This window comes from Geodermatophilus sp. DSM 44513, assembly GCF_032460525.1.
Lineage (GTDB): Bacteria > Actinomycetota > Actinomycetes > Mycobacteriales > Geodermatophilaceae > Geodermatophilus.
Genome location: NZ_CP135963.1, coordinates 2,973,423 through 3,088,163, shown reverse-complemented (window position 1 = coordinate 3,088,163; position 114,741 = coordinate 2,973,423). Strand labels below are relative to the sequence as shown.

107 protein-coding genes and 1 pseudogene (2 of these 108 running past the window's edge) are annotated in these 114,741 nt (G+C 75.3%); 68 read left to right on the top strand and 40 right to left on the bottom strand.

Features of this window, described 5'->3' with window-relative positions:
• Both RTG05_RS14930 and RTG05_RS14925 read left to right on the top strand, forming a co-directional pair.
• A protein-coding gene (locus RTG05_RS14930; protein ID WP_166525782.1) for a serine hydrolase domain-containing protein crosses the window boundary here: on the top strand, positions 1-1,046 show its 3' portion. It extends 118 nt beyond the left edge of the window; 1,046 of the gene's 1,164 nt are visible here — the last part of the coding sequence; the start codon falls outside the window, past its left edge; it ends in the stop codon at positions 1,044-1,046.
• Positions 1,047-1,078: 32 nt separating this feature from the next.
• Positions 1,079-2,689, top strand: a complete 1,611-nt coding sequence (locus tag RTG05_RS14925) for an AMP-binding protein (RefSeq protein WP_208104588.1) — start codon at positions 1,079-1,081, stop codon at positions 2,687-2,689.
• 54 nt (positions 2,690-2,743) lie between these two features.
• On the opposite strand, the gene RTG05_RS14920 is transcribed toward RTG05_RS14925, so the two are convergent.
• Positions 2,744-3,685, bottom strand: a complete 942-nt coding sequence (locus RTG05_RS14920) for a DMT family transporter (protein ID WP_166525780.1) — start codon at positions 3,683-3,685, stop codon at positions 2,744-2,746.
• Here RTG05_RS14920 and RTG05_RS14915 point away from each other — a divergent pair.
• Positions 3,684-5,075 (top strand): aminotransferase-like domain-containing protein, encoded by a 1,392-nt coding sequence (locus RTG05_RS14915; RefSeq protein ID WP_166525779.1) that lies wholly within the window; start codon positions 3,684-3,686, stop codon positions 5,073-5,075. The two genes, RTG05_RS14920 and RTG05_RS14915, sit on opposite strands and share 2 nt — an antisense overlap.
• Positions 5,076-5,239: 164 nt before the next feature.
• Here the strand turns inward: RTG05_RS14915 and RTG05_RS14910 are convergent, their stop codons facing one another.
• The 9 genes and pseudogenes from RTG05_RS14910 to RTG05_RS14870 all read right to left on the bottom strand — a co-directional run bounded on the left by RTG05_RS14910 (position 5,240) and on the right by RTG05_RS14870 (position 11,889).
• A complete protein-coding gene (locus tag RTG05_RS14910; protein ID WP_166525778.1) occupies positions 5,240-6,079 on the bottom strand; it encodes a hypothetical protein in 840 nt (279 codons plus the stop codon).
• A gap of 78 nt (positions 6,080-6,157) precedes the next feature.
• Complete coding sequence (locus tag RTG05_RS14905) at positions 6,158-6,784, bottom strand: GyrI-like domain-containing protein (RefSeq protein WP_166525777.1); 627 nt, start codon at positions 6,782-6,784, stop codon at positions 6,158-6,160.
• A gap of 168 nt (positions 6,785-6,952) precedes the next feature.
• Entirely contained in the window at positions 6,953-7,213 is a 261-nt protein-coding gene (locus tag RTG05_RS14900; protein ID WP_166525776.1) for a hypothetical protein, read from the bottom strand.
• Between the two features lie 856 nt (positions 7,214-8,069).
• Positions 8,070-8,663, bottom strand: coding sequence for a dihydrofolate reductase family protein (locus RTG05_RS14895; RefSeq protein WP_166525775.1), 594 nt, complete (start codon positions 8,661-8,663; stop codon positions 8,070-8,072).
• Positions 8,664-8,847: 184 nt separating this feature from the next.
• Positions 8,848-9,462, bottom strand: a complete 615-nt coding sequence (locus tag RTG05_RS14890; protein WP_166525774.1) for a GNAT family N-acetyltransferase — start codon at positions 9,460-9,462, stop codon at positions 8,848-8,850.
• Positions 9,449-9,997 (bottom strand): DUF2306 domain-containing protein, encoded by a 549-nt coding sequence (locus RTG05_RS14885; RefSeq protein WP_166525773.1) that lies wholly within the window; start codon positions 9,995-9,997, stop codon positions 9,449-9,451. The genes RTG05_RS14890 and RTG05_RS14885 overlap by 14 nt, the downstream gene beginning before the upstream one ends.
• The gene (locus RTG05_RS14880; RefSeq protein WP_166525772.1) at positions 9,994-10,428 is read right to left on the bottom strand and encodes a MarR family winged helix-turn-helix transcriptional regulator; all 435 of its coding nucleotides are present in this window, start codon (positions 10,426-10,428) and stop codon (positions 9,994-9,996) included. Before RTG05_RS14880 ends, RTG05_RS14885 begins: the two co-directional genes overlap by 4 nt.
• A 313-nt stretch (positions 10,429-10,741) precedes the next feature.
• A pseudogene (locus tag RTG05_RS14875) lies at positions 10,742-11,631 on the bottom strand (serine hydrolase domain-containing protein).
• A gap of 15 nt (positions 11,632-11,646) precedes the next feature.
• Positions 11,647-11,889, bottom strand: coding sequence for a helix-turn-helix domain-containing protein (locus RTG05_RS14870; RefSeq protein ID WP_166529171.1), 243 nt, complete (start codon positions 11,887-11,889; stop codon positions 11,647-11,649).
• A 517-nt stretch (positions 11,890-12,406) separates the two neighbouring features.
• Here RTG05_RS14870 and RTG05_RS14865 point away from each other — a divergent pair.
• Positions 12,407-13,099: a ChbG/HpnK family deacetylase gene (locus RTG05_RS14865; RefSeq protein WP_208104586.1), complete on the top strand. Its 693-nt coding sequence runs from the start codon at positions 12,407-12,409 to the stop codon at positions 13,097-13,099.
• 190 nt (positions 13,100-13,289) lie between these two features.
• Here the strand turns inward: RTG05_RS14865 and RTG05_RS14860 are convergent, their stop codons facing one another.
• From RTG05_RS14860 to RTG05_RS14850, 3 genes are all read right to left on the bottom strand, one after another.
• Positions 13,290-13,985, bottom strand: coding sequence for an MBL fold metallo-hydrolase (locus tag RTG05_RS14860; RefSeq protein WP_166525770.1), 696 nt, complete (start codon positions 13,983-13,985; stop codon positions 13,290-13,292).
• 65 nt (positions 13,986-14,050) lie between these two features.
• Positions 14,051-14,335, bottom strand: a complete 285-nt coding sequence (locus RTG05_RS14855) for a helix-turn-helix domain-containing protein (protein ID WP_315911914.1) — start codon at positions 14,333-14,335, stop codon at positions 14,051-14,053.
• Between the two features lie 253 nt (positions 14,336-14,588).
• Positions 14,589-15,350, bottom strand: coding sequence for a helix-turn-helix domain-containing protein (locus RTG05_RS14850; RefSeq protein ID WP_208104585.1), 762 nt, complete (start codon positions 15,348-15,350; stop codon positions 14,589-14,591).
• A 132-nt stretch (positions 15,351-15,482) separates the two neighbouring features.
• Between RTG05_RS14850 and RTG05_RS14845 the strand changes: the two genes are divergently transcribed.
• Positions 15,483-15,875, top strand: coding sequence for a VOC family protein (locus tag RTG05_RS14845; RefSeq protein WP_315911913.1), 393 nt, complete (start codon positions 15,483-15,485; stop codon positions 15,873-15,875).
• 51 nt (positions 15,876-15,926) lie between these two features.
• On the opposite strand, the gene RTG05_RS14840 is transcribed toward RTG05_RS14845, so the two are convergent.
• Positions 15,927-16,187, bottom strand: coding sequence for a hypothetical protein (locus RTG05_RS14840; protein ID WP_166525767.1), 261 nt, complete (start codon positions 16,185-16,187; stop codon positions 15,927-15,929).
• A gap of 318 nt (positions 16,188-16,505) precedes the next feature.
• On the opposite strand from RTG05_RS14840, the gene RTG05_RS14835 reads away from it, so the two are divergent.
• The 3 genes from RTG05_RS14835 (at position 16,506) to RTG05_RS14825 (ending at position 18,917) form a co-directional block, all read left to right on the top strand.
• Positions 16,506-16,856: a hypothetical protein gene (locus RTG05_RS14835; RefSeq protein ID WP_166525766.1), complete on the top strand. Its 351-nt coding sequence runs from the start codon at positions 16,506-16,508 to the stop codon at positions 16,854-16,856.
• Between the two features lie 595 nt (positions 16,857-17,451).
• A complete protein-coding gene (locus RTG05_RS14830; protein ID WP_166525765.1) occupies positions 17,452-18,243 on the top strand; it encodes an SDR family NAD(P)-dependent oxidoreductase in 792 nt (263 codons plus the stop codon).
• The gene (locus tag RTG05_RS14825) at positions 18,240-18,917 is read left to right on the top strand and encodes an alpha/beta hydrolase (RefSeq protein WP_166525764.1); all 678 of its coding nucleotides are present in this window, start codon (positions 18,240-18,242) and stop codon (positions 18,915-18,917) included. Before RTG05_RS14830 ends, RTG05_RS14825 begins: the two co-directional genes overlap by 4 nt.
• A gap of 80 nt (positions 18,918-18,997) precedes the next feature.
• On the opposite strand, the gene RTG05_RS14820 is transcribed toward RTG05_RS14825, so the two are convergent.
• Complete coding sequence (locus RTG05_RS14820; RefSeq protein ID WP_166525763.1) at positions 18,998-20,419, bottom strand: NAD(P)/FAD-dependent oxidoreductase; 1,422 nt, start codon at positions 20,417-20,419, stop codon at positions 18,998-19,000.
• 127 nt (positions 20,420-20,546) lie between these two features.
• Between RTG05_RS14820 and RTG05_RS14815 the strand changes: the two genes are divergently transcribed.
• Together RTG05_RS14815 and RTG05_RS14810 are read left to right on the top strand one after the other, a co-directional pair.
• A complete protein-coding gene (locus RTG05_RS14815) occupies positions 20,547-21,197 on the top strand; it encodes an alpha/beta fold hydrolase (RefSeq protein WP_166525762.1) in 651 nt (216 codons plus the stop codon).
• Positions 21,198-21,296: 99 nt separating this feature from the next.
• Entirely contained in the window at positions 21,297-21,947 is a 651-nt protein-coding gene (locus tag RTG05_RS14810) for a CBS domain-containing protein (protein WP_166525761.1), read from the top strand.
• A gap of 160 nt (positions 21,948-22,107) precedes the next feature.
• Here RTG05_RS14810 and RTG05_RS14805 read toward each other — a convergent pair whose 3' ends face one another.
• The 3 genes from RTG05_RS14805 to RTG05_RS14795 form a co-directional block, all read right to left on the bottom strand.
• The gene (locus RTG05_RS14805; RefSeq protein WP_166525760.1) at positions 22,108-22,623 is read right to left on the bottom strand and encodes a plastocyanin/azurin family copper-binding protein; all 516 of its coding nucleotides are present in this window, start codon (positions 22,621-22,623) and stop codon (positions 22,108-22,110) included.
• Between the two features lie 129 nt (positions 22,624-22,752).
• On the bottom strand, positions 22,753-24,369 hold the full coding sequence (locus RTG05_RS14800) for a DEAD/DEAH box helicase (protein WP_315911912.1): 1,617 nt from the start codon (positions 24,367-24,369) through the stop codon (positions 22,753-22,755).
• A gap of 240 nt (positions 24,370-24,609) precedes the next feature.
• On the bottom strand, positions 24,610-25,653 hold the full coding sequence (locus RTG05_RS14795; RefSeq protein WP_166525759.1) for a GlxA family transcriptional regulator: 1,044 nt from the start codon (positions 25,651-25,653) through the stop codon (positions 24,610-24,612).
• 71 nt (positions 25,654-25,724) lie between these two features.
• Between RTG05_RS14795 and RTG05_RS14790 the strand changes: the two genes are divergently transcribed.
• Positions 25,725-27,059 carry an MFS transporter gene (locus RTG05_RS14790; protein WP_315911911.1) on the top strand — a complete coding sequence of 445 codons (1,335 nt, stop codon included), beginning with the start codon at positions 25,725-25,727 and terminating at the stop codon, positions 27,057-27,059.
• An 84-nt stretch (positions 27,060-27,143) separates the two neighbouring features.
• Here the strand turns inward: RTG05_RS14790 and RTG05_RS14785 are convergent, their stop codons facing one another.
• The 3 genes from RTG05_RS14785 to ppk2 form a co-directional block, all read right to left on the bottom strand.
• A complete protein-coding gene (locus RTG05_RS14785; protein WP_166525757.1) occupies positions 27,144-28,010 on the bottom strand; it encodes an endonuclease domain-containing protein in 867 nt (288 codons plus the stop codon).
• Between the two features lie 147 nt (positions 28,011-28,157).
• A complete protein-coding gene (locus RTG05_RS14780; protein ID WP_166525756.1) occupies positions 28,158-29,657 on the bottom strand; it encodes an aldehyde dehydrogenase family protein in 1,500 nt (499 codons plus the stop codon).
• Between the two features lie 37 nt (positions 29,658-29,694).
• Positions 29,695-30,627, bottom strand: a complete 933-nt coding sequence (ppk2, locus tag RTG05_RS14775) for a polyphosphate kinase 2 (RefSeq protein ID WP_166525755.1) — start codon at positions 30,625-30,627, stop codon at positions 29,695-29,697.
• A gap of 42 nt (positions 30,628-30,669) precedes the next feature.
• On the opposite strand from ppk2, the gene RTG05_RS14770 reads away from it, so the two are divergent.
• Positions 30,670-31,230, top strand: a complete 561-nt coding sequence (locus tag RTG05_RS14770) for a hypothetical protein (protein ID WP_166525754.1) — start codon at positions 30,670-30,672, stop codon at positions 31,228-31,230.
• 24 nt (positions 31,231-31,254) lie between these two features.
• Positions 31,255-34,245: a sacsin N-terminal ATP-binding-like domain-containing protein gene (locus RTG05_RS14765; protein ID WP_166525753.1), complete on the top strand. Its 2,991-nt coding sequence runs from the start codon at positions 31,255-31,257 to the stop codon at positions 34,243-34,245.
• 20 nt (positions 34,246-34,265) lie between these two features.
• Here RTG05_RS14765 and RTG05_RS14760 read toward each other — a convergent pair whose 3' ends face one another.
• Positions 34,266-34,550, bottom strand: a complete 285-nt coding sequence (locus tag RTG05_RS14760; protein ID WP_166525752.1) for a hypothetical protein — start codon at positions 34,548-34,550, stop codon at positions 34,266-34,268.
• A 195-nt stretch (positions 34,551-34,745) separates the two neighbouring features.
• Between RTG05_RS14760 and RTG05_RS14755 the strand changes: the two genes are divergently transcribed.
• From RTG05_RS14755 to RTG05_RS14730, 6 genes are all read left to right on the top strand, one after another.
• Positions 34,746-35,093 (top strand): STAS domain-containing protein, encoded by a 348-nt coding sequence (locus RTG05_RS14755; protein ID WP_166525751.1) that lies wholly within the window; start codon positions 34,746-34,748, stop codon positions 35,091-35,093.
• A gap of 340 nt (positions 35,094-35,433) precedes the next feature.
• Complete coding sequence (locus tag RTG05_RS14750) at positions 35,434-36,222, top strand: ABC transporter ATP-binding protein (protein ID WP_166525750.1); 789 nt, start codon at positions 35,434-35,436, stop codon at positions 36,220-36,222.
• Positions 36,210-37,076: an ABC transporter ATP-binding protein gene (locus RTG05_RS14745; protein ID WP_315911910.1), complete on the top strand. Its 867-nt coding sequence runs from the start codon at positions 36,210-36,212 to the stop codon at positions 37,074-37,076. Before RTG05_RS14750 ends, RTG05_RS14745 begins: the two co-directional genes overlap by 13 nt.
• A complete protein-coding gene (locus RTG05_RS14740) occupies positions 37,073-37,963 on the top strand; it encodes a branched-chain amino acid ABC transporter permease (RefSeq protein ID WP_166525749.1) in 891 nt (296 codons plus the stop codon). Before RTG05_RS14745 ends, RTG05_RS14740 begins: the two co-directional genes overlap by 4 nt.
• Positions 37,956-39,206 (top strand): branched-chain amino acid ABC transporter permease, encoded by a 1,251-nt coding sequence (locus RTG05_RS14735; protein WP_166525748.1) that lies wholly within the window; start codon positions 37,956-37,958, stop codon positions 39,204-39,206. Before RTG05_RS14740 ends, RTG05_RS14735 begins: the two co-directional genes overlap by 8 nt.
• Positions 39,203-40,453: an ABC transporter substrate-binding protein gene (locus RTG05_RS14730; protein ID WP_166525747.1), complete on the top strand. Its 1,251-nt coding sequence runs from the start codon at positions 39,203-39,205 to the stop codon at positions 40,451-40,453. Before RTG05_RS14735 ends, RTG05_RS14730 begins: the two co-directional genes overlap by 4 nt.
• Before the next feature lie 84 nt (positions 40,454-40,537).
• Here the strand turns inward: RTG05_RS14730 and RTG05_RS14725 are convergent, their stop codons facing one another.
• On the bottom strand, positions 40,538-41,692 hold the full coding sequence (locus tag RTG05_RS14725) for an MFS transporter (RefSeq protein ID WP_166525746.1): 1,155 nt from the start codon (positions 41,690-41,692) through the stop codon (positions 40,538-40,540).
• Between the two features lie 119 nt (positions 41,693-41,811).
• Here RTG05_RS14725 and RTG05_RS14720 point away from each other — a divergent pair, with 119 nt between their 5' ends.
• Complete coding sequence (locus RTG05_RS14720; RefSeq protein WP_166525745.1) at positions 41,812-43,023, top strand: acetyl-CoA C-acetyltransferase; 1,212 nt, start codon at positions 41,812-41,814, stop codon at positions 43,021-43,023.
• A 95-nt stretch (positions 43,024-43,118) separates the two neighbouring features.
• Positions 43,119-43,886 (top strand): 3-oxoacyl-ACP reductase FabG, encoded by a 768-nt coding sequence (gene fabG, locus RTG05_RS14715; RefSeq protein WP_166525744.1) that lies wholly within the window; start codon positions 43,119-43,121, stop codon positions 43,884-43,886.
• Between the two features lie 73 nt (positions 43,887-43,959).
• On the opposite strand, the gene RTG05_RS14710 is transcribed toward fabG, so the two are convergent.
• The 3 genes from RTG05_RS14710 to RTG05_RS14700 are packed head-to-tail and all read right to left on the bottom strand — an operon-like array spanning position 43,960 to position 47,042.
• Entirely contained in the window at positions 43,960-45,306 is a 1,347-nt protein-coding gene (locus tag RTG05_RS14710; RefSeq protein ID WP_166525743.1) for a DUF2254 domain-containing protein, read from the bottom strand.
• Complete coding sequence (locus tag RTG05_RS14705; protein ID WP_315911909.1) at positions 45,303-46,202, bottom strand: DUF1206 domain-containing protein; 900 nt, start codon at positions 46,200-46,202, stop codon at positions 45,303-45,305. The genes RTG05_RS14710 and RTG05_RS14705 overlap by 4 nt, the downstream gene beginning before the upstream one ends.
• Positions 46,203-47,042: a DUF1206 domain-containing protein gene (locus RTG05_RS14700; protein WP_166525742.1), complete on the bottom strand. Its 840-nt coding sequence runs from the start codon at positions 47,040-47,042 to the stop codon at positions 46,203-46,205.
• Positions 47,043-47,145: 103 nt separating this feature from the next.
• On the opposite strand from RTG05_RS14700, the gene RTG05_RS14695 reads away from it, so the two are divergent.
• The 4 genes from RTG05_RS14695 to RTG05_RS14680 all read left to right on the top strand — a co-directional run bounded on the left by RTG05_RS14695 (position 47,146) and on the right by RTG05_RS14680 (position 51,099).
• On the top strand, positions 47,146-47,766 hold the full coding sequence (locus RTG05_RS14695; RefSeq protein ID WP_315911908.1) for a hypothetical protein: 621 nt from the start codon (positions 47,146-47,148) through the stop codon (positions 47,764-47,766).
• Positions 47,767-47,839: 73 nt separating this feature from the next.
• Positions 47,840-49,459 carry an SIR2 family NAD-dependent protein deacylase gene (locus tag RTG05_RS14690; RefSeq protein ID WP_166525739.1) on the top strand — a complete coding sequence of 540 codons (1,620 nt, stop codon included), beginning with the start codon at positions 47,840-47,842 and terminating at the stop codon, positions 49,457-49,459.
• Positions 49,460-49,571: 112 nt separating this feature from the next.
• Positions 49,572-50,801 (top strand): cytochrome P450, encoded by a 1,230-nt coding sequence (locus RTG05_RS14685; RefSeq protein WP_166525738.1) that lies wholly within the window; start codon positions 49,572-49,574, stop codon positions 50,799-50,801.
• A 97-nt stretch (positions 50,802-50,898) separates the two neighbouring features.
• Positions 50,899-51,099 (top strand): hypothetical protein, encoded by a 201-nt coding sequence (locus RTG05_RS14680; protein ID WP_166525737.1) that lies wholly within the window; start codon positions 50,899-50,901, stop codon positions 51,097-51,099.
• A gap of 44 nt (positions 51,100-51,143) precedes the next feature.
• Here RTG05_RS14680 and RTG05_RS14675 read toward each other — a convergent pair whose 3' ends face one another.
• Together RTG05_RS14675 and RTG05_RS14670 are read right to left on the bottom strand one after the other, a co-directional pair.
• Entirely contained in the window at positions 51,144-53,129 is a 1,986-nt protein-coding gene (locus tag RTG05_RS14675) for an APC family permease (protein ID WP_166525736.1), read from the bottom strand.
• A 60-nt stretch (positions 53,130-53,189) separates the two neighbouring features.
• Positions 53,190-55,502 carry a HelD family protein gene (locus tag RTG05_RS14670; RefSeq protein ID WP_315911907.1) on the bottom strand — a complete coding sequence of 771 codons (2,313 nt, stop codon included), beginning with the start codon at positions 55,500-55,502 and terminating at the stop codon, positions 53,190-53,192.
• Positions 55,503-55,742: 240 nt separating this feature from the next.
• Between RTG05_RS14670 and RTG05_RS14665 the strand changes: the two genes are divergently transcribed.
• From RTG05_RS14665 to RTG05_RS14630, 8 genes are all read left to right on the top strand, one after another.
• Positions 55,743-55,910 (top strand): zinc ribbon domain-containing protein, encoded by a 168-nt coding sequence (locus RTG05_RS14665; protein ID WP_166525734.1) that lies wholly within the window; start codon positions 55,743-55,745, stop codon positions 55,908-55,910.
• A gap of 134 nt (positions 55,911-56,044) precedes the next feature.
• A complete protein-coding gene (locus RTG05_RS14660) occupies positions 56,045-56,401 on the top strand; it encodes a hypothetical protein (protein WP_166525733.1) in 357 nt (118 codons plus the stop codon).
• A 129-nt stretch (positions 56,402-56,530) separates the two neighbouring features.
• Positions 56,531-57,697 (top strand): acyl-CoA dehydrogenase family protein, encoded by a 1,167-nt coding sequence (locus RTG05_RS14655; protein WP_166525732.1) that lies wholly within the window; start codon positions 56,531-56,533, stop codon positions 57,695-57,697.
• Positions 57,697-58,770 (top strand): acyl-CoA dehydrogenase family protein, encoded by a 1,074-nt coding sequence (locus RTG05_RS14650; RefSeq protein ID WP_166525731.1) that lies wholly within the window; start codon positions 57,697-57,699, stop codon positions 58,768-58,770. The genes RTG05_RS14655 and RTG05_RS14650 overlap by 1 nt, the downstream gene beginning before the upstream one ends.
• Before the next feature lie 212 nt (positions 58,771-58,982).
• Positions 58,983-60,320, top strand: a complete 1,338-nt coding sequence (locus tag RTG05_RS14645; RefSeq protein WP_166525730.1) for a PA0049 C-terminal domain-containing protein — start codon at positions 58,983-58,985, stop codon at positions 60,318-60,320.
• A 118-nt stretch (positions 60,321-60,438) separates the two neighbouring features.
• The gene (locus tag RTG05_RS14640; protein WP_166525729.1) at positions 60,439-60,954 is read left to right on the top strand and encodes a hypothetical protein; all 516 of its coding nucleotides are present in this window, start codon (positions 60,439-60,441) and stop codon (positions 60,952-60,954) included.
• Positions 60,955-61,015: 61 nt separating this feature from the next.
• The gene (locus RTG05_RS14635; protein ID WP_208104582.1) at positions 61,016-61,756 is read left to right on the top strand and encodes an alanyl-tRNA editing protein; all 741 of its coding nucleotides are present in this window, start codon (positions 61,016-61,018) and stop codon (positions 61,754-61,756) included.
• Positions 61,757-61,864: 108 nt separating this feature from the next.
• Positions 61,865-63,655: a putative bifunctional diguanylate cyclase/phosphodiesterase gene (locus RTG05_RS14630; RefSeq protein WP_166525727.1), complete on the top strand. Its 1,791-nt coding sequence runs from the start codon at positions 61,865-61,867 to the stop codon at positions 63,653-63,655.
• Between the two features lie 34 nt (positions 63,656-63,689).
• Here the strand turns inward: RTG05_RS14630 and RTG05_RS14625 are convergent, their stop codons facing one another.
• Entirely contained in the window at positions 63,690-64,904 is a 1,215-nt protein-coding gene (locus RTG05_RS14625) for a M20 metallopeptidase family protein (RefSeq protein ID WP_208104581.1), read from the bottom strand.
• Positions 64,905-64,995: 91 nt separating this feature from the next.
• Here RTG05_RS14625 and RTG05_RS14620 point away from each other — a divergent pair, with 91 nt between their 5' ends.
• From RTG05_RS14620 to RTG05_RS14585, 8 genes are all read left to right on the top strand, one after another.
• Positions 64,996-66,015 carry an Lrp/AsnC family transcriptional regulator gene (locus RTG05_RS14620; protein ID WP_166525726.1) on the top strand — a complete coding sequence of 340 codons (1,020 nt, stop codon included), beginning with the start codon at positions 64,996-64,998 and terminating at the stop codon, positions 66,013-66,015.
• Between the two features lie 154 nt (positions 66,016-66,169).
• Positions 66,170-67,213 (top strand): ABC transporter ATP-binding protein, encoded by a 1,044-nt coding sequence (locus RTG05_RS14615; RefSeq protein ID WP_315911906.1) that lies wholly within the window; start codon positions 66,170-66,172, stop codon positions 67,211-67,213.
• A gap of 10 nt (positions 67,214-67,223) precedes the next feature.
• The gene (locus tag RTG05_RS14610) at positions 67,224-68,273 is read left to right on the top strand and encodes an ABC transporter ATP-binding protein (RefSeq protein WP_166525724.1); all 1,050 of its coding nucleotides are present in this window, start codon (positions 67,224-67,226) and stop codon (positions 68,271-68,273) included.
• Positions 68,274-68,361: 88 nt separating this feature from the next.
• Positions 68,362-69,960, top strand: coding sequence for an ABC transporter substrate-binding protein (locus RTG05_RS14605; protein ID WP_166525723.1), 1,599 nt, complete (start codon positions 68,362-68,364; stop codon positions 69,958-69,960).
• A 40-nt stretch (positions 69,961-70,000) separates the two neighbouring features.
• Complete coding sequence (locus tag RTG05_RS14600) at positions 70,001-70,927, top strand: ABC transporter permease (protein ID WP_208104580.1); 927 nt, start codon at positions 70,001-70,003, stop codon at positions 70,925-70,927.
• Between the two features lie 16 nt (positions 70,928-70,943).
• On the top strand, positions 70,944-71,789 hold the full coding sequence (locus RTG05_RS14595) for an ABC transporter permease (protein ID WP_208104579.1): 846 nt from the start codon (positions 70,944-70,946) through the stop codon (positions 71,787-71,789).
• Positions 71,786-72,793 carry a pyridoxal-phosphate dependent enzyme gene (locus RTG05_RS14590; protein ID WP_208104578.1) on the top strand — a complete coding sequence of 336 codons (1,008 nt, stop codon included), beginning with the start codon at positions 71,786-71,788 and terminating at the stop codon, positions 72,791-72,793. The genes RTG05_RS14595 and RTG05_RS14590 overlap by 4 nt, the downstream gene beginning before the upstream one ends.
• On the top strand, positions 72,790-74,022 hold the full coding sequence (locus RTG05_RS14585; RefSeq protein WP_166525722.1) for a metal-dependent hydrolase family protein: 1,233 nt from the start codon (positions 72,790-72,792) through the stop codon (positions 74,020-74,022). Before RTG05_RS14590 ends, RTG05_RS14585 begins: the two co-directional genes overlap by 4 nt.
• 12 nt (positions 74,023-74,034) lie before the next feature.
• On the opposite strand, the gene RTG05_RS14580 is transcribed toward RTG05_RS14585, so the two are convergent.
• Positions 74,035-75,264 (bottom strand): M20 family metallo-hydrolase, encoded by a 1,230-nt coding sequence (locus RTG05_RS14580; RefSeq protein WP_166525721.1) that lies wholly within the window; start codon positions 75,262-75,264, stop codon positions 74,035-74,037.
• Between the two features lie 66 nt (positions 75,265-75,330).
• On the bottom strand, positions 75,331-76,080 hold the full coding sequence (locus RTG05_RS14575) for a DUF6308 family protein (protein WP_166525720.1): 750 nt from the start codon (positions 76,078-76,080) through the stop codon (positions 75,331-75,333).
• 160 nt (positions 76,081-76,240) lie between these two features.
• Between RTG05_RS14575 and RTG05_RS14570 the strand changes: the two genes are divergently transcribed.
• On the top strand, positions 76,241-76,474 hold the full coding sequence (locus RTG05_RS14570; RefSeq protein ID WP_166525719.1) for a hypothetical protein: 234 nt from the start codon (positions 76,241-76,243) through the stop codon (positions 76,472-76,474).
• 16 nt (positions 76,475-76,490) lie between these two features.
• Here RTG05_RS14570 and RTG05_RS14565 read toward each other — a convergent pair whose 3' ends face one another.
• From RTG05_RS14565 to RTG05_RS14555, 3 genes are read right to left on the bottom strand one after another with little or no spacing between them, the layout of a single operon-like run.
• The gene (locus RTG05_RS14565) at positions 76,491-77,528 is read right to left on the bottom strand and encodes a glutathione S-transferase family protein (protein ID WP_166525718.1); all 1,038 of its coding nucleotides are present in this window, start codon (positions 77,526-77,528) and stop codon (positions 76,491-76,493) included.
• A gap of 37 nt (positions 77,529-77,565) precedes the next feature.
• Complete coding sequence (locus tag RTG05_RS14560) at positions 77,566-77,988, bottom strand: DUF1810 domain-containing protein (protein ID WP_166525717.1); 423 nt, start codon at positions 77,986-77,988, stop codon at positions 77,566-77,568.
• A 42-nt stretch (positions 77,989-78,030) separates the two neighbouring features.
• A complete protein-coding gene (locus RTG05_RS14555; protein ID WP_166525716.1) occupies positions 78,031-79,911 on the bottom strand; it encodes a S9 family peptidase in 1,881 nt (626 codons plus the stop codon).
• Positions 79,912-80,121: 210 nt separating this feature from the next.
• On the opposite strand from RTG05_RS14555, the gene RTG05_RS14550 reads away from it, so the two are divergent.
• Together RTG05_RS14550 and RTG05_RS14545 are read left to right on the top strand one after the other, a co-directional pair.
• Positions 80,122-82,464: a putative bifunctional diguanylate cyclase/phosphodiesterase gene (locus RTG05_RS14550; protein ID WP_166525715.1), complete on the top strand. Its 2,343-nt coding sequence runs from the start codon at positions 80,122-80,124 to the stop codon at positions 82,462-82,464.
• Positions 82,465-82,537: 73 nt separating this feature from the next.
• Positions 82,538-83,719: a CaiB/BaiF CoA transferase family protein gene (locus tag RTG05_RS14545; protein ID WP_166525714.1), complete on the top strand. Its 1,182-nt coding sequence runs from the start codon at positions 82,538-82,540 to the stop codon at positions 83,717-83,719.
• A gap of 13 nt (positions 83,720-83,732) precedes the next feature.
• Here RTG05_RS14545 and RTG05_RS14540 read toward each other — a convergent pair whose 3' ends face one another.
• Positions 83,733-84,491 carry an SDR family NAD(P)-dependent oxidoreductase gene (locus RTG05_RS14540; RefSeq protein ID WP_166525713.1) on the bottom strand — a complete coding sequence of 253 codons (759 nt, stop codon included), beginning with the start codon at positions 84,489-84,491 and terminating at the stop codon, positions 83,733-83,735.
• Entirely contained in the window at positions 84,492-85,268 is a 777-nt protein-coding gene (locus tag RTG05_RS14535; protein ID WP_315911905.1) for a GntR family transcriptional regulator, read from the bottom strand.
• 175 nt (positions 85,269-85,443) lie between these two features.
• Between RTG05_RS14535 and RTG05_RS14530 the strand changes: the two genes are divergently transcribed.
• The 11 genes from RTG05_RS14530 (at position 85,444) to RTG05_RS14480 (ending at position 97,929) form a co-directional block, all read left to right on the top strand.
• Positions 85,444-86,460: a TAXI family TRAP transporter solute-binding subunit gene (locus RTG05_RS14530; RefSeq protein WP_315911904.1), complete on the top strand. Its 1,017-nt coding sequence runs from the start codon at positions 85,444-85,446 to the stop codon at positions 86,458-86,460.
• Positions 86,461-86,489: 29 nt separating this feature from the next.
• Positions 86,490-87,092 carry a hypothetical protein gene (locus tag RTG05_RS14525; RefSeq protein WP_166525712.1) on the top strand — a complete coding sequence of 201 codons (603 nt, stop codon included), beginning with the start codon at positions 86,490-86,492 and terminating at the stop codon, positions 87,090-87,092.
• Entirely contained in the window at positions 87,089-89,311 is a 2,223-nt protein-coding gene (locus RTG05_RS14520) for a TRAP transporter permease (RefSeq protein ID WP_166525711.1), read from the top strand. The genes RTG05_RS14525 and RTG05_RS14520 overlap by 4 nt, the downstream gene beginning before the upstream one ends.
• Entirely contained in the window at positions 89,308-90,159 is an 852-nt protein-coding gene (locus RTG05_RS14515) for a DUF6282 family protein (RefSeq protein ID WP_166525710.1), read from the top strand. Before RTG05_RS14520 ends, RTG05_RS14515 begins: the two co-directional genes overlap by 4 nt.
• A complete protein-coding gene (locus tag RTG05_RS14510; protein ID WP_166525709.1) occupies positions 90,156-92,315 on the top strand; it encodes an Ldh family oxidoreductase in 2,160 nt (719 codons plus the stop codon). Before RTG05_RS14515 ends, RTG05_RS14510 begins: the two co-directional genes overlap by 4 nt.
• 66 nt (positions 92,316-92,381) lie before the next feature.
• The gene (locus RTG05_RS14505; RefSeq protein ID WP_166525708.1) at positions 92,382-93,608 is read left to right on the top strand and encodes an MFS transporter; all 1,227 of its coding nucleotides are present in this window, start codon (positions 92,382-92,384) and stop codon (positions 93,606-93,608) included.
• Positions 93,609-93,618: 10 nt separating this feature from the next.
• Positions 93,619-94,293 carry an RraA family protein gene (locus tag RTG05_RS14500; RefSeq protein ID WP_166525707.1) on the top strand — a complete coding sequence of 225 codons (675 nt, stop codon included), beginning with the start codon at positions 93,619-93,621 and terminating at the stop codon, positions 94,291-94,293.
• Positions 94,290-95,171 (top strand): DUF1932 domain-containing protein, encoded by an 882-nt coding sequence (locus tag RTG05_RS14495; protein WP_166525706.1) that lies wholly within the window; start codon positions 94,290-94,292, stop codon positions 95,169-95,171. Before RTG05_RS14500 ends, RTG05_RS14495 begins: the two co-directional genes overlap by 4 nt.
• Before the next feature lie 67 nt (positions 95,172-95,238).
• Positions 95,239-95,673 carry a hypothetical protein gene (locus tag RTG05_RS14490; protein WP_166525705.1) on the top strand — a complete coding sequence of 145 codons (435 nt, stop codon included), beginning with the start codon at positions 95,239-95,241 and terminating at the stop codon, positions 95,671-95,673.
• A 77-nt stretch (positions 95,674-95,750) separates the two neighbouring features.
• A complete protein-coding gene (locus tag RTG05_RS14485; RefSeq protein WP_315911902.1) occupies positions 95,751-97,247 on the top strand; it encodes an HNH endonuclease signature motif containing protein in 1,497 nt (498 codons plus the stop codon).
• A 313-nt stretch (positions 97,248-97,560) separates the two neighbouring features.
• Positions 97,561-97,929 (top strand): hypothetical protein, encoded by a 369-nt coding sequence (locus tag RTG05_RS14480; RefSeq protein ID WP_166525704.1) that lies wholly within the window; start codon positions 97,561-97,563, stop codon positions 97,927-97,929.
• Between the two features lie 490 nt (positions 97,930-98,419).
• On the opposite strand, the gene RTG05_RS14475 is transcribed toward RTG05_RS14480, so the two are convergent.
• Both RTG05_RS14475 and lhgO read right to left on the bottom strand, forming a co-directional pair.
• Positions 98,420-99,646 carry an MFS transporter gene (locus RTG05_RS14475; protein WP_315911901.1) on the bottom strand — a complete coding sequence of 409 codons (1,227 nt, stop codon included), beginning with the start codon at positions 99,644-99,646 and terminating at the stop codon, positions 98,420-98,422.
• Positions 99,647-99,662: 16 nt separating this feature from the next.
• Positions 99,663-100,874, bottom strand: a complete 1,212-nt coding sequence (gene lhgO, locus RTG05_RS14470) for an L-2-hydroxyglutarate dehydrogenase (protein WP_166525703.1) — start codon at positions 100,872-100,874, stop codon at positions 99,663-99,665.
• A 119-nt stretch (positions 100,875-100,993) separates the two neighbouring features.
• Between lhgO and RTG05_RS14465 the strand changes: the two genes are divergently transcribed.
• The 4 genes from RTG05_RS14465 (at position 100,994) to RTG05_RS14450 (ending at position 104,394) form a co-directional block, all read left to right on the top strand.
• Entirely contained in the window at positions 100,994-101,881 is an 888-nt protein-coding gene (locus RTG05_RS14465) for a dihydrodipicolinate synthase family protein (protein WP_166525702.1), read from the top strand.
• A gap of 64 nt (positions 101,882-101,945) precedes the next feature.
• On the top strand, positions 101,946-102,800 hold the full coding sequence (locus RTG05_RS14460) for a fumarylacetoacetate hydrolase family protein (protein WP_166525701.1): 855 nt from the start codon (positions 101,946-101,948) through the stop codon (positions 102,798-102,800).
• Positions 102,801-102,829: 29 nt separating this feature from the next.
• Entirely contained in the window at positions 102,830-103,618 is a 789-nt protein-coding gene (locus RTG05_RS14455; RefSeq protein WP_166525700.1) for an SDR family oxidoreductase, read from the top strand.
• On the top strand, positions 103,618-104,394 hold the full coding sequence (locus RTG05_RS14450; protein WP_166525699.1) for a fumarylacetoacetate hydrolase family protein: 777 nt from the start codon (positions 103,618-103,620) through the stop codon (positions 104,392-104,394). Before RTG05_RS14455 ends, RTG05_RS14450 begins: the two co-directional genes overlap by 1 nt.
• Before the next feature lie 51 nt (positions 104,395-104,445).
• Here the strand turns inward: RTG05_RS14450 and RTG05_RS14445 are convergent, their stop codons facing one another.
• Together RTG05_RS14445 and RTG05_RS14440 are read right to left on the bottom strand one after the other, a co-directional pair.
• Positions 104,446-105,762: a citrate synthase gene (locus RTG05_RS14445; protein ID WP_166525698.1), complete on the bottom strand. Its 1,317-nt coding sequence runs from the start codon at positions 105,760-105,762 to the stop codon at positions 104,446-104,448.
• 114 nt (positions 105,763-105,876) lie between these two features.
• On the bottom strand, positions 105,877-106,638 hold the full coding sequence (locus RTG05_RS14440) for an enoyl-CoA hydratase/isomerase family protein (RefSeq protein ID WP_166525697.1): 762 nt from the start codon (positions 106,636-106,638) through the stop codon (positions 105,877-105,879).
• 50 nt (positions 106,639-106,688) lie between these two features.
• Between RTG05_RS14440 and RTG05_RS14435 the strand changes: the two genes are divergently transcribed.
• The 9 genes from RTG05_RS14435 to RTG05_RS14395 all read left to right on the top strand — a co-directional run.
• Complete coding sequence (locus RTG05_RS14435) at positions 106,689-108,761, top strand: acetate--CoA ligase family protein (RefSeq protein WP_166525696.1); 2,073 nt, start codon at positions 106,689-106,691, stop codon at positions 108,759-108,761.
• Positions 108,758-110,158, top strand: coding sequence for an MmgE/PrpD family protein (locus tag RTG05_RS14430; protein WP_208104576.1), 1,401 nt, complete (start codon positions 108,758-108,760; stop codon positions 110,156-110,158). Before RTG05_RS14435 ends, RTG05_RS14430 begins: the two co-directional genes overlap by 4 nt.
• Positions 110,155-111,132 (top strand): NAD(P)-dependent oxidoreductase, encoded by a 978-nt coding sequence (locus RTG05_RS14425; protein WP_166525695.1) that lies wholly within the window; start codon positions 110,155-110,157, stop codon positions 111,130-111,132. The genes RTG05_RS14430 and RTG05_RS14425 overlap by 4 nt, the downstream gene beginning before the upstream one ends.
• Positions 111,133-111,156: 24 nt before the next feature.
• Positions 111,157-112,068: a DUF6282 family protein gene (locus RTG05_RS14420; RefSeq protein ID WP_166525694.1), complete on the top strand. Its 912-nt coding sequence runs from the start codon at positions 111,157-111,159 to the stop codon at positions 112,066-112,068.
• On the top strand, positions 112,065-112,844 hold the full coding sequence (locus tag RTG05_RS14415; RefSeq protein ID WP_166525693.1) for an enoyl-CoA hydratase/isomerase family protein: 780 nt from the start codon (positions 112,065-112,067) through the stop codon (positions 112,842-112,844). Before RTG05_RS14420 ends, RTG05_RS14415 begins: the two co-directional genes overlap by 4 nt.
• Positions 112,841-113,719, top strand: a complete 879-nt coding sequence (locus RTG05_RS14410; RefSeq protein WP_166525692.1) for a 3-hydroxyacyl-CoA dehydrogenase family protein — start codon at positions 112,841-112,843, stop codon at positions 113,717-113,719. The genes RTG05_RS14415 and RTG05_RS14410 overlap by 4 nt, the downstream gene beginning before the upstream one ends.
• Positions 113,716-113,949, top strand: a complete 234-nt coding sequence (locus RTG05_RS14405; RefSeq protein WP_166525691.1) for a hypothetical protein — start codon at positions 113,716-113,718, stop codon at positions 113,947-113,949. Before RTG05_RS14410 ends, RTG05_RS14405 begins: the two co-directional genes overlap by 4 nt.
• Before the next feature lie 52 nt (positions 113,950-114,001).
• Positions 114,002-114,415 (top strand): universal stress protein, encoded by a 414-nt coding sequence (locus RTG05_RS14400; protein ID WP_166525690.1) that lies wholly within the window; start codon positions 114,002-114,004, stop codon positions 114,413-114,415.
• 78 nt (positions 114,416-114,493) lie between these two features.
• On the top strand, positions 114,494-114,741 hold the 5' end (the start) of the coding sequence (locus tag RTG05_RS14395; protein ID WP_166525689.1) for an SDR family NAD(P)-dependent oxidoreductase. The gene runs 517 nt beyond the window's last position; only the first 248 of its 765 coding nucleotides appear in the window; the start codon lies at positions 114,494-114,496; its stop codon lies beyond the right edge, outside the window.

Below are 114,741 nucleotides of genomic sequence, written 5' to 3'. Positions count from 1 at the left end.
GGCGAGCCGGGGACCTCACTGCACTGGAGGTCGTCGGCTTCGCCGATCGGGCAGCAGGGACTCCGCTCACCGAGGACCAGCTGCTGGTGCCCTTCTCGATCAGCAAGCAGTTCTTCAACACCGTCGTCCTCAGCTATGTAGAACGCGGCCTGCTCAACCTGCTCCAACCCGTCCACGAGGTCCTGCCCGGCTTCGAGGCCAGGGGGAAGCACCGAGTCGCGCTCTGGCACCTGTTGACCCACACGTCGGGGATCCTGTCCGGCCTGGCACCCCTGCCGCCGGAGGACCTCATCTACTACGAGAAGTGGACGGAGTACGCCGCGGCCGCCGCGCCGGAGGCCGAGCCGGGGACCCGGGTCATCTACTCGCTGCTGGCCGCTCAGGCGGTCATGGGCTCGATGCTGGTCGCCGTCGATCCCGAGGGTCGAGGGCTCTCCCGCATCCTCGCCGAGGAACTCCTCGAGCCGGTCGGCATGACCTCCACCAGCTTCGGGCCGCCGCAGAACGGCCGCCCGGTGGCCCCCGTGGTGCCCCGGTATCGCCGGCCCGCCGGCCTGTTCCAGCCCCAGGAGGTGCAGGGGGTGGGTGCCCTGCTCGCGATGGAGGGCGCCGAGATCCCGGGTGCCGGCTGCATCACCACGATCGGGGACGTCTTCCGGTTCGCCGACATGCTGCGCGCCGGCGGCATCGCTGACGGGCACCGGGTGCTGTCCCCGGCGATGCTCGAGCTGGCGACCCGGAACTGGACCGGCGACCTGCCCAACTCACTGTTCACCTACGCGCTGTCGAGCAGGCACTGGGCCGCGTGGCCCGGCAGTGTGGGCCTGGGCTTCTTCGTCCGCGGCGAGGGGTTGACCCCGGGGCCGCTGCCGAACCTGGGCAGCCCGCGCACCTTCGGCGGGTGGGGATCGGGGACCAGCCTGTTCTGGGTCGACCCCCAGCGGGACGTCGCGTTCGCACTGCTCACCACCGGCGCGCTGGAGGACTCCGACCACGTCGTGCGCTCCCAGCGGATCTCGGACATGGTCCTGGCGGCCCTGCGGTGACCGCCGACCGGACGGGGAGGGGCGACCCGAGCGTGCAGCAGCGCGTCGAGGAGTTGGTGGACCAGTACTCGGCCGCCGACCTCGCCGTCGCCGAAGCCCTGTGCGACCGCCATCCCGCCGACCGCGTGGCCGTCACCGTCGTCCGTGCCGGCACGACCTCCCAGGACCTCAGCTACGGCGAGCTGCGCCGCCGGTCGGAGCAGCTCGCGGGCGGCCTGGCACGGCTCGGTGTCCGCGCCGGCACCCGGGTCGCCACACTGCTCCCCAAGGGCGTCGAGCTGCCGATCACGCTGCTGGCGATGTGGCGGCTCGGTGCGGTGCACGTGCCGCTGTTCACCGCGTTCGGCGCGCAGGCCATCGCGCTGCGCCTGGCGGCATCCGGCGCGGAGCTGGTGGTCTGCGACAGCCAGCAGCGTCCCAAGCTCGATGCGGGACCGGACATGCCCGCCGACCCGCCGTGGCGGATCGTCGTCCTCGGCGCGGATGCCCGCGAGGGCGACATCCCCTTCGACGGTGTCGCGAGCGGGCCGGCGCGGGCCGCTGCCCCGCACGCCCAGGGGCCGGAGGGGCCCGTCATCCAGTTCTACACGTCGGGGACGACCGGCAACCCCAAGGGCGTCGTGGTGCCCGCCCGGGCACTGGCCGGGATCCATGCCTACTACGAGTTCGGCCTCGACGTCCGTGCCGATGACGTCTACTGGAACGCGGCCGACCCCGGCTGGGCCTACGGCCTCTTCTACGCCGTCGTCGCGCCGCTGGCCGCCGGCCGACGCACCATCCTGCTCGACGGCCCCTTCGCCCCGGAGCTCTTCCTCCGGGTCCTCCGTGACCTGGGGGTCAGCAACCTCGCCGCGGCACCCACCGCCTTCCGGGCCGTGCGGAGCTCCGGACTTCCCATACCGGATCGTCTCGTCCTCCGAGCCGTCTCCAGCGCCGGAGAACCACTCACCCCCGACATCATCGAGTGGTCGACCAGCGTCCTGGGGGTGCCGGTGCACGACCACTTCGGGCAGACCGAGGTCGGCATGGTGGTGGCCAACAGCCACCACCCCGAACTGCGCGCCCCACTGCGTCCCGCTTCCATGGGACGCGCCCTGCCCGGGTTCACAGCGGTCGTCCTCGACCCGGACGCGGACGTCCCCGCTGCCGTGGGCACGGTCGGCAGGGTCGCCCTGGACGTACCGGCGAGCCCGCTGTTCTGCTTCACCGGCTACCACCAGGACGCCGAACTGACCGCGCAGCGCTACGCCGGCGACGGCCGTTACTACCTCACCGGCGACAGCGGTCACATGGACGCCGACGGCTTCCTCTTCTTCACGGGCCGCGACGACGACGTGATCCTCTCGGCCGGCTACCGCATCGGTCCCTTCGACGTCGAATCCGTCCTCTGCACGCACCAGGCCGTCGCCGAGTGTGCCGTCGTCGGCCTCCCGGACCAGCTGCGCGGCGAGGTCGTGACCGCGTTCGTCGTCCTCCGGCAGGACACGGAGCCCAGCGAGGCACTGGCCGATGAACTGCAGACGATGGTCCGCACCCGCTACGCCGCGCACGCCTACCCCCGCCGCATCGACTTCGTCCCCGCTCTGCCCAAGACGCCCAGCGGGAAGGTCCAACGGTTCCTCCTGCGGCAGCACGCTCGCTAGGGAGGAAGGCGACCGGAGGCCGATCCCTCAGCGGGACGGTTGCGGGTCGCGGGGTCAGCCTGGGAAGGGTGCCTCCGGGTAACGGGCGGCGCGCTGGCGTTGCACCCGGGTGCGTTGGGCCGCCGCGACACAGGCGAGGACGGCGAGGGCGGCGGGGAGGACCGTGGGGTCGAGTTCCTGGCCGAACAGGAGCACGGATTCGGCGACGGTGAGCAGCGGCTGGGCGAGCTGGACCTGGCTGACCTTGGCGACTCCGCCGAGGGCGAGCCCGCGGTACCAGGCGAAGAAGCCGAGGAACATGCTGACCGCGGCGGTGTAGGCGAAGCAGGCCCAGCCCGAAGCGCCGGCCGCGGGCGGCTGGATGGCGACGTCCATGAGCAGCACGGGCAGCAGGACGGGGGTGCTGAGCAGCAGCGCCCAGCAGATCACCTGGTCGGCGCCGAGCACCGGGGCGAGCCGGGCACCTTCGGCGTAGCCGACGGCGGCGCACACGACGGCTGCGACGGTGAGCGCGTCGTCGGTGGTCGGCAGGCCGCGTCCTTGCACCAGTGCGAAGACGGCGACCGCGACCGCACCGGCAGCGCAGGCGGCCCAGAACGCCGGCGACGGTCGCTCCCCGGTGCGCAACACCCCGGCCACAGCGGTGGCGGCCGGGAGCAGGCCGACGATGACTGCGCCGTGCGCGCTGTCGGTGTGCTGCAAGGCGAGCGCGGTGAACAGCGGGAAGCCCACGACCACGCCGGCGGCGACGAGCAGCAGGCTGGGCAGCAGCGACCGGTCGGGGAGCCGGGCGCGGCGCCAGGTGAGGTAGCCGGCAGCCAGGACGGCGGCGGCCACGGCCCGTCCGGCCGTGGCGAACGTCGGGCCGAGCTCGCGGACCGCGACCTGCGTGGTGGGCAGGCTCAGGCTGAAGGCCAGCACGCCCACGGAGCCCCAGGCTTGGCCGTGTAGTAGCAGCCGGCGCTCATCGACGGTAGCGCTACTCTCACCTGACATGGATGACGGTAGCAGCACGGCCCGTGTAGCCCGAGCCATGCGCGGCCGTGCCGCGGCGGCGCAGCCGGGCACCCGGCTGCCATCGACCCGTGCGCTCATGGCCGAACTCGACGTGGGCCCCGGCACCGTCGCACGGGCTGTCGCCCGTCTGGTGGCCGAGGGCGTCCTGGTCGCCGAGGCCGGCCGGGGCACCTTCGTCGCGCACCGGCACGGCCAGGGCGCGCGGCAGGGCCGGCCGGACACCGGCTGGCAGACCGTGGCCCTCGGTGAGGCGCGGGTCGACGGCCGGGACGTCGCCGCCCTGCTCGCACCCGCTGCTCCCGGCGTCCTGGTGCTGTCCACCGGTTACCCGTCGCCGGACCTGCAGCCGCTGGCCGCGCTCTCCGCTGCTGCGGTGCGGGCGGCCCGCCGGCCCGGTGGATGGGCGCTGGCTCCTGCCGCGGGCCTGCCCGAGCTGCGCTCCCTGCTCGCCGCCGTGGCGGGCGCCGACCCCGGTGACGTGCTGGTGGTCCCCGGCGGGCAGGCGGGGCTGTCCGCGGCGCTGCGCGCCCTTGCCCCACCCGGAGCGCCGGTACTGGTCGAGGTGCCCACCTACCTGGGTGCGCTGGCCGCTGCGCGTGCCGCTGGGCTGCGACCGGTGCCGGTGCCCACCGACGTCGGTGGGCTGCGCGCGGACCTGTTGCCCGCGGCGTTCGCCACGACCGGCGCACGGTTGCTGTACACCCAGCCCACCTACGCCAACCCCACCGGCACGGTGCTCGAGCCCGGGCGGCGCCCGCAGGTCCTGGCCGCCGCCCGCGACGCCGGCGCGTTCGTCCTCGAGGACGACTGGGCCCGTCACCTTGCCCTCGACGCGCCCGCCCCGCCGCCGCTGCTGCACGACGACGTCGACGGGCACGTGGTGCACCTGTCCTCGCTGTCCAAGGCCGTCACGCCCAGCCTGCGCGTCGGCGCGCTGGTCGCCCGCGGTCCGGCCGCAGCCCGGTTGGCCGCCGTGCGCCTCGTCGAGGACTTCGGCGTTCCCCGCCCCCTGCAGGAGACCGCGCTCGAGCTCCTCGGCGCTCCGGCCTGGCCACGGCACCTGCACCGGCTGGCCACTGCGCTGCGTCGGCGCCGTGACCACCTGGCCGCCGAATTGCGGCGACACCTGCCGCACGTCGCCCCGGCTGCGATTCCACGCGGCGGCCTGCACCTGTGGCTGTGCCTGCCGCCCGACGTCGACGACGTCGACCTCGCCGCCCGCGCCCGTGCGCAGGACCTGCTCGTCGGAGCCGGGCGGCCCTACTTCGTCACCGAGCCGCCCGCACCCCATCTTCGCCTGAGTTACGCCGGCGCCACCGAGGAGCAGCTCACCGCAGGGGTGCGACGCCTCGCCGACCTCATCCCGTAGGCCGAACGGCCAGCGAACCCGCTCCGGGGCGGGACTGCACCTGAGGCCGTCGTCCCGTGGGGGCTGCTCCGGCGGCGGCGCGGAGGGGCGTCGGCGGCAGGACGGGCCTGCGGTCGTTCCGGCGTGTCCATGACCGAGGCGTCGACGTGGGCTTCCCGCGTCGGCTAGGGCGTGGGCAGAGTCCGCCGGCGGGCCGCGACCTCGTCGTAGAGGTCCTCGACCGACATCCCGAAGGAGTCCGCGAAGCTCTCCCGCCACGGCTGGCCGCCGGCCACCGCGCGGCAGAAGTCGGCGAACGCGGCGGGCCCGGAGGTCTCGGCCAGTACCCGTGCGCCGAGCTGGAACAGGCCGTAGGCGTCGGCTGCGGCGGCCGAGCTGCGCTCGTAGTCACCGAGCTCGTCGCCCGCCTCGGGCAGCCCGCCGAACCTGCTGATGTGGTCGTCGGCGTCCTGCTGCGTGGCCAGGCCCGCCTGGATCAGGGCCGCGTAGGCGAGGTGCTCGGCCATGCCCTCGAACAGCCACTGCCACTCGTGGTCCTCGCCGTCCCGGAAGCAGCCCAGGTGCGCCTGCAGGTTGTGCACGTGCTCGTGCGCGGCGACGTAGGCCGGATACCGCCGGTCCTCGCTGACGGCCTGGCGCCAACGGGGGTGCGCGGCGTTCAGGCAGATGAAGTCCGCACCGTCGACCCAGGCCGTGGCCACCGACGTCGGACCGAGGAGGAACCCGCAGCCCTGCGACCACGACACGCGCACCTGCACGGGGCCGGGCACGTCCACCCCGACCTCGGCGTCCAGGTAGCCGTCGATCGCGCGCAGCCCGTCGCGCAGCTGCGCCACCTCCCCGGCGGGCACACCGTCTTGCACCTCGAGTCGGAACGGGGTCCCCGCCAGCGGCTGGACGTCGGCCGGAAAGCGGGCCAGCCACGCGACGACCCCACCGGCGACCACCAGGAGGACGACCGTGGCGATCAACCCGGCGCGCAGCCTCCGGGACAGCCGCCTCATGGCCCTCGACCCTAGGCCCGCGCACCCTCGGCCCTGGTCCGACACGTCCCGCCGAGCCCGCCCGTGACGTGCCGCTCGTCACTCGCCAACGGCACGGACGGGCTGCCGCAGGATGGTGCGCAGCCGGTCGGATGCGACCTTGCGGGCATCGCCGAGGTAGATCTCGTGGTGCCGGCCGACCATGCGCAGGCCACGGGCCGGGATGACGTCGTGGTGCATCCGCGCCAGCACGGCCGCCTCGTCGTCGTAGGAGCCGATGTGCAGCGTCTGCACGCACCGGCCCTCGCGGAGGGCCTGCAGGCGGACGTCGTCCAGTCGAGCCGGGTGGTTCTTCGCGCCGGCCTGCCGCACGGCGGTGGCGAAGAGGTCGTGATCGATCCATCCCGGCACCATGATCATCAGCGTCCAGTCCCACCGGGACTTGTCGCGCGAGGTGGTGAAGGACTCCATCTCCTCGGCCCACCACAGCCCTTCCAGTGGCATGACGACGTAGTCGCGTCCCAGGTCGCGCTTGCTGGCGAACTTCAGCTTGTAGGCCACCGGGTAGAGCGCTGCGGCTGCCTGCGTGAACGCCGGCGAGGTGTTGGGGTCCCCGTGCCCGTCGATCATGAGGTACTGCAGCTCGGGGACGTCGACGAGCCGGAACTGGTGGACGGTCGCCTGGTAGGCGTCGAGCTCCTTCCTGAGGTCGATCTTGGTCGTCACCGCTCACCTCCTGTCCCCGCCTGCGCCGTGCTCCTCCGTGCAGGATCATGACGGGGAGAGATCCGGCGCGCACCAACCGGCGTCCCGAGGAGAGATCCCTGTGCCGTGACGTCGGAGCGAGACCTCGGACCTGTCTCTCCAGGCGGCTGTCGGAGACAGGCTGTCTTGCTAGCGCCCTGGTGATCGATCATCGAGCTTGCGCTTGTGGCGGCGCACTTTCTCGGAACGCCAGAGCAGGGAGACCTGTAGGCAGGCGGCCACCACGAGCAGAACCGCGACGTACGGCCGCAACTCCGGCGGCTCCATGCGGACATGGAAGAGGGCGACGGTGCCGCCGATGAGCACCACAAGGCCAAAGAGCAGAAGAGCCTGCATGAGGCGGCTTGCCATCACCGCCGGGGTCTCGTCAGACGAGCACCAGAACTTCATGCTCTCGAACCCGGCTCATCCATGACGCCCCCGATCTTGCGTGCTCGGTGGATGACCCTGACATCGCCCGACCAGGGGACTGCAGCGCCAAGCCCTTGTCCGGACCTTCATCGGCGAGTGCGCGCCGCCGCGCGACCAGTCGCGGCCTGGCTCTCATGCTCCCCTCACGACGAGCTCGGCCGGTGTCCCGTGGCGGTCCTCTGTGCCACCAAGGGACACGGGCGATCTCAGGGCTCCAGTCGGTCTTGCCTTTGTCGCACTGCCCACTCACCGACAGAGCAGAGTCCCACGATGACAGCCGGGGCGATCAGCCAAGCGATGTGCAGGCCGAAGGCAATGGCGTACATCGCGACCACTGTCGCGGCGAAGGCGAGGAGCCTCAGGTGCCACGGCTTCAGTCGGGGCTCGGACATGACGAGATGGTGCTCATCGCGCTTCGCCCGAAGGTGTCCATCGCGTCCGGCTCATCCGATCGAGTGACTTCCAGGTGTCCCGGATGTCCCAGAGGCCGTCTTCGGGGACAGGTCTGCTGTATCGGTCGGCCGTCACCGCACGAGGAACCCGCTACGGCAACGTCTCCGCGGTCGATCTCCTCGCCACCGGCGTCTCGCAGGGGATCTGCTTGCGGGTCGTGTCGCCGCCGGCCTGGGCGGGCGTCGCTGCTGGGCTGGAGTACTGCACACCGGCCCGCGAGGTGCAGCGAGGGTTCCGGGACGGAGCCGGGTGATGGCGCTCAGGACACACCCGGGCCGTTGGGGTGTCGAGTCGGCGTCGAGTCCGGGCCGCGACCCAGGTGTCGGACAACACCTCCTTCCGAGCTCCGAGTCATCACCGGGATCGGCCGCGAGCACTGGTGTCAGCGACGGCTGACGTGCAGGGTGGGCCGGTAGACGAGCTCCTGGATGTCGCCGTCGAGCGTCCGGTTCTCGAGCAGCTCGAGATCGAAGTCGCCGGCACCGCCGAGGACGGGGTCCGTTCCGGTCCTGCCAGTGATCACGGGGAAGATCGTCACCTGGATGCGGTCGACCAGGCCGGCGGCCATCAGGGCCCAGTTCAGCGACAGGCTGCCGTGCGAGCGCAACGGCACCCCGGACTCCTCCTTGAGCCGGGCGACGATGCCGATGGCGTCGCCGCGCACGACAGTTGCATCCGGCCAGTCGAGGGGTCCTTCCAGCGTGGAGGACACCACCGTGGCCGGCATGCTCCGCATCCGGGTGACCCACGGGTCACGCACCTCCGACACCTCGGTGCTCGAGGCCAGCATCTGCACGAACTGTCGAAACGTGGTGGCCCCGAAGACCATCCGCTGCTCCCCGTCGAACGAGGCGAGGCGGTGGTCGAGCAGCTCGGGGCCCTGCTTGCCCCAGTAACCGCCCCAGTCGCCCTCGCCCCCATAGGAGCCGTAGCCGTCGAGGCTGGAGAAGACGTCGAAGGTATAGGTAGCGGTCATGGGGACACGAACCCCAGCACCTCGGTGGAGGACAGCAGCGCGGCGTCCTGGTCAGCCGCCGGAAGCGAGACACTCAGGACCCTCGTCGTCATGGTCATGCCCGAAAAGACCCGGCGTCCCCCCGGAACTCATCGGTCCCGCCCCTCGTACCGCAGAGGATCCCTGACCGGACACCGCGGCGCCCCTACCGGCGCAGGCCTGTGTATGGCGGGCCGCCGGGGAGGTGCTCGAGCCGCGGTGTGATCACGTCGAAGCCGAGGCGTCGGTAGAACTCCTGGTTGGCAGGGTCGGAGGTTTCGACGTAGCACGGGAGCCCTGTGGCGTCGGCTTGCTCCAGACCGGGCCGCAGCACGCGCTGCCCCCAGCCCTGGCGCTGGGCGCGTGGGTGCACGCCGAGCGCCTGCAGGTACCAGTGCGGATCGCCGGGATGGCTGTGTTCGGCGGCAGCGCTGAGCCGCGCGAAGGCCGGGAAGGAGCGCGGGGCGGCCATTGCGGTGCGTAGCAGCGCCGGCGCGGCCCGCGCCTTGCGCGCTGCCGACCACGGGAAGGCCCCTGGCGGCAACCACACGGCGACGGCCAGTGCTCCGTCCCCGTCGCCGGCGATGCTGCTGCCGCCCAGGGCTGCCGCGTCGGCGAGGCTGGCGCGAAGGAACGGCAGCAGGGCACGACGTCGGACCGCGGGGTCGGGCCACAGGTGTCGGAAGGCGGGGTAGTCGGCGTGGCTGGCCGACAGCACGGCCGTCGCCGCGGCGACCTCGCTCTGGTGCAGCGGGCGGACCGCCGCGTCAGCCGGTGCCACTGCGCACTCCCTGGGGTGGACGAGCGCCCGGCTTGACGCGTCGCGGTGCACCGCTGACGACGTCGGGCCTCCGACGGCCCGCGGCATGGGCGAGTGCGACGAGCACGGCGGTGGTGAGAGCGATGGCGGCGGCCGCGCCGAGGGCGCGGAGCGGCTGGGTGACGACGAAGGTGGGTATGAGCCGGTCGGGCACGGCGACAGCGCCGACGAAAGCTGCGACGAGCCCGAAGTAGCTGCCGCGCATGTGCACCCGGTGGGCGCGGACGTCGTGACGGCGGGCCGCGCGGAGGCCTAGGAGGACACCGGCCAGGGTCACGACGGACAGGACGTGGAGGAAGCTGAGGCGCCCGTCGCGCAAGTCGCGGATGGCGAAGGAACTGGTGGCTACGAAGGCCATTCCTGCCACCCAGCACCACCCCGCGGCGCGATGGGCGGCGTCGCCCTTCCTGCGCCGCAGGAGCACCTGGCCACCGAGCCCCAGGCACACCAGAGCGCTGGTCGCGTGCCCCACGAGCAGGACGGTCCAGCCAGTCATCGCCGCACCTCGCTCTCACCGGACTCCAGGGCTGCAACGAGCCGTCGGGTGTAGGTGGCGTACTCCGCGTAGGGCACGCCGCTGCGGGCGACGAGGTCGGCGAAGCGGCCCTCGAGCACTTTCCGGCAGGCCTCGACGCGCTCCTTGCCGGCCGGTGTGAGGGCGAGCCGGCGACGGTTGCCGCCGGCGGGGTCGGGAGCAACGTCCAGGAACCCTTCGTCGGCGAGGACGGCGACCATCCGGCTGGTCGAGGGCTCGGTGACGCCCAGCCGCTCGGCGAGGACCCGTTGGGTGGGGGCTCCCTCGCCGACGAGCAGTAGCGCCAGGAAGCGGCGGTAGGGCAGGCCGAGCTCGGCGCGCAGGATGCGGTCCGCGGCCCTGTCCAGGCGTGCGGTGAGTACGTGCAGATCGAAGGTCAGCGAGCTCGCCACGCACGCAGCCTAAGAGTTCTAAGTTAGAAGGGCAAGACAGGTCCCTGCCCGCTCCTCACATCGACGGGAGGTCCCGGCTAGAACCGCCGAGGGCGGGTCCCGTAGCCGATCCCGTACGGGACGCGGCCACTCCCATCCGCCAAGCCTTGGGCGTCGCCGCAGCGCGTTCCGGCTACGGGACGAGCTTCGCGTCGTCCGATACCCGGTCCTGGGTGAGGTGGAGACCGATGCGGTCGACGCTGCGGGCGGTGTTAGACAGCACGACCGCAGCGCTGCTGTGGTCGGGCGCGAAGCCGGCGAAGGAGCGGAAGCCTCAGGTGCCGCCGTTGTGCCACACGATGCGGCCGCCCGCGGGTGTGTTGAGGATGAGCCAGCAGAGCCCGACCTGGATCCGCGCCGCCAGCCTCGCCTGGGGCTGCTGGGCGAGGGTGAGGGCTTCGCCCAACGCTCCGGGTGGCGGCTGCAGGCAGGCGGCCAGGAAGCGCAGCAGGTCCTCGGCGCTGGAACGCAGGCTGCCGGCCGCGGGCATGAGGTCCTTCAGCGGCGGCCTCAGGCGGCCGTGAGGCGAGTGGCCTGGGAGCAGCCGGTCGACCCGGGTGGCGGGCACGAGCACGGAGGTGTCGGCCATTCCGAGCGGGTCCAGGATCCGCTCGGTCAGCAGCTGCTCGTAGACATGCCGGCGCGGGCGGCGAGCGCGTCGCCGAGCAGCCCGACCGCCAGACTGGAGTAGCGACCCCGCGCGCCGGGGGCGCGGCGTGGACTCTCAGCGGCGACCAGGCGGTGGTAGTCGGTGTCGGTGACCGCCGCCCAGGGGTCCTGGCGGCGCAGGCCCAGCGAGTAGCCCAGTTCGCGTCGGCGCATCGCCTTAGGGGAGTTGGGCAGTCCGCTGCGGTGGGTGGCCAGCTCCAGCAGCGTTGGCTCACGATGGCGCCAGGCCGGCCGCGGCTGGGGAAGGTGGGCCGACAGCGTCTCGCCGAGGGCGACCTCGCCGCGCAGGACCATGTCAGCCAGCAGCACGCCGGTGAAGGCCTTGGTGATCGATCCGATCTCGAACAGCGTCGACCCGTCGAGCGCCGCGCCGTCGGCCGACCAGCCGCCCACGGCTCGTCGTCCGCGGCGGATCGTCCCGGCGACGACGGCGTGGTACCCCGTTCGACCCAGCGCCGCGATCCGCCGGGTGAGTTCCTCGTCGGTTCCGGTCATGCTCACAGTCAGTCCTCAGTCCTCAGTCCTCAGTCCGAGCAGCCCGCGACCGCCGTACTTGCGGTGCACCGTCTGCTTGGACACTCCGAGCTGGGCTGCCACCTCCGCCCAGGACATGCCCAGGTTGCGGGCGCGCCGGACCAGTTGAGCCTCCGTGCGCTCGGTCACTCGGCGGAGTTCCGCGACAGCCCGCAGAGCGCTACGGGGGTCGTCGTCACCGGCCGCCCGGGCGAGTTTGGTCAACTCGGTCACCTCCATGGCGATCACTCCGCACCACTACCGTCAGCATTTTGACGACCGCGGTAGGCGAGCAGTCGGCACCCCGTCAACAAGTGCTGACGAGAGCGGCTCGAAGGCGGTGGGCGGTGGCCGGCACGTCTCGGTGGCCGATCCCCTGTGGGACGGCGCTTGATGCCTACCCCATGGCGCCAGCTGGGCCGGTAGCCGTTCCGCTTGCGGAACGGCTGGCCGTCGGGTGGTCAGGTGCCGACTTAGTTGCCTTGCGACACCATGCCGCTCATGGGGCCGAGCAGCGAAGAAGGGGCCGCTGGCTACGTCGACCTGCGCGCGACCGTCCTGATGCGGTCCGCTATGTCACCGCCGGGCAGTTGCTCGAGGAGGCGGCGCACGAAGTCCTGCAGCGGCTCAGAGAGGCGGGCCTACCGATCCCCGACCGTCGGTAGCCCGTCGCCACCGGTGACGAGCCCCGGCATCGAAGGTCGCAGAGATCCAACACATGCGGTAAGCCACTTGACGGCTGAGTCATGTTGAGGCGGTGGATGCGCCGCCCGGGGCAGCAGCGCCATCGGAGCCCCTGTCCAGCGAGCTGCTGGGCTTCCCCACCGACACCCGCGCTCTGATCGTCAACTGCGATGACCTCGGCATGCACGAGTCGGTGAACGCGGCCGTGTTCGAGGCGGTGCAGGAGGGGATCGCCAGCTCGGCCAGCCTGATGGTGCCCTGCCCGGCAGCCGAACAGGCGATGCACGTGCTTGGCCGTACACCGTCGATGCCCTTCGGTATCCACCTCACCTTGACCCGAGACGGACTTGGTCACCGATGGGCGCCAGTAGTTCCGGCCGCGACCGTGCCCTCCCTGGTCGACGGGAACGGGCTGCTCTTCACCAGCGCCGCCGCACCACAGCTGCTGGCCCAGGCGCGCCTCGAGGACGTCGAACGGGAACTGCGCGCCCAGATCGACACGGTGGCCCGCCGCGGGCTGACGCCCACCCATCTGGACTGGCACGTTCTCGCCGACGGCGGCCGTCCGGACTTCCTGGACCTGACCATGGACCTGGCACGCGAACACGGTCTGGCGGCGCGGGTGTGGCTGGAACCCGGCCGGCGCACAGCCCGCGGTCGTGGGCTGCCCGTCGTCGACCACGACTTCCCGACAGCTTCGCATTGCCCGTGGCAGGCAAGGCGGAGCGCTACGTCGAGGCGCTCCGTTCCCTACCGGCGGGGTTGAGCGAATGGGCGGTACACCCGGCAGTGGGTGAGGAAACTGCAGCGGAGGCCGACCTGGGCTGGGCGGTCCGTCGCTCCGACCACGCTTTCCTGTCGTCCCGCCTCGCTCGCCATGTCCTCGACCAGGAGGACATAGTCGTCCTCGACTACCGGAGCCTGCAGCGTGTCTGGGCGGCGCTGGCGGGGCCGAGTTAGCCGAATGGGTCGGTGGCGCGGCGCAGCGCCAAGGAAGCTGATCCGATCACTGGCTGGCCATGGCCGAAGCAGGCGACCTCGACGTCGAGGGCAGCCAGGTGCTGCAGGGAACGCCATGCGCCGTCGCGGTCGATGTTGAACGGCCCGAGGACAACCTGGCCCTGGTGCTCGGCGATGGTGTCACCAGTAATCAGCAGGCCCGACGCTGGTAGGTGCAGGGCGATGCTGCCGGGCGTGTGCCCCGGCACCGACAGCACCACGGCTTCCTCGCCGAGGTCGAGTACGTCCTGGTCGGCGACTTCTCGATCGACTCGACAGACCGGGGCAGGTCGCAGATCGCCCGCCACGACCGCGTGCAGCTGTTGCTCGGCTGGCGTGAAGGCCGGCGGTGGACCGGGCTGCTCGCCGCGGACGAAGGCAGCGTCACCGGCCCCGACGATGACGCGGGCTCCGGACCAGCCGGCCACGTCGGCCGCCGAGCCTGCATGGTCGTCGTGGAAGTGAGTCAGGACGATGTGGCGCAGCTCCTCTGGCGGTACGCCGAGGTGCTGCAGCGCGGCGCGGATCGCCGGGCCGCTCCCCGGCGGGCCGGTGTCAATCAGCGTGGCTCTTTCGGCGGCGCGCCAAAGGTAGGCGTTGCTGATGCCCAGCGGCAGCAGGTGCAGGCCGGGAAGCACTTCGTGAAGGTCCACGGCCCTGACGCTAGAAGGCAGCGCCGTGAGCAACGACCGTTTTCGCTACAGGGTGATCTCGAGCGTCAGGCAGCCAGGACGAAGTCCCCGCCGCGCACCTTGAGCCTCGGCCGACGGGTGGACAGCTCCCGCAGCACCGCACCGAGGAGTTCAGGGAGAGCTGGGCCAAGCGCAATGCAGATGGCCGCGAGGACCTCAGAGGAGGGCTCCTTGCGGCCGCGTTCAACCTTCGACAGGTGCCCGACCGACACTCCGGCGGCGTCAGCGACCTCGCGAAGCGTCTTGCTCTGGTCCAGCCGCACCTGACGCAAGACCCGCCCAATCAGCTCTCGTAGCAGCACCCAGTTCACCCTGCCAGTACCGAAAGGACCTTCCACTCCACCCCCCTTCATCGAGACGCGACCCAGTCAGCAGTCGTAGTTGAGCCAGGCTGGCGCGAGCCGTCCCGAATGGGGAACCCCCTACGGCCACGCTCGAGGGTCCCGGAAACTCGACGCCCACGTCCCACATGGGGATCCGCTTGCGGTGATCACCCGACATGCTGCTGAAGGACCTCCGCAAAGTCTCATGAGGGTTGGCCTACCGGCAGGCGTCCCGGTGCGATCACCTGCTACCTGAGTCGACGGGCTGTCGCGGGCGACGCCGGTAGGCGCTGGGCGCGCAGCCGACTAGCGCGGCGAAGTCGCGGCCGAAGTGGGCCTGGTCGAACCAACCGTACGTCGCCGCGAGGTCGGCCAGCGACCCGGCGTACCCCTCGTCCAGGGCGGTGACGGCGTCGTGCGTGCGGTAGCGCGCCAGCACCCACTTGGGCCCGACGCCGACGTAGCTCGCGAAGAGCCGCTCGAGTGCGCGGCGGCCGACTCCGTGTCGCTCGACGACCTGGTCGACCCGCAGCAGCGACCGATCGGCCAGCATGTCGGCGACGACGCGCAGCAGCAGGTCATACGACGAGTCGGTCGCGGCGGGCAGGAACGCCCCGAGCGCGGCGCAGGCAGCAGCGGTCGCCTCGGCGGGCGGCATTCCGGCGGTGAGGTCGTCGAGCTTGTCGTGGACGATGACGGGTAGCACGTCCCTGGCCGTGACGGTGCGGTCGACCAGCGCCTTGGCGTCGTGGCCGGTCAGCGCGGTCAGGGCTCCTGGCCGCAGCTTCACGCCGTGCACCCACCCGCGACCGTGCACGTCGACATCGAAGCGGCGGGTGGTCACGCCGGTCACGAGCACCTGCTCGCCGGCGGCCTCGGGTCGGCGCGCGGTGCCGCGTTCGACGGTCACGTTGCACGACGGGTGCGGCACGACCGCGCTCGGGAACGTGGTGCCGGGTGGCAGGTCCCACCGCAGCGTCCAGTGGTACTCGACCCACGGCACGAGCGCCGGCGACGTGTCGGTGCACTGGAGCGCGACGTGGCGAGCGAACTCCTCGGGCCGCAGAATCCCGGCGCGCGTCGTCGTCGCATTTCTCCTAGTCGGCACTCGGCCAGCCTAGGAACGATTGGGGACGTGACTGATGCCGCTGAGACCGCACCGACCGCCACCTTGAAGATGACCACCCTCGACGCCGGGGACGTCGGCGCCGAGGCGACATTCTGGGCCGGCCTGCTCGGCTGGGAGGTCGCCCACCAGCAGGAGGAGTACGCGATGCTGACAGGACCGTCGGGCGCGCCCGCCCTGGGCATCGGGCTCGTCGCTGATCACCGGCCGCCATCGTGGCCCGACGTGGGCGGGCGCAAGCAGTTCCACCTCGACCTCGCCTGCGAGGACATCGCCGCGACCGAGGAACATGCGCTCGGTCTCGGCGCGACGCTCGCGGACCCCCAACCCGGCGAGACCTGGCGGGTGCTGGTCTCGCCGGCCGGGCACCCGTTCTGCCTCACCGACGCCGCGAACTGGTAGGTCTCGCCCACGCCCTTCACAAGTCGCGCACAGGCCGCCGACCTGGGCGGCCTATTGCTCCTCAGTGCGCGGTTCGACGGCCTCGTCACTGTGGATGACGAGGGTGTCGGGCCCTGCTCCCGCGTCCTCAAGCCGCCAGATGAGCTCTCCGACGTGCCGTTGAAGATGCCGCCACTGGTCGTCCGGGTGCGTAGTGCCCCCGTCGAGCTCTCGGTGCTGTGCGAATGCCTGCAGGTAAGCCTTCAATCCCGCCAGAAGCATTATCAGGTCGTATCCAGATAGCTTTACGTCGTACGCCGCGTCAGGATTCATCCCGCCACCTTAGGAAGTCGTCAATACGCCGCCCGTTGAGCGATCCCCCGCCGGGAGGCCGCGTCGGCGCTTGTCCGGTGAGAGGCTGGCGCGGTGATGGCGTGGGACCACAACGCGTGCTACCGGCGTGACGTGCTGGCCGCCGTGCCGCCGGGTACGACGCGGGTACTGGAGTTCGGCTGCGGCGCTGGGTGATTGACCGCCGCGCTCGTGGCCCGCGCCGGTCACGTCGACGGGGCTGAGAGCCAGTCGGGGTGAAGCTTTACGCTCACCTGCCGATCTGTAACAGACTATTATGGCTCGCTTTAGGAGGTCTTCGTGTCGGTCAGCGCAGTTGTTGCGGGTAGTCCGGTGGTCAATCTCGCGTTTCGCCAGGTCCAGGTGAACAGCGCCCAGAAGGCAACGTCGCTCAAGGGCGAGGGACCGGGCGGCACTGAGGGCGCTGAAAGTGATGGCCTCTCCGCGATCGTCAAGGCGCTGAAGAAGCAAATGGACAATGCCCAGAAGGAGCTGCAACGCCTCGTTGAGACGAATGCGGACGAGCAGGCGATCCGGCTGGCAAAGCAAAAGGTGCAGATGTGCGCATCGGCCCTGGCCTCCGCGCTGACGAAGCAAGCCGAGGCCGAGAAGGCGGCACAGCAGGCTGCGACCGGGGATCAGTACATGTAGCGGCACGGTCGGGTGACGCCACCGCTTCGAAGGCACCCTCCGAAAGTTCGCCACCGACTCGGCCAGCCCTTCTGCACTGTGGTTGGCAGCACCGACCACGGAAGAAGGCCGCCTGGCATGCGACGGTGCCGAGTAGTCACGCTGGGGACCTGCTACGGCATGGTCCCGTCCGCTCGATCCTCGCGGCGCCGGCGTCCCGTGGGGGATCCTCGCGCGGGACGCACACAAGGGGAACCCTTACGAGCCAGTCGTTGCGACAACCGCTTGAAAGCGGCGGCCGCTTAAGGACAGTCCGATGCGCTGCCGCAGATACCTTGCTGGCCGTTCCGCAAGCCGAACCCTCACCGGTGTTGGGACAGGTCAGGACGTAGGCCAGGAGGCGGCCGTCCCGGATGAGCCGCCCGGAGACATGCCCGGTGACGGGGCGGCATACGGACGGCTCAGCCGACCGGCTCCGGGAGCGCGGCACGTCCGCCGCCCGCCAGCGGGCCACCTGGGCGGCCACCGGCGACCGGCGCGCGATGGCCCCGGGCACCGTCCGGACGGCGCGCCCGGGGCCGGGTGACCGGCTGGCCGGCGGGGTAGCGGGACGGGCATGACCGAACCCCGTCCCCTCGCCCTCGTCACCGGAGCGTCCAGCGGCATCGGCTTCGAACTCGCCCGCCAGTTCGCCGAGCACGGCTTCGACGTGCTGGTCAACGCCGAGGACACCGGCATCGACACCGCCGCAGCCAAGCTCCGCAGCTCCGGCACGCAGGTGTCGGCCTTCCGCGCCGACCTGCGCACGGCCGAGGGCGTCGAGGCCCTCCACGACGCCGTCCGGGCCACCGGGCGCCCCCTGGCCGCCGCCGCGCTGAACGCCGGCGTCGGCCAGGGCGGGGCGTTCCTCGACAACCCGGTCGAGAAGGAGGTCGAGATCATCGACCTCAACGTGACCTCGACGGTGCGGCTGGCCAAGCTCGTGCTGCGCGACATGGCGGCCCGCGGGGAGGGCCGGGTGCTGTTCACCTCCTCGATCGCCGCGACGATGCCCGGATCGTTCCAGGCCGTCTACAACGCGTCGAAGTCCTTCGTGCAGTCCTTCGCCGAGGCGCTGGCCGAGGAACTCGAGGGCAGCGGCGTCACGATCACCTCGCTGATGCCCGGGCCGACCGAGACGGAGTTCTTCGAGCGCGGCGAGCTCATGGACACCAAGGTCGGCACCAGCCCCAAGGACGACCCCGCCCAGGTCGCCGCCCAGGGCTACGAGGCCCTGATGGACGGCGAGCGGAAGGTGGTCGCCGGTTCGCTGTCGACCAAGGCGCAGGGCCTGGCCAACAAGGTGCTGCCCGACGCGCTCAAGGGCAAGGCGCACCGGCAGATGGCGGAGCCGGGCTCCGGGGAGTGACCAGGCGCGCGGCCGCCGGCCGGCTCACCGCCCGGCCGGTGGCCGCACCCGCTGCCGCCCCCTACGCACCGGGGCTGCACACCGTGGCGCCCGGGCCGCGTGCCCGGACCCGGCTGCTCGTGCCCGGTGGTCCGCCCCGGCCCCGGCCGCTGCTGGTCTTCTTCCACGGCGCCGGCGGCAGCCCGGAGCAGTCCCTGGCCGCGGTCGGCGAGCCGGCCGGCGTCCGCGACGTGCTGGTGCTGGCGCCGGCCTCGGCCACCGCCACCTGGGACCTGCTCGCCGGCGGCCTCGGCCCCGACGTGGCTGCCCTGGACGCCGCACTGGAGTCCGTCCTCGCCCGCCAGGCGGTGACCTCGGTGGCGTTCGGCGGCTTCTCCGACGGCGCGTCCTACGCGCTGAGCCTCGGGCTGGCCCACGGCGAGCTGGTCGACGCCGTCCTGGCCCTCTCACCGGGCTTCGCCGCCCCACCGCGGCTGGCCGGCCGTCCTCGGGTGTGGATCTCGCACGGCACCGACGACCGGGTGCTGCCGGTCGACCGGTGCGGACGGCGACTGGCCCGCGACCTGCACGCGAGCGGTCACCCGGTGACCTACCTGGAGTTCGACGGCGGCCACGTCGTCCGCCCCGAGGACGTCACCGCAGCCCTCACCACCTGGCTGGGCGCACCGGCCTGAGGCCGTGGCGCGCCCCTCCGCGCGCGAGAGGCCCACACCGGCCATTAGCGCGCGAAAGGCCCCCGGCAGGGGGTCCTCGCTCAGGCGGACTCGCGGGTCGTGACGTCGGCCGTCGCGGCGGTGGCGTCCTTGGGGCCGCCGGTCTTGGAGGCCGCGAAACCCGGGCCGAGCTGCTCGAGGGCCAGCCGGCCGTAGACCTGCTGCTGGGTGGCCACCCGCTGGGACCGGCCGCGGCCGAGGAAGCTGACCGCCCAGTGCAGCACCGTGGTGATGCGGCTCTTGAAGCCGACGATGTAGACGAGGTGCACGACCAGCCACAGCACCCAGGCGGTGAAGCCCTCGAACTTCGCGCCCTTGATGTCGGCCACCGCGGAGAACCGCGAGATGGTGGCCATGTTGCCCTTGTCGCGGTAGCGGAACGGGCCGCGCGGCTCACGCCCCCGCGCCCGCCGGACGATGGCGTCGGCGGCGTACCGCCCGCCCTGGATGGCCACCTGCGCCACCCCGGGCAGTCCGCTGGCCACCATGTCACCGACGACGTGCACCTCGGGGTGCCCGGGCAGGGTGAGGTCGGGCAGCACGCTGATCCGCCCGGCCCGGTCGACCTCCGCCCCGGACTGCTCGGCGAGCAGCCGGCCCAGGGGGCTGGCCTGCACACCGGCGGCCCACACCTTGGTGGCCGCCGAGATCCGCCGCACCTCGCCGCCGGCGTCCCTGACCGTCAGGCCGTCGGCGTCCACGTCGGTCACCATGGCGCCGAGCTGCACCTCGATGCCCATCTCGTTCATGTGCCGGCGGGCGCGCTCGCCCAGCTTCTCCCCGAACGGCGGCAGCACCTGCGGCGCGGCGTCGAGCAGGACGACCCGGGCCTGGGTCGGGTCGATGGAGCGGAAGTCGCGGCGCAGCGTGCGGTGGGCCAGCTCGGCGATCTGCCCGGCCATCTCCACCCCGGTCGGGCCGGCGCCGACGACGACGAAGGTCAGCAGCCGGTCGCGCTCGGCCGGGTCGCTGGACAGCTCGGCCAGCTCGAAGGCGCCGAAGATCCGGCCGCGCAGCTCCAGGGCGTCGTCGATGCTCTTCATGCCCGGCGCGAACTGGGCGAAGTGGTCGTTGCCGAAGTAGGACTGGCCGGCGCCGGCGGCCACGACCAGCTCGTCGTAGGGGTGCACCGTGGTGCGGCCCAGGATCGTCGACGTCACGGTCCGGCCGGCCAGGTCCACGTCGGTGACCTCGCCGAGCACGACGCGGGCGTTCTCCTGGTGGCGCAGCACCTCCCGGGTGGCCGGCGCGATCTCGCCCTCGCTGAGGATGCCGGTGGCCACCTGGTACAGCAGCGGCTGGAACAGGTGGTGGCTGGTCTTGCCGATGACGGTGACGTCGACCGGGGCCCTGCGGAGGGCCTTGGCCGCGAACAGCCCGCCGAAGCCGGAGCCGATGACGACGACCCGCAGCCGACCGGACGGGGAGGCGCCGGCGGGGCCGGTCACCGGTGGTGTCGTCATGATGACCTCAGTCTCCCACCTCGGGGTCTCCCGCCCGGGCCGGCCAGGAGCGATCCGGACCACACGCGTCCGACGTGGTGACCTACCCGCCGCCGGGCCGCTCACTCCGTCGCGGTAGACCGGTCCGGTGCCCGCACCCGCGCCCCGGCCGGTCCTCGTCCCCGGCCTGGGCCTCGACGCCCGCTCCTCGGCGCGGCTGCGGGCGGAGCTGGCGGCCGACGTCGTCCTGCTGCCCGGGATGGGGCGGTCCGGCCCGGTGCCCCCGGTGGACCGGCTGGCCGGCCTGCTGCGGGGCCGGCTGGGGGAGGGGCCGGTGTTGCTGGTCGGGCACTCGCAGAGCTGCCAGGTGGTGGTCGCCGCGGCCGGCGACCCGCGGGTGGCCGGGCTGGTGCTGCTCGGGCCGACCACCGACCCCCGGCTGCGGTCGGTGCCGCGGCTGGTGCGGGCCTGGCTGGCCACGGTGGTGCGCGAGCCGTGGTGGCAGCTGCCGCTGGTCCTCCTCCAGTGGCTGACCACCGGACCGGTCGCCATGCGGCAGCTGTGGCGGGTGGCCGCGCCGGACCCGATCGACGTCCGGCTGCGGGCGGTCGCGGTGCCGGTGACCGTGGTCCGGGGCACCCGCGACCGGCTGTGTCCGCACGACTGGGCCGCCGCGCTGGCCGCCGCGACCCCGGCCGGCCGGCTGGTCGAGCTGCCCGGGGCGGCGCACATGACGGTGCAGACCCACCCGCGGGAGGTGGCGCGGCTGCTGCGCCGGGCCGGCGCCGGGCCGGCCTGACCCGTCCGCCACCGGGCCCGTGCCGGTTTCCGACGCCGGCAGGACGGTCATCCACCAGCTGCGCCCGACCCGTCGACCGACCGAGACCGAGGAGGGCCCGTGCAGGCCAGGGACGTCATGACCCGCGACGTGGTGACCGTGCACCCGGGGACGTCGGTCCGGGACGCGGCGCAGGCCATGGCCCGGGGCGGGTTCGCCGCGCTCCCGGTCGTCGACGACGGCCGCCTGGTCGGCATCGTCGCCGAGGCCGACGTGCTGCGCGACCGGGTGCCCGAGGACCCCCGGCTGCACCTGCGCCGCGACGACGCGGCGCCGACGCCGCCGCCGTCCCCCCTGGTCGGTGGGGTCATGACCACCGCGGTCCGGTCGGTCGGGGCGGCCGCCGACGTCGCCGACATCGCCCGCCTGCTGGTGCACGAGCGGCTGCGCAGCGTGCCGGTCGTCGACGGGGACCGGCTGGTGGGCATCGTCAGCCGCCGTGACCTGCTGCGGACCCTCGTCCGCCCGGACGCGGAGATCGCCGAGGAGCTGCGGCGGCTGGTGGAGCGCTACACCGGGGAGCTCGACGCGTGGTCGGTGACCGTCGCCGACGGGGCGGCCACCGTCCGGCGCACCCGGGGCGCAGCGCAGCCCTCGGCCGGGGTCGAGCAGCAGGCGCTGGCCGCGCTCGCCCGCACCGTCGGCGGGGTGGTGGGCGTGCGCGTCACCACCGGGACGCCGGACGGCGGGGACCCGGCGCCCGCGGACTGAGGCCGCCGGAAGCGCCGGGCCCGCCTCGCGGCGCGGGGAGGTCGCGCCGGTGCGTGTCACGATGTGCGCGTGGCCCACTCCTCCGCCTCGGCCGGCGCGCTGCTGCGCCACGTGCGCACCGGCCGCGCGCGCAGCCGGGCGGACCTGGAGGACCTGGTTGTCAGGCGCCGATGCTGACCGGCGTCTCCATGCCCTGGGCGCGGTGGCTGCCCACCGAGCAGTAGAAGACGTAGTCGCCGTCCTCCAGGGTCACCTCGAGGGTGGCCGACTCGCCTGCCTGCAGCACCTCGGTCCCGGTGACGTCCTCGCCGTCCCGCTCGACGATCAGGTTGTGTGGCAGCTGGCCGTCGTTCACGACCTCGAAGGTGTACGTCCCGGGCGTGGCGACCTCGCCGCCGAGCTCGATGTACATCTCGCCGAGGCTGGCCGCGACCGTCTGGGCCTCGGCCTCGGCGGGGCTCTCCGCGGCCGAGGAGGGAGCCGGCGTGCCCGCCTCCGCGCTGCTGGACGGGGCCGCGCTGCTCATCGGAGCCTCGCTGCTCGCCGGGGCCTCGGCGGTGCCCTCGCCGGCGGTGCCCTGGTCGGCGGAACACCCGCTGACCAGGACGGCACCGGCGACCAGGACCAGCGCGGCGGCGCGGCGGGCGGAGCGGGTGGGACCGGTCGGGTGCGACACGCGGGCCTCCAGGGTCGGGCGGCGGACCACCCGGACGGCGGTCCCGCTCAGGACTGATGGTGCAGGAGCCGGAGCCGGTCCTGCACCCGGCGTTCGACCGTCACCGGTCCACCGGATTGCCGGCGGTGCTCAGCGGCTCCCGCGACGCGAGCGCCCGCTGAACGACGACGCCGAGTGGGTGCCCGCCCGGGCGGCCAGCTCGGCCCGGGTGCGCGCCGGGCCCGTCGTCCGCGCCTGCCCGCGGGCGGACGCCGACGTCCCGCCGCCGGCCGGGGTGCCCGCCTGGCCGCCGGAGCGGCCCGACCCGCCGGCCGGCCGACGCCGCCGGCCGCCGCCCTGGCCCTGCGGCTGGGGCTCCGGTGCGGGGGCCGGCTCGACGTGCGGTGCGGCCGGCCCGGTCAGCTCGGTGATCTCGGCCGCGCCGGGGCGCACCGCGTTCACCGTCGGGGTGATGCCGGCCTGCCGGGCGAGGGTGCGCACCTCACCGGCCTGGTCGGGCGTGGTGACGGTGACCACCGCGCCGCCGGCGCCGGCGCGGGCGGTGCGGCCCGAGCGGTGCAGGTAGGCCTTGTGCTCCGTCGGCGGGTCGACGTGCACGACGAGGGCGACGTCGTCGACGTGGATGCCGCGGGCGGCGATGTCGGTGGCGCACAGCACCCGGATCTCACCGCTGCTGAAGGCCTCGAGGTTGCGCTCGCGGGCGTTCTGGCTGAGGTTGCCGTGCAGGTCGACGGCCGGGACGCCGGAGGCGGTCAGCTGCTTGGCCAGCTTCTTGGCCTGGTGCTTGGTGCGGGTGAACAGCACGCTGCGGCCCAGGCCCGAGGCCAGCTCGCGGACGACGGCCGGCTTGTCGGCGGCCTCGACCCGCAGCACGTGGTGGGTCATCGTCGACACCGGCGCGACGGCGGGGTCGACCGAGTGCGTGGTGGGGCTGGTCAGGTAGCGCTTGACCAGCACGTCGACGCCGTTGTCCAGGGTGGCCGAGAACAACATCCGCTGGCCGGTCTTCGGCGTCCGGTCCATCAGCCGCTTGACGCCGGGCAGGAAGCCCAGGTCGGCCATGTGGTCGGCCTCGTCGAGGATGGTGATCTCGACGGCACCCAGGTCGGCGTGCCCCTGGCCGATGAGGTCCTCCAGCCGGCCGGGGCAGGCGATCAGCACGTCGAGGCCGGCGGCCAGCGCCTGCACCTGCGGGTTCTGCCCCACGCCGCCGAAGACGACGGCGGTGCGCATGCCCAGCGCGCGGGCCAGCGGGTCGACCACGGCGGCGACCTGGTTGGCCAGCTCACGGGTCGGCACCAGGATCAGCGACCGCGGCCGGCGCGACTGCCGGGGGCTGTCGGAGGCGGCCAGCCGGGCGACCAGCGGGAGGCTGAAGGCCAGGGTCTTGCCCGAGCCGGTGCGCCCGCGGCCGAGCACGTCGCGCCCGGCGAGGCTGTCCGGCAGCGTGGCCACCTGGATGGGGAACGGGGCGGTGATGCCGCTGGCGGCGAGCACCTCGACCAGCGGGGCGGGCACGCCGAGGGCGGCGAAGGTGGTGTCGGTCGGCAGCACGGTGGCGTCACGGCCGACGGGGACGCCACCGGTGGGGACCACCGGCGGGGCGGGCACCGGGGCCTGCGCGGCGGCGGGGGCCTGCTGCGGCGCGCCGGCCGGACGGCCGCCGCGGCCGCGGCCACCGCGGCTGCGCCGGGGTCGGTCGGTGCCGCCGGTGGCGGGGCGGGCGGGGTGCTGGGGGGAGGTCATGGGTTCCTCGAGGTCAGAGTGGCCGCCGGGCACCTCGGGGAGCGCGAGCGCAGGCGCACCTGCACGGGACAGGGCGGGCTCGGCTCGTCGGCGAGACGTCGGTCAGCCGGGCGCACCGGGGTGGCGCAGCCTCAGCCCGACGTCGGTCCATGCCGCTCCGGATGAGCGAGGGCGGCGCCGGTACACCCCACTCAACCAGATGCGGTGCGCGACTGTGCCTGAACGCGCAGGAGGCGCCGCTCACACGGGTGAGGCGCCGCTCACAGCCCCACCGCGGTAGGTGCGACGGTAGGTGCCCGGGGCCACGCCGATGCTGGCCCGCAGGTGCTGGCGCAGGGAGGCCGGCGTGCCGAAACCGGCCTGGGTGGCGACCCGGTCGATCGGCGCGTCGGTGGACTCCAGCAGCTGCCGGGCCAGCGCGATCCGCTGCCCGGCCAGCCAGCGCAAGGGGGAGACCCCGGTCTCGTCGCGGAAGCGGCGGGTGAAGGTGCGCACGCTCATCCGGGCGTGCGCGGCGAGGTCGGCCAGGGTCAGTGGCCCGTCCAGCCGCTCGACGGCCCAGGCGCGGGTGGCCGCCGTCCCGGCGTCGCCGGCCTCGGGCAGCGGCCGCTCGACGAACTGGGCCTGCCCGCCCTCCCGCCACGGGGCGACGACGTTGCGGCGGGCCACCTGGTTGGCCACCCCGGAGCCGTGGTCGCGGCGCACCAGGTGCAGCAGCAGGTCGATGCCGGCGGCGTTGCCGGCGGAGGTGAGCACGTCGCCGTCGTCGACGAAGAGCACGCCGGGGTCCAGCCGGACGGCGGGGAACAGGCGCTGGAAGGCCGCGGCGTGCATCCAGTGCGTCGTCGCCGGCCGGCCGTCGAGCAGCCCGGCGGCGGCGAGCACGAAGGCGCCGGTGCAGATCGACACCATCCGCGCGTGCTCCGCGGCGGTGCGCAGCGCGTCGGCGAGCCCGTCCGGGAGCGTGCCGTCGGCCATGGCCGGCCCGCCCTGCACCCCGGGGACGACGACCGTGTCGGCCCCGGCCAGCAGGGTGGCGTCGTGCTCCGGGGTGACCGAGTAGCCGGCCGAGGTGCGCACCGGGCCGCCGTCCAGCGTGGCCACCCGCACCCGGTAGAGCCGGTGGCCGTCGTCGTCCACCGCGGACTCCAGCAGCCGGTGCGGCAGGCCGAGCTCGAAGCCGATCGTGCCGGGCAGCGCGAGGACGGCGACCTCGTGCCGCCGGCCCGGTGTCGTGGCCGGTGTCGTGGCCGGTATCGTGGCCGGTGTCGTGGCCTGCGTCATGGCCGGATCCTTGCACGCGTTGGCCAGCGGGCCACTGTCCGGCCGGCTGCCCGTCGGCCATGCTGACCGCCGTGACCCGCACCGCCGCGACGAGCACCGCCGCGCCGCGCAGGACCGGCGTCCACCCCGCCTGGTGGGTCGCCGCGGTGACCTTCCTGGCGCTGGTCGGGGCCGCGGCGTTCCGCGCGGTGCCCGGGGTGCTCATCGACCCGCTGCGGGCGGAGTTCGGCTGGTCGGTCACCACCATCTCCGCCGCCGTCGCGGTCAACATGGCGCTCTACGGGCTGACCGCCCCGTTCGCCGCGGCGCTGATGGAGCGGTTCGGCATCCGCCGGGTCGTCGTCGCGGCACTGCTGCTCACCGCCCTCGGCAGCGGGCTGACCGTGTTCATGACCGCCAGCTGGCAGCTGGTGCTGCTGTGGGGCTTCGCCGTCGGGCTGGGCACCGGGTCGATGGCGCTGTCGCTGGTCGCCACCGTCACCGGGCGGTGGTTCGTGGCCCGCCGCGGCCTGGTGTCCGGCGTCCTCACCGCCGGCGGGGCGACCGGGCAGCTGGTGTTCCTGCCGCTGGTCGCCTGGGCCGACACCACCTGGGGCTGGCGCTCGGCGTCGCTGGGCACCACCGCCGCGGCGCTGGCCGTCGTCCCCCTCGTGCTGTGGCTGCTGCGCGACCGGCCGCGCGACGTCGGCGCCATCCCCTACGGCGGGACCGCCGCCGACGACGTCGACCCGGTGCGCACCGGCGCGGCGCGGACGGCGGTGCGCGGGCTGGTCTCGGCTGTGCGGACGACGCCGTTCTGGCTGCTGGCCGGCGGCTTCTTCATCTGCGGGCTGTCGACCAACGGGCTGGTGCAGCCGCACTTCATCCCGGCCGCGCACGACCACGGCATGCCGATCACCACCGCGGCCTGGCTGCTGGCCCTCGTCGGGGTCTTCGACATCGCCGGCACCGTGCTGTCGGGCTGGCTCACCGACCGGGTGGACCCCCGACTGCTGCTGCTGGCCTACTACGGGCTGCGCGGGATGTCGCTGTTCCTGCTGCCGGCCCTGTTCGGGCCCGAGCTGCAGGTCAGCATGATCGCGTTCATCGTCTTCTACGGCCTGGACTGGGTGGCCACCGTGCCGCCTACCCTGGCGCTGTGCCGGGAGTTCTTCGGCGCCCGCGCGCCGGTGGTGTTCGGCTGGGTGTTCGCCTCCCACCAGCTCGGCGCGGCGTTCGCGGCCTTCGGGGGTGGGGTCGTCCGCGACGTCACCGGCTCGTACGACCTGGCCTGGTTCCTGGCCGGGGCGCTGTGCGTCGCGGCCGCGGCCATGTCCTTCCTCATCCCCCGGACCGCACCGGCCGTCGTCGGCAGCGCGCTCCCGACCGACCGCGACGAGGCCGCGGCCGCCCAGGCCCACGGCTGACCGCCAATATCGCGATAAGGGCGGTCCGATTGCGAATATCGCGATAAAGGCGGTCCGATCGGCGATGTCGCGATGAGGGCAGGGTCAGGAGGCCGCGAGCGCGAGGCGGACCCTGCTCACCAGTTCCTCGAGGTCACGCATGTCGGCGGCGGTCACGCGGATGACCCGCCAGCCGGCGGCCCGCAGCTGCTCCAGGCGGACGTCGTCCCGAGGGACCTGGTCGTCGGTGAAGTGGTGGGCGCCCTCGTACTCGACGGCGAGCCGCGCCTCGGGCCAGGCCAGGTCCACACGGGCGAGGAAACGGCCGCGGTGAAAGACCTCGAACTGGGGCACGGGTTCCAGCCCGGCGAGCACGAGAGCCACCCTCAGCCGTGACTCCTGGGGGGACTCGGCCCGGGGGTCCACCAGCGGTACGGCCCGCCGCACGCGGCTGACACCCCAGCGCCCACCGCCGTCCTGGAGCAGGCGCCCCAGGTCGGCCACGGACACCTCCTTCGCGCGGACCATCGCGTCCAGGGCAGCGACGGCGGTCGTCAGCGGTTCGAGGGCCATGACGTCCCACGCCGTCCGCAGGACCGTCGTGACCGGGACGTCGTCGATGACGACGACGTCCGTCGGTGGCAGGTGGGCGTGGTGGAGTCGGACCTCCCGGGGACCGCGCCACCGGACGTCCTCCGGGCACACCACGGTCACCGGGGCCCCGGGCGACGCAAAGGGGGCGCCGTACCACGCGGCCGCGGAGTGCCCTCCGACAGCCGCGCGAGCGGGCATGACCAGGGCGGCGCCGCGGCAGCGCAGCCGGTGGTCGAGCGGCAGCGCGGGGTCGGCGTAGACGCCCTGCACGAGCCGGCGGTAGCTGCGGGTGCGCAGCTGGCTGCGCGTGAGGAAGCCGTCGGCGACGGCGTGGCTGCCGATGAAGACGCCGGTCAGGAGGCGACGTGGTGCGGGCACCCGGCCAGCTTGGGACACGGAGACGCCTCGGCCGACCGTCGTCCACAGGCTCCGGGTGCCGTCCCGGGGGGGGGGGGGGTGCCGTCATCGCGGCGTCGGCAGACGGATCGCCAATACCCCGATATGTGCGGTGGGGGAGTGGGGCGGTCAGCGGTGGCGGCCGTGCACGAGGGTCATCACGCGGGCCAGCGCGTCGGCGGCGCCCGCGGGGCGGGTGAAGCTCATCAGGTCGACGGGCAGCGGGAAGCGCTGCCGGGTGATCGCCTTGGCGCGGGTGAACTCGCGCAGCCCGTCCGCCCCGTGGATGCGGCCGAAGCCGCTGTCGCCCACACCGCCGAACGGCAGCGCGGGCACCGCGGCGAAGGTGAGCACCGAGTTGACCGAGGTCATGCCACTGCGCATCCGGCGGGCGAGGTCCATCGCCCGCGCCCGGGACCGGGAGAACACCGCGCCGGCCAGGCCGTGCGGGTTGGCGTTGGTGCGCGCCAGGGCCTCCTCGGCGTCACGCACCCGGGTGATGGTGAGCGTCGGGCCGAAGGTCTCCTCGCGCACCGCGGCCGACGTCTCGGGCACGTCGAGCAGCACCGTCGGCGCGACGAGGCGGCCCTCGACCGTGCCGCCGGCGACCACCCGCCCGCCCGCGGCCAGCGCGTCGTCCAGGTGCCGGCGGACCACGTCGGCCTGCGCCGCCATCGTCATCGGACCGTAGGCGGCCCCGTCGCCGGTGCCCGGCCGCAGCCCGCGGACCCGCTCGGTCACCTCGGCGACGAACCGGTCGTAGACGGCGGAGGTGGCGTAGACCCGCTCGATGCCGATGCAGGTCTGCCCGGCGTTGCTCATCGCGCCCCACACCGCGGCGGACGCGGCGGCGGCCACGTCGGCGTCGTCGTCGACGATCATCGCGTCCTTGCCGCCGAGCTCCATGAGCACCGGCGTGAGGGTCTCCGCGCAGGCGGCCATGACCCGCCGGCCGGTGGCCGCCGACCCGGTGAAGGCCAGCTTGCCCACGCCGGCGCGGCACAGGGCCGCGCCGGTCTCCCCGGCACCGGTGACGACCTGCAGGGCGTCGGCCGCGTCCGGGACGGCGGTCCGCCAGGCGTCGGCCAGCCACACGCCGACGGCCGGGGTGTGCTCCGACGGCTTGAGGACGACGGCGTTGCCGGCGGCCAGCGCGTAGGCGATCGAGCCCATCGGCGTGAACACCGGGTAGTTCCACGGGCCGATGACGCCGACGACGCCCAGCGGCTGGTACTCCAGCCACGCCGCGTGGTTGGCCGCCAGCAGGCCGGGGGCGACCCGGCGGCGGCCCAGCACCCGGCGGGCGTGCCGCCCGGCCCAGGCCAGGTGGTCGACGGCGAGGGTCACCTCGAGGACGGCATCGGCGTGCGGCTTGCCGGTCTCCCGGTGCACCAGGTCGGCCAGCTCGTGCGCCCGCCGGGCCAGGGCACCGCGGTAGGCGGCCAGCCGCCGGCGGCGGTCGTCGAAGCCGAGGCCGGCCCAGGCGGCCGCGGCGTCCCGCGCCCGTCCGACCGCGGCGGCGACGTCGTCGGCGTCGTGCACCGGGAACTCGCCGACGACCGCGCCGGAGGCCGGGGCGGTCGAGGTGAGGGTCGGGCGGGTGGTGGACCGGGCTGCACCGAGCGACACGGGACGGCAGGCTACCGCCGGGTGGCCGGAGGGCCGGTCAGTGTGCCGGCGCGAGCTCGTGCTGCCCGAGGGCCTCCCGGTCGGACTCCAGGACGTCGGCGGCGGCCACCACGATGTTCGGGTCCGGCGTCCCGACCACCGCCTCGTCCTTGCCGTCGTAGGGCATCGCGGCGAGGACGAAGCGCAGCGCCTCCAGCCGGGCGCGCTTCTTGTCGTTGCTCTTGACCACCGTCCACGGCGCGTGCGCGGTGTCGGTGGCGGCGAACATCGCCTCCTTGGCCGCCGTGTAGTCGTCCCACCGGTCCAGGGAGGCCAGGTCGGTGGGGGAGAGCTTCCACTGCCGCACCGGGTCGATCCGGCGCACGATGAACCGGGTGCGCTGCTCGCGCCGGGAGACGGAGAACCAGAACTTCACCAGCCGGACGCCGCTGTCGACGAGCATCCGCTCGAACTCCGGCGCCTGGCGCACGAACCGCTGGTACTGCTCGTCGGTGCAGTAGCCCATGACCCGCTCGACGCCGGCGCGGTTGTACCAGGACCGGTCGAACAGCACGATCTCCCCGGCGGCCGGCAGGTGGGACACGTAGCGCTGGAAGTACCACTGGGTCTGCTCGCGCTCCGAGGGCTTGTCCAGCGCCACCACCCGGGCGCCGCGGGGGTTGAGGTGCTCGGTGAAGCGCTTGATGGTGCCGCCCTTGCCGGCCGCGTCGCGGCCCTCGAACAGGACGACGAGCTGCTGGCCGGTGTCCTTCACCCAGCTCTGCAGCCGCAGCAGCTGGATCTGCAGCCGGCGCTTCTCCCGCTCGTAGTCCCGGCGGGCCAGCCGCTCGGGGTAGGGGTAGCCCTCCCGCCAGGTCTCGATGCGCCGGCCGTCGGGCCCGAACAGCTCGCCGTCGTCGTCCCAGTCCTCGTCGGACCCGTCGTCGGGCAGGGCCTGCAACCGGTACCGCGAGACGTCGATCTCGGACATGCAGCGGGGGTTACCCCTCCCCGGCGCTGCCATGCTGCCCGGGTGACCCGCTCCCGCGCTGCCGTGCCGGCGGTCGCCGCGCTGGCGGCCTCCCTCCCCGTGGCCCTCGCGCTCGGCGGCTGCGCCCGCGACCTGGAGGCGGAGGTGCACGACCTGCTGCAGCAGCGGGTGGACGCCGTGCACGCGTCGGTCCTGGACACCCGGGCGCGCGACCCGCGGCCGACCGGGCAGGCGGCGGCCCAGGCCCTCGACCCGTACGGGGACGCGCTGCGCACGACGGTCGAGGGCGACGACGTCGTGCTCGTCCGGGCGGTGGGGGCCGCGGTGTCCGAGCTGCGCGGCTGGAAGCCCACCGAGACGTCGGCGTCGCTGGGCGCCTGCGTCGAGGTGACCGTCCGGGCCGGGGACGGCGGGGAGGACCCGGGGAGCGTCACCACCGGGCCGGTGCCCTGCCCGGCCGGGGCGGAGGTCCTCGGTGACGACGGCCGCCCGGTCGAGGCGCTCACCACCGACCTCGCCGGCCGGTCGGACGACGTCGGAGCACCCCCGTACGACCCTCCCGTGTGCCTGTCGGGGGAGCCGTGCACCGAGGGCGGCGGCTGACCGGCCGCTGCGACGATGACCGGCGTGACCGCCGACCCCTTCGACACCGCGGCGCTGCGGCGGCGGGTGCTCGCCGCGTGGGCGGACTCCCCGGCCCGCTTCCGCGAGGACGCCAACGCCGAGGAGGACCTGGTCCGCGGCGGCTACCGCGACCGGCTGCTGGTCGAGCTGGCTCAGAACGCCGCCGACGCTGCCGCCCGGGCCGGGGTGCCCGGCCGGCTGCGGCTGGAGCTCGCCGCCGACGGCGCCGGGGGAGAGGTGCTGCGGGCGGCCAACACCGGCGCGCCGCTGGACGCCGCCGGCGTGCAGGGGCTGGCCACCCTGCGCGCCTCGGCCAAGCGCGACGAGCCCGGGACGGTCGGCCGGTTCGGGGTCGGCTTCGCCGCCGTGCTGGCCGTCACCGACTCACCCGCGGTGCACTCGACGACCGGCGGCGTCGGCTTCGGCGCCGACCGCACCCGCGCCGAGGTCGCCCGCACCGGGGGCCTCGCCGACGAGCTGGCCCGTCGCGACGGCGCCGTCCCGGTGCTGCGGCTGCCGTGGCCGGCCGACGGCGCACCGCCGGAGGGCTTCGCCACGGAGGTGGTGCTGCCGCTGCGCGCCGGCTCGCGGGCCGGCGTGCGGGCCGCGCTGGCCGAGCTCGGCCCCGAGTTGCTGCTCGCGCTGCCCGGGCTGGCCGGCGTCGACGTCGTCCTCGACGGGACCGTGCGGTCGCTGGCGGCCCGGTACCGCGACGCCGCCGCCGAGCTCACCGACGGCGACCGGACGACGACCTGGCGGCTGGTCCGCCGGACGGGCGTGCTGCCCGCGGAGCTGCTGGCCGACCGGCCGGTGGAGGAGCGGGACCGCCGCGCCTGGACGCTCACCTGGGCGGTGCCCCTGGACGGCGACGGACGGCCGGTGCCCCTGCCGCTGCCCCAGCGGGTGCACGCGCCCACGCCCAGCGACGAGCCGCTCGGCCTGCCCGCCCGGCTCCTCGCGCCCTTCCCGCTGGGCCCCGACCGGCGGCACGTGCTGCCCGGGCCGGTCACCGACGCGCTGGTCGCCGAGGCCGCCGGCGGCTACGCCGACCTGCTCGCCGGGCTGGCCTCCGATGCAGCCGTGCTGGCGCTGGTGCCACGCGTCGGCCTGGCCGGCGCCGAGCTGGACGCGGCGCTGGGCACCGCGGCGCTGGACCGGCTGCGGGCGGCCGCGTGGCTGCCGGTGGCCGGGGCGGGCGACCGGCGCCAGCTCCCCTCCCGCGCCGCGGTGCTCGCCGAGCCGACCGCCGAGCGGGTGGCCGCGCTCACCGGCGTGCTGCCCGGGCTGCTGCCGGCGGACTGGTCCAGGCGCGGCTCCCTGCCCGCCCTGGCCGCGCTCGGCGTGCGCCGCGTCGGCACCGCCGAGGCGGTGGAGGCGGTGCGCGGCGTCGCCCGGCCGGCGGCCTGGTGGGCGCGGCTGTACGCCGCCCTGGACGGCGCCGACCGCGACGAGCTCGCCGCGCTGCCCGTCCCGCTGGCCGACGGCCGCACCGCGCACGGCCCCGTCGGGGTGCTGCTGCCCGACGCGGGCCTGCCGGTGGCGCGGCTCGGTCCGCTGGGCCTGCGGCTGGCCGACCCGGACGCCGTCGCACCCCCCGCCGCCCGCCGGCTGCTGGAGCGGCTCGGCGCGCGCCCGGCGACCGCCGCCGCGGTGCTCGCCGACCCCGGGGTGCGGGCCGCGGTCGAGGGCTCGCTCGACGCGGCCGACGACCCCACCGACGGCGACCCGGCTGCGTTCGCCGACGCCGTCCTCGCGCTGGTCGCCGCCGCCGGCACCGCGCCCGGGGAGCTGCCCTGGCTGGCCGAGCTCGCCCTGCCCGACGCCGCGGGCGGCTGGGCGCCGGCCGGCGAGCTGGTGCTGCCCGGCTCGCGGTTCGCCGCCGTCCTGGCCGACGGGGCGCTGGGCACCCCCGACCCGGCGGCGCTGGACGCCGACCCGGACGTGCTGCGCGCGGTCGGCGTGCTCGACGGCTTCGCCCTGGTGACCGCCGAGGACCCCGACGACCTCGACGTCGACGGCGCGCAGGACTGGGCCGACGCCGTCCTCGACCGGCTGCCCACCGGCGCCCCGCCGCCGTCCTGGCCGCCGCTGACCACGGTCCGCGACCTCGAGCTGGTCGCCGACTGGCCCGGCGCGCTGCACCTGCTGGCCCGGCTGCCCGCAGCGGCGTGGGCCGACGTCGTCCTCGGCGGGGTGGCCGTGCCCGGCCACCTGCGCTGGTGGCTGGGTGCCCACCCGGTCCTCGGCGGCCGGCGGCCGGACCGGCTGCGGCACCCCGACGCCGCCGAGCTGCGGGGGCTCTACGACCCGGCCGAGGCCGACCCCGGCCTGCTGGAGCTGCTGCGCCCCCCGGCGTCGCTGACCGACGTGCTGGCCGACGTCGACGCCGCCCTGGACCTGCTCGACCGGCTCGGCGACCCGCGCCGCACGGTGCCGCCGGCGGTGCTGCGCACCGTGCACGCCCGGCTCGCCGCGGCACTGGACGGCGTGGACGTCGACCCGCCGCAGCGGGTGCGGGTGGCGCCGGACCGCGTGGTGCCCGCCGGGTGGGCGGTCGTCCTGGACGCCCCGTGGCTGCTGCCGCTGGTCGACGCCGCGCTGGTCCCGGCCGGTGGCGCCCCGGGCCCGGTGGCCGACCTGCTGGACCTCCCGCTCGCCAGCGAGGAGGTGCCGGCCCGGGTGGAGAGCCGACCGGCGCGGACCCTGCGCTGGGCCGACGTGCCCGGGGCGGGGCTGGCCGGCGCCCGGCTCGGGGTGGCCGAGCTGGCCGGCGAGGTCGCCGTCCACGAGCCGTTGCGCGCCGGCGGCCGGCCGGTGCCCTGGTGGCCGGGGGGAGGCGCCGGGCCGGACTCCGTGGACGGCACGCCGACCGCGCTCGGCCGGGCGCTGGCCTGGCGGGCCGGCGCGTGGTCGCTGCGCCAGGCGCTGGTCGAGGCGTTCGCCGCCCCCGCCCTCGCCGCCGACCTGGCCGCCGAGGACGCCGTCGGCCCCTGAGTCGGGACCGCGCGCCGGGGTCAGCGGCCGCCGCTGCGGCGACGCTGGTGGGCCTCCCAGCGCTCGCGGTCGCGGGCACGTGCCTCCCGGGTGCGCTCCCGGTGGGCCGCGCGCCGACGGGCCCGGGCGAGTTCGCGCTGCTCGAAGGAGGGGTGGCTGTCCCAGGTGCGGGACAGCACCGCCAGCCCCCAGAGGCAGGTGCCCACGATGGCGACGAACGCGGCCAGGATGGGGTCCAGCAGCAGGAAGGCCGCGACCGACCCGGCCGCCACGACCGCGCCCCACACCACCAGCCGTCCGGACACGCCGTCCAGTATCCCCCGCCGCGCGGGCGCGTCCTGGGGGCGGACCGGCTGCCCCTTGCTTCTGCCGACCGGCATCCCTACCGTCTCGTTGTAGCGGTTCAACAGTCAGCCGCGGCACCTGCTGCCGGACCCCTCGCGCTGCCACGGCTGACGCCGTGGCCTCCGCACGGGTCCTGCTCCCCCGAGAGGCACACCGTGACCACTGTGCGCGCCGCCGACCTCGTCTCCCTCGACGTGACCCGGTCGGCTGCCGGCGTCCGGGTCGCCGTCGTCGGAGAGGTGGACTCCTCCAGTGCTCCCTCGTTGCGCGCGGCGGTCGACGCGGCCTTCGCCGGCGGGGCCCGCGCGCTCACCGTCGACCTCGACGGGGTGACCTTCCTGGACTCCGCGGGCCTGTGCGTGCTGGCCGGTGCCCACCGGCGGGCGGCGGTCGACGGCGTCGTCCTGCGGGTGGTCGCCTCGGGCCGGGCGGTCGTCCGCCCGCTGCAGATCACCGGCCTCTACGACCTGCTCGCCGTCGGGGTGGACGCCGGCGCAGCCTGAGGGAGGACCCCCTCGCCCCCCACCGGAGAAGGACCCCGTCCTCCCCACCCTTCGCGAGCTCAGGGCGGGGCCCGGGACGGGGCCGGCGGCGGGCCCCTCAAGGGGACCGTTCTACCCCGGACCGGCCCGCGGCCGGTCCGGGGTCCCGTCGCGCCCTGGGCGGGTGACACCGCAGGTCACCTGCTGGTCACGATGCGCGCGGCCGGTGGACGGATCCCCGCGCGGAGCGTTTACAGTTCGCGGCCATGTGCCTCAGCTCACAGACCCATGCCGTCGCCCGGCGCGGCACACGACGGACCCCGGTGGACCCCCTCGGCGGACCAGCGGCGGTGCGGCCCGCATGCTGAGGATCGACTCCCTGCAGGTCACCTACGGCGGGGCGGTCGAGGCCGTCCGCGGCGTGACCATGGAGGTCCCCGACGGCACGGTGGTCGCCGTCCTCGGCAGCAACGGCGCCGGGAAGTCCACGCTGCTGCGCACCATCTCCGGCACGCTGCGGCTGCACCGCGGCCGCGTCGACGCGGGCTCGGTGCACTTCGACGGCGAGGAGCTCAGCGGCCGCGACCCCAGCCACATCGTGCGCCGGGGCGTGGTCCAGGTGCCCGAGGGCCGGCGGATCTTCGGTCGGCTGACCGTCGAGGAGAACCTGCGGGCCGGTGGCATGGGCAACCGGGACCGTGCCGCCAAGGCGAAGGCGCGGGAGCGGGTCTTCGACCTCTTCCCGGTGCTGAAGGAGCGCAGCACCCAGCGGGGCGGGCTGCTCTCCGGGGGCGAGCAGCAGATGCTCGCCATCGGGCGGGCGCTCATGGCCAGCCCGAAGCTGCTGCTGCTCGACGAGCCCTCGCTGGGCCTGGCGCCGCGCATCATCGGCCAGATCGGCGAGGTCATCGGCGAGATCAACCGCCAGGGCACCTCGGTGCTGCTGGTCGAGCAGAACGCCACCATGGCGCTCGGGGTCGCCGACCTGGCCTACGTCCTCGACGTCGGCAAGGTGTCGCTGTCCGGGCCGGCCGCCGAGCTGGCGCGCACCGACGAGGTGCAGCGGCTCTACCTCGGCCACGGCGAGGCCGCGGTCACCGAGCAGGTCAGCCGCGGTCCGCGCCGCACGCTGTCGCGGTGGACGGCGTGACCGCGGCCGAGGTGGAGACCCGGCCGGACGTCCCGCCGGTCGAGGTCGAGCACGTCAGCGTCCGCTTCGGCGCGATCCGGGCGCTCAACGACGTCTCCTTCACCGTCGCGCCGGGGACCATCCACGCGGTCATCGGCCCCAACGGCGCCGGCAAGTCGACGATGTTCAACGTCCTGTCCGGGGTCTACAAGGCCGCCGAGGGCGAGGTCCGCTTCGGCGACGCGCGGCTGGACCGGATGCGCCCGTTCCAGATCGCCGGGGTGGGCGTGGCCCGGGCGTTCCAGAACATCGCGCTGTCCGGAACCCAGTCGGTGGCCGAGAACCTCATGCTCGGCCGCCACCACCTCACCAAGGCCGGCTTCCTGTCCTCCGGGCTGCGTCTGCCCAGCGCCACCCGGGAGGGCAAGCGGCACGGCGAGCGGATCCGGGAGATCGCGGAGTTCCTGGACCTCGGCGAGAAGCTGCACACCCCGGTCGGCGTGCTCTCCTACGGCGACCAGAAGCGGGTCGAGGTGGCCCGCGCACTGTGCACCGAGCCGCGGCTGCTGCTGCTGGACGAGCCGGTGGCCGGCATGAACGCCGAGGAGACCAACCGGATGGCCGAGGCCATCCGCGAGATCCGGCACGCGCTGGGGATCTCCATCGTCCTCGTCGAGCACGACATGGGGATGGTCATGTCCCTGGCCGACCGGGTCACCGTCCTGGACTTCGGACGCCGGATCGCCGACGGCACCCCCGCGCAGGTGCAGACCGACCCCGAGGTCATCCGCGCCTACCTCGGCTCGGGCGACGACAGCACCCCTGCCGAGGCCGCGGCCCACCACACCTCCGACACGCCAGGGGCGCACCCGTGACCCAGTTCCTCTCCCTCCTGTTCAACGGGCTGTCGCTCGGCGCCATCTACGCGCTGATCGCGCTCGGCTTCGTGATCATCTTCAAGGCCAGCGAGGTGGTGAGCTTCACCCACGGGTCGCTGCTGCTGCTCGGCGCCTACTCGATCGCCCGGCTGTCGGAGCCGCTCGGCTTCCTCGGCGCCGTGCTCGTCGGCCTGGCGATCACCGCGCTGGCCGCGTTCCTGGTCGAGCGGTTCATCATCAACCGGCTGCGCGGCGCCCCGGTGATCAGCCTGGCCATCGTCACCATCGGCGTCGACATCATCCTGCTGACCGAGCTCATCCGGCGGATCGGCCCCGACATCCTCAACGTCCCCCACCCGTGGGGCGGCGAGTCGGTGCGCGTCGGCGGCATCGGCATCACCCAGAACCGGCTGGTCGCCATGATCGTCGCCGGCATCCTCATCGTGCTGTTCTTCGCCGCCTTCAAGTACTCCAGCTGGGGCGTGGCGATGCGCGCGTCCGCGGAGGACGGCGAGACCGCGGCGCTGATGGGCATCCGGCAGGGCCGGGTCTCCGCGCTGGCCTGGGTCGTCGCCGGCGTCCTGGCCGGGGTGGCCGCCCTGTTCCTGGTGGGCAGCCCGACCCCGGGGGTCAGCTCGGCGGTGTACGCCACCGCGCTGCGGGCGCTGCCCGCGGCCATCCTGGGCGGCCTGGACTCCACCGGCGGAGCGCTGGTCGGCGGGCTGCTCATCGGCGTGGCCGAGTCGCTGGCCGCCGGCTACCAGGAGCAGCTGCTGTTCCTCGGCCGCGGTTTCGGCGAGGTCGTCCCCTACGTGGTGATGATCGCCGTCCTGCTGGTCCGTCCGTCGGGGCTGTTCGGCACCAAGGAGCTCACCCGTGTCTGAGCAGACCGTCTCCCGGCCGGCCGGGGCCACCCGCAGCCCGGCCGCCGCAGCCCCCGCCCGCCCGGCGCCGGCCCGCTCCGGGTCGGTGGTGAAGTGGGCGCTGACCGCGGCGCTGCTGCTGTTCCTGCTGGTCTTCCCGCTGTACTTCGACGAGTTCTGGCTGCGCACCGGGTTCGCGGTGTTCGGCGCGGCCATCGGCGCGATCGGGCTGAACCTGCTGGTGGGCACCACCGGCCAGCTGTCGCTGGCGCACGCCTTCTTCCTCGCCGTCGGGGCGGTGAGCTACACCTACATCTCCGGGGAGTCCGGCGGGCTGGGCACCCGCGCCGGCCTGGAGGGGCTGGGCCTGCCGCCCGTCGTCGGGATGGTCGTCGGCGTGCTGCTCGCCGGGCTGGCCGGGCTGGTGTTCAGCCCGATCGCGGCGCGGCTGCGCGGCATCTACCTCGGCGTCGCCTCGCTGGCCCTGGTGTTCATCGGCGTGCACGTCATCAACACCTGGACGCCGGTCACCGGCGGGTTCAACGGCCGCGCGGCGCCGGAGTTCTCGCTGTTCGGGTTCACCTTCGGCAACAGCGACCCGCAGCTGTTCGTCCTCGGCGTCCCGTTCCGGGAGGCCGAGCGGCTGTGGTACCTCGGGCTGGTCCTGCTGATCGTCGCCTACGTGTTCGCCCGCAACCTGCTGCGCAGCCGGCCCGGCCGCGCGCTGCAGACGCTGCGGGACAGCGAGGTCGCCGCGTCGGTCATGGGCGTCAACGTGCAGGCCTACAAGGCGCGGGTCTTCCTGGTCAGCTCGATGTACGCCGGCCTGTCCGGTGTCCTCTACGCGCTGTCCATCGGCAGCATCGCGCCGGAGTCCTTCACCCTGCTGGTCTCGGTCCAGTACCTGGCCATGATCGTGCTCGGCGGGCTGGGGTCGGTGGGCGGCGCGGTGCTGGGGGCGCTGTTCGTCACCGCGTTGCCGCTGCTGTTCCAGCAGTACGCCGACGTCCTGCCGCTGGTGAGCGCCCCGGGCCAGGGCGGCATCGCCGCGGGTTTCGCCGCCCGGTTCCTCTACGGCGCGGCGATCATCCTGATCGTCCTCTTCGAGCCCGCCGGCCTGGCCGGGGCCGCGCAGCGCCTCACCTCCCGCTTCCGCCGGGGCCGTGCGCCCGCCCGCGGCGGACCGGCCACACCACCACCGGAGCAACCGGGCTCCGCACCGACCCCCTCGGACCGACCAGCACAAGGGAGCAACCCCAGATGAGAACAGGCAAGACCCTGCGCACCACCACCGCGGTCGCCGCCGCCGTCGTCGTGGTGACGGCCGGCTGCAGCACCCGGGCTCCGGAGGAGAGCGGCGGCGGCGGTGGAGGCGGCGAGGGCGGCGCGGCCGCGGACGTCCTCACCGACGTCGGCGTCGAGGGGGAGACCATCCGGCTCGGCGTCCTCACCGACCTGACCGGGGTGTTCGCCGCGCTCGGCCAGGACATCACCAACGCCAACCAGCTGTTCTGGCAGGACAACCAGGTCTGCGACACCTACAGCGTCGAGCTCGACGTCCAGGACACCGGCTACGTGCCGCAGACCGGCGTGCAGCTGTACAGCAGCCTGGAGCCCAACGTCCTGGCGATGCAGCAGACCATCGGCTCGCCGATCAACACCGCCCTCGCCCCGGAGTTCGAGGCCGACTCCATGGTCAACTTCCCGTCGGCCTGGGCGCGCACCCTCACCGAGATCCCCGGCACCGGGGTCCCGGGCGCCACCTACGACGTCGAGCTGGCCAACGGCTACGCGTACATGTTCGACCAGGGGCTGCTGGCCGAGGGCGACACCGTCGGGCACATCTACTTCGAGGGTGAGTACGGCGAGAACGGTCTGGCCGGCAGCGAGGCGGTCGCCGAGGAGCGCGGGCTGACTATCATCCCGGCGCAGATCAAGGCGACCGACCAGGACATGACCGCGCAGATCACCCAGTTCGCCGCGGCCGGGGTCGACGCCATCGCGCTGACCGTGGCGCCCACGCAGACCGCCTCGGCGGCCGGCGTGGCGGCGGCCCAGGGCCTCGACGTGCCGATCATCGGCAGCAACCCGGTCTTCGCACCCGGCCTGCTGCAGGGCCCGGCGGCGCAGGCGCTCAAGGACAACCTGTACGTGGCCAGCCCGGTGTCGGCCTTCGACGCCCAGCCCGAGCTGCTCGCCCAGTACCAGGAGGCCTACCCGAACGTGCAGCCGAGCCTCGGCGTGCTCGTCGGCTACGGCATGAGCGCGATCATGAAGCAGGTGCTCGACGCGGCCTGCGAGAACGGTGACCTCACCCGCGAGGGCGTGTTCAGCGCCTTCAACGAGCTGTCCAACGTCGACACCGGCGGGCTCGTCGTGCCCATCGACGGCTTCGAGACCGGCGTGTCGCCCAGCCTGCAGAGCTTCATCCTGCGGCCGGCCGACGTCCCCGGGGGTGCCGAGGTGGCGCAGGAGGCGTTCGAGGGCGAGTTCGCGGCGGGTCTCGCGTAACGGGAGGACCCCCTGCATGTGCGGTGCGGCGCCCCCTCCCGGCCGGGAGGGGGCGCCGTCGCTCGTCCGGGACCGGTCGCCGGCTCACAGCCCGCCACGGCGGGCGACCGGGACCAGCCGCGCGGCGAGCACCGCGACCAGCACCCCGGCCACCAGCAGCGGCACCCACGCCGGCGCCGAGCGGGCCGCGGTGGCCATGAGGAAGGGGACGGCGAAGCCGAGGTAGGCGCACGCCAGGAACACCGACGTCAGCTCCCCCCGGCGGGTGGGCGCGGCCAGCCGACCGGTGACGGTCAGCCCGGCCGCCAGGCACAGGCCACCGCCGGACCCCAGCAGCGGCGCGGCGGCCAGCAGCCACCCCCACGCGCCGGTGGCCACGAAGACCGCCGCCGCGGCGTAGCCGCCCGCCCCGAGCGCGGCCCCGGTCACCGCCGTCCACGGTCCCAGCCGGCGCTGCAGGCCGGCCACCACCGTGCCGGCGCCGAGCGTCACCCCCGCGAGCACGCCGGTGACCGCGACGCCGCCGGCCGGCAGCGCACCGAGCAGCGGCACCGCGGAGATCATCGACGACGGGAAGGCGTAGACGCAGACCGCCACCGGCGCCAGGACGGTCGTGGCCAGCGCCAGGCTGCCCGGCGGCAGCAGCGGGACAGCGGGGCCACCGGCGGTGCGCCGTCCGCCCGGGTGCAGCGTGACCGTCTCCGGCAGCCGCACCGCCAGCGCCAGCCCGGCCGCCACCAGCACCGTGTGCAGCAGGTAGGGCAGCACCGTGGGCGCCGGCGCGAACTGGCCGAGCAGCCCGCTGGTCAGCGGGCCCAGGGAGAACCCCGCGGTCATGGCGAACGCCGCCCGCCGACCGCCCGCCCCGTCTCCGGAGGCGAGGGACAGCTCGGCGATCCAGGCGCTGGCCACGCTGAACACGACGCCGCTCACCACGCCCTGCAGGAAGCGGGCACCGAACAGCAGCGCCAGCGACCCGCCCGCCGCGGCGAAGGCCAGCGACGCCAGCCCGGCCAGCACCACGCCGGGGAGCGCGACGCGGCGGCGGCCCAGCCGGTCCGACAGCGGGCCGGCCAGGAACAGCGCGGGCACCAGCCCGGCGGCGTAGCAGCCGAACAGCGCGGTCAGCACCTCGGGGGAGAGGTCGAGGCGCTCCTGGTAGACCAGCAGCAGCGGCGTCGGGACGTTGGTCCCGGCCGCGACCGCGAACAACGTGAACACCGCTCGCCTCCAGGCCACCGCGGCACCCTACGGAGCCCGACGTCGGCCCGGCGCCGGCCGCGGGGAGGCCGACGGGGCGCGCGCCGGGGCGCGGGGGCAGACTCACGGTGCCGACGGCGACCGACGAGGAGGACCCCGTGCGTGATGCGGTCATCTGCGAGCCCCTGCGGACCCCGGTGGGGGGCTTCGGCGGCACCCTGCGCGACGTGCCGGTCCAGGACCTCGCCGCCACCGTCGTCCGGGCGGTCGTGCAGCGCACCGGCCTGCCACCGGAGTCGGTGGACGACGTGCTGCTCGGCCACTGCTACCCGACGATGGAGGCCCCCGCGCTCGGCCGCGTCGCCGCGCTGGACGCCGGCCTGCCGGTGACCGCCTCCGGCATCCAGGTCGACCGGCGCTGCGGCTCGGGCCTGCAGGCGGTGCTCTACGCGGCGATGCAGGTGCAGACCGGCGCGGCGGACGTCGTCCTGGCCGGCGGGGCCGAGTCGATGAGCAACGCGCCGTTCTACTCCTCCGCCATGCGCTGGGGCGTCAAGGCCGGTCCCGGCGTGCTGCTGCAGGACGGGCTGGCCCGCGGCCGGGTCACCGCCGGCGGGCAGCACCACCCGGTGCCCGGCGGCATGCTGGAGACCGCGGAGAACCTGCGGCGGGAGTACCGGATCAGCCGCGAGGAGCAGGACGAGTACGCCGTCCGCAGCCACCGGCGCGCCGCGGCCGCCACCGAGGCCGGACGGTTCGCCGACGAGATCGTGCCGGTGACCGTCCGCGGCCGGAAGGGCGACACCGTCGTCGACCGCGACGAGCACATCCGCCCGGACTCCGACGTGGCGACCCTCGCCAGGCTGCGCCCGATCATGGGCAAGGACGACCCGGAGGCCACGGTCACCGCCGGCAACGCCAGCGGGCAGAACGACGGGGCCGCGGTGTGCGTGGTGACCTCCCCGGAGAAGGCCGCCGAGCTCGGCCTCACGCCCCTGGCCCGGCTGGTGTCGTGGGCCGTGGCCGGCGTGCCGCCGAGGACCATGGGCATCGGCCCGGTGCCGGCCACCGCCAAGGCACTCGCGCTGGCCGACGTGAAGCTCGCCGAGGTCGACCTGATCGAGCTCAACGAGGCCTTCGCCAGCCAGGTGCTCGCCGTCGCCCGCGAGTGGGGCTTCACCGACGCCGACTGGGAGCGCACCAACGTCAACGGCTCCGGCATCTCACTCGGCCACCCGGTGGGCGCCACGGGCGGCCGCATCCTGGCCACCCTCACCCGCGAGATGGCCCGCCGCGACGCCCGCTACGGGCTGGAGACGATGTGCATCGGCGGCGGCCAGGGCCTCGCCGCCCTGTTCGAGCGCGTCTGAAGAAGGACCTCCCTGCCCCCCACGCCTCGCTCCGCTCGGCGCGGGCCCCTGCAGGGAGGCCGGCCGTCCCGTCCACCCACCTCCGGAGTCGCCGCATGTCCAGCCCCACCGCCCAGCAGCGGGTCGCCGTCGTCACCGGCGCGGCCCGCGGCATCGGCGCCGCCACCGCGCGGCGCCTGGCCGAGGACGGCTTCGCCGTGGCCGTGCTCGACCTGGCCGAGGACGACGCCCGCGGCACCGTGCAGCAGATCGCGGCCGCCGGCGGCCGGGCGCTCGCGGTGGGCGCCGACGTCGGCGACGCCGGCCAGGCGCAGGCCGCCGTCGACCGGGTGGTCGCCGAGCTCGGGCCACCGGTCGTCCTGGTCAACAACGCCGGCGTCACCCGCGACGCCATGCTGTTCAAGATGACCGACACCGACTGGGACGTCGTCATGCACGTCCACCTGCGCGGGTCGTTCCTCATGACCCGCGCGGTGCAGCAGCACATGGTCGCCGCCGGCTGGGGCCGGGTGGTGAACCTGTCGAGCACCTCGGCGCTGGGCAACCGCGGCCAGGCCAACTACGCCGCCGCCAAGGCCGGCCTGCAGGGCTTCACCAAGACCCTCGCCGTCGAGCTGGGCCGCTTCGGCGTCACCGCCAACGCCGTCGCCCCCGGGTTCATCGCCACCGACATGACCCGCGCCACCGCCGAGCGCATCGGGCGCGACTGGGAGGAGTACGTGGCCGAGCGGGCGGCCGCGATCCCCGTCCAGCGCGCCGGGCACCCCGACGACATCGCGCACACGGTGTCCTTCCTGGTCAGCGAGGGCGCCGGCTTCGTCACCGGCCAGGTCCTCTACGTCGCCGGCGGCCCCCGGAACTGAAGAGAAGGACCCCCCTGCCCCTCACCACTCGCGAGCTCGCGGCGGGACCCTGCAGGGGGGCCGCGCCGCCCGCTCAGGTCTCGAGCGGCTCCCACCGGTGCTCCAGGGCCCGCTCGACGGCCGCGGCCATCCGCCGCACGTCGTCCTCGGTGCGCCCGGCCGGCACCTCCCCGAGGGACTGGGCGGTCAGCGCCGCACAGTGCTCCCGGACCGCCTGCCGCTGCTGCTCGCTGCGCGCCCGCCAGCCCGCCTCGGCGAGCAGCGAGAACAGCCGCTCGACGACGGTGGGGTCCTGCCGGCCGTAGCTGCGGACCTGGGTGACCGCCAGGTCCAGCAGCGCCCCGTGGTCCCACGACGGCAGCAGCAGCCGGGGGACGCCGTCGTCGCCGGCCACCCGCCGGTGCCAGGTGCCGCGCGAGCTGAGCTGTCCGACCAGCGTGGAGACGTGCGACAGGGCGTGCACGGCGGTCGTCGGGTCGTTGATGCCGGGGGAGAGGGCGCGGGCGGCGATGTCGACGAGCTTGCGCAACCCGTAGCTGGGGTCGGCCGCCGGCGACCGCTCGTAGGACAGCACCACGTGCTGCGCCAGCGCCGCCTCCAGGTCGTCGACCGGCGGCTCCGCCGCCGGGTCGTCGGTCCACACCCAGGCCAGCGGCGTCCCGGCGACGACGGACTCGCCGGGGCGGCGGTCCAGCCGCAGCACCGCCCCCCGGCCGCTCAGCGCCTCCAGCAGCGGTCGCTCGTCGGTCTGCACCAGGAAGCCGCTGGCGCGGGCGCACAGCAGCCGGGCGTGCGCGGGCACCGCCGGCAGCGGGCCGTCGGGCTCGTCGTCCAGCTGCGCCGTGAGCCGGTCGAGAGTGGCGGTGGCCTCGGTGTGGACGTCGCGCATCATCGTCTCGACGCGCAGCTGGCGGGTCTGGTGGGCGAGGAAGGTCACCAGCGCGGCGACCGAGGCCAGGGTGAACAGCAACGCCACGGTGACCGAGATCCGCGGCACGAACGACGAGTCCTCGGACTCGTCGGCCGACCGCACGCTGCGCAGCACCACCAGTGCGTAGACGAAGGTGGCCAGCAGCACCCCGAGGCAGACCTGGACGACGCGGTCGCGGACGAACGTCTGCAGCAGCCGCGGCGAGTACTGGCTGCTGGCCAGCTGCAGGGTCACGATCGTCAGCGAGAACAGCAGCGTGGTGACCGAGATGATGGAGCCGGCGATCGTCGAGAGGATGCCGCGCGCCGCCGACGGCCCGCCCTCGAACACCAGGACCAGCGGTCGCTGCCCCGCGTCCAGCACGTCGTCGAGGACCGGCAACCCGACGCCCAGGCCGACGGCCAGCACGATCGCCACCGTCGGCAGCGGCCACAGCGCGCCGGTGACCGCCTCGCGGACCCTCGCCCACCGGCTGCCCTGCGGGGTCACGACGAGGGGTCCCGGTCGGGGTAGCGGGCCCGGGCCAGCGCGTACACCCCGAAGGCGGCGAACCCGGCGGCCACCCCGCCCAGCAGCCAGGGCCCGGCGCGGACCGAGCCGATCGCGGTCAGCGCGCCGTCCAGCCCGGTGGCGGTGGAGACGTCGGCGGTGCTCGCCGCCCGCCACAGGAGCACGCCGACCAGGCCGAAGGCGATGCCCTTGGCGACGTAGCCCACCCGGCCGACGGCCTCGATGACCGGCTCCCAGCGGTCGGGCGCGGTGGGCAGGTCGATGTCCTTCATGAACCCGCCGGTCACCCCGCGGGCCAGGGTGTAGAAGCCCACGGCGACCACCCCGGCCGCGACGGCGTACACCAGCAGCGCACCGCCGGGCACCTCCAGGGCCTCGCCGGTCAGCTCCCGGAACCGCTCGTCGGCCTGGTACTCCCACCCGAGCGCGAACAGCAGCGCCGTCGCGCCGAGCACGGCGTAGACGGCGGCCTTGGCCAGGCACTTCGTGCACACGAACGCCGTCCGCAGCCGGTGCTCGCGGTCCAGCAGGCCGTGCCACCACAGCAGCACCTCGCCGCCCTGCCACAGCGCGAGGGAGAACAGGCCCAGACCGATCAGCCACAGCAGTGCCGTGCCGCCGGTCGTGCCGGCGACCGCCTGGAGGGCGCCGGTCTGGTCGGCGTCTGTGTGTCCGACGCCGCGGGCCAGCTCGACGGCCAGCCAGCCGATCAGCAGGTGCAGCACGCCGTAGGCCACCAGGCCCACCCGGGCCACCGCCTCGAGCACCGGGTGGTCGGTGACCTCGCGGGCGGACTCCAGCAGGCGCCCGAGACGGCCCCCCTGCAGCGGCCCGCCGCGGGCGTGCGAGCGGTGGGGGGCAGGGGGGTCCTCCACCTAGGTGCGCTCCGGGTAGCGGGCCCGCACGAGGCAGTAGGCGCCGAACGCGGCGATGCCCACCGCGACCAGGGTGAGCAGCACCTGCCCGAACGGCGCCTCGAGGACGGTGCGCAGCGCGCCGTCCAGACCGCCGGCCCGGGCCGGGTCGAAGGTGACCGCGGCGTGCACCAGCAGGCCGCCCACGACGCCCAGCGCCACGCCCTTGGCGGGGAACCCGGCCTGCCCGAGCCGGGTGACCAGGCGGGTGGTCCGCGCCGACGCGTCGCGCAGGTCGATCTCCTCCAGGAACCTCCGGCTGAGCCCCTTGTGCACCAGGTAGGCGCCCACGCCGACGACGGCGAGGCCGACCAGCCCCACCAGCCAGCGTCCGCCCGGCCAGCCGAAGACGCCGCCCACCTGCTGCTGGCCGCCGCCGGACCCGCCGCCCCCCGTGGCGGCGCGGACCGCCAGCACCGCCAGCACCGCGTACAGGACCGCCTTGGCCACGGCCTTGCCGGTCTTCTCCACCGCCTGCTTCCGCGCCTCGCCGGAGGACGACAGGCGCCCGCGCCAGCGCAGCACCTCCGCGGCCTGCCACGCCGCCAGGGCCATGAGCCCGACCGCGAGCAGCCACAGCAGCGGCCGGCCCAGCGGCTGCTCGGCGAGCTGGGCGAACGCGCCGGACTGGTCGGCCGGGTCGTCGTCGCCGCCGCCCCAGGCCAGCTGCACGGCCAGCCAGGCGAGGACCAGGTGCACCACGCCGTAGGCGACGAGCCCGACGCGGGCCAGGTGCTCCAGGGAGTCGCTGTCCCCGGCCCGTCCCGCGGCCCCCGCCGCCCGACCCGTCGTCCCGCCCATGGCCGTTCCTCCTGCCGTGCCGAGACCCACTGGACTCCTGAGCGTGGCACAGCGGCGACCCGTCCGCCCGGTGCTCCGGTGCCGGTGGGGGACACTCGGAGCCGTGGCGAGCGGTGCGGCGATGACGGCGGTGGCGGGGACGAGCCCGGAGCGGGCCCGGCGGGCGTGGCCCGGGTGGATGGCCGGCGGCGTCGTCCTGCTCGTGGTGGCGGCAGCCGTGGCGACCTGGGCCGACGGCGGCGTCCGGTTGCTGCTCGGGGTGGGGGGCGCGCTGGCGGTCGCCCGCGCGGTGCAGCTGGTCACCGAGGGCCGGCGCGCGCCCGGCGCGGCGATCGGCGCCGCGGGCGGCGTCGCGGCCGCCCTCGCCCTCGGCCCCGCCGGCGTCGCGGGCTGGGCAGTGCTGGCCGCCGTCCCCGCGGTGCTGCTCACCGGCGCGCTGACGCTGCTGCGCCGCGGGGGGGCGGTGCGCCGCAGCGGGTACGCCGCGCTGGTCTGGTGGGCACTGGTGACCGGCCTGCTGGCCGTCACCGGGCTGGTCGCCGGGTGGCCGCGCGCCGCGGAGGCCGCCACCGTCGTCGGGGCGCTGGGCCTCGGCCTGCTCGGCGTGACCCTGGTCGTCGCCGCCGTCAACCTGCGTGCCGTGGCGGCCCGCCCGGCGCCGGCCCGGCCGGCGGCCTGCGCCGGCTGCGCGTGCAGCGCCGGCGGCTGCGCCATCCCGCGCTGAGCACCCGGCCGGCGCCGCCCGCGTCGGCGGTACCGGCCGGTTCGCCGTCCGCGCAGTGGGCACCCCTGCACCCGTGACCGGACACGTCTTCGTCGTCGGGGCCGACCTCCGGCGGCTGGTGTGCGACGACGTCCTGGTGCCGACCGACCGGTCGCTGCGGGTCACCGCCGAGTGGCGTGCCCTGCTCCCGGACGACGTCGTGACCACCGAGGACCCCGACGGCGTGTGCCTGGGCCTGGGGTGGCGCGACGGAGAGCGGGTCCTCCGGGTGCCCGGTGGGCGGGCCGGTGACCGGGGGCTGTGGCTGGTCGACACCGTCGACGAGCAGCAGCGCGACGGGGAGGACGCGCTGCGCTGGCTGGTCGACGGCGCGCGGGCGGCGCTGGCCGCGGTCGCCCGGCGGGAGGTGCCGGCCCCGGTGCACGGGCGGGCCCGCCGGCTGGTCGCGCTGCCGGCGCTGGGCACCGGCTGGGGCGGGGCCGCCGGGCAGCGCGGCACCCTGCTGCAACGGCTGCTGCCGGTGCTGCGCGAGGGCGCCGCCGAGCACGGCTTCGACGTCGCGCTGGTGCTGCGCGGGCCCAGCGACCTGGCCGCCGCCCAGCGGGTGCGCCGCGCCGAGCCGGACAGCTGGGACCTGCCCCGGCACCTGGCCGAGCTGGCCGCGGACCTCGGCGAGCGGGCCCGCCGCGGGCAGCTGGCCGCCTTCGTCGGCGCCGGGGTGAGCGCCGCGGCCGGCCTGCCGACGTGGGAGCAGCTGCTTGACGAGCTGGCCGGCCGCACCGGCCTGGACGACGGCCTGCGCGCCGGACTGGCCCGGCTCCCGGCGCAGGACGCCGCGGCGCTGCTGGCCCGCGAGCTGGGCCGCGAGGAGCTGGAGCGCTACGTGCAGGAGCGGTTCGGGCCGGGCCAGTACGCGCTGGCGCACGCGCTGATCGCCGACCTGCCGGTCCAGGAGTTCGTCACCACCAACTACGACCCGCTGGTCGAGCTCGCCGCCGCCGACATCGGCCGCGACCTGGCGGTGCTGCCCTACGACGAGGCCGAGCCGGGCCGCCCGTGGCTGCTCAAGCTGCACGGGGACGCCGCCCACCCGGCCAGCGTGGTGCTGACCCGCGAGGAGTACCTGCAGTTCGGGGACAGCCGCGCGGCGCTGGCCGGTGTGCTGCACTCGCTGCTGCTCACCCGGCACGTGCTGTTCGTCGGCACCTCGATGCAGGACGACGACCTCATCCGCATCGCCCACCAGGTGCGCACCGCCGTCCAGGCCCCCGGCGCGGTGCCGCGCCGACGCAGCGGCACCGTGCTCGCGCTGACCGACGACGCGGCCCGCGCCCGGCTGTGGGAGCGGGACGTGCAGACCGTGGCGATGGCACCGGCGGACACCCCGCCGGCGGAGGCGGCCCGGCTGCTGGAGGTGCTGCTGGACTGCATCGGCTGCCTGTCCACCCCGCCCACCGGCTACCTGCTCGACCCGGCCTACCGCGGGATGCTGTCGGAGGAGGAGTGCACCCTCGCCGCGGCGCTGCAGCAGGTCGAGTGCGCGGTGCCCGGGGGCGGCACGTCCTGGGCGGTCGGGGAGGTCGCCGCGCTGCTGCGCCGGCTGGGCTCGCGGCGGAGCGCGTCCGGCCAGCCCCCGCCGGACGGGGCCAGCGCCCCGCGCGACGACCGCCTGCAGGACCAGCGCGCGGGGTGACGAAGGACCACCCCTCCCCCCACGCCTCGCTCCGCTCGCTCGCGGCGAGCCTCTGCACGGGGCCTGGGCGCGGGTCCGTGTGACAGGAGCAGGGCGTGGGCACGGGAGCTCCGTGCGACGACTCGAGAACGGCCTGCTGCTGATCGCCAAGGGCTACGGCTGGCTGCCCGACGCCCGCCGGGCGCGCGGGCGGCGCACCGTCGCAGCGAGGCTCGGCGGGCTGCCCGTGCTGGGCATCGAGGGCCCCGAGGCGGCTCGGTTCCTCTACGACGAGGACCACGTGCGCCGCTCGCACGCCGTCCCCGAGCCGGTGCAGGGCACGCTGTTCGGCAAGGGCGCGGTGCACACCCTGGACGGGCCGGCGCACCGCACCCGCAAGGCCGTGTTCATCGGCCTGCTGATGGACGACGCCCGGGTCGCCGCGCTGGTCGACGGCGCCACGGCCGCCTGGGACGCCGCGGTGCCGCGGTGGGTGCAGCGCGGGGAGGTCGTGCTGGTCGACGAGGCGGCCGAGGTCATCACCCGGGCGGTGTGCGCGTGGGCCGGCGTCCCGCTGGCCGACGACGACGCGCCCGCGATGGCCCGGGACCTCACCGCGATGGTGGACGGCTTCGCGACCGCCGGCCCACGGCACTGGCGGGCCCGGCGGGCGCGCGGCCGCCGCGAGGCACAGCTGGCCGGGCTGGTGCAGGGCGTGCGCGACGGCACGGCACCGGTCCCGCCGGGCTCGGTGGTCGACACCATCGCCCGGCACCGGGACGCCGACGGCGAGCTGCTGGACCCGCACACCGCCGCGGTGGAGGTGCTCAACGTGGTCCGCCCGACCGTCGCCGTCGCCTGGTTCGTGGCGTTCTCTGGGCACGCGCTGACCCGCTGGCCGCAGCACCGCGAGCGGCTGGCGTCCGGCGACGCGGCCTTCGCCCTGGCGTGGGCGCACGAGATCCGCCGCTTCTACCCGTTCGCACCCTTCATCGGCGGGCGCACACCGCGCGCGGTGGAGTGGGACGGCGAGCGGGTGCCCGCGGGCACGATGGTGCTGCTGGACCTCTACGGCCAGGACCACGACGCCGACCTGTGGGGCGACCCGTACGCGTTCCGGCCCGAGCGCTTCCTCGACCGGGAGATCGGCCCCTTCGAGCTGGTGCCCCAGGGCGGCGGGGACCCGCGCACCGGGCACCGCTGCCCGGGCGAGCAGGTCACCGTCGCGGTGCTGTCCGCGCTGGCCGTGCGGCTGGCCCGGCTGCGGGCCGACGTCCCGGAGCAGGACCTGTCCGTCTCGTTGCGGCGCATCCCGGCCCGGCCGGCCAGCGGCGTGGTGCTGCGCGTCCACGGGACCGACTGAGCCGGTCCGGTCGCGCAGCGTCCCGGGCACGCCGGAGGACGCCCCGCGCGCCGGCCCGGCGTGGTCCCCTCGTCGGGCCGTCGGACGAGGAGGACCCGTGGGCAGGTGGCTGGCACCGCTGCTCGGCCTGCTGGGGCTGCTGGCCGTGGTCACCGGCGTCACCTGGACGGAGATCGCCCCGGGGTCCGTGACCGGCGTCCGCCTGGTCGGCTGCGGCGTCCTGCTGCTGCTGGCCGCCGGCGGGCTGGTGGCCGCCGTCGAGGGGCTGACCCGCCGCCGGCGCCCCCTGCACCGCTAGCGCCCCGGCCCCTCGGCCCCCTGCGGGCGCAGGGGAGTCCTCCGTCAGCCGCCGACGTGGATGCCCGGCCGGCGGGTGGGGTCCGGCTCGACCTCGCGGATGATCTCGCGCACCACCGGCGGGGTGTCGCCGCGGCCCAGCAACAGGTAGCGCAGCAGGTGGCCCAGCGGGTTGCCCTCCGTCCAGGCGAAGTGCGCGTGCGGCCGCACGCCGGTGGCGTCGCGCAGGGCGAACAGCACGGCGGCGATGGCGTTCGGTGCCGCGGGGGCCTGCACCCGCAGCACGCGGTGCCCGTCGACCTGCTCACCGCGCACGCACAGCACGCCGCTGAAGGCCGACGGGTCGACGACGTCGACCTCCAGGAAGAGCACGTCGGCCGTCCCGGGCACCGGGTTGAGCGCGCGCTGCTCGGTCTCCTTGGCGGCGTACTCGGCGACGTCCCCGGTCTGGCGCCGGTTGGCCACCAGGTGCAGCCGCCCGTCGTTGCGCAGCGAGTCGGTCACGAAGCGGCGGGCGGCCTCGTCGAACTCGATCCGCTCGGCGCGCAGCTCGGTGGTGCGGCTGACCCGCGACACCAGGGAGACCGCCACGATGCCGACGATGAAGAACGCCGAGATGGTCAGCCCGTCGGGCTTCTCGATGACGTTCTCCACCAGCGCGTAGAGCAGCACCAGGGTGAGGACGGTGAACCCGACGGCCCGCCCGCGCTGGTGGCGGCGCAGCGCCGAGACGGTCACGGCGAAGGCGGCCGAGACCATCATCGCCAGGATCCCGGTGGCGTAGGCGCCGGCCTGGGCGTTGACGTCGGCCTCGAACACGATGGTCAGCAGGATGCTCACCGCCGTGTAGACCAGCACGACCGGCCGGACGGCCCGGCCCCACTCCGGCGCCATCCCGTAACCGGGCAGGTAGCGCGGCACGATGTTGATCAGGCCGGCCATCGCCGAGGCCCCGGCGAACCACAGGATGAGGATGGTGCTGATGTCGTAGGCGGTGCCGAAGGTCTCCCCCAGCCGCTCGTGGGCGAGGTAGGCCAGCGCCCGGCCGTTGGCCTCCCCGCCCTCGGCGAAGGCCTCCTCCGGGATGAGCACCGTGGTCACGAAGGTGGTGGCGAGCAGGTAGACGCTCATGATCGACGCCGCGGCGGTCAGCAGCCGGCGGGTGTTGCGGACCCGGGCGGCCAGCCGCTCCTCCGGCGTCCGCCCGTCGGCGCGCACCAGCGGCATCATGCTCACCCCGGTCTCGAAGCCCGAGAGCCCGAGCACCAGCAGCGGGAAGGCGATCAGCGAGGGCAGCAGCAGGTCGGCCAGCCCGCCGCCGCCCTCGGTCAGCCGGTCGGTCCAGCCGGCCAGCAGGGCGGGGTCGGCGGCCATGTCGGCGACCCCGACCCCCACGATCACCAGGTTGAGCGTCAGGAAGGCCGCGACCAGCGGGATGGCGACCGCGACGGCCTCGGTGAAGCCGAGCAGGAACACCCCGCCGAGCAGCAGCAGCAGACCCACCGTCAGCGCGACGGCGTGGCCGTCCAGCGCGTCGGGGAAGAACGGGTTCTCCAGCACGTGCACGGTGGCGTCGGCCGCGGACAGCGTGATCGTGACGATCCACGAGGTCGCGACGAAGCCGAGCAGCACGAGCACGAACACCTTGCCCTTCCAGAAGGGCAGCAGGTCCTCCAGCATGGCCACCGAACCCGCGCCGTTCGGGCTCTCCCGGGCCACCCGCCGGTACATCGGCAGCACGCCGAGCAGCGTCAACGCCACGATGAACAGCGTGGCCAGCGGCGACAGCGCCCCGGCGGCCAGCGCGGCGATGCCGGGCAGGTAGGCGAGCGTGGAGAAGTAGTCGACGCCGGTCAGGCACATGACCTGCCACCACGGGTGGCCCCGGTGCGCGGGCTCGGCGGCGGCCGGGCCCTCGGGCTGCACCCGGTGGCGCAGCAGCCACCGGGTGACCGCGCCGGCCGGCGGCGCGGGCGGCCGGGCGGTCTCGACGCAGGCCGGGACGGCGAGCTGCTGTTCGGGCAGGACCATGGACGTCGTCCGTTCTGGGAGGGGTGTCCGGGGTGCTGCCACCTCGGTCGGCGGCGCCGGTCAGGTCAGCCGGGACAGCTCGGCGGGCAGGTCGGTGGGGGAGAGGACGCCGAGCAGCTGGGTGGGGCGGGTGAGCGCCACGTACAGGTCGTTGTGCCCGCGCACGCCCTCGTCCAGGATGCCCCGCGGGTCGACGAGGAGCACCCGGTCGAACTCCAGGCCCTTGGCCTCCCCGGGGGTGAGCACCACGGGCCCGCGGGAGGAGTCGGCGTCGGGACCGGCGGAGACGCCGTCCACCCGGGCGGCGAGCGCGGCGGCCAGCCCGGCGGCCCGGCTGGCCGGGGCGACGACGGCGGTGGTGCCCTCCTCGGCGGCCCACCCGGCGACCACCTCGGCGGCGCGGGCGGTCAGGGCGGCCTCCCCGGTCACCTCCGCCCACGGCGGTGCGGTGGCCGGCCGCACCGAGCGGGGCGCGCTCGCCCCGCTGCCGCCGGCCGCGAGGACGTCGGCGGCGACGGCCATGACCTCGGCCGGCGTGCGGTAGTTGACGGTCAGCTCGGCCAGCCGCCACGCGTCGCCGACGTGCGGGCGCAGCGTCTGCGCCCAGTCGGTGGCACCGGCCGCCGAGCCGGTCTGCGCGAGGTCGCCGACGGCGGTCATCGACCGGGTCGGGCAGCGGCGCACCAGCAGCCGCCAGGCCATGGCCGAGAGCTCCTGCGCCTCGTCGACGACGACGTGCCCGAAGGTCCAGGTGCGGTCGGCGGCGGCCCGCTCGGCGGTGCTGCGGGTGTCGACCGCCCGCTGGCGGTCGGCGAGCTCCTCGGCGCTGATCAGGTCGCCGGCGCTGAGCACCTCCTCGTCCAGGTGCCGGGCGACCAGCGCGTCGTCGTCCAGGTCGACCGACCGCGAGCCGTGCAGCACGTCGAGGGTCTCCTGCGCCTCGGCCAGCCGCCGCCGGCGGTCCCGCTCGGCGCGGGCCTGCTGGGGGCTGTCGTCGACGCCCAGCAGCTCGTCGGCCTCCTCCAGCAGCGGGACGTCGGCCGGTGTCCACCGCGCCCCGCGCGGGCGGTGCAGCAGCGCGCGCGTGGCGTCGTCCCACCCCGGGGTGGCGGCGGCGACGCGGGCGGGGTCGGCGTACAGCTCGCCGAGCAGCCGCTCGGGGGTGAGCACCGGCCACAGGTCGTCGACCAGCAGCCGGACGGCGGGTTCCTCGGCGACCTCGCGGCGCAGGGCGGCGGAGTCCTCCCGGTCGAGCAGGTCGGCCCCGCCGTCGATGCCCCGGCCGATGCGCTCGGCGTAGCGCCGGGTGAGCAGGTCGACCACCCGGCGGGCGAACACCGGGCGGGCCAGGTTGTGCAGCCGCTCGGCCCGGCGGGCGGCGGCCTGCGCGCGCCGGACGTCGACCGGCCGCAGCCGCAGCGCGAACCCGTCGACGGTGACCTCGACGGGCTCCTCGGGCACCACCTGGCGGTCGGCGACGGCCCGCTCGAGCACCTGCACCATCTCCAGCCGGCCCTTGACCGCCGCGGCCTCCGGGGACTCGGTGCCGCGCGCGTCCAGGCCGGGGCGCAGCTGGCCCAGCCCGGCGAGCAGCACGCCGGTCTCGCCGAGGGCGGGCAGCACGTCGGCGATGTAGCGCAGGAAGGTCGGCGTGGGGCCGACGACGAGCAGGCCGCGGCGGGCCAGCCGCTCGCGGTGGGTGTAGAGCAGGTAGGCGGCGCGGTGCAGCGCGACGGCGGTCTTGCCGGTGCCCGGCCCGCCCTGGACGACGAGCACCCCGCGGTCGTCGGCGCGGATGACGTCGTCCTGCTCGGCCTGGATGGTGCGCACGATGTCGGTCATCCGGCCGGTGCGGGCGGTGTCCAGCGCGGCCATCAGCGCGGCCTCGCCGGTCAGGCCGGAGGTGGCCAGCCCGCCGGTGAGGACCTCGTCGTCCAGCCGGACGACGGTGCGCCCGCGGGTGCGGATGTGCCGGCGCCGCTCGACGCCCAGCGGGTGCACCGGGGTGGCCGTGTAGAACGGCCGGGCGGCCGGCGCCCGCCAGTCGACCAGCGCCGGGTCGCCGCCGGCGTCGTCGGCGGCCAGTCCGATCCGGCCGACGTAGAGCGGGCCGTCGCCGGTGCGGTCGATCCGGCCCACGCACAGCCCCGCCTCGGCGGCGTCCAGGGCGGTGACCCGCTCGGTCTGGAAGCGGACGGTGGCGTCGCGCTCCTGCAGCGCCTGCGGGTCGACGGCGGGCCAGGAGACGGCCTGCCGCAGCCGCTGCTCGGCCAGGTCGCGGGCGGCGTCGAGGCGGCCGTAGAGGTCCTTGACGTACTGCTGCTCGGCCTCGATCTCGGGGTGGGGAACGACCTCGTGCTGCGTCCTCGGCACTGCGCGTCTCTCTGTCGGCATCCGTCTGCGGGCGCAGACGAACGCCCATGGTGCCCCCGCATCCCGGCTGCTGCCGCGAGGCGCCGCCGGCCGCGTGCCGCGGGCGGGCCGGGGCCCCTGAGCGGTGCCCGTCGGGCGCACGGGACGGACGGGGCGGGAGGGACGGGACATGCAACCTGGAGGTCACCCCGACGACACGTCGGCTGCCTACCGTCGGGGTGCGACCCCTGGAGGTGACCCATGAGCCCGACCGCCACCGCACGGCAGACCGACCCCCGGCTCCGGCGCAGCCCCGCCCCCCGCGCGCGGGTCCGCCCCGAGCCGAGCGCCTGGACCTGCGCGAACTGCCAGCGGGTGACCCACCCGCCGCGCAAGCGCTGCGCGGACTGCGGGACGTCCCGCTACTGACGCCGGTCGGCCCGACCGGACCCGGCGGGACCCGGGCCGGGGACGCGGCACCACCCCGGAACACGGCGCCGGCCCTGGCGCCCGGGGCACCCGCGCGCGACCATCGGTGCGCACTCGCCGCGCGGGAGGTGGCCATGGAGCGTCCACCCGACCGGGGCGCCGTCGACCCGGTCGCGCAGTCGATCGACGGGGCCACCGGTGACACGACGGTGTCCGGCGACGCGATGCGCTGGTCACCGGACCTCGTCGAGGAGCACCGGGCCGGCGCGGTCGCCGTGCCGTGGGCGCTGCCCGGCGGCGGCGAGGCGGGCCTCGGCGCGCTGCTCGGTCTGGACGCCCCCACGGTGCGGCGGGCGCTGACCGGTGCGGCGACCTCGCTGGCGACCGTGGCGGGCGACGTCGTCGCCGAGCTGCGCCAGCGCGCCCGCGGCACCGACGGCGACCGCGAGGGTGGCCCGGCCGGTGGCGCGGCCCCGCCCCCCGCGGGGTGACCGTGGGCCGGGCGGGTGCCGCGGGGTGCACCGGGCACGATGGCCCCGTACGACACGATGGCCCCGTGCACCACGATGGCCCTGTACAACCAGAGGGGCACAGCCACACCGGAGTGGGGAGTCGCACCGATGAGCAGCTCGCTGACCCTGGCGCCCGCGCCGTCGTCCCAGGCCGCCGAGGAGGTCCGCGCGCAGGTGCGGGAGTTCCTCGCCGCCGAGCTCGCCGCGGGCTCGTTCAGCACGCACGTCGACACCTGGCTGTCCGGTGTGGACCCGGCGTTCTCCCGCAAGCTCGGGGAGCGCGGCTGGCTGGGCATGACCTGGCCCAGGGAGTACGGCGGGCACGAGCGCACCGCGATGGAGCGCTACGCGGTCACCGAGGAGCTGCTGGCCGCCGGCGCGCCGGTGGCCGCGCACTGGATCGCCGACCGGCAGTCCGGCCCCAACCTGCTGCGCTACGGCACCGAGACCCAGCGCAAGGAGATCCTGCCGCGGATCGCCGCCGGCGAGTGCTACTTCGTCATCGGCATGAGCGAGCCGGACTCCGGCTCGGACCTCGCCTCCATCCGGACCCGTGCGGTCCGCAACGGCGACGGTGACTTCGTCGTCAACGGCGCCAAGGTGTGGACGTCGAACGCCCACCACTCCCACTACGCGATCGTGCTGGTGCGCACCGGCCCGCCCGGTGAGGGCCCCCGCGGCAAGCACCAGGGGCTGACCCAGCTGCTCGTCGACCTGTCGCTGCCGGGCATCACGATCAACCCGATCCGCATCCTCGACGGCGGCCACCACTTCAACGAGGTGGTGTTCGACGACGCCGTCGTCCCCGGCGACATGCTGCTGGGGGAGGAGGGCGCCGGCTGGCACCAGGTGACCGCGGAGCTGGCCTTCGAGCGCTCCGGACCCGAGCGGTTCCTGTCGACCTACCCGCTGCTGGCCGAGTTCGGCCGCCGCGTCGCCGACTCCGGTGACGCCGCGCAGCTGGCCACCCTGGGCCGGCTGTCGTCGCGGCTGCTGGCGCTGCGCCAGCTCTCGCTGCGGATCGCAGCGGCGCTGGACCGCGGCGAGCTGCCCGACATCCCGGCGGCGCTGGTCAAGGACGTCGGGACGACGTTCGAGGCCGACGTGGCCGAGGAGGTCCGCAAGGTCGTCGAGGTGCCGGTGTCGCTGGACTCGCCGGACCCGCTGGGCCGGGCCCTGGCCGAGGCGCAGCTGCACGCGCCCGGCTACACGCTGCGCGGCGGCACCAACGAGATCCTGCGGGGCATCGTGGCGCGCGGGCTGGGGCTGCGCTGATGGCGTCGGACCAGGACCTGGTGGTCGAGACCGTCCGGGACGTCCTCGCCGGGCACGAGCCGTTCGCGCTGACCGCGGACACCGCCTGGGACGCGGGGCTGTGGGCGGACCTCGCCGACGCCGGGCTGACCGGGGTGGGGCTGCCCGAGGAGGCCGGTGGGTCCGGCGGCGAGCTGGCCGACGCGGTCGCCGTCGTCCGCACGCTCGCCTCCGGTGCCGGGGCGGTGCCGGTCGCCGAGCAGCTGCTGGTCGCCGGGCCGGCGGTGCTGGCCGCCGGCCTGGACCTGCCCGACCCGGCTGAACCGCTGACGCTCGCGGTCGCCGGGGCGGTCACCGCCGCACCGTCCGACGACGGCGACGGCCCGGGGCGCTGGACGCTCACCGGTACCGCGACCGACGTCGCCTGGGCCGGGGTGGCCCGCTCCGTCGCCGTGCTGGCGGCGGCACCGGCGGGCATCGAGGGCGCGGTGCTCGCGCTGGTCGACGCGCGGGGCCTGGCCACCAGCGACGCGCGCAACCTGGCCGGGGAGCCGCGCGGCTCGCTGGTGCTGGCCGGGGCGCCGGCGTCCGGTGCGCTGCTGACCGCCGAGCAGGCCGGGGTGGTGCGCGCCCGCTACGCCCTGGCGCGCGCGGTGCAGCTGGGCGCGGCCCTGGAGCAGGTGCTGGCCTGGACGGTGCAGTACGCCGGCGAGCGGCAGCAGTTCGGCCGGCCGATCGGGAAGTTCCAGTCGGTGCAGATGCAGCTGGCGCAGATGGCCGGCGAGGTCACCGCGGTGAGCGCGCTGGTCGACGCCGCCGTGCACGTGCTGGAGCGCGACGAGGACGTCGTCCTGGCCGCGGCCGCTGCGAAGGTGCGCGCCGGCGCGGCCGTGGAGGTCGTGGCCCGGCTGGCGCACCAGGTGCACGGCGCGATCGGGTTCACCCAGGAGTACCGGCTGCACCACCTCACCCGGCGGCTGTGGTCCTGGCGCGACGAGGCCGGCTCGGAGCTCACCTGGTCGAAGGTGCTCGGCGCGGGGCTGCTGTCCCGGGGCGGCGACGAGCTCTGGCCCGCCCTCACCCGCGTCGTCTAGCGGCGAGCACGGCCTCCCGCGCGCGGGAGCCCGGTCGGTCGCGATCACGGACGACGGGACGGGAGACGCCGGCGCACGTCGGCGCGTCGCCTCCCGGACCCCGTGGTCGTCGCAGCCGGGTCGAGGCGCGGGCTCCGGGCCGCGGTGCCAGGGTGGGGCAGCCGGTCCGGCGCGCACCGCAGCCGGGCCACCCCGACACCGCGGAGGTCCGCATGTCCCCGTCCAGGTCCCTGTCCCGGCGGGCCGCCCGCATCGGCCTGTGCACCGCCGTCGCCTGCTCCACGCTCGCGCTGTGGACCGTGCCCTCCGGGGGCGCGACGGAGGCCACCGGCGTCCCGCCGGCCCCGTGCACCGGCGGCGAGGGAGTGCTCACCGTGGAGGAGCAGCGCATCGGCCTGCCGCTGGTCGAGGGCGGGGAGTCCGCCGCCGCCCAGTTCCTGCGCGCCGCCGGCTTCGAGGACGCGGTGACGGCATTCACCGACGACCTCTGCGCGGCGTCGACCCTCGTCGAGGTCGAGCAGGCCGCCGCCCGGCACGGCGAGGCGCTGTGGGAGCTGGCCGTGGCCCGCGCCCAGGGCGAGGTGCAGCTCGGCACGATCGACCGGTACGACGACCGGCCGCTGTACTGGGCCCGGCTGCACATGACGCGGGCGGTGCGCCAGTACGAGGCGCCCTTCGAGCTGACCGGCATCCAGCGCAACGCGCTGGTGCACGTCCTGGACCGCTCCTCGCGGGGGATCACCACGGTGGCCTGGCCGGAGGACGCCGGGGACGCCCGCCGGGTGGTGATCAGCGGGTTCGACACCTACAGCCTCGACGCGAGCCTGCGGAACTCCAACCCCTCGGGCGCCACGGCCCTGCAGCTGGACGGGCGGCGGCTGGAGACCGAGGACGGTCCGGTCGTCGTGCAGGCGGTCGTGTTCCCGGTCAACTGGACCGACTTCGACCAGGGCGTCGTCGAGGACGCGTTCGGCCAGGTCCTCGTTCCGGGGGAGGACCGCGCCGACCTGATCATGACGATCAGCCAGACCGGGCGCGGGAGGATGGACATCGAGCAGTGGGCCGCCAACGCCCGCGGCGGCTCCCCGGACAACAACCGGAACACGCTGTTCGGGCCGGTCTCCCGGCCGTCGCACTGGCCGCAGCCGTTCGACTCCCCGCAGTGGATCGAGACCACGCTGCCGTACCAGGCGATGATCGACGCCGGCACCGGACCGTGGCCGGTGGTGCTCAACGACGGCATCTGCGAGTGGCCGGCGGGCACCTTCCCGACCCCCTCGGCGGTGCGCTGTCAGGACGACCCGTCCGAGGGCTCCACCGCGGCGTCCGGCCCGGGCGGCAGCTACCTGTCCAACGAGAGCATGTACCGCTCCAACCGGCTGCGGATCGGCCTGCAGGCCTGGGACGTCCCCGGCGGCCACCTGCACATCTCGGCGCTGGAGTACCCGGCCGACCTCGCCGTGCTGACCAGCCCGGAGTTCGAGGCCGACCGGAAGGCCGTCGTCGACCAGACCGTCGCGCTGGTCGCGGCGGCGGGTGCGGCTTCCTGAGCGCCGGGCCACCCACGAGTTACCTGCGGGCTCGCCGGTCGTGCGCCTGCAGCGCGGGGTGTCGTTCACCTGCCGCGCCGAGGCTGAGGTCTCCGACCGGACGAGCGCAGGAGGACCCATGAGCGAGACCGACACCACCATGGACCAGACGACCCACACCGCCGAGGCCGAGGAGCAGCAGGGCGAGGAGCACCAGGCCGAGGAGCACCAGGCCGAGCGGGCCCAGGAGATCGACGAGCTCGCCCGCACCCAGCAGGACGTCACCCAGCGCGCCCGCCGGGTGGTCGCCGGTGAGCTCGCCACCCGGGCGGCCCACGGCGACCACGACGAGCGCAGCGACCGGCTGGTCAGCTCGACGCGGGCGGACCTGATGACGGAGCTCCGCGAGCAGGAGCAGGAGCAGGAGCAGGCCCGCCAGCAGCTGGAGCGGGCCACCCGCAGCAGCGAGGACGCCGTCGCCGGCGTCGTGCAGGGCATCACCACGATCGTCCGCAGCATCGTGCCGGCCGTCCTGGTCCGGCCGGAGGACGTCATCGAGGCGACGTACGGCCTGGCCGACCAGGGCCTGCGGGTCAGCCGTCGGCTGGCGCTCACCATGGCCGGCAGCCTCCGGAACCCGACCCCGGCGGCCTGACCCGGGTCCCGGGGTGGGCGGCGCTGGCCGTCGTCCACCCCGGGCGGGCAGCATGCGGGAGGTGAGCACCTCCAGCGACCGCCACGGGCACACCCACCGCCTCGACCTCGCCGACGCCACCGTGCGGGAGTGGGACGCCACCGTCGTCGCCTCCGACGCCGAGCAGGGCATCGTGCTCGACCGCAGCGCCTTCTACCCCGGCGGTGGCGGCCAGCCGCCGGACGAGGGCGTGCTGCTGTGGGGCGGCGTCCGCACCCGGATCGCCGGCACCCGCAGGGGCGACGAGCTCTACCTCGTCCCGGTCGAGGGCGACCCGCTGCCGCCGCCGGGCACCGCCGTCCGCGGCGCCCTGGACGACGAGCGGCGCACCGCGCTGATGCGCACCCACTCCGGCCTGCACGTGCTCACCGGGGTCGTGCTGCGCGACTTCGGCGCCAAGGTCACCGGAGGCAACATGGAGCCCCTGGTCGCGCGGATGGACTTCGACCTGCCCGAGGTCCCGCCGGACTTCAAGGACCGGGTCGCCGAGGCGGTCAACACCGAGCTCGCCGCCGACCGGCCGATCCGGGTGCGCACCCTCCCGCGCGCGGAGGCCTACGCCATCCCCGACCTGATCCGCACCGCGACCGACCTGCTGCCGCCGGACGTCGAGGAGGTGCGGATCGTCGACATCGTGGGCCTGGACACCCAGGCCGACGGCGGCACGCACGTGGCCTCGACGGCGATGGTCGGCCGGGTCGAGGTGGTCAAGATGGAGAGCAAGGGCCGCGGTTTCCGCCGGCTGCGGGTCCGCGTGGTCTGACCGCAAGTCCCCCTTGCGGGGGAGTGCGGGCGGACTCGCCTCACGCCCCGTCCGGGGGCTGCCGACACCGACGGCGTGACGACACCGGTGCTGTGGAGTGGTGCAGAGGTGGCCGAGCCCGCCCTCGGGGACGACGTGACCCTGGGCGACCTCGGGCACGACGTCCCCGTGTTGCCGGGCTCGAGCACCTGCGAGGAGCTCGACCGGGTGTTCGGCCGGGCCCGCGCGGCCGGCTGCGCCGTGGTCACCCACCCCGAGATCGGGGGAGTGGTCGGCCTGGTGGAGCGGTCGCGCTTCGAGGCGATGATGAGCGGGCCGTTCGGCTACGGCCGGTCCCTGTACGCGCGCCGCCCGCTGGCGGCGGTGGCGCAGTGGGACGCGCTGACCCTGCCTTCAGCCACGCCGGTCACCGATGCCTCCAGCCGGGCGATCACCCGCGCCGCCGAGCACGTGCAGGACCACGTCCTGGTGCGGACGGCGGGCACGGTGCGTGCGGTGTCGATGCCGGCCCTGCTCGCCGCCGTCGCCCGGACCCTGGCCGGCCGCGCGCTGCGCGACCCGCTCACCGGGCTGGCCAACCGCAGCGCCTTCTTCGGCCGGGTCGAGGAGTCCTGCCGCCGGACGGCGACCCGGCCGGGCCACCGGACGGTGGTCGTCTACCTCGACCTGGACGGCTTCAAGGCCGTCAACGACGACCTCGGCCACGCCGGCGGCGACGCCCTGCTCTGCCAGGTCGCCGCCGCGCTGTCGGCCGCGGCGCGCCCGGCGGACCTGGTGGCCCGCCTCGGCGGGGACGAGTTCGCCGTCTGCGTGGACGTCGAGACCGTCGTCCCGGACCTGGCCGACGACGTCGACGGGCACCCTGCCCGGGTGGTAGCCGCGCGACTGCACGAGGCGGTGGCCGCCCTGCGCCGGACCGGGCGGGCCGGCTCCCCCGTGCGGGTCAGCACCGGAGTGTCGCTGTGCGCCGCCGGCGGGGTGGACGCCGCCGAGCTGGTGCGCGCCGCGGACCTGGCCATGTACACCGGCAAGCGCGAGGGCGGGGACCGGCTGACCGGCCCGGTCACGGTCACCACCTCCGCCGACGCCGACCCCCTGGTGGGCACGAGCATCCGCGACGCCGCCGCGCGCGGGGAGCTGCGGCTGGTCTACCAGCCGATCGTCGATCTGGCCGACGGCCGGCTGGCCAGCCTGGAGGCGCTGGTGCGCTGGCGGCACCCGCGCCTGGGCCTGCTCACCCCGGACGCCTTCCTCTACTCCGCCGCGCGCGCCGGCCAGCTGGTGGAGCTCGACGACTGGGTGCTGCGCACCGCCACGCGGGAGTTCGCCGCCTGGCGGCGGCAGCACGGCGAGCAGGCCGCCGGCCGGGTCGCGCTCAACGTCAACGTGAGCACCGACCGGCTGCTGGCCCCCGGGCTGCGCCGGGTGCTGGTCGAGGCCGCCGGTGTCGCCGAGCTGGACCCCGGCCTGGTGCGGGTGGAGGTGCCCGAGCACCTGCTGGTCGAGCAGCTGGCCGCGGCCGTCGAGCCGCTCGCCGAGGTGCGCGCGGCCGGCTTCGCGGTCTCCTTCGACGACGTCGGCGCCGGCGGCACCTCGCTGCGGCACCTGCGCGAGGTGGCGGCGGACGGGCTGAAGATCGACCGCTCCTACGTGCAGGGCGTGCTGGGCGACGACCGCGACCGGGCGCTGGTGCAGTTGCTGGTCGACTTCGCGGTCGGCACCGGGATGGCGGTGACCGCCGAGGGCGTGGAGACGCTCGCCCAGCGCGACGCGCTGCTGGCCATGGGCTGCCGCTACGGGCAGGGCTGGCTGTTCGCCCGGCCCGCGCCGCTGGCCGAGCTGCGCCCGACGGCCGCGCCGGCGCCGGTGGCCGCCGCCACGGCCGCCGGCGCGGGCTGAGCCGGGCGGTCCCGCGGCGCCGTAGTGGGCCGGCTCAGCCCGCCGCCGCGTCCCGCTCCAGCGCCCGGACGGCGAGCTCGGCGTGCAGCAGCACCCCGTCGGACAGCACGTCGTCGCTGAAGCGGGCCCGCGGGCTGTGGTTGTTCGGCGCGGTCTCGTGGTCCCCGCCGACGGCGGCGCCGAGGAAGACGTAGCAGCCGGGCACCTCCTCGAGCACCCGGGAGAAGTCCTCGGAGCCGGTGAGCGGGGACACCCGCGGCGCGTACCGGTCCTCGCCGAACACCTCCGCGGCGACCCCGGCGGCGAACGCGGCGTGCTCGGGGGCGTTGACGGTGACCGGGTACTCCTCCAGGAACTCCACGTCGGCGGTCAGGCCGTAGCCGGCGGCCACCGACTCGCACAGCCGCACCGACGCGTCCCGGACCCGCTCGCGGGCCGCGGCGGAGAAGGTGCGGACCGTCGCCTGGAAGGTCGCCTCGTCCGGGATGATGTTGCGCTTCGTCCCACCCCGGAACAGCCCGACGGTGACCACCACCGGGTCGAAGACGTCGAAGGTCCGGGTGACCATGGTCTGCAGGTCACCGACCAGCTGGGCGGCGACCGTGATCGGGTCCCGGGCCAGGTGCGGCGCCGAGCCGTGGCCGCCGGAACCGCGCACGGTCACCCGGAGCTCGTCGCTGGCCGCCATGAGCGTGCCCGGCCGGGTGGTGAACTGCCCGTGCGGGTGGATCGCCGACATCACGTGCATGCCGTAGGCCGACGACACCCGCTGCCCGGCCGCGTCGAGGACGCCCTCGGCGAGCATGTGGCCCGCGCCGTCCCAGCCCTCCTCGCCGGGCTGGAACATGAACACCACGTCGCCGGCCAGCGTGTCGCGGTGCGCGTGCAGCAGCCGGGCGGCGCCCACCAGCATCGCGGTGTGCAGGTCGTGGCCGCAGGCGTGCATCACCCCGTCCACCTCGCTGCTGAAGTCCAGCCCCGTCTCCTCCTGCACCGGCAGCGCGTCCATGTCGCCCCGGAGGAGGACGGCGGGCCCGGGGCGCCCGCCGCGCAGGACGGCGGTCACCGACGTCGTCGAGGTGCCGGTGGACACCTCCAGGTCCAGGCCGTCCAGCGCGGCGAGCACCGTCTCCTGGGTGCGGGGCAGCTGCAGGCCGACCTCCGGACGGCGGTGCAGCCGGTGCCGCAGCTCCACCAGCTCGCCCTGCAGGGCGCGGGCGTCCTCGCGCAGCGTCTCCGACCGGGTCACGCGACCTCCTCCAGAATCATGCCCCGCACGGTAGGAGTCCACCACGTGCGAGGCGCGGAATTGCAGGCATCGGTCATGGGAGGCTCGCCGGATGCCGGGATCGGTTGCGCTGGACGAGGACGACCTGGCCCTGGTCGAGGCGCTGCAGCGCGACCCGCGGGCGCCGTGGACGTCGGTGGCCGACGTGGTCGGCACCAACGCCGTCACCGCGTCCCGGCGCTGGGAGCGGCTGCGGTCCACCGGCGCGGCCTGGATCACCGGCACCCCCGGGCCCGGGTCGCACCACGCGCAGGTGCTCGCCTACGTCGACGTGACCTGCACGCCGAGTGAGAAGACCCGCGTCGCGCAGGAGCTCGCCGGCGACGCGCACGCGCTGTCGGTCGACATCACCGCCGGCGGCCGGGACCTGCTGCTGACCGTGGCCGCGGTCGACCTGCCCACGCTGGGGCGCTACCTGCTCGAGCGGCTGGACCGGGTGCCCGGCGTGACCGGCACCCGAGCCCGGATCGCCACCCGGCTGCACGCCGAGGGCAGCACCTGGCGGCTGGGCGTGCTGCCCCCGGTGGGCAACGGCGGGGCGATGCCGGCCATCCGGCCGGCCGTGCTGGACGAGGTCGACCGGGACCTCATGTCGGCGCTCGGCGAGGACGGCCGGGCCTCCTTCGCCACGCTGGCCCAGCTGACCGGCACCAGCCAGCCGACCGCGCGCCGCCGCGTCGACCGCCTCATCGCCTCCGGTGCGGTCCTGCTGCGCACCGACGTGGCCGCCCCGCTGGCCGGGCTGCCGGTGATGGTGGTGCTGTCCGCGGACGCGCCGGCCGGCCGGCTGGACGAGGCCGCCGCCCGGCTGGGCCGGCTGCAGCAGGTGCGGCTGTCGGCCACCCTCGCCGGCACGCCCAGCATGCTGGTCACCGCGTGGCTGCCCTCGCTGGAGGAGGTGCACCGCTTCGAGCAGGAGCTGGTGCACCAGGTGCCCGAGGTCGACGTGGTCGACCGGCTGGTCGTGCTCCGCTCGGTCAAGCGGATGGGGCGGCTGCTCGACGGTGCCGGGCGGGCGACCGGGACGGTGCGGATGGACGTCTGGCGCGAGCCGGTGCCGGGCGCGGTCTGAGCGACGTCCCCGGGCGGCCGGGGAGACGGCCGTCACACTGTGGTGTGACGGCGACCACTCGGCGCCAGGACCCGCCGCCGTTATCCGGATGTCACCCAGGAGGCACCACCGTGCCCTAGCTTTCAGCCACGGATCGGTCGAGGAGGCGCTGTTGGTGGGCAGTCCCGTTCTCTCCATCCGGGGGCTGACGACGGAATTCGTCACCCCGGCCGGAGTCGTCAAGGCCGTCAACGACGTCAGCTGGGACCTCTACCCCGGCGAGACGCTGGGGGTGGTCGGCGAGTCCGGGTCGGGCAAGAGCGTCACCGCGATGTCCGTCCTCGGGCTCGTCCCGAGCCCGCCGGGACGGATCGTGGCCGGCGAGATCCTGTTCGAGGACCGGGACCTGCGCACCATGCCGGCGCGGGAGCTGCGCCAGCTGCGCGGCAGCCGGATCGGGATGGTCTTCCAGGACTCGATGACCAGCCTGAACCCGGTGCTCACCGTCGGCCAGCAGATCGCCGAGGCGCTGCGGCTGCACGACACCGGGCTGGGCCGCCAGCCGGCCCGCGACCGCACCGTCGAGCTGCTCGGGCTGGTCGGCGTCCCCAACCCGGAGGGGCGCTACGACCAGTACCCGCACGAGTTCTCCGGCGGCATGCGCCAGCGGGCGATGATCGCGATGGCCATCGCCAACGACCCGGCGGTGCTCATCGCCGACGAGCCGACCACCGCCCTGGACGTGACGATCCAGGCGCAGGTGCTCGAGGTGCTGCGGGCCGCGCAGGAGCGGACCAACGCGGCGACGGTCCTGATCACCCACGACCTCGGGCTGATCGCCGAGCACGCCGACCGGGTGGTCGTCATGTACGGGGGCAGGGTGGTCGAGGTCGCCGACGTGCGGACCGTCTTCGCCGCCCCCCGCCACCCCTACACGCTCGGCCTGATGACCAGCCTGCCCCGGCTGGACGTCGAGCTGGAGCGGCTGGACCCCATCCCTGGCTCACCGCCCAGCCTCATCGACCTGCCGACGGGCTGCTCGTTCCACCCGCGGTGCCGGGTGTCCCAGGGCCGCGAGGTCTGCCGCACCGAGGTGCCGCCGCTGTACGACGTCGGCGGCGGGCAGCGGTCGGCCTGCCACTTCGCCGCGGAGGTCCCCGCCGCGATGGCCGCGGTGACGCGGGGGATGGTCGCCGACCCGGGGGGCACCGACCGATGAGCACCGCGCGATGAGCACCGCGCCCGCGCCGAGCGCGCCAGCGGAGCGCCTGCACCAGCGGGTCGGCCGCGGGGAGGAGATCCTGCGAGTCGAGGACCTCAAGACCCACTTCCCCATCCGCGGCGGGGTGACCCGGCGGCAGGTCGGCACGGTCTACGCCGTCGACGGGGTGAGCCTCACGCTGGCCGCCGGGGAGACGCTCGGCCTGGTGGGGGAGTCCGGCTGCGGCAAGACCACCGCCGGCCGCACCCTCGTCAAGCTGCTGGAGCCCACGTCCGGTCGGGTGCTGTTCAAGGGCGTCGACATCTCCGGGTCCAGCCGCCGGGAGATGAAGGCCGTCCGCCGGGAGATGCAGTTCGTCTTCCAGGACCCCTACACCTCGCTCAACCCGCGGCTGACGGTGCGCGCGATCGTCGGCGAGCCGCTGCGCATCCACGGCCTGGCCGCCGGCGCCGAGCTGCGGTCCCGGGTCGACGAGCTGCTGGCCTCCGTCGGGCTGAGCACCGAGCAGGCCGACCGCTACCCGCACGAGTTCTCCGGCGGGCAGCGGCAGCGGATCGGCATCGCCCGGGCCCTGGCCGTGGACCCCCAGGTGCTCGTGCTCGACGAGCCGGTCTCCGCCCTGGACGTGTCCATCCAGGCCCAGGTGGTCAACCTGCTCCAGGAGCTGCAGGCGCGGCTGGGGCTGGCGTTCGTGTTCATCGCCCACGACCTGTCCGTCGTCCGGCACATCTCCACCCGGGTCGCGGTCATGTACCTGGGCAAGATCGTGGAGATCGGCGACCGGGCGGACATCTACGCCCGGCCCACGCACCCCTACACGCAGGCGCTGCTGTCCGCGGTCCCCATCCCGGACCCGACCAAGCGCGGCACCCGGCAGCGGATCGTGCTCACCGGCGACGTGCCCAGCCCCGCCGCCCCGCCCTCGGGCTGCAACTTCCGCACCCGCTGCCCCAAGGCCCAGCCGGTCTGCGCCGAGGAGGAGCCGGCGCTGGTCGACCGCGGACACGGCCACCCCAGCGCCTGCCACTTCGCCGAGGTGCGGCCGGTGGTCCCGTGACCGCGCACCCACCGCCACCGCCACCGCCGGCCGCGGCCCCGCCGCGGGTCGGGTCCAGATCCGTGCCACTCCGTCAGAGCGGGAGACCATGACCACGATCCGAGCACGCCGCCGTCCGTCCCGGGCCCGGTCCCTGGCCGCCGCGTCCGCGCTGGCCCTGCTGCTGGGCGCCTGCACCGTCAGCGACCCCGAGGCGCCGGCCACCGGCGGCGGGGGCGAGGGCGGCGGGGGCACCTTCTCCATCGCCGTGGGCATCGACCCGGACACCTTCGACCCGGCCGGGCAGACCACCACCACCGTGCAGAACATCGTCGACTACGTCGTGGAGACCCTGGTCGTGTTCGACGAGAACGACGAGCTGGTCGGCAACCTCGCCGAGACCTTCGAGATCTCCGAGGACGGGCGCATCGTCACCCTCGGGCTGCAGGACGGCGTGGTGTTCCACGACGGGACGCCGTTCGACGCCGAGGCCGTGAAGTTCAACCTGGAGCGGATCATCGACCCGGCCCTCACCGTCCCGCTCGGCTCGCCCTTCGAGGTGATCGAGTCGGTGACCCCGGTCGACGACACCACCGTGGAGATCGCGCTCAGCCGGCCGTCACCGGGCTTCCTCAGCGCGCTGTCGGTGACCACCGCGGGGATGATCTCGCCGGCGTCGGTCACCGCCGAGGGCAACACCAACCTGGAGTACCAGCGGCCGGTGGGCACCGGGCCCTACACCTTCGGGGAGTACACCGCCGGCGAGAGCGTCACGGTGCAGAAGTTCCCCGACTACTGGGGCGAGGAGCCCTTCTACGACACCGTGGTCTTCCGGATCGTGCCGGAGGCGGCCACCCGGGAGAGCCTGCTGCTGTCCGGCCAGGTGGACATGATGATCCTGCCGCCGGTGTCGGACATCGAGGCCCTGCAGGCCAACGAGGACGTCGAGGTGCTGCTCGCCGAGAGCGACCGGACGATCTTCATCGCCCTGGACACCAACGACCCGCTGCTGTCCGACCCGCAGGTCCGCCAGGCTCTCAACCACGCGGTGGACAAGCAGGCCATCGTCGACAACGTGTTGTTCGGCGCCGCCGAGGTCATGGACGCCCCGATGGCGCCCAGCCTGTTCGGCTACTGCCAGACCGGCACCTACGACTACGACCCCGAGCGGGCGCGGCAGCTGCTGGCCGAGGCCGGCGCGGAGGGCGCCAGCCTGGAGCTGCTCACCCCCAGCGGCCGCTACGTGCAGGACCAGCAGGCCGCCGAGGCCATCGCCGGCTACCTGCGCGAGGTCGGCCTGGACGTCAGCGTCTCCACCAGCGACTTCCCCTCGTTCCTGGCCCGGGTGAACGCCGCGCCGTCGGAGAACACGGTCGACATGCACCTGCTCGGCTGGGCGCCGCCGTTCCTGGACGCGGACTTCCAGATGCAGATGTTCCGCCAGGCGACCCACCCGCCGGCGGGCCTGGCCACGTCGTTCTACACCAACCCGCAGGTCGAGGAGCTGCTCGCGCAGGCCGACGTGGAGACCGACGAGGCGCGGCGGGAGCAGCTGTACTGCGACGCCTCGCAGGTCATCTGGGACGACGCGCCGTGGATCTTCCTGTGGACCCAGTCCTTCCCGATCGTGTGGTCCGCCGACGTCACCGGCATCAGCGCCACGCCGACCGAGAAGTTCTCCGCCGTCTACGCGCGGCCGGCGAGCTGACCGCCGGCCACCCGGGGAGGCCGGCGATGAGGGGTCACCGGTGACCGGCACCGCCGCGCACATCGTGCGCACGCTGCTGCTGTCGCTGATCACCCTGGTCGGGGTGTCGGTGCTCATCTTCCTCATGCTGCGGGTGCTGCCCGGTGACCCCGCCCGGGTCCTCGCCGGGCTCAACGCCAGCGAGGAGCAGGTGGCCCGGCTGCGCGACCAGCTCGGTCTGGACGACTCGCTGCTGAGCCAGTACGGGTCCTTCCTCACCGGGGTGTTGCAGGGTGACCTGGGCCAGTCGGCCCGCACCTCCCGGCCGGTGGCCGCCGAGATCGCCGTCCGGCTGCCGGCGACGCTGATCCTGGCCGTCGTGGCCACGGTCATCGGCTCGATCGTCGGCGTGACGGCCGGCGTGGTCGCCGCGGTGCGCCGCAACTCCGTCGTGGACCACGCGATCTCCAGCGTGGCGATGATGGGGGTGTCCATGCCGGTCTACTGGCTGGGCCTGCTGCTCATCCTGCTCTTCGCCGTCACGCTGGGCTGGCTGCCGGCCGCGGGCAGCGGCGAGCCGCTGAGCATCGTGCTGCCCGCGGTGACCCTGGCGGCGTTCTCCACGGCGCTCATCTCCCGGATGACCCGCGCCAGCATGCTCGAGGTGCTGGGGCAGGACTACATCCGGACGGCGCAGGCCAAGGGCGCCGCCCCGACCACGGTGATCGTCAAGCACGGCCTGCGCAACGCCTTCATCCCCGTGCTCACCGTGATCAGCCTGCAGTTCGGTGCCCTGCTCGGCGGCGCGGTGCTGACCGAGACGGTGTTCGGCTGGCCGGGCATCGGGCGGCTGCTGGTCGACTCGATCGGCGCCCGGGACTTCGCCGTCGTCCAGGGCATCGTGCTGGTCTACGCCGCCGCGTTCATCCTGCTCAACGTGGTCGTCGACGTGCTCTACGTCGTGGTCGACCCGCGCATCCGCTACTGACCGAGAGGGGGAGCCCGTGCACGCCTGGCGTCGCTTCCGCGGCCACCCGCCGGGGATGGTCGGCCTGGGCATCATCGTGGTGTTCGTCGCGCTGGCCGTGCTCGCGCCGGTGCTGTCCCCCTACGACCCGAACGGCCAGGACCTGCGGTCGGCCATCCAGGGCCCCTCCGCGGAGCACTGGCTGGGCACCGACCAGCTGGGCCGCGACATCGCCACCCGGCTGATGTACGGCGGCCGGATCTCGCTGCTCATCGGCGTGCTCGCGGTGTCCATCGGGCTGGCCGTCGGCGTGCCGCTGGGCATCCTGGCCGGCTACTACGGCGGGTGGGCGGACCTGGCCATCTCCCGGCTGGCGGACATGATGTTCGCCTTCACCAGCATCCTGCTGGCCCTCACCCTGGTCGCCGTCCTCGGCGTGAGCCTGCAGAACGTGATCATCGCGGTGGGGATCAGCGTGATCCCGGTGATCATCCGGCTGGTGCGCTCGTCGGTGCTCAGCATCCGGGAGGAGCCCTACGTCGAGGCCGCCCGGATGCTGGGCGCGGGCGACCTGCGGATCATCACCGTGCACGTCTTCCGCAACGCGCTGACCCCCGTGCTGGTGCACGGCACGCTGAGCATCGGGGTGAGCATCCTGCTCGCCGCCGGGCTGGGCTTCCTCGGGCTGGGCGTGCAGTCGCCCACCGCGGAGTGGGGCACCATGCTGGGGGAGGGCCGGCAGTTCATCTTCAGCGCCCCCCACCTCACCACCTTCCCGGGCATCGCCATCTTCCTGGCCATCCTGGCGTTCAACCTGCTCGGTGACGGCCTGCGCGACGCCCTGGACCCCCGCATGCGCAGCGTCGACCGGCCGGCCGGGTGACCGCCGCCGGCAGCACCGCCGCCCGGCAGCTGGTCACCCTGGACGACGTCCGGGCCGCGGCCGACCGGCTGGCCGGGCGGGTGCACCGCACGCCGGTGCTGCGCTCGTCCAGCCTGGGGGAGCTCTGGGGCGTGCGGCTGGACCTCAAGGCGGAGCTGTTCCAGCGGACCGGCAGCTTCAAGGCCCGCGGTGCCCTCAACGCGGTCCTGTCGCTGCCCGCGGCCGAGCGCGCCCGGGGGGTGATCACCCTGTCGGCGGGCAACGCGGGCGCGGCCGTGGCCTTCGCGGCGGCCAGCGTCGGCGTGCCCGGCACGGTGGTCATGCCGGCGACGGCGGTGCCGGCCAAGGTCGCCGCCTGCCGGGCCTACGGCGCCGACGTCGTCCTCACCGACGGGGACCTGCTGGACACCTACCTGGCCGCGGTGGCCGAGACCGGCCGCGTCCCGGTGCACCCCTTCGACGACCCGGCGGTGGTCGCCGGCACCGGCACGGTCGGGCTGGAGATCGCCGAGGACGTGCCGGACGCCGACGTGGTGCTGGTCCCGGTCGGCGGCGGCGGGCTGGTCTCCGGCGTCGCGCTGGCACTGGCCGCGCTGTCGCCGGGGACCCGGGTGATCGGCGTGGAGCCCGAGACCGCCGACGCGATGTCGCGCAGCCTGGCCGCCGGGGCGCCGGTGCGGCTGCCCGGGGCGCGCAGCGTGGCCGACGGGCTGGCCGCGCCGATGACCGGGCAGGTGACCGTCGACCACGTGCAGGCCCACGTCGAGCGGGTGGTCCGCGTCGCCGACGAGGACATCCTGCGGGCGCTCGCGCTGGCGGTCAGCCGCACCAAGCTGCTCCTGGAGCCCTCGGCCGCCGCGCCGCTGGCCGCGCTGACGACCGGCGTCCTGGACCTGCCCCCGGGCACCCGCGTCGTGTCCGTCGCCAGTGGCGGCAACGTCGACCTGGCGCTGTTCGGGCGCCTGCCCACCCCCGAGCCCACGCACGAGCGAGAGGTCCGATGACCCCCACCAGCTTCCTGCTGCGCAACGTCACCGTCGTCGACGGCACCGGCTCGCCGCCCGTCCCCGGCCAGGCCGTGGTGGTCGAGGGCCGCCGGATCGCCTGGGTCGGCCCGGAGGGCTCCGCGCCGGCCACCGCGCCGGAGTCGGTGGTGGACGGCGGCGGCCGCACGGTGCTGCCCGGCCTGATCAACTGCCACGTGCACCTGACCGCCGACGGCGCGCCGGACCTGGTCGCCCAGGTCGCGAGCGACACCGTGCCGCGGGCCACCCTGCGCGCCGCGGGCAGCGCGCTGGCCGCGCTGCGGTCGGGGGTGACCACGGTGCGCGACTGCGGCGCGGCCGACGACGTCGTCGTCGAGCTGGCCAAGGCGATCGACCAGGGCATGGTGCCCGGGCCGCGGGTGCAGGCCGCCGGGCGGGTGATCACCATGACCGGCGGGCACGGGCACTTCATCGGCCGGGAGGCCGACGGCCCCGACGAGGTGCGCAAGGCCACCCGCGCCGAGATCAAGGCCGGCGCGGCGGTGATCAAGGTGATGGCCACCGGCGGGGTGCTCACCCCCGGCGTCTCACCCACCCAGACGGCGCTGCTGCCCGAGGAGCTGGCCGTCGTGGCGCAGGAGGCGCACAACTCCGGCCGCCGGGTGACCACGCACGCCATCGGGCGGGCCGGCATCCACAACGCCCTGCTGGCCGGGATCGACTCCGTCGAGCACGGCTTCTACCTCGACGACGAGCTGCTGGAGCTGGCCGTGGCCCAGGGCACCTTCCTCGTGCCGACCATGCTCGCCGTCGACGGGATCGTGCGGAACGGGCGGGCCGGGGGCATCCCGGGCTGGGCGGTGGACAAGGCCGAGGCGGAGGCCGCGCAGCAGCGCAAGAGCTTCGCCGACGCGGTGTCCTCGGGCATGCGGATCGCCGCGGGCACCGACGCCGGGACACCGTTCAACCCGCACGACGACCTCGCCGCCGAGCTGGCCCTCATGGTCCGGCACGGGCTGACCGCGATGCAGGCCCTGGTGGCGGCCACGAGCGGGGCCGCGGAGAACCTGGGCCTGGCCCACGAGATCGGCACGCTGGCGGTCGGCAGGCTCGCCGACCTGGTGGTGGTCGACGGGAACCCGGTGGAGGACGTCTCGGCCACCGGACGGGTCGCCCTGGTGGTCAAGGACGGCGTGGTGCACCGCGACGAGCTGCCCGGCACGGGGGCCGCCGTCCCGACCGCCTGAGGGAGGCCCTTCTCACCAGGCGAGCCGGTGCAGGGCGGTGGCCAGCACCGAGGCGCCGCGGACGCAGTCCTCGGGCGAGGTGTACTCCGCCGGCGTGTGCGACCGCCCCTCCACGCTGGGCACGAACAGCATCGCCGTCGGCACGCGGGAGGCCATCAGCTGGCTGTCGTGGCCGGCGCCGCTGGGCATCCGCCGCCAGCTGGCGCCGCACGCCTCGGTGGCCTCGCGCAGCACGTCGAGCAGGCCGGCGTCCATGGTGGCCGGCTGCTCGTCCTTGTCCCGGACGACGTCCACCTCCACCCCGTGCCGCCGCGCGACGTCGGCGCAGATCCGGTGCACCTCGTCCAGCAGCCGGTCGCGGACGGCGAGGTCGGGGTGGCGCAGGTCCACGGAGAACTCCACCCGCCCCGGGACGACGCTGGGCTGCCCGGGCTCGACCGTCCAGCGGCCGGTGGTGACCACCGCAGGCCGGCCCTCCCGCTCCACCGCGGCCGTGATCTCCCGGGCCATCTGCGCGGCGGCCTGCAGCGCGTCGGCGCGCAGGTCCATCGGGGTGGCACCGGCGTGGTCCTGCCGGCCGCGCACGGTGACCGTCTCCCAGGCGATGCCCGGGATGACCTCCACCAGGCCGATGTCGGTGCCCTCGTCGGCCAGCACCCGGCCCTGCTCGACGTGCAGCTCGAGGAACGTGCCCAGGTCGTGCCGCTGCGCGGTGCTGACGGCGGCGGGGTCCAGGCCCGCCTCCCGCATGGCCTCGGCCAGGGTCACGCCGTCCCGGTCCCGCAGCCGGTCGGGCTCGTCCGGGCCGACCAGCCCCAGCATCGCTCGGGTGCCGAAGAAGTTGGCCGGGAAGCGGCTGCTCTCCTCCTCGCACAGGCTGACGACCTCGAGGGTCCGCCGGGGCGTGCCGTGCGCGCGCAGCGCCGCCAGCGCGGCGAGCCCGCCGAGCACGCCCAGCGCGCCGTCGTACTTCCCGCCGGAGGGCACGGTGTCGACGTGCGAGCCGGTGAGCACGACGTCGCCGTCCGCGGAGCCGGGCAGCCGGCCGAAGACGTTGCCGACCGCGTCGACCCGCCCCTCGAGGCCGGCGTCGGTGATCCAGCCCAGCAGGGTGTCCCGGGCGCGCTGCCAGGCCTCGTCGTACAGGAAGCGGTACATCCCGTCGGGGGTCTCGCCGATGGCACCGAGCTCGGCGACGTAGCGGCCGAGCAGCTGCTCGTCGACGTGCACGGCGTCCGTCACAGCTCGGTCCTCAGCACCCGTGCAGCCTGCCGGACCGCGGCACCGCGGGCCAGCCGCCCGGCCCGGTCAGCGGGCTGCGCGGGCGCCGAGCGACACGGCGTGCGCCAGCCGCAGGCTGCCGCTCGCCCACACCAGGACGTCGTGCAACCGCAGCCGGGTGAGCGCACCGGCGGGGCCCAGCGCCGCGGCCACCGACGCCTCGAGGACGGCGAACCCCTCGGCGTTGGCCCGCAGCTCCCGGTGCACCACGGCCTCGAGGCCGCTGTCGCCCTCCTCGACGTGCGGCAGCAGCTGGCGGCGGGTGGTGGGGCCGACCAGCGGGAACAGCTCCGGACGCCGGTGGTGCAGCGCCGCGGAGACGTACGCCCGCACCGCTCCCGGGCCGGTCTCCCGCAGAGCGCGCAGCGCGGCGCCCACCGTCCCCGGTTCGCCGAGCACCGAGAACTCGTCGTCCGGCAGCTCCCACAGCGGACGCCCGCCGGCCCGCTCCGTGGCGGCGTCGGCCGGCCCACCCGCGTCGTCGAGGGCGGCCCGGACCGCCGCCCACCCCGCCGGGTCCAGCCGGCCGTGCAGCCCCTCGGCGGTCAGCACGTCGTCGTCCCCGAGCGGGCCGCGCGCCCGGGGCCGGCGGTCGAAGCGCTCGTGGCAGAACGCCGGCACCTGCACCCAGCGGCCCCGCGGGTGGCCGGGCGACCGGAACCACAGCGGCCGTCGCCCGCGGGCGTAGCCCAGCACCGCGGCGAGCGCGGTGCCCAGCGGGAGCGGGTCAGGTCCCGCGCTCGGGAGGACCAGGTCGGGACCCTCGGCGCCACTCACCCGACCAGCCTGACCGACCCCCGCCACCCCGCGGGCCGCCCCGACCCCCCTTCCGCGCGCGAGAGGCCGTCCGGGTGGCCATTATCGCGATAAAGGCCGTCCGAAAAGCCATTGTCGCGACAAGGGCCGTCCGGGTGGCTGCTCAGTCGGGGGGACCGCGATGACGCCGACCGACCCGGGCTCCCCGCGCCCGAGCCAGCAGCTGACGCCGACGCTGCAGCTGCCCGTCGAGACCGCGGCCGGTGACGAGCCCCGCGAGAAGCGGCGCAGGTGGCTGCGGTGGGCGGTCCCGCTGCTGGCATGCCTGCTCGGCTTCGGCGTCGCCGGCGCAGGCCGGCACCTGGACCGGGACGGGGACGGCGACGGCGTCGGCGACGGCGTCGGCTGCGAGTAGTCCCCGCGGCCGCGGGTCAGCGGTGGCCGAGGCCGCCGGGGCCGTGGTCGGCGGGCACCCGCTCGGCCTCCGGCGGCGGCCCGGGCGGCGTCCCGTCCCCGAACGGCGAGCCGCCGAGCTCCTCGCGCCCGTGCGGGGTCAGCCAGTTCGACGTGTCCGGGCCCTGCGGGACGACCTGGGTCGGGTTGATGTCGGCGTGCACGACGTAGTAGTGCTCCTTGATCTGCGGGAAGTCGGTCGTGTCGCCGAACCCGGGGGTCTGGAACAGGTCGCGCGCGTAGCCCCACAGCACCGGCAGCTCGGACAGCTTCTGCCGGTTGCACTTGAAGTGGCCGTGGTAGACGGGGTCGAAGCGGGCCAGCGTGGTGAACAGCCGGACGTCGGCCTCGGTGATGGTGTCGCCCATCAGGTAGCGCTGCCCGGCCAGCCGGTCGGTCAGCCAGTCCAGGGCGGTCCACAGCCGCTCGTACGCCGCGTCGTAGGCGGCCTGGTCCCCGGCGAAGCCGCACCGGTACACCCCGTTGTTGACCTCGGTGTAGACCCGTTGCATCACCTCGTCCATCTCCGCCCGCAGGTGCTCGGGGTAGAGGTCCGGGGCGCCGTCGCGGTGCAGGGCGGTCCACTCGGTGGAGAGGTCCAGCGTCATCTGCATGAAGTCGTTGGTCGCCACCTGTCGCGTGGGGACGTCGACCAGCGCGGGGACCGTGATGCCGCGGTCGTAGTCGGGGAAGCGGGCCAGGAAGGCCTCCTGCAGCCGCTCGTAGCCGAGCACCGGGTCGCGGCCGCCGGGGTCGAGGTCGAAGGTCCACGACCGCTCGTCGTGGGTCGGACCGCACAGGCCCAGGGAGATCGCCTCCTCCAGGCCGAGCAGCCGCCGCACGATGACCGCCCGGTTGGCCCACGGGCACGCCCGCGCGACGACCAGCCGGTACCGCCCGGCCTCCACCGGCCACCCGCCCGACCCGTCGGCGGTGACCCGGTCGGGGATGTAGTTCGTGTCCCGCCGGAACTCACCCGACGTCACGTACCCGGAGCCGCTGTTCTCGTTCGCCACGCGCCCCAGCGTGGTCGACCCGGCGCCGGACCGCTCGTCAGAGCCGGGTGGTGGTCGCCTCGTCCCGCTCCCCGTCGAAGTAGCGCTCCAGGACCTCGCCGAACACCCGCTCGTCCGGCGCCGCCGCCTCGAACAGCGTCATCGACGAGCGCAGCTTGACCGCGTCGACCGCCCCGAGCACCGCCACCGGGTCGCGGCCGGGCAGCGCCAGCAGCGCCTGCGCGCACTCCAGCAGCCGCGCCCCGAGCACCGGGTGCGCCAGGTAGGTGTGCGCCTCCTCCAGCCCGGAGACCGCGTACCGCTGCGCCGTCGGGCTGCGGCCGAGCCCGGCGACCTGGGGGAACACGAACCACATCCAGTGGCCGCGCTTGGCGCCGTCCCGCAGCTCGCGCAGCGCCTGGTCGTAGGTGCCGCCGTCCTGGGCACGGACGAAGCGCTCGAGGTCGAAGGGGTCGCTCACCGTCCCTGCATGTCCCGTCCGTGCCGGGGTGAACCGCGCGGACTACGGTCTGCGGGGACCGGCCAGGGCCGCGCTGAGGAACTGCAACATGGTGCGGGTGAGCAGCTTGCGGGAGTCCGCCCGGCGGTAGTCGTGGCCCTCGCCGGGCAGCTCCAGGTACTCCACCGGCCGGTCCAGGGCCCGCAGCGCGGCCACGACCTGGTGCGCCTCGCCGATCGGCACGTTGGTGTCGTGCTCGCCGTGCACCACGAGCAGCGGGACGTCGACGAGGTTCACCGAGGCCAGCGGCGAGATGTCCTCCAGCAGCGCCCGGTCCTGCTCCGGGTGGCCGTACTTGGTCACCGCGGCGGCGGCGATCCACGGCTCGCTGTCGCGGTAGAAGGTCACCAGGTCCGACATGCCGCAGACGTCCACCCCGGCGGCGAACACCCCCGGGGAGAACGCCAGCGAGGCCAGGGTCAGGTACCCGCCGTAGGAGCGGCCGGTCACCGCGATCCGGTCCGGGTCGGCGACCCCGGTGGCGACCAGGTGGTCGGCGGCGGCGAGCACGTCGGCGAACGCGGCGTACCGCCCGGTGAGGTCGTCGGCGTGCACGAACTCCCGCCCGAAGCCCGACGAGCCGCGGATGTTCGGCGCGAACACCGTGATGCCGGCCGCGGCCAGGGCCTGGTGCTGCGGGGAGAACGCCGGCCGCTCCTGCGCCTCGGGGCCCCCGTGCAGGTACAGCGCCACCGGCCCGGGCTCCTTGAGGTGCCCCGGCGCCCGGTACAGCCAGCCGGTCAGCGCCAGGCCGTCCCGGCCGGTGAAGGTCTCCAGCCGGGGGACGACGAGGCGCTGGCGGGGCAGCGGCGGGGAGTGCGTGATGCGGGTCCAGGCGTGCGTGGTGGTGTCGACCTGCCACAGCTCGCGCGGGCGGGTGGGTCCCTGGACGCCGAGCACCACGCTGGAGCCGTCGCGGCTGAGCACCGGGTCGGCGGCGACCAGCCCGGGCAGCCCGGTGATCGGGGTGCGCCCGCCGGTGGCGGTGTCCATCAGCTCCAGCTCGCTGCGTCCGGCCACGTTCCACACCAGCAGCAGCAGCCGGCCGGCGTCGTCGGCGTCGACGAACTCCAGCTCCGCGTCGTCGCGGGCGGCCAGCGTCCGCGGCTCGCCGCGCCAGCCGTTGGGCCCGAACGGGACGCCGATCAGCTGCCGGCGGGGCAGCCCGACGTCGGAGGCGAGGTAGACGTACACCGGGCCGGAGTGGTCCTCCGGCGCCGGGCGGATCAGGGCGACGTCGGTCGAGCCGGTCGCCCCGGGCGGCAGCACGCTGAGCGCCTCGTCGGTGAGCCGGTCGACCACGACGACGAACTGCTGCCCGCGGCCGCCGTCGCGCACCACGATGAAGCGCTCCTCCAGCGACACGTCCAGCACGTGGATGAGCTCGCCCTCGGCCAGCGGGTCCAGCCGGCCGGTGGCCGGGTCGGCCAGGTAGCAGCGGGTCGGCACGCCCTCGGCGGCGCCGGGGAAGGTGACCACGAAGCGGTGCCCGCTGCGGGTCCAGGGGCCCAGCTCGACGTGCGTCTCGGCGTCCCCGGCCACCCGGCGGGCGCCGGAGCCGTCCGGGCGCACCACCCACACCGCCGTCCGGACGCCACCGCCGGTGGCCACCTCGACGGTCAGCCAGCCGCTGTCCGCGGCCCAGCGCACCGCGGTGACCGGGTCGTCGGACAGCCGCAGCGGCCGGGCCGCGGGCTGGGCCCCGTCGACCACGACCTCCTGCAGGTACACCTGCGGGACGCCGGAGCGGTCGCTGACGAAGGCGACCTGCCGGGCGTCGGGGGTCATGTTGGGGCCCCAGCTGCCCCAGGCGTCGACGAGCGCGTCGGCCAGCGCGGCCGCCGCGTCGACCTGGGCCGGCGCCGTGGGCGCGTGGGTGGTCACCGTGCCGCGTCCTCCCTCCACCGTCGTCCCCGGGTGTGCCCGCCGCGTCGGGTGCGCCGGCAGCCGCCCACGATACGGACGGCGACCCCCACCGCAGGGACGGCACGGGCCGGCCGGTGACACCGCTCTCACCCGTTCGGGGGTACACCGCCCGGCCCGGCCTCACCTCCTCCGCCCCGGCGCCGATGCAGCCCGGGAGGAGGTGGGCAGATGACCGGGACCACGGTGCCCGCACGACGTCCGGGGCGGCGACCGCCGTCCGGGCTGGGCGCACGTGCGCACGCCGCACTGGCCACCCTCACGACACCGGGGACCACCCGGGTGCACTGGCTGATGCTCGGCTTCGCGTCCGCCTCCTGCCTCGGGGTCATGGGCATGCTCGCCGGCTCCGAGCAGCCGGCCGGGTGGCGCGCCGCCGCGGCCGTGCTGACGCTGGCCGCCGCCCTGTGCTGGCGCCGGCCGGGCCGGCGTCCGTGGGGGCCGGCCGCCGAGGCGGCGCGGGTCGTCCTGGAGATGCTGGCGCTGGCCGCCGTCACCGTCGCCGCGCCCGAACCGCAGGCCGCGCTCGGGCTGCTCTACGCGGTCTGCGGCCTGCGCAGCCTGCAGCACGGTCGCCGGGCGCTCGCCGCCCTGGTCGGCCTGGACGTCCTCGCCTACGCCAGCGGTGTGTTCCTCGCCGCGCAGCTGGGGCAGCCGCCGGCGTCCCCGGTGCTGGCCCTGCTGCCGGTCGTGGGTCTGGTCGTGACCAGCACCGCGATGCAGCTGCTGGTCGAGTCGCTCCGGGGGCAGGCCGCCGCCCAGCGTGCGCAGGAGGCCAGCCACGCCCAGCTGTCGGCCATCGTGCAGACCAGCCCGGCCGCGATGCTGCTCATCGACCCCGACGACCGGCTGGTCACCTGGAACCGCGCCGCCGAGCGGCTCTTCGAGCTGCCACCGCGCGAGTCGATCGACGGCCCCGTCCGGCTGCACCGGCGGTCCGACCGGTCGGCCTCCGGCGGTCCGGTGCACGCCGACGCCGTCGCCGCCCTGCACGCCCGGGCGCTGGCGGGGGAGGAGCTGCACGACGAGCCCCTGGCCTGGGTCCGCCGCGACGGGGGTGCCGCGCACCTGGCCGTCTCCACGGCACCGGTGCGGCTGTCCACCGGCGAGGCGCTCGGCGTGGTGGCGGTGGCCACCGACGTCACCGAACGGGAGCGGCTGCACGAGCGGCTGCGCACCCAGGCGGTGACCGACGAGCTGACCGGCCTGGGCAACCGCAGCCTGCTCACCGACCGGCTGCGCCGCGCCCTGGCCGGCGGACCCGGCCGCGGCACCTGCGCGCTGCTGCTGCTGGACCTCGACGGCTTCAAGGCCGTCAACGACACCGGCGGGCACGAGGCCGGGGACCGGCTGCTGCAGCGGACCGCCGCCGTCCTCCGGGAGGCCGTGCGGCGCACCGACACCGTCGGCCGCCTCGGTGGCGACGAGTTCGTCGTCCTGCTCGAGCAGACCACCGCGGCCGGCGCCGAGGCGGCCGCCGACACGGTGCTGGCCGCGCTGCGCAGCACCGTCCGGCTGCCCAACGGCTCCGACATCCGGATCACCGCGAGCATGGGGGTGACCGTCCTGGACGACCGGTGGGGCGGGGACGCCGAGCAGGCCCTCGCCGACGCCGACATCGCCATGTACGCGGCCAAGCGCGCCGGGCGGGACCGCTGGACGGGCTACGACCCGGCCATGCGGCGCGCCGTGGCCGACCGGGTGCGGCTGGAGACCGAGCTGCGCGCCGCGGTCGCCCACGGCCAGGTCGCCGTGCACTACCAGCCCTACGTCGACCTGCTGACCGGACGGATCACCGGCGTCGAGGCGCTGGCCCGGTGGCAGCACCCCCGCCGCGGCCTGGTGACACCGGCGGAGTTCATCCCGCTGGCCGAGGAGAGCGGCCTGATCGTGCCGCTGGGCCGCCAGGTGCTGCAGCAGGCGGTGCGCCAGGCCCGCGCCTGGCAGCTGGCCGCGCCGGGGGAGCCGCTGCTGACCGTCTCGGTCAACCTCTCGGTGCGCCAGCTCGCCGAGCCGGGGCTGCTCGACACCGTCGCGCAGGTGCTCGCCGACACCGGCCTGCCCGCGCACACGCTCACCCTGGAGCTGACCGAGTCGCTGCTGGCCGCCGACGACGAGGACGTCGTCGCGCTGCTGCACCGGCTCAAGCGGCTCGGCGTGCGGCTGGCCGTCGACGACTTCGGCACCGGGTTCAGCGCCCTGGCCTACCTGCAGCGCTTCCCGCTCGACGTCCTCAAGGTCGACCGCAGCTTCGTCCGGGACGTCACCACGCCGGACTCCGCGGCGCTCACCGCCGCGGTGGTCGCGCTGGCCCGCAGCCTGCGCCTGGCCACGGTCGCGGAGGGCATCGAGACCGCCGAGCAGGCCGTCGCCCTGCGCGCCCTGGGCTGCGACACCGCGCAGGGCTTCCACTTCGCCCGGCCGATGCCCGCGCCCGAGCTCACCGCGCTGCTCGACCGGCACTACGCCGGGACGGGCCCGCTCGCCCTCCCGGCCGGGGCTCCCCGCGGCTGAGCCGCCCGGCGACCGGCGCACGCCGGGCTCTGGCACGCTGCCCGCACCGCCGTCGTCGCAGCAGGGAGGCCCCGTGCCGCCGTCCCCCGGGCCGCTGGCCGGGCTGACCGTCGTGGAGCTGACCTCCACGTTCCTCGGCCCGTACTGCGCGGTGCTCATGGCCCAGCTCGGTGCGCGGGTGGTCAAGGTGGAGCCGCCCGCGGGCGACATCATCCGCGGCGTCGCCGACGAGCGCGGCACCGGCCTGGGCCCGGCGTTCCTCACCTTCAACCGGGGCAAGGAGTCCGTCGTCCTCGACCTGACCACCCCGGCCGGGCGGGCGGCGCTGGACCGGCTGGTCGACGGCGCCGACGTGCTGCTGCACAACATGCGGCCCCGGGCGGCCGCCCGCCTCGGCGTGGACGCGGACACCGTGCTGGCCCGCAACCCGCGGATCGTGCACTGCGCCGCCGTCGGCTACGGCTCGGCCGGCCCCTACCGCGACGAGCCGGCCTACGACGACGTCGTCCAGGGCGTGTCCGGGCTGGCCGCGGTGCAGGGCGGCAGCGGGGACCCGCAGTACGTGCGCACCCAGGTGGTCGACAAGACCGTCGGCGTCATGGCGCTGGCCGCCGTCCTCGCCGCCCTGCACGAGCGGTCGGTGTCCGGCGTGGGGCAGGCCGTCGAGGTGCCCATGTTCGAGTCGATGGCGTCCTTCCTGCTCATGGAGCAGCAGGGCGGCCGGGTGTACGCCGGGCGCACCGGCGGCACCGGGTACGCCCGCACGGCCTCGCCGCACCGCCGCCCGCACCGCACCGCCGACGGCGTGCTCGCGGTGCTGCTCTACACCGACGCGCACTGGCGGGAGTTCTTCGCCCTGGTCGGCCGCGACGACCTGGCCGCCGACCCCGAGCTGGCCGGCATCGGCGGGCGCACCCGCCGGATCGACGAGCTGTACCGGCTGGTCGACGAGGAGCTCGCCCGCCGGCCCACCGCGTACTGGCTGGCCGAGCTGCACGCCCGGCACGTGCCCGCCATGCCGGTCCACACCGTCGAGGACCTCTTCACCGACGAGCACCTGGCCGCGGTCGGGTTCTTCGAGACCGTCGAGCACCCCACCGAGGGCCCGCTGGTGCACGCCCGGCTGCCCTGGACGTTCAGCCGCAGCGGCACCCCGCAGGTGCCGGCCGCCCCGGCGCTGGGCCAGCACACCGCGGAGGTGCTGCGCCGGCTGGGCCTGTCCCCGGAGGAGGCGGACGCCGACCCGGCGGGGTGAGGACGCCGGCGGCTCAGGAGCCGCGGCGGGCCACCCTCCCGGAGCCGGCCTGGTCCAGCGGGTAGACCAGGACGTCGGCGATCACGACGTGCGGCGGGCGGTCGGCGATCCAGGTGACCACGTCGGCGACGTCCGCGCCCGACAGCGGCGTGAGCCCCTCGTAGACGGCCTTGGCCGGGGCCTCGTCGCCGCCGAAGCGGACGAGGGAGAACTCGGTCTCGACCATGCCGGGGTCGACCTGGCTCACCCGGACGCCACTGCCCAGGACGTCCATCCGCATGCCCCGGGTGATCCGCTCGACGGCGGCCTTGGTCGCGCAGTACACGGTGCCGCCGGGGTAGACCTCGCGGCCGGCGTTGGACCCGATGTTGATGACGTGCCCGGCGCCGCGCTCCACCATCCCGGGCAGCACGCAGGACGAGACGTTGAGCAGGCCGCGGACGTTGGTGTCCAGCATCCGGTCCCAGTCGTCGGGGTCGTCGGTGTGCACCGGCCCGCGGCCGGCGGCCAGCCCGGCGTTGTTGACCAGGACGTCGATCGGCGTCCACTCCGGCGGCAGCGAGCCCAGCGCGGCCGCCACCTGGGCCCGGTCGCGGACGTCCAGGGTCAGCGGCAGCACCGCGTCCCCGTGCCCGGCCTGCAGGTCCGCGAGCCGTTCGGTGCGGCGCGCGGCGGCGACCACCCGCGCGCCCCGCGCGAGGAAGGCCTCGGCACAGGCCCGGCCGATGCCGCTCGAGGCGCCGGTCACCAGCACGATCCGGGAAGCGTCCACTCAGGTCTCCGGTGCTCGGGGGAGGGGGGTGCCGCCGGCGGACGCCGGCGTGCGGTGTGCGGTGCGCGAGCCCGACGGCGCCCGGGTGCGGCGCACGGCGACCGGCTCCGACGGCGTGTCGGCGAGCAGCTGGGTGTGCAGGTAGGAGTCGCGGGACTCCCGGACGTGCACGCGCATCGCCTCGGCCGCCTCGTGGGCGCGGCCGGCCGCGACCAGCTCGGCGACCTCGCGGTGCTCGGCCCACGCCTGGGGGGCGATGGCGCCGACCAGGGGGGCGAAGAACCAGCGGCTGCGCTGGGAGAGCTGCTCGCCGAACTCCAGCAGCAGGTGGTTGCGCGCGCAGAGCGCCACGGTGCGGTGGAAGCGCGCGGTGTGCCCGGCCATCTGCTGGGTGGGCACCCCGCGTGCCCAGTCGGCGTCGGCCTCGTCGCAGATGGCCAGCAGCGCCGCGGCGTCGGCCGGCGTGCAGCGCTGGGCGGCCAGCTCCGCCGCGGAGCGCTCCACCAGCTCGCGGGCCTCGAAGAACTCCTCGACCTGGCGGCGGGTCGGCTGGTTGACGAAGGCCCCGTGGCGCGGGCGCAGGGTGATCCAGCCGTCGCGGTGCAGCCGCTGCAGGGCCTCGCGGACCGGGCCGCGGCTGACCCCGAGCTCGGTGGCCAGGCGCTCCTCGACGAGGTGGTCGCCCGGGGCCAGCGCGCGGGCGATCAGCAGCTCCTGCAGCCGCCCGTAGACGTGCTCGCGCAGCGGGACGGCGGTGATGTGCTCGGGCCCGGTCACGTCCGGATCTGCACCTCCCGCCTCGGTCAGCGTCGATATGGTCACACGGATCGTAAACAGTAGACAAGCGATCTTGTGACCTGCTTCACTCGGTCCGACCGTCCCGGCCGCGGGCCCCACCGGCTCCGGCGGCCCGGCCCGGGGCGCCCGACCGCACGTACCAGGAAGGCCGACGATGACCTCCAGCCCCACCTCCCCCCGCCCGGTCCGGCGCCTGCTGGGCACCGGCCTGGCCGCAGCCCTCCTGCTCACCGCGTGCGGCGGGGGTGACTCCGGCGGCGGGGAGACCGGCAGCGCGGGGGGCGGCGAGGCCGCGGCCCCCGGCGGGCCGCTGACCTTCGCCACGGGCGGCACCGGCGGCGTCTACTACCCCTACGGCGGCGGCATCGCCAACCTGCTCAGCTCCGAGCTGCAGGGCACGACGGTCACGGTCCAGGAGACCAACGCCTCGGTGGACAACATGCAGCTGCTGGCCTCCGGCCAGGCGCAGATCGCCTTCGCCCTCGGCGACGTCGTCGCCGACGCGGTCAACGGCGAGAACACCTTCACCGAGCCGCTGCCGATCTGCTCGCTCGGCAACATCTACAACAACTTCACCCACGTGTTCACGACCGCCGACACCGGCATCACCACGATCGAGGACCTCCGCGGCAAGCGGGTGTCCCCCGGCGCGGTCGGGTCGGCCTCGGAGGTCACCGCCGACCGGATCATGCAGGCGGCCGGTCTGGACCCGCAGGCCGACATCGAGCGCGCGCAGCTCGGGGTCGCCGAGACCGTCGCGGCCATCCAGGACGGCACCGTCGACGCCGGCTTCTGGTCCGGCGGCCTGCCGACCGGGGCCATCGTCGACCTGGCCAGCAGCGCCGACCTGGTGCTCATCCCGACCGGCGAGTACGCCGACGCGATGGCCGAGCAGTACGGCGACTACTACTTCGCCGACGAGATCCCGGCCGACACCTACGAGGGCCAGCCCGAGGCCTCCCCGCAGGTCGTCTCGCCCAACATCCTCGTCGTCCGCGACGACATGGACGAGACTCTCCAGCAGGACATCACGCGGACGATCTTCGAGAACCAGGAGCAGCTGCTCACGGTGCACCCCGCGGCCGAGGAGCTCGACCCGGCCACCGCCGACGAGGTCGAGTTCATCGAGACCTGCCCCGGCGCGCAGGCCTACTTCGACTCGGTGAGCTGACCTCCCGGGCACACGGGGAGGAGCCGGCCGTGGTCGTGCCGTCGGGGTCCGGGGTCCGCACCGCGGGCCCCGGCGGCACGTCCGCCCGCGGTCCCGGCCCCCGCCGGTCCACCGTGCTGACGGTCGCGTCCGTCGCGCTGGCCGGGGCGGTGCTGGTCGGCGCGGTGCTGGCCGGCGCGGGGGTCGCCGCGACCACGGTCGGGACGGCCGGGGACGACCGGCCGGCGGTCGTCGTCCGGACGCCGGACGGCGGGCTCGTCGCCCGCGTCCCGCTCAGCGGCGACCGGTTCGCCGTCGGCTACCGCAACAGCGTCTACACCACCCTGGCCGAGGAGCGGTACCGCGTCCTGCCCGACGGCCGCTTCGAGCTGGTGGAGCTGGCCGCCGAGCAGGTGGCCGTGCTCGAGGAGTACTACGCCGTGCCCGGCGCGCCCCGCCCGGCCCCGCCCGGGGACCGTCTGGACCACGTGGCCGCACCCGACCCGGCCCGGCCCGCCGTCTTCGAACGACTGAACATCGCCGCGACCGACCTGGGTGAGCGCACCCTGTACACCCCGGGCGCCGAGCCCGTCCCGATCTGGCGGCTCGTGACCGGCGAGGACGCCACCGTGCTACTGGAGATCGAGCGATGAAGATCAAGCTGCCCGGCCGCCCGCGCCCGCGCACCGCCGAGGACGCGCCGGCCGCCGACCGGCCACGGCACGGGGGCGCGCACCCGCCGGACGGGCGGGTCGACGTCGCCACCCTGGACCGGCGGCCCGACGCCGACCCCCTCGACGATCCCGACCGGATCGACGAGGAGGCGCTGATCGCGGAGTTCGAGGCCGAGAAGCCGGCCCGCCACCTCAGCGGGTGGCCCAGCTGGGTCACCTCGGTGGTCGGCGTGGGGCTGTCGCTGTTCGCCCTCTACTGGGTGTTCAACCCCATGCCGCGGCAGGTGTACCTGCCGGTGTTCCTCTCCGTCGGCCTGTTCCTCACCTTCCTCACCTACCGCGGCTGGCCGCGGCCGGCCAGGGCCAAGGAGGCCGGCCGGCCCGACCGGCCGAACGTCCTGGACTGGCTGCTGGCGCTGGCCTCGCTGGTGCCCGGCCTGTACATCGTGTCGGACTGGCAGGGCTTCTTCCGGCGGGCGATCCTGCCCACCGACACCGACCTGCTGGTCGGCACGCTGCTCATCCTGCTGTGCCTGGAGGCCGCGCGGCGCACCGTCGGGGTGCTCGTCCCGGTCGTCGTCCTGCTCTTCGTGGCCTCGGCCTACTGGGGGTCCTCGCTGCCCTCGCCGTTCACCACCGCCGCCTTCGGCTGGCCCCGGCTGGTCGGGCACAACGTCATGGGCACCCAGGGCATCTTCGGCACCCCGCTGGAGGTCGCGGCCACCTACATCATCCTGTTCACCATCTACGGCGCCGTGCTCGCCGCCTCCGGGGCCACCCGGTTCTTCATCGACCTGTCCTTCGCGGCCTTCGGGCAGTCCCCGGCCGGCCCGGGCCGCACCGTGACGCTGTCGGGCTTCCTGCTGGGCACGGTGTCCGGCTCGGGCGTGGCCACCACCGTCACCCTCGGTGGCATCTCCTGGCCGCTGCTGAAGAAGGCCGGCTACCCCAAGGAGGCCGGCGGCGGCGTGCTGGCCGCGGCCGGCATCGGCGCGATCATGTCGCCGCCGACCCTGGGCGCGGCGGCGTTCATCATCGCCGAGCTGCTGCAGGTCTCCTACCTCGAGGTGCTCGTCTGGGCGACGATCCCCACCGTCCTGTACTACCTCGGCATCGTGCTGGCCATCGAGATGGACGCCCGGCGGCACGGCACGCACACCGTGGAGATGCAGACCCAGTCGGCGGGCAAGCTGCTGCTGCGCTTCGGCTACCACTTCTCCTCGCTGGCCGCGATCGTGGTCTTCCTGGCGCTGGGCTACACGCCGTTCCGCGCGGTCGTCTACGCCACCGTGCTGGCGTTCGCCCTCAGCTTCCTGGAGCGGCGGTCCTGGATCACCCCGCGGCGGCTGTGGGACGCGCTGGCCGCCGGTGCCACCGGCGCGTTGTCGGTCATCCCGGTCATGGCCGTCGCCGGCATCATCGTCGGCGTCATGACCCTGACCGGGCTGGCGCTGCGGCTGGCCGGGATCATCGTCGACTTCGCCGGCGGCAGCGTCGTCCTCACCGCGGTGTTCTCCGCGGTGGTGGTGATCCTGCTGGGCCTGGCCGTGCCGGTGACGGCGAGCTTCATCATCAGCTTCGTCGTCATCTCCCCGGCGCTGCAGCAGGTGGGCGTAGAGCCGTTCGCCGCGGCGATGTTCATCTTCTACTACGCGGTGCTCAGCGAGGTGTCCCCGCCGACGGCGCTGTCCCCGTTCGCCGCCGCGGCCATCACCGGCGGGAAGCCGGTCAAGACGATGTGGCTGACCTGGAAGTACACGCTGCCGGCGTTCCTCGTGCCGTTCATCTTCGTGCTCTCCCCGCGCGGCGTGGGCCTGCTGTTCGAGGGCGGCACGGAGACGGTGCTGATCGCCTTCGCCACGTCCGTGGTCGCCGTCGCCTCCCTGGCCGTGGTGACCGGCGCCTGGCTGTTCGGCCCGGCCCGCCTGCCCGAGCGGCTGCTGTTCCTGGTGGCGGCGATCGCGCTGCTGGTGATGACGCCGACGTTCATCGCGGTGGGCGCCGGGTTCGCCGTCGCCGGCGTGGTGGTGCACCTGCTCACCCGCCGCCGGGGGGCCACCGGCGCCGGCACCGGGTCGCCGGCGGACGCCGACGACGCCGCGACCACCCGGCCGGTGCCCGCCTCCGCGACGCCCCCGGTGGCCGGTGCGCAGGTGGCCGGCGCCACGGCCGCCGACCGGCCGCGGACGGAGCGGTGAGCCCGCTCCTGGTCTCCGGCGTCGCCGACCTGCACGTGCACGGGTCACCCAGCCTGGTGCCCCGGCACGGCGCCGACCACGAGGTGGTCGGCGCGCACGCCCAGGTCGGCGTCGACCTCGCCGTCCTCAAGGCGCACGAGGGGTCCACCGCGGAGCGCGCGGCCCTGGCCGCGACCCGCGCGGAGACCGGCGGCGTGCAGGTGCTCGGCGGCATCGTGCTCAACTCCCCGGTCGGCGGCGCCAACCCCGACGCGGTGGAGGTCGCCGCCCGGCTCGGCGGGCGGGTGGTGTGGATGCCGACGGTGTCCGCACCCGCGCACGTCGCCTCCGCGGCCCGACCGGAGCTCGCCGTGCACCGGACGCTGTCCTTCCGGCAGGTCGACGTGCTCGACGACGGCGGCGCGCTGCTGCCCGCCTGGCACGAGGTGCTCGACGTGGTCGCCGCCGCCGACCTGGTGCTCGCCTCCGGGCACCTCACCTGCGCGGAGGCACTCGTGCTCTTCCGCGCGGCGCACGCCGCCGGGGTGCGCCGGATGCTGCTCAACCACCCGCGGATGCCGTTCCTGCGGTGGGACGACGCCGCGGCGCCGGAGTTCGCCCGGCTCGGCGTGGTGCTGGAGCTGGGCATCCTGCCCGACATCCTCACCCCCGACGGGCCGCGGTCGACCACGCTGGGCGAGGTCTACCCGCACGACCAGCTGGCCTTCGGCGGCGACCTCGGCCACGCCGAGCACCCGACCATGGCGCAGGCCCTGCCCGGCTGGCTGGCGGAGCTGGAGTCGTGCCTGGGCGAGGCCGGCACCGAGCGGGCGCTGACCACCGTCGGCCGCGAGCTGGTGCTGCGGTGATCCGGGTCGCCCTGCTGCCGGGGGACGGCGTGGGCGAGGAGGTGCTCGACGGGCCGGCCCGGCTGCTGCACCGGCTGGCCGCGGACGGCGCGGTCGAGGTGACCGGGCCCTGGCCGGTCGGCGCCCGCGCCGCCGCGGAGACCGGCGACGTGCTGCCCGACGCGACCCTGGCCGCCTGCGACGCCGCCGACGCGGTCCTGCTCGGCGCGGTGGGGGAGGACCCCCGCGTGCCGGCCGGGGTGTGCCCGCGCCCGGAGGTCGCGCTGCACCGGCTGCGCGAGCGCTACGACCTGCGCATCTCCGTCCGCGACGTGCCGTTCCGCGACGGCACCGAGCTGACCGTGGTGCGCAACCTGGTCGGCGGCTCCTACGGCGGCGCCGACGACCGGCGGTTCGGCGAGGACGAGGCCACCGACGTGCTGCGGCTGACCCGCGGGCGGGTGGCCGAGGTCGTGCACACCGCCTGCGACGTGCTCGCCCGCCGGGGCGGCGGGCGGCTGGTCTCGGTGGACAAGGCGAACCTCTACGCCACCGGCCGGCTGTGGCGCCAGGTCGCCGGCGACGTCGCCCGCGAGCGCGGCGTCGCCGTCGAGCACCGCTACGTCGACCGGGCCGCCTACGAGCTCGGCTCCGGTGCCGCGGTGCCCGACGTCCTGGTCACCGAGGGGCTGCTCGGCGACATCCTCTCCGACCTGGCCGCCGGGCGGGCGGGGTCGCCGGCGCTGTGCGGTTCGGCCTCGGTGCACCCCGGCGAGCCGGTCCGCGGCCGCTGCACCGCGCTGTTCGAGCCGGCGCACGGGTCGGCGCCGCGCCGGGCCGGGCAAGGTGTGGCCGACCCGCTCGGCGGCTTCCTCGCCCTGGCCGCGCTGCTGCGGCACTTCCCGGCCACCCGCGGGCTCGGCGACCGGGTGCGCGCGGCGGTCGACGCGGTGCTGCGGTCGGGCCCGTGGACCTACGACCTGGCGCCCGAGGGCACCCCGCCGGCCCCGACCGCCGCGGTCGCCGACGCGGTGCTGGCCGCCTTCGACGCCGGCGCCCCCGCTGCGCCCGCCCCGCCGGTGGCCGTCGCGGAGCCGGACGTCCGCGTGCCGGCCGACGTGCTGGCCGGCTGGACCACCGCCGTCCTGACCGCGGTCGGGGCCCGGCGGCAGCACGCCGGCGACGCGGCCCGGGTGCTCGGCTACGCCGACCTGTCCGGCATCGACTCCCACGGCGTCGCCCGGCTGCCGGCCTACGTGCGCGGGCTGCAGGCCGGGGCGATCGCCACCGACGGCGAGCCGACGGTGCACGGTGAGGGCGCGGTCGCGCTGGTCGACGGGCACGGCCTGCTCGGCCACCCGGTCACCACCCTGGCGCTGGCCGAGGCGGTCCGCCGGGCGCGGGCGCACGGCGTCGGCTGGGTCAACGTGCGCGACAGCAGCCACCACGGCGCCAGCGGCGCCTACGTGTTCGAGGCGGCCGGTCAGGGGCTGGTCGGGCTGGCCGCCACCAACACCGGCGCGGTCGTCGCCCCGGCCGGCGGCGTCCGCCCCTACCTGGGCACCAACCCGCTGGCCCTCGGCGTCCCGGTGGCGGGGGAGGAGCCGCTGGTGTTCGACATGGCCACCTCCGCGGTCGCCGCCGGCAAGTTCGAGATCGCGATGCGCACCGGCCGCCCGGTGCCGCTCGGCTGGGGCGTGGACGCCGACGGGCGCCCGACCACCGACCCGGCCGCCGTCTTCCCCGGCCGCGGCGCCCTGCTGCCGCTGGGCAGCGACCGCGAGCGGTCGGTGCACAAGGGCTACGGGCTGGCCCTGCTCGTCGAGGTGCTCACCGCCGTCCTCGGCCGGGGCCCGACCGGCCCGGGCGTGGGCAACCTGACCTTCCGGGCCGGCAGCGGGCACCCCGGCGTCAGCCACCTGGTCGTCGTCCTGGACCCCGGCCGGCTCGGCGACCCTGCGGAGCTGCGCACCGGGGCCGCCCGGCTGCTCGCCGCCCTGCGCGCGCTGGCCCCGGTCGACGCCGAGCGGCCGGTCCGGACGCCGGGACAGCGGGCCGCCGCCGAGCGCACCCTGCGCCGGGTGCACGGCGTCCCCCTCGACGCCGGGACGCACCGGGCGCTGCAGGAGCTCGCCGGGCAGGTCGGCCGCCCGCTCGGGGTGCCCGCGCGTGCCTGACCCCGCCCCGGCCCGGCCTCTCGCGCGCGGAAGGCCCCCCGTTCGGCCTCTCGCGCGCGAAGGGCCATGACGAGCGTGGCCAGGGGTGGGGCCGCGCGCGCCGTCGTCCGCGCGGTGTCGATCTCCGCGCTCGGCGTGCTGCCGGCGTTCCTCGTCGGCGCGCTCGCGGTGCAGATCCGCGCCGAGCTCGACGTCGGGCTGGGCCTGTTCGGGCTGGCCGCGGCGACCCTGTTCGCCGTCTCCGGGGCGCTCGCCCGCCCCGCCGGCCGGCTGGTGCAGCGGCTGGGCTCCCGCCGCGGCGCCGCGCTGGCCGCGGCGCTGGCCACCACCTCGCTCACCGTCATCGGGCTGGCCGGGTCACCCGCCGCGCTGATGGCCGGGCTGGCGGTCGGCGGGCTGGGCAACGCGGTCGCCCAGCCGTCGGCCAACGCGGTCGTCTCCGAGCTGGTCACCGACGCGCGCCTCGGCGTGGCGTTCGGCATCAAGCAGTCCTCGATCCCCGCCGCCACCCTGCTCGGCGGCCTCGCCGTCCCCGGCATCGCGCTGGTGGCCGGCTGGCGGTGGGCGGTGGCCGGCGCGGTGGGCCTGGCCCTGCTCCTGCTGCTGACCTCCCTCGCCGGCCGGGACGCCGGCCAGCGGACCGCCGCGGCGCGCGAGGCCGCCGCCGCCCGCGCGCCGGACCGCGGGCTGCCCCGCGGCGGGCTGGTGGTGCTCACCCTCGGCGGCTTCCTCGGCTCGGCGGCGGCCACCCCGACCGGGGTGTTCCTCGTCGACTCCGCGGTGGCCGCCGGCATCGGCGCCGGGGCGGCCGGACTGCTGTTCGCCGCTTGCTCGGTGCTCGGGCTGGCCAGCCGCGTCGGGTACGGGGTGTTCGTCGACCGGCACCCGGCCCGCAGCGCCTACCTCTTCATCGCCAACCTGCTCACCCTCGGCACGCTGGGCTACGTGCTCATGGCCCTGGGCGCGGTGCCCGCCTTCGTCGCCGGCGGGGTGCTCGCCTACGGCGCCGGCTGGGCGTGGACCGGGCTGTTCCACTTCGCCGTCATCCGCGACAACCGCGGCGCGGCCGCCTCGGTCACCGGGTTCGTGCAGACCGGGCTGTCGCTGGGGGCGGCGTCCGGGCCGCTGCTGTTCGGCGTCGTCGCCCAGACCGCCTCCTACCCCGCCGCCTGGCTCACCACCGCCGCACTGAGCCTGGCCGGCGCGGTCACCGTCCGGGTCAGCCGCCGGATGGTGCGCCGCTCCCGCGGCCTGCCGGTGGGGCGGCGCACCCGTGTCCTCGACCCGACCTGAGGAGTTCCGCATGAGCACCTGCCGCGTGCACCCGCCCGGCCCGCGCCCCGACGACGGCCTGCTGGCCCGGGCCCGCGCGCTGCCGACGAGCATCCTGTCCGACGCCCTCGCGCGCACCGGCGGCGTCACCGGCGTGCTGCCCGTGCCCGGCGGGCGCTGGCCGCGGGTCGCCGGCCCGGCGCTGACCGTGCGCACCCGCCCCGGCGACAACCTCGTCGTCCACCGCGCCCTGGACCTCGCCGCACCCGGCGACGTGCTCGTCGTCGACGGCGGCGGCGCGCTGGACCGCGCGGTGCTGGGCGAGATCATGGCCCGCTACGCCGCCGCCCGCGGGCTGGCCGCCCTGGTCGTGGACGGCGCGGTGCGCGACGTCGAGGGCCTGGCCGCCGGCACCCTGCCGGTGTTCGCGCGCGGGGTGACCCACGTCGGCCCGTACAAGGACGGCCCCGGCGAGGTCGGCGGGCCGGTGCAGGCCGGCGGCACGGTGGTGCGCGCCGGTGACGTCGTCGTCGGCGACGCGGACGGCGTGGTGGTGGTGCCGCACGAGCGGGCGGCGGAGGTGCTCGCGGACGGCGAGGGGCTGCTGCGGGCCGAGGAGGCGGTGTTCGCCGACATCGCGGCCGGCACGCTGGACCGCTCGTGGGTGACCGCGGCGCTCACCGAGGTGCGGGTGACGGCGCCGTGAGCACCCGGTGGGGGCTGCTCGGCTTCGGCGAGGCCGGCCGCGTGATCGGCGGCGCGCTGGCCGCCTCCGGCGCCGACCTGGTGGTGCACGACCGGCTGCTGCTGGACGCCTCGCGCGGCCGCAGTGTCGCCGCGGCGGTCCGCGCGGCGGGCGCCCGGCCGGTTGACGACGTCGCAGGCCTGGCCGGGCGGGACGTCGTGCTGTCCCTGGTCACCCCGGCCACCGCCCTGGCCGCGGCGGAGGCGTTCGCGCCGGCGGCCGGCGACGGCGTCCTCTACGTCGACCTCAACTCCACCGCGCCGCAGGTGAAGGAGGCGGTGCTCGGCGCGCTGCCCGGCGCCCGCGTCGTCGACGGGGTGATGACCGGCGGGGGCATCCGGCTCGACGGCAGCCGCATCCCCGTCTCGCTGGCCGGGCCGGACGCCGCCGAGGCCGCCGGGCTGCTGTCCGGAGCCGGCCTCAACACCGCCGTCGTCGGGGACCGGGTCGGTGCCGCGGCGGCGCTGAAGATGCTGCGCAGCGTGGTCGTCAAGGGCATGGAGGCGCTGTGGACCGAGGCGCTGCTGGCCGCCTCCGAGATGGACGTCGTCGAGCCGCTGCTGGCGATGGTGGAGGAGACGCTGGACCGCTGGCCCACCCGCGACTTCGCCACCATGCTGGTCACCACGCACGTCGCGCACGCCGGCCGCCGGCAGGTCGAGGCCCGGATGGTGCGTGACACCGTCGCGGCCACCGGCGTGCCCCCGCTCATGGCCGCTGCCCTGGTCGCCCGCCAGGAGCGCACCGCCGCGGGGCTGGAGCGCACCGGGCGGCCGCCCGGCGAGGTGCCGGCCACCCTGGCCGAGGCGCTGGAGGTGCTGCGCGGCCTGCCCGGCTGAGACGGAACCGTCGGACCCCTCCGGCAGGCTGACGGCGACCTGCCACACCACTGCGGAGGGGGCGACGGTGATCCCCGAGCCGAGGGCGACCGACCTGGACCTGGTCGACGTCGAGAACGCCCTGCTGCGCGCCGCCGTCGGCGACTACGCCGCCGAGGCCGCCGTCCTGCTGCTCGTCAACGCCGGGCACTGGCCGGCCCAGCTGCAGCAGGCCGGCCTCGTGTCCCTGCTCGGGGACGTCGACGGCGGGGGCCTGTGGGCGCAGGTCGCCTGGCCCGACGTCGACGCCGCCCTGCGCGCCGGCGTGATCGGCGGCAGCGGCAGCCAGCTGCGGCTGCTCCGCGCGGCGGCCTCGCTGGCCGACGGGCAGCCGGTCGACCTCGGCGACCTCGCCGCCGGGCTCGACCGCGACCACCTGGCCCTCGTGCTGGCCGCGGTCGCGCACGCCGGCGGCAGCCACGGAGAGGACCGCCCACCGCTGGCCGCCTGGCCGGCCCGCTGACCGACACGAACCCGCCCGGCAGGAACCCGCTGGTCAGACGCCCGGGACTGTCGTACCCCCGCCGTAGGTTGCAGGTCGTGGAGCTGGTCACCGGGCAGGTCTCGTCCGCCGAGGGCGTGCTGATCGACTGGGCGGTGGCCCGGCCGGTGGACCTGCCACGGCTGCCGGTGGACCTGCTGTCCCGGGAGCAGGCGGCCGCCGAGCTGGCCCGGGTGCAGGCGCGGAAGGCCATGACCGCCGCCTACGAAGCCGAGCTGGTGATGGCGCTGGCCGATCACAGCCCGGACACCCTCGACCCACCGCCGGACCACCCCGGGGCCAGGCGGGGGTCGTGGGCGCCGGACGCCGAGCTGCCCGGTGTGTCGGAGTTCTTCACCGCCGAGCTGGCGGTGGTCCTCAACTGCGGCCGCGGCACCGCCAGCCACCTAGCGGTGCGCGCCTCGGTGTGGCAGGAGCGGCTGCCGGCCACCCTCGCAGCGATGGCCGACGGGGTGCTGGACGAGCCACGGGCGAAGGTGCTGGCCGACGTGTGCGCGCACACGAGTCCGGCCACCGCTCGGCAGGTCGAGGCCCGGGTCCTGCCCGTCGCCACCGCGTTGTCGACCGGCCGGCTGCGGTCCCGGGCGACCGCGCTGCTGCTGGAACTGGACGCCGACGCCGTCGACGCCCGCAAGGAGGACGCGAAGCGGCAGGCCGACGTGCGCACCTGGCCGTCCCACCTGGAGGGCATGGCCGCCTTCGCCGCGGAACTGCCCGCCGACGAGGCCGCCGAGGCGTTCGACCTGGTCGACCAGCTGGCCCGGATGGCCAAGGCCGACGGCGACGACCGCCCGATCGGGGCCATCCGCACCGAGGTGTGCTCGCTGCTGCTGCGCCGCCCCGCCGACTCCGGCCTGCCGGCGGCGACCGCACAGGTCACGGTCACCGCGGCGCTGGACGCGCTGGAGGGCCGCACGGCGACGCCCGGCGCGGTGGACGGGCTGCCCATCACTGCCGGCCACGTGCGCGACCTGCTGCGGCGCATCGGAGCCCTGGGCCTCACCGCACCCGAGGGCGGATCCCTGGGCTTCGCGCTCACCGACGGCGACGGGCGGCTGCTGGCCACCGCCGGCCTCGACCAGCTGCGCCGCACCGCCCGCCGCGGCTGCCCGGAGCACCCAGCTGAGGAGTGCGGGTGCGCGGTGCTGAGCCGTCCGCGGGCGACCGGCGCCTACACCCCGACCACCGCCCAGCAGACCTTCCTGCACACCCGTGACCGGGGCTGCCGGTTCCCCCACTGCGGGCAGCGGGCCGGCTGGGCCGACGCCGACCACGTCATCCCGCACGCCTGCGGCGGCCCCACCGACTGCGCCAACCTCTGCTGCCTGTGCCGGAGTCACCACCGGCTGAAGACCCTGGCCCGCGGCTGGCGGTTCGTCATGGACGCCGACGGCACGCTGCACGTCACCACCCCCTCCGGGGTCACCCGCACCACGAGGCCACCGGGGCTGCGACCACCCGCGACCGATCCACCCGAGGCGGACGAGACACCGCCGACCACGGCTCCGATGGACGACGAACCGCCACCGTTCTGACCGCGGGACGACCGGACTCGCTCGCTGAGCCGGCGAGCGTCACGAGCGCGACGGCCACGGGACGACCACGCCACAGCGCGCGTGTGGCCCGCCTCCCTGCAGGCCTCTGGCCACGGGTCGTCGCAGGAGTCCGGGCGCGCGGCTCGCGCTGCCCGTGTCCTTGCGGCCCAGTCAGGGACAGGTCGTCTGTTGCCTCGCGTGTACGTGCAGCGGCGGAGGCAACCGTTCAGGCGACCTCGCTGGTGCTGCGGTCGGCCACGGATGACCATGACGACGTGCCGCCACCACCTCCCGTCCGCCGCACAGCAGACCCGTGACGTCGGGCCAGAAGGCCGGTGTGGTGCTCACGGTCGTGGCCGATGCCCTCTGGTTGGTCGTCGTCATCGCGGTCCTGGCGACCCCGCCGGACCAAGGCGCGAACATCGGTGCCGGGATCCTCGTCCTACTGGCTGCCCTGCCGCTGTCCATCGTGGCGGCCGTCGTGCTGATCACCACGACGGCCTCCACCGCACCTCGTGCGGCGGGTGCCGCCTCCGTAGCCCTGTGGACGCTGTTCGTGGTCCTTCCGTGGACCTCTGCGGCAGGGAACGGTGTGCAGCTCCCCGTCGGGCTGGCGGCGATCCTGGCACTCAGCGCGAGCGCCGCCCTCGTCGGCACGGCCCACCGACGTCAACGGCGCTGAAGCGGCTCGCGACCTCAGGCTGTCCGCGCGACCGCGGGTGTCTCTGCCGCCCTCACTGCCCGCTCGGTCGTTGTCCCGTGACGGCCCATCTAGGGACGACGGCTGCGTGCCCTTGAGACCACCACCGAGCCGGCCACCCCGAAGACGACAGCAAGCCCAGCGCAAACGGCGACGAGGACTCCGATCAAGGTCCGGCCTTCCAGTAGTGCCGGGAGGGCCAGCCAGAGGAGGACCAGAACGCCTAGCGCCACAGCAAGGACGCAGGAGGCCGTGGCCATACGGCGAGACACACCCGCGGACGGTTGTTGACGACGGCGCCGTGGACAACTCCTTCACCCCATTGAGTCAGGGGCATCGACCGAGTCGGCGGTCCACCCGGGTGCCGACCCACTGTGTCCCACCGGCCGCCTTCAGGGACACGAGAGGGGGCACACGTCATCGCCGGGCACGCCCAGTGACCGACGATCGCCCGGCGGCCCGCACCAGGGCGTCAGGCGCGGGCGGCGGTCCGGCGTTCGCGGTGTGCGGCGACCAGGGCGGGGCGCTCGCGCAGCAGCAGGCGCCGGCCCAGCACGATGACCAGCCCGCCGAGCACGGCCAGCGCGGCGGTCGCGCTCCAGGCGAGGGTGTAGGAGCCGGCCGACACCACGGCACCGAAGGCCAGCGGCCCCAGCGCGGCGCCCAGGCCCATCCCGCCCTGGGTGATCGAGGTCGCCCGGGCGGCCATGCCGTGGTGCATGCGGGTCACCGCGTACGTCGACAGGCCGGCCCACGCCCAGCCGGTGCAGTAGCCGAGCACCGCGCCGACCACGATGAGCGCCTCCACGCCGGTGCCCAACAGCGCGTAGGACAGCCCGCCCAGCGACATCTGCGCCGCGACGACCAGCAGCCACCGGGTGCGGATGCGGTCGGCCAGCCAGCCGACGACCACCCGGGCGACCGCGCCGACTCCACTGGCCACGGCGGCCAGCACGCCCGCCGTCGCGGGGTCGATGCCGCCGGCGACCGCGGTGCTCACGGAGAACGCGCCGAGCGCGTTGCCGGTCGCCGCGCCCAGCATGAGCCCGACGGTGAGCACGTAGAGCGGCGCGCGGCGGAACGGGCCGGCGGCCTCCGACGGCGCCGACGACGACCCCGCCGTCCCCAGCCGCCGCGCGCTCGGCACCGACAGCGCGACGAGCAGCGCCAGCCCGGCACCCAGCCCGAACGCCGTCCGCCAGCCCAGCGGGATGGCCACCAGCGGCACCGCCACCCCCGCCAGCAGCGTCGACAACGGGATCGCCGCCTGCTTGAGGCCGTACGCCAGGCCCTGCCGGCCCGACGACACCGAGCAGGCGATGAGGTCGTTGCTGGCCGGCTGACCGATGCCGTTGCCCCACCCGGCCAGCACCAGCGCCGCCACCACGACGCCGACGTCGGGGGTGGCCAGCGCGACCAGCAGCATCGCCGCCGCCGCGGTCCCGCTGGCCAGCCGGACCACGACCACCGTGCCGAGCCGGCGCACCAGGGTGCCGGCGGACAGGGCCGAGACCGCCGAGGTGCCGAAGAACGCCGCGACCAGCAGGCCGAGCAGCGAGGGACCGACGTCCAGGTCGGCACTCACCTGCACCCAGAGGACGCCGACGAGGTACGCCGGGAGCACGCCCGCGGTGGTCACCGTGACCGCCGCGGTCGCCGCGCGGGCGGTGCCCACGGGCCGCTCCCGGCGCGCGCTCACGAGGTCCGCACCACCCTCACGCCGCGTCGTCCTCGGTCAGCAGCACCTCGACCAGGTGCTCGGCGATCGCCAGGGACGACGTCGCCGCCGGCGAGGGCGCGTTCCGCACGGCGACCACCGCGCCGCGCCGGGTGATCCGGAAGTCGTCGACCAGGCTGCCGTCGGACTCCAGCGCCTGCGCCCGGATCCCCGCCGTCGCCGGCACCATGTCCTCGGCGGTCAGCTCCGGCACGTAGCGGCGGGCCGCGGCGGTGTACGCCTTCTTCGACAGCGACCCGCGCATCTCCGCGAGTCCCGTGCGCCAGTGCTGCCGGGCGAACCGCCGGAACCCGGGGAAGCGGGCGATGGCGGCCAGCTCGGCGGGGGAGACGTCCCGCCACGTGTAGCCCTCCCGGGCCAGCGCCAGGACGGCGTTGGGGCCGACCAGCACCTCGCCGTCGAACCGCGGGGTCAGGTGCACCCCGAGGAAGGGGTACCGCGGGTCGGGCACCGGGTAGACCAGGCCGTTGACCAGGGACCGCTTGTCCGGGGTGAGCGCGTAGTACTCGCCGCGGAAGGGCACGATCCGCGGCGCGTCGTCGTCGCCGGCCAGCCGCGCCAGCCGGTCGACTTGCAGCCCGGCGCACAGCACCACCCGGTCGACGACGACCTCCTCGCCGGCGGTGCTGGTCACCACCACCTGCCCGCCGGCGTGCCGCAGCCCGGCGACGGCGAAGCCGGTGCGGAACGTGGCGCCGGCCGCGCGGGCGTCGTCGGCGAGCCGGTCGGTGACCGACACGTAGTCGCAGATCGCGGTGCTCGGCGAGTGCAGGGCGGCGATGCCGGCGACGTGCGGCTCGATCTCGCGCAGCTCGGCGCGGTCGATGACCCGGATGCCGGGGACGCCGTTGGCCCGGGCCCGCTCGGCGATCGCGCCCAGCCGTTGCTCCTCGGCGCCGTCGAGCGCGACGAGCACCTTGCCGACCTCGTCGTAGGGCAGGCCCCGTTCGGCGCAGAACTCCTTGAGCAGCCCCACGCCGCGGCGGCACAGCCGGGCCTTGAGCGAGCCCGGCTCGTAGTACAGGCCGGCGTGCACCACCCCGGAGTTGCGGCCGGTCTGGTGGGTGGCCAGCCGGTCCTCCTTCTCCAGCACCGTCACCACGGCGTCCGGACGCTGGACGAGCAGGCGGCGGGCCACCGCCGTCCCGATGATCCCGCCCCCGACCACGGCGTATCGCTGGACCGGCATCGCTCTCCGTTCTCGGCAGGACCTGGGAGCCGATCGTGACCAGCGGCTACGGTGACCGTCGTGATCTCCGTCGCACACCCGGCCCGAGGCCGTCGTCCCCGTCCGCAGGGTAGTTCCCGGTGACCGCCCTGACCGGTGTGCTGCCGATCACACTGACCCCGTTCACCGAGGACGGCGCGGTCGACGAGGGCAGCATCGACACCCTGGTCGAGGACTACCTCGGCGCCGGGGCGCACGGGCTGACCATCCTCGGGATCATGGGCGAGGCCGCCAAGCTGCTCGACGAGGAGCGCGACCGGGTGCTGCGCCGCTACCTGCAGGCCACCGCCGGGCGGGTGCCGGTCGTCGCCGGCGTCTCGGCGCGGGCCACCGTGATGGCCCTGGACTACGCCCGTCGTGCCGAGGACGCCGGCGCCGCAGCCGTGATGCTCGCCCCGCCGGAGAACACCCGGAACCTCGACCTGGTCTTCGAGCACTTCCGGCTGGTCGCCGAGGCGGTGTCGGTGCCGGTCGTGGTGCAGGACGAGCCGGTCAACACCGGGGTGGTCATGCCCGCGCCGTTCCTCGTCCGGCTGCTCGACGAGATCGCGGGCTGCCGCTACCTCAAGCTCGAGGAGACCCCGACGCTGCCCAAGATCACCGCGGTGAAGCAGCGGGCCAAGGAGCCGGTCGGCGTCTTCGGCGGTCTCGGCGGGCTCTACCTGTACGAGGAGCTGCTGCGCGGGGCCGACGGCATCATGACCGGCTTCGGCTTCCCGCAGGTGCTCGTCGGCACCTACGAGCGGTTCGCCGCCGGTGACCGCGCGGGCGCCCAGGAGTTCTTCTTCCGGTACCTGCCGCTGATCCGGTACGAGGCCCAGCTCGGCGTCGGCGGGGTGACCATCCGCAAGCAGGTCTTCCTCCGCCGCGGCGCGATCGCCTCGGCGCACGCCCGCTTCCCGGCCCCGCCGGTCGACGAGCTGACCCTCGCCGAGCTCGACGACCTGATCACCGCCGTCGGCCTGTAGCCCGCCCACCCCCGGCCGGGCGCGCACCGACGCGCGTCCCCGGCTGCCCGTGAGAGGACCCTCCGTGCGACTGACCACCCTGCGCCTGGACGGCGCCGAGACCGGCGCGCTGGTGCGCCCCGGCGGCGCGGTGCCGCTGCCCGTGCTCAACGAGGACGCGGGCACCGACTGGCCGGAGACCGTGCAGGAGCTGCTGGAGACCGGCCGGCTGGCGGAGCTGCGCGACTGGGTGGCCGGCCGGGACGCCGCCGGGCTCGACGGGCTGGTCGTGCCTCAGGAGCAGCTGGCGTACGCCCCGCTCTACCGGCGCCCGCGCAAGATCTGGGGCATCGGGCTCAACTACGTGGAGCACGCCGCCGACCTGTCGGAGAAGGCGCCCTCGACCGAGCCGGCCAGCTTCCTCAAGCCCGACACCACGATCATCGGCCCGGGCGACGCCATCCGGATCCCCCCGCAGTCCCAGCGCACCACCGCCGAGGGCGAGCTCGGCGTGGTCATCGGCCGGCAGTGCAGGGACGTCGACGAGGCCGACGCGGCCTCGGTGGTCGCCGGGTTCACCACGATCGTCGACATGACCGCCGAGGACATCCTGGAGAAGAACCCGCGCTACCTGACCCGCTCCAAGAGCTTCGACACCTTCTTCAGCTTCGGCCCCGAGCTGGTCACGGTCGACGAGGTGGCCGACGTCGAGGCGCTGGAGGTGGCCACCGTCCACAACGGGCAGGTGCACCGGCGCAACGTCGTGTCGAACATGACCTTCCGGCCCTGGTGGCTGGTCGCCTTCCACTCGCGGGTCATGACCCTGCTGCCCGGCGACGTCATCTCCACCGGGACGCCGGGCGCGGTGCACATCCGCTCCGGTGACACCGCCGGCGTGCAGATCACCGGCTTCCGCGAGCTCACCAACCCCGTGGCCTGACGGCCCCCGATCGACGGAGCGCACCTGCGATGGACCTCGAACTCACCGGCCGGGTCGCCCTGGTCACCGCCGCCTCCAAGGGCCTGGGCCGCGCCACCGCCACCCGGCTGGCCGCCGAGGGAGCGCGGGTGATGATCTCCAGCCGCGGCGCCGACCAGCTGGCCCGCACCGCGCAGGAGATCGCCGAGGCCACCGGCGCGCAGGTCGAGCACTGCCCGGCCGACGTCGCCGACGCCGCCGACCTCGACCGGCTGCTGACCGAGACCCGGGAGCGCCTCGGCGGCGTCGACGTCCTGGTCAACAACGCCGGCGGCCCGAGGCCCGGCGGGTTCGACGCCCTGGACGACGCCGCCTGGCAGGGTGCCTTCGAGCTGAACCTGCTCTCCAGCGTGCGGCTGTTCCGCGGCGTGCTGCCGCACATGCGCGAGCAGCGGTGGGGCCGGATCGTCACCGTGGCGTCCTCGTCGATCAAGCAGCCGATCGACAACCTGATGCTGTCCAACACCTTCCGGGTGGGCATCCTCGGGCTGGCCAAGAGCCTGGCCCTCGAGGTCGCCGGCGACGGCGTGCTGGTCAACACCATCGGACCGGGGCGGATCGCCACCGACCGCGTGGCCAGCCTGGACGCCGCCGCCGCCGAGCGGACCGGGCTGCCGGTCGAGGAGGTCCGCGCGAAGAGCGAGGCCGCCATCCCCGTCGGCCGCTACGGCACCCCGGAGGAGTTCGCCAACGTCGCGGCGTTCCTCGTCTCCGGCGCGAACACCTACGTCACCGGCCAGAACCTGCTGGTCGACGGCGGCATGGTCCGGGCCATCTGATGCGCATCGCGCGTTACGAGCCGGCCGGGGGCGGCCCGGCGTCGCACGGCCTGGTGGAGGGCGACGGCGACGACGCCGTCGTCGTCCGGCTGGACGGCGACCCGTTCGGCGGCGTCCGGACGACGGGGGAGCGGACCCCGCTGGCCGACGTCCGGCTGCTCGCCCCCGTGGAGCCGAGCAAGGTGCTGTGCCTGGGCCGCAACTACGCCGAGCACGCCCGGGAGCTGGGCAACGAGGTGCCCGAGATCCCGGTGGTGTTCGCCAAGTTCTCCACCTCGGTGGTGGGCCCCGACGCGGAGGTGCCCTACCCGCCGGACACCGCCGACCTGCACTTCGAGGGTGAGCTGGCCGTCGTCATCGGCACCGAGTGCACCCGCGTGCCGGCCGAGCGGGTGGCCGGGGTGGTGCTGGGCTACACCGTCGCCAACGACCTGACGATGCGGGACCTGCAGCGCGCGGAGAAGCAGTGGACCCGCGCGAAGGGCTTCGACCGGTCCTGCCCGCTGGGCCCCTGGGTGGAGACCGACGTGGACCCCTCGGCACTGGCGCTGCGGACGACGGTGAACGGCGACGTGCGCCAGGACGGCACCACCGCCGACATGCTGCTGGACGTGGCCGCGTGCGTGTCCTGGGTCAGCCAGACGATGACCCTGCTGCCCGGGGACGTCGTGCTGACCGGCACCCCGGCCGGCGTCGGGTCGCTGCACGCCGGCGACGAGGTGACGGTGAGCATCGCCGGCATCGGGTCGCTGACCACCCGCATCACCGCCGGCTGACCGCCCGTCGGCGCTGCCCGCCCCCGGGGGAGCGGGCAGCGGCCGCGGCCCTCAGCGCTGGTCGAGGGGCAGGAAGGTGCGCTCGGTGGCGCCGGTGTAGACCTGCCGGGGGCGGCCGATCTTGGTGGCCGGGTCGGCGATCATCTCCCGCCACTGGGCGATCCACCCGGGCAGGCGGCCCAGGGCGAACAGCACGGTGAACATGCGGGTGGGGAAGCCCATGGCCCGGTAGATCAGGCCGGTGTAGAAGTCGACGTTGGGGTAGAGCTTGCGCTCGACGAAGTAGTCGTCGGACAGCGCGATCTCCTCCAGCTGCCGGGCCAGGTCCAGCAGCTGGTTGTCCCCGCCGAGCTTGTCCAGCACGGAGTCGGCGGTCGACTTCACGATCGCGGCGCGGGGGTCGTAGTTCTTGTACACCCGGTGCCCGAAGCCCATCAGCTTCACCCCGGGCTCGCGCTTCTTGACCCGCTCCACGAAGGCGGGGATGTCCCCGCCCTCGCGCTGGATCGACTCGAGCATCTCCAGCACCGACTGGTTGGCCCCGCCGTGCAGCGGGCCGAACAGGGCGTTGATGCCGGCCGACACGGAGGCGAAGAGGTTGGCCTGGGAGGAGCCGACCAGGCGCACGGTGGAGGTGGAGCAGTTCTGCTCGTGGTCGGCGTGCAGCACGAACAGCATGTCCAGGGCGGCGGCCAGGTCCGGGTCGACCTCGTAGGGCTCGGCGGGGAACCCGAAGGTCATCCGCAGGAAGTTCTCCGTCAGGCCCAGGGAGTTGTCCGGGTACAGGAACGGCTGCCCGACGGACTTCTTGTAGGCGTAGGCGGCGATGGTGGGCAGCTTGGCCAGCAGCCGCAGGGTGGAGATCTCCACCTGCCGGTCGTCGAAGGGGTCCAGCGAGTCCTGGTAGAAGGTGGACAGCGCCGACACCGCCGAGGAGAGCACCGGCATGGGGTGCGCGTCGCGGGGGAAGCCCTTGAAGAACTGCTTGAGGTCCTCGTGCAGCAGGGTGTGCCGGCGCAGCCGGGAGTCGAAGTCGGACAGCTGGTCGGCGGTGGGCAGCTCGCCGTAGATCAGCAGGTAGGACACCTCGGCGAAGGACGCCTTGCCGGCCAGCTGGTCGATCGGGTAGCCGCGGTAGCGCAGGATCCCGGCGTCACCGTCGATGTAGGTGATCGCCGAGGTGCACGCGGCGGTGTTGACGAAGCCGATGTCCAGGGCCACGTGACCGGTCGTGGCCAGCAACTTGCCGGTGTCCAGACCGGCCGCCCCCTCGGTGGCCGGGACCACGCGCAGGGGCAGATCTCCACCAGGGTGGCGCAGGGACACGACGGGGTCACCGGCGGCCGAGGCGCTCGCAGACTCGCTCATGGGCCCGGGACGCTAGCCCCCTCAGGTGACGGGCGCTGCAGCGACCCGCCTGCCGCCGGCCCCGGCTCCCCACCACCGCACGTCGGGTCGCGCCCCGGGCCGCGCCTGCGGTGGTCAGCCGGCCCGGTCCAGGAGTGCCTGCAGTCGTCGCTGGGCCTCCTCGGTGCCGAGGCAGAGCGCCTGCGCGGCGGCGTCGACGAGGCGGTGGCGGTCCCCGCCCACGCGCATCGCCTCCTTGGCCAACCGCTGGGCCAGGGGTGCCGCGGCGCCCAGGTCGTCCAGCAGGGCGTCGAGCGCGGCGTCCAGCCCCGCGGGGGTGGTGACCCGCGAGGCCAGGCCGAGCGTGGCGGCCTCCCGGCCGCGGATCCGCCGGCCGGTGAGGACCAGGTCGGTCGCCGTGCCGGTGCCCACCAGGGCGGCCAGCCGGGTGAGCGCCCCGGCGCTGGGGATGATCCCGAGCCGCACCTCGGGCAGCCCCCACTGGGCGTCCTCGGTGGTGATCCGGACGTCGCAGGCCAGGGCCAGCTCGCAGCCGCCGCCCAGCGCCGCACCGTCGACCACGGCCACCGTCGGCCACGGGTGGTCGTACAGCCGCTGGAACAGTGCGCTGTTGACCCGGCCCAGGCTGTCCTCCACGGTGCGCGCCCGGAGCGAGGCCACGTCGGTCCCGGACACGAACATCCCGGGGACGGCGCTGCGCAGGACCAGCGGCAGCGGGGTGGCCGCGTGCTCCTCGAGGGCGGCGCCGAGTGCCCGGCTCATCGGTACCGACAGCGCGTTGCGCTGCGCGGGCCGGTCGATCAGCACGGTCACCGCACGGTCGTCGCGGAGGACCCGCACCGGGGCGGCGTCGTCGGCCGCGATCGACTCAGCCATTGCCACACTGTATAGGATGTGTGACAGCTCACCCCCGAGGAGGCCCCGCCGTGCCGCACCAGGCCCTGCCGCCCGCCCAGGTGGCCGCTCTACTGGGGAGCGCCGGTGTGTCGCTGGCCCGGAGCGCGTCCGTCGACGACGTGGCCGGGGTGGGCGCCGCGTTCGCCGAGCTGGGCGCCGCGCCCGTCGTCCTCAAGGCCGGCGGCCTGCTGCACAAGACCGACGCCGGCGGCGTCGTCCTCGGGTTGCGCTCGGCCGCGGCGGTGGTGGACACGGCGGAGGACATGGTCGCCCGCCTCGGGCCGCAGGCCTACCCGCTGGTCCTGCAGGAGCAGGTGCGCGGCCTGGAGATCCTGGTGGGCGCGCGGCGCGACCCGCAGCTCGGGGCCGCGGTCGTCGTGGGCCTCGGCGGGGTCGCCACCGAGGTGCACGACGACATCGTCACCACGATGGCACCGCTGGACCGGGACGAGGCCCGGGCCGCGCTGCGCCAGCTGCGGGCCTGGCCGCTGCTGGACGGCTTCCGCGGCGAGCCCGGCCGCGACCTCGAGGCGCTGGTGGACACCGTCGTCGCGGTCTCCCGGCTGGTCGAGCAGGACGAGGCGATCGTCGAGCTCGACCTCAACCCGGTGATGGTCGGCCACGCGGGGCAGGGCGTCGCCGTGGTCGACGCCCGGGTGATCCGGACCGACGAGCCGCCACCGGCGGAGCGGGCCAGCTACGACCTGGACCGGATGCTGCGCCCGCGGCACGTCGTCGTGGTCGGCGTCTCCGACGACCCGCACAAGGTCGGTGCCCGGTTGTTCCGCTACCTCGACGACCACGGCTTCCCCGGCCGGCTCGACGCGGTCCACCCCTCCGGCGGGGAGGTCCGCGGCCGCCGGCGCCACACCTCGCTGGCCGAGGTCGAGGGCTCACCGGACCTGGTCTGCATCACGGTGCCCGGACGCCACGTCCTCGACGTCGCCCGCCAGGCGGTGGACAAGCAGGTCGGCGGCGTGATCGTGCACAGCTCGGACTTCGCCGAGGTCGGGGAGGAGGGGCGGGCCGCGCAGGAGGAGCTGGCCCGCGTGCTCCGGGAGGGCGGGGTGCCGCTGGCCGGCCCCAACGACATGGGCGTGGTGGCCCCGTTCCGCAGGCTCACCGCCTCGATCTCCGGCGGCCTCGAGGAGGACCTTGTCCAGGGCGGGGTCGCCCTGCTCAGCAGCTCCGGTGCGCTGGGCAGCTGCCTGGGCACGCGGCTCATGGGGGAGCGGGTCGGGCTGAGCTACTGGATCCACGCCGGCAACGAGGCCGACCTGGTGATCGCCGACTACCTCGAGTGGCTGGCCCGCGACGAGGACACCCGATCGGTCGCACTGCTGCTCGAGGACGTCAAGGACGGGTCCCGGTTCATCGCCGCCGGCCGGCGCATGGCAGCCGCCGGCAAGCCGATGTTCGCCTACAACGCGGTCCGCTCCGACCGCGGCCGGGCCGCCGCGCTGAGCCACACCGGCGCCATGGTCGGCTCCTTCGCCGTCCGTGAGGCCGTCGTCCGGGCGGCCGGCATGGTGAGCGTGCCCTCGCTGCGGGTGCTCGAGGACGCCGTGGCGCTGGCCGCCCTCGAGCCGCTGCCGGCGGGCGACCGGCTGGTCGCGGTCACCTTCTCCGGCGGGGCCTGCTCGATCATCGCCGACGAGGGCGAGGCCGCCGGGATCCAGCTTCCGGAGCTGTCCGAGGCCACCCGCGAGGCGGTCCGGCCGCACCTGCCCTCCTACGCGGCGGTGCGCAACCCCCTGGACTGCAGCTACCAGATGATCACGCAGCCCGACGCCTTCGAGGAGCTCATCACCGCGCTCACCGAGCGCGGGGAGTACGACGCGCTGCTGCTGCAGTTCACCACCAACGCCGACCCGTACGCGGCGAAGATCGCGGAGAAGGTGGTCGCCATGCGGGACCGGCTGGACATCCCGCTCTACGTCTCCCGCTACGGCGGCGCGCAGCTCGCCCCGCAGGCACTGGAGGTCTACCGGGACAACGCCGTGCACGTGCTGGACGCCCCGGACCGCGCGACCCTCGCCGTGGCCGCGGTCATGGCCGGCGCCCGCGCGCTGCGCGCCCACGGGGCGGGGGCCGCCCGGTGACCGCGCTGCAGCCGGCCCCCGCGCAACCGGGCGCGCGCCCGGCGCTGACCGCCCAGCTCGTCGACTGGGCCGCCGGCCTGCGTCCCGCCGACCTGCCCGACGCCGTCGTCCACCAGGCCAAGCGGGTGCTGCTGGACTACGTCGCCGCCACCCTCGTGGGTTCCACCTCCGGGGCGGCGCGGATCGTGCAGCGCTTCGTCGCCGAGACCGAGGGGCCGGGGCCGGCGACCGTGCTCGGCACCGCGCTGCGGGCCACCGCGCCGAGCGCCGCCCTGGTCAACGGGACGGCCACGCACGGGCTCGAGGTCGACGACGGCTACACCCCGGGCAGCACCCACCCCGGCGGCCCGATCGGCTCCGCGGTGCTCGCCGTCGCCGAGGCGCGGGGCGCCGACCCCGAGGAGCTCCTGCTGGCCATGGCGGTCGGCCTGGAGCTGACCTGCCGCATCGGCGGTGCCGGCCACCCGGCCACCTGGCGCCGCGGCTTCCACAACACCCCGGTCAACGGGGTCTTCGGCGCCGCGGCCGCCGCGGCCCGGCTGCTCGGCGCCGACCGGGCCGCCCTCGCCGACGCCCTGGGCATCGCCGGCTCGCACGCCGGTGGGCTGTTCGAGTTCCTGCACGGCGGCGGCGAGGTCAAGCGGTTGCACCCGGGCAAGGCCGCGCGCGACGGGATCGTCAGCGCCGAGCTGGCCGTGCGCGGGCTCACCGGCCCGACGACGGTGCTCGAGGGGCCCAACGGCTACCTGCACGCCTTCGCCGACGACCGGTACGACGCCGAGCACCTGGTCGGGGGCCTGGGCAGCGACTGGCGGATGCTCGGGATGTACGTCAAGCCCTATCCCTGCTGCCGGCACCTGCACGGCCCGATCGACGCGATCCTGGCCATGGCCGCCGAGGAGCCGCTCGACCCGGCCGGCGTGGAGTCGGTGCGGGTGGAGACCTTCCCCGCGGCCGCCCGCCACGGCGGGAAGCGCATCGACGACCTCATCTCCGCGCAGATGAGCATCCCGTACGCGGTGGCGACGACGGTGGTGCACGGCGTCCCCGGCCTCGAGCACTTCGGCGACGAGGCGCGCGCGGACCCGCGGATCGCCCGCATCGTCGACGTCGTCGAGGTCGAGGAGGCCGAGGACTGCGTCCGCGACTACCCGGCCATGCGGCCGGCCCGGGTCACCGTGCGCGCCGGTGGCCGCGAGCGGGTGCTGCGCATCGACCAGCCCTACGGCGAGCCGAGCAACCCGATGAGCGACGCCGACCTCGAGCGCAAGCTGCACCGGCTGGCCGGGCCGGTCGTCGGGGACCGGCGCTGCGCCGACATCGCCGCCGCCGTCTGGGCCCTCGACGACCCGGCGCGGCTGTTCGCGTTGCTCGGGGCCCCGGGCGACGTCCGGTGAGCGCCGGCCCGCACCTGCTCTTCTGGGGCCCCGAGGGCCCGATCAGCGCCCTCTACCGCGAGCGGCTCCCTGCCGGCTGGCGGCTGAGCGCGCTGCGCGACCGGGACGACGAGGAGGGCAAGCTGCGGCTGCTCCCCGACGTCGACGTCGTCGTGCACACCGACAACACCCCGCTGACCCGGGCGCACCTGGACGCCGCGCCGCGGCTGCGGCTGGTGCACCGCCAGGGCGTCGGGCTCGACGCCGTCGACCAGGACGAGCTCCGCGCGCACGGCGTGGCGCTGGCCGTGTGCACCGCGGGCACCGCCGAGTCGGTCGCCGAGCACACCGTGCTGCTCGCGCTGGCCGCCGGGCGGCACCTGGTGCGGCTGCACGAGGAGGTCGCCCGGGCCGGCCGCTGGCCCAAGTGGGAGTACCGCGGCAGCTCCGTCGGCCTGCACGGCGCCACCGTCGGGCTGGTCGGCTTCGGCCGGATCGGCCAGGCCGTCGCCCGCGCCGTCCTGGCGCTGGGCAGCGAGGTGCTGGTGCACCGGCGCACCGACGGCCCGCTCGGCCCGGAGTGGGCAGGACGGCCGGTCCGCGCGGCAGGAGGCCTCGAGGAGCTGTTCGCCGGGTCGGACGTGGTGAGCCTGCACTGCCCCCTGCTGCCGGAGAACCGCGGCATGGTCGGCGCGCGCCTGCTGGACCTGATGCGCGAGCACTCGGTCTTCGTCAACACCGCGCGCGGCGGGCTGGTCGTCGAGGACGACCTGGTGGCCGCGCTGCGCGCCGGGCGCCCCGCCGCGGCCGGGCTGGACGTCTTCGTGCAGGAGCCGGTGGCGCCGGACCACCCGCTGCTCGGCCTGCCGAACGTCGTGGTGACGCCGCACTGCGCGGCCGGTACCCGCACCACGTCGGTCCGCAAGGCACAGGCCGTGCTCGACAACGTCGGCCGGTTCTGGGCCGGGGAACCGGTCGAGGACCTGGTCGTCTGACCGCGCCGCCCGAGGAGGACGTCGATGAACCGCACCTGGCCCGCCGGCCTGGTGGACACCCACGTGCACACCGCCCCCGACGTCATCCCGCGGCTGATGACCGACTCCGAGCTGGCCCGCGCCGTGGACGAGGCCGGCTACCGCGCGGTGGTGCTCAAGAGCCACCACACCGTCACCGCCGCCCGGGCCACGATGGCCCAGGAGCACGCCACCGAGACCCAGGTCCTCGGCGGCGTCGTGCTCAACGTGCAGGCCACCGGCGGCATCAACCCGCACGCGGTGGACACGGTGCTCAGGCTCGGCGGCCGGGTGGTGTGGCTGCCCACCATCACCGCGGCCAACCAGGTCCGGCACGCCGCGGAGAAGGGCATCGCCAGCGGCAACCTCGCCCGGCTGGGCAGCATCGAGGGCCCGGGCCTGAGCGTCCTGGACGACGAGGGGCGTCCCACCGCCGACGTCTGCCAGGTCCTCGACCTGATCGCGGCCGCCGGCGCCACGCTGGCCACCGGGCACATCGGGCCGGCCGAGATCGTGCGGGTGGTGCCTGAGGCCCGCCGGCGCGGCGTGCCCAACGTGCTGGTCACCCACCCCGAGCACTCCTGCGTCGGCCTGGGCCTGGACGACCAGCTCCAGCTCGCCGAGCTCGGCGGCGTCTGGTTCGAGCGGGTCTTCGCCGTCACCCTGCCGACCAGCGACGAGGTGCCGCTGGAGCGCATCGCCGAGGCCGTGCGCACCGTCGGCGTCGACAGCACGGTCATGGCCACCGACTTCGGCCAGGCGCACAACGTCTCGCCCGTGGTCGGGTTGCAGCAGTACGTCGAGGCGATGCGGGCCCGCGGGTTCACCCACGCCGACGTCGAGGCGATGACGGTGCACAACCCGACCGCGGCGCTCGCCCTCGACGCACCCGCGGCCACCGCGGAGGCCGGCGCGTGAGCGAGGGACTGCGGGTCGAGGTCCGCGACCGGGTCGGCTACGTCACCATCGACCGGCCGGAGCGGCGCAACGCCCTCGGCGCGGAGGTCATGGCCGGCCTGGTCGAGGCGTTCGTCCGGTTCGACGCCGATGACGACGTCTGGGCGGTGCTGGTCACCGGCGCCGGCGACCAGGCGTTCTCCGCCGGGCGGGACCTCAAGGAGCTGGCCGGGCAGGACGCCGCCGGCGGGCCCCCGCCCTCGCCGATGCGCCAGCCGCTGCGCAACCCCTTCGAGGTGGTCCTGGAGTGCCGCAAGCCCACGGTCGCCGCGCTCAACGGCGCGGCCATGGGCGGCGGGCTGGAGCTGGCGATGGCCTGCGACGTCCGCATCGCTGCCGACCACGCCCGGCTGGCGCTGCCCGAGGCGCTGCGCGGGATGGGGGCCAACTTCGGTTCGGTGGTGCTGCCGCGGCTGGTGCCCCTGGGCATCGCCTACGACATGCTCTACACCGGCCGCACCGTCTCCGCGCAGGAGGCCGAGCGCTGGGGCCTGGTCAACCGCGTCGTGCCCGCAGCCGAGCTCGCCGACACCGCCGAGGGCTACGTGCGCACCCTGCTGGCCAACGCCCCGCTCACCATCCGGCGGTACAAGGCGGTCATCCAGGCCGGCCTGCACCAGTCACCGGCCGCGGCGCTGCGGCTGGACGTCCGGCCCGACCCGTACTCCAGCGAGGACCGTGTCGAGGGCGTGCGCGCCTTCGCCGAGAAGCGGGCACCGCGGTGGCGGGGCCGGTGAGCGCCGCCGAGCCGGCGCCGGTGCCCCTCCCGCCGCGGACCGGCGTCGTGGGCGGTGGCCGGATGGGTGCCGGCATCGCACACGCGCTGCTGCTCACCGGGAGCGAGGTGGTGCTGGTCGAGGCCGACGCCGGCGCCCTGCCGGCGGCGCGGGACCGGGTGGCGGAGGCGGTGCGGCGCAGCGCGGAGCGCGGCGCCCTGGCGGACACGGTGGACGACGTCCTCGCCCGGCTCCAGGTGGCCACCTCCGCCGCCGCGCTCGCCGGCAGCGGCCTGGTCGTCGAGGCCGTCCCGGAGGACGTCGACCTCAAGGCCGCGGTGTTCGCCGACGTGGAGGCCGCCGTGCCGGCCGACGCGGTGATCGCGACCAACACCAGCAGCCTGCCGGTCACCCGGCTGGCCGCGGCACTCCAGCGGCCCGGGCGCGCGCTGGGGCTGCACTTCTTCAACCCGGTGCCGGCCAGCCTGCTCGTCGAGGTGGTGGTGGGGGAGCGGACCGCCCCGGCGGTCGTCGCCCGCGCCACCGGCTGGGTCGGCACGCTCGGCAAGACCCCGGTCGTGGTGCGGGACAGCCCGGGCTTCGCCAGCAGCCGGCTGGGACTGGCCCTCGGCCTGGAGGCGATCCGCATGGTCGAGGAGGGCGTCGCCTCGGCGGAGGACATCGACGCGGCCATGACCCTGGGCTACAAGCACCCGGTGGGGCCGCTGCGGCTCACCGACCTGGTCGGCCTGGACGTGCGGCTCGGCATCGCCCGGCACCTCGCCGCCACCCTGGGCCCGCGGTTCGCGCCACCGGACCTGCTGGCCGAGAAGGTCGCCCGCGGCGAGCTCGGCCGCAAGACCGGCCGCGGCTTCTACGACTGGAGCCGGACGTGACCGGGCCGGCCGGCCCGCGCCGGTCCCGCCTGCCGGTGCTCCACGGCATCCTCGTGGCGCTGCTCCTGATCAGCGGCCTGCTGCTGGTGGGCGGGCAGCCGCTCGCCGGGCTGCTCGTCCTGGCCGTCGCCACCCTGCTCAACGTGCGGCTGCTCGCCCTCCGTCGCCGGCTCGACCGCCGGGGGACGGAGCCGGGCGGCCGACCACCCCGTCCCGGACCGGCGTCGTGACCGGCCCCGGACCCCGTCCCCTCCGCCCCGAGCAGTCATCCAGGAGCAGCAGATGAGCGCACCGTCGTCCACCGCGCCCGTCGTCGTCGGGTTCGTGCCCAGCCCGCAGGGCCGCGCCGCCCTCGAGCACGGCATCGAGGAGGCGCGGCTGCGCGGGACGGGCCTGCTGGTCGTCAACTCGGCCGGCTCCGACGGGTTCGCCGACGCCAAGCGGGTCGGTGAGGAGGACGTCGCGGACCTGCGCACGCAGCTGGACGCCAGCGGGGTCCACTACGAGATCCGTGAGCTGGGCTCCGAGCACAGCCCCAGTGAGCAGCTGGTCACCGCGGCCGAGGAGGCCGGTGCGGCACTGCTGGTGATCGGCATCCGGCAGCGCAGCGCCGTCGGGAAGTTGATCATGGGGAGCAACGCGCAACGGATCCTGCTCGACGCCACCGTGCCCGTGCTGGCCGTCAAGGCGCGCTGAGCGGCGCTGGCACCCCTGCAGGACCTGGAGCCGACCGCCGCTCCACGGGCAGCGGTCCCGAGAGCACGAGGAGAGTCGATGGCAGACGCGAGCAGGCCCCTGGCCGGGCGCACGGCGCTCATCACCGGTGCCGGACGCAACATCGGCCGGGCGATGGCCCGGCAGCTGGCCGCCGCGGGGGCCGACGTGATCGTCAACGTCCGGCAGAACGTGGCCGAGGGCGAGCAGACCGCCGAGGAGGTGCGGGCGCTCGGGTCCCGGGCGATCGTGGTGACCGGGGACGTGTCGAGGGTCGAGGACGTCCGGGCGGTGTTCGAGCGGGGGAC

Coding starts and splice junctions, on each gene's coding strand:
- RTG05_RS14675 (WP_166525736.1), bottom strand. CDS start 53,129: ATGGTCCTGCCCGAACAGCAGCTCGCCGTCCCGGCCTGCGTCGAGACC.
- RTG05_RS14620 (WP_166525726.1), top strand. CDS start 64,996: ATGCCGGGATCGGTTGCGCTGGACGAGGACGACCTGGCCCTGGTCGAG.
- RTG05_RS14550 (WP_166525715.1), top strand. CDS start 80,122: ATGACCGGGACCACGGTGCCCGCACGACGTCCGGGGCGGCGACCGCCG.
- RTG05_RS14420 (WP_166525694.1), top strand. CDS start 111,157: ATGAACCGCACCTGGCCCGCCGGCCTGGTGGACACCCACGTGCACACC.
- RTG05_RS14665 (WP_166525734.1), top strand. CDS start 55,743: ATGAGCCCGACCGCCACCGCACGGCAGACCGACCCCCGGCTCCGGCGC.
- RTG05_RS14915 (WP_166525779.1), top strand. CDS start 3,684: ATGGATGACGGTAGCAGCACGGCCCGTGTAGCCCGAGCCATGCGCGGC.
- RTG05_RS14400 (WP_166525690.1), top strand. CDS start 114,002: ATGAGCGCACCGTCGTCCACCGCGCCCGTCGTCGTCGGGTTCGTGCCC.
- RTG05_RS14530 (WP_315911904.1), top strand. CDS start 85,444: ATGACCTCCAGCCCCACCTCCCCCCGCCCGGTCCGGCGCCTGCTGGGC.
- RTG05_RS14605 (WP_166525723.1), top strand. CDS start 68,362: ATGACCACGATCCGAGCACGCCGCCGTCCGTCCCGGGCCCGGTCCCTG.
- RTG05_RS14820 (WP_166525763.1), bottom strand. CDS start 20,419: ATGACGACACCACCGGTGACCGGCCCCGCCGGCGCCTCCCCGTCCGGT.
- RTG05_RS14505 (WP_166525708.1), top strand. CDS start 92,382: ATGACGAGCGTGGCCAGGGGTGGGGCCGCGCGCGCCGTCGTCCGCGCG.
- RTG05_RS14500 (WP_166525707.1), top strand. CDS start 93,619: ATGAGCACCTGCCGCGTGCACCCGCCCGGCCCGCGCCCCGACGACGGC.
- RTG05_RS14645 (WP_166525730.1), top strand. CDS start 58,983: ATGTCCCCGTCCAGGTCCCTGTCCCGGCGGGCCGCCCGCATCGGCCTG.
- RTG05_RS14655 (WP_166525732.1), top strand. CDS start 56,531: ATGAGCAGCTCGCTGACCCTGGCGCCCGCGCCGTCGTCCCAGGCCGCC.
- RTG05_RS14520 (WP_166525711.1), top strand. CDS start 87,089: ATGAAGATCAAGCTGCCCGGCCGCCCGCGCCCGCGCACCGCCGAGGAC.
- fabG (WP_166525744.1), top strand. CDS start 43,119: ATGTCCAGCCCCACCGCCCAGCAGCGGGTCGCCGTCGTCACCGGCGCG.
- RTG05_RS14730 (WP_166525747.1), top strand. CDS start 39,203: ATGAGAACAGGCAAGACCCTGCGCACCACCACCGCGGTCGCCGCCGCC.
- RTG05_RS14840 (WP_166525767.1), bottom strand. CDS start 16,187: ATGAATCCTGACGCGGCGTACGACGTAAAGCTATCTGGATACGACCTG.
- RTG05_RS14585 (WP_166525722.1), top strand. CDS start 72,790: ATGACCCCCACCAGCTTCCTGCTGCGCAACGTCACCGTCGTCGACGGC.
- RTG05_RS14570 (WP_166525719.1), top strand. CDS start 76,241: ATGACGCCGACCGACCCGGGCTCCCCGCGCCCGAGCCAGCAGCTGACG.
- RTG05_RS14750 (WP_166525750.1), top strand. CDS start 35,434: ATGCTGAGGATCGACTCCCTGCAGGTCACCTACGGCGGGGCGGTCGAG.
- RTG05_RS14870 (WP_166529171.1), bottom strand. CDS start 11,889: ATGGAGGTGACCGAGTTGACCAAACTCGCCCGGGCGGCCGGTGACGAC.
- RTG05_RS14885 (WP_166525773.1), bottom strand. CDS start 9,997: ATGACTGGCTGGACCGTCCTGCTCGTGGGGCACGCGACCAGCGCTCTG.
- RTG05_RS14455 (WP_166525700.1), top strand. CDS start 102,830: ATGGACCTCGAACTCACCGGCCGGGTCGCCCTGGTCACCGCCGCCTCC.
- RTG05_RS14610 (WP_166525724.1), top strand. CDS start 67,224: ATGAGCACCGCGCCCGCGCCGAGCGCGCCAGCGGAGCGCCTGCACCAG.
- ppk2 (WP_166525755.1), bottom strand. CDS start 30,627: ATGTCCGAGATCGACGTCTCGCGGTACCGGTTGCAGGCCCTGCCCGAC.
- RTG05_RS14910 (WP_166525778.1), bottom strand. CDS start 6,079: ATGAGGCGGCTGTCCCGGAGGCTGCGCGCCGGGTTGATCGCCACGGTC.
- RTG05_RS14640 (WP_166525729.1), top strand. CDS start 60,439: ATGAGCGAGACCGACACCACCATGGACCAGACGACCCACACCGCCGAG.
- RTG05_RS14800 (WP_315911912.1), bottom strand. CDS start 24,369: ATGACCTCCCCCCAGCACCCCGCCCGCCCCGCCACCGGCGGCACCGAC.
- RTG05_RS14440 (WP_166525697.1), bottom strand. CDS start 106,638: ATGGCTGAGTCGATCGCGGCCGACGACGCCGCCCCGGTGCGGGTCCTC.
- RTG05_RS14830 (WP_166525765.1), top strand. CDS start 17,452: ATGACCGAACCCCGTCCCCTCGCCCTCGTCACCGGAGCGTCCAGCGGC.
- RTG05_RS14920 (WP_166525780.1), bottom strand. CDS start 3,685: ATGTCAGGTGAGAGTAGCGCTACCGTCGATGAGCGCCGGCTGCTACTA.
- RTG05_RS14445 (WP_166525698.1), bottom strand. CDS start 105,762: ATGAGCGAGTCTGCGAGCGCCTCGGCCGCCGGTGACCCCGTCGTGTCC.
- RTG05_RS14450 (WP_166525699.1), top strand. CDS start 103,618: ATGCGCATCGCGCGTTACGAGCCGGCCGGGGGCGGCCCGGCGTCGCAC.
- RTG05_RS14795 (WP_166525759.1), bottom strand. CDS start 25,653: ATGACGCAGGCCACGACACCGGCCACGATACCGGCCACGACACCGGCC.
- lhgO (WP_166525703.1), bottom strand. CDS start 100,874: ATGCCGGTCCAGCGATACGCCGTGGTCGGGGGCGGGATCATCGGGACG.
- RTG05_RS14660 (WP_166525733.1), top strand. CDS start 56,045: ATGGAGCGTCCACCCGACCGGGGCGCCGTCGACCCGGTCGCGCAGTCG.
- RTG05_RS14650 (WP_166525731.1), top strand. CDS start 57,697: ATGGCGTCGGACCAGGACCTGGTGGTCGAGACCGTCCGGGACGTCCTC.
- RTG05_RS14900 (WP_166525776.1), bottom strand. CDS start 7,213: ATGAAGTTCTGGTGCTCGTCTGACGAGACCCCGGCGGTGATGGCAAGC.
- RTG05_RS14895 (WP_166525775.1), bottom strand. CDS start 8,663: ATGACCGCTACCTATACCTTCGACGTCTTCTCCAGCCTCGACGGCTAC.
- RTG05_RS14700 (WP_166525742.1), bottom strand. CDS start 47,042: ATGGGCGGGACGACGGGTCGGGCGGCGGGGGCCGCGGGACGGGCCGGG.